This is a genomic window from Klebsiella sp. ME-303, from assembly GCF_007910085.1.
Lineage (GTDB): Bacteria > Pseudomonadota > Gammaproteobacteria > Enterobacterales > Enterobacteriaceae > Klebsiella > Klebsiella michiganensis.
Genome location: NZ_VOJB01000086.1, coordinates 59,077 through 145,722 on the forward strand (window position 1 = coordinate 59,077; position 86,646 = coordinate 145,722).

Annotated in this window: 78 protein-coding genes, 1 tRNA gene and 1 other RNA gene (1 of these 80 only partly in view); 35 read left to right on the forward strand and 45 right to left on the reverse strand. The window is 56.9% G+C overall.

From position 1 onward, the window contains the following. Positions 1-188: the 5' end (the start) of a putative lipopolysaccharide heptosyltransferase III gene (gene rfaQ, locus FQK12_RS18255; RefSeq protein WP_014227245.1), read on the reverse strand. Its footprint begins 889 nt before the window's first position; only the first 188 of its 1,077 coding nucleotides appear in the window; it begins with the start codon at positions 186-188; its stop codon lies off the left edge, out of view. A 111-nt stretch (positions 189-299) separates the two neighbouring features. On the opposite strand from rfaQ, the gene FQK12_RS18260 reads away from it, so the two are divergent. Further along, positions 300-1,262, forward strand: coding sequence for a polysaccharide deacetylase family protein (locus tag FQK12_RS18260; RefSeq protein ID WP_014227244.1), 963 nt, complete (start codon positions 300-302; stop codon positions 1,260-1,262). A gap of 21 nt (positions 1,263-1,283) precedes the next feature. Continuing rightward, a complete protein-coding gene (locus tag FQK12_RS18265; protein WP_014227243.1) occupies positions 1,284-2,366 on the forward strand; it encodes a glycosyltransferase family 9 protein in 1,083 nt (360 codons plus the stop codon). 26 nt (positions 2,367-2,392) lie between these two features. Here the strand turns inward: FQK12_RS18265 and FQK12_RS18270 are convergent, their stop codons facing one another. The 5 genes from FQK12_RS18270 to rfaD form a co-directional block, all read right to left on the reverse strand. Further along, positions 2,393-3,559: an O-antigen ligase family protein gene (locus FQK12_RS18270; protein ID WP_014227242.1), complete on the reverse strand. Its 1,167-nt coding sequence runs from the start codon at positions 3,557-3,559 to the stop codon at positions 2,393-2,395. Further along, complete coding sequence (locus FQK12_RS18275) at positions 3,537-4,445, reverse strand: sugar glycosyltransferase (protein WP_014227241.1); 909 nt, start codon at positions 4,443-4,445, stop codon at positions 3,537-3,539. Before FQK12_RS18275 ends, FQK12_RS18270 begins: the two co-directional genes overlap by 23 nt. Then, positions 4,445-5,416 carry a lipopolysaccharide heptosyltransferase RfaC gene (gene rfaC / locus FQK12_RS18280; RefSeq protein WP_009652757.1) on the reverse strand — a complete coding sequence of 324 codons (972 nt, stop codon included), beginning with the start codon at positions 5,414-5,416 and terminating at the stop codon, positions 4,445-4,447. Before rfaC ends, FQK12_RS18275 begins: the two co-directional genes overlap by 1 nt. A 3-nt stretch (positions 5,417-5,419) precedes the next feature. Continuing rightward, on the reverse strand, positions 5,420-6,478 hold the full coding sequence (gene rfaF, locus FQK12_RS18285; protein ID WP_014227240.1) for an ADP-heptose--LPS heptosyltransferase RfaF: 1,059 nt from the start codon (positions 6,476-6,478) through the stop codon (positions 5,420-5,422). 115 nt (positions 6,479-6,593) lie between these two features. After that, a complete protein-coding gene (rfaD, locus tag FQK12_RS18290) occupies positions 6,594-7,538 on the reverse strand; it encodes an ADP-glyceromanno-heptose 6-epimerase (protein WP_014227239.1) in 945 nt (314 codons plus the stop codon). Positions 7,539-7,752: 214 nt separating this feature from the next. On the opposite strand from rfaD, the gene kbl reads away from it, so the two are divergent. The 3 genes from kbl to FQK12_RS18305 all read left to right on the forward strand — a co-directional run bounded on the left by kbl (position 7,753) and on the right by FQK12_RS18305 (position 10,940). Beyond that, positions 7,753-8,946, forward strand: coding sequence for a glycine C-acetyltransferase (gene kbl / locus FQK12_RS18295; RefSeq protein ID WP_014227238.1), 1,194 nt, complete (start codon positions 7,753-7,755; stop codon positions 8,944-8,946). Between the two features lie 9 nt (positions 8,947-8,955). Further along, positions 8,956-9,981: an L-threonine 3-dehydrogenase gene (gene tdh, locus FQK12_RS18300; RefSeq protein WP_004855475.1), complete on the forward strand. Its 1,026-nt coding sequence runs from the start codon at positions 8,956-8,958 to the stop codon at positions 9,979-9,981. Positions 9,982-10,142: 161 nt separating this feature from the next. Then, positions 10,143-10,940: a glycosyltransferase family 2 protein gene (locus FQK12_RS18305; RefSeq protein ID WP_014227237.1), complete on the forward strand. Its 798-nt coding sequence runs from the start codon at positions 10,143-10,145 to the stop codon at positions 10,938-10,940. On the opposite strand, the gene FQK12_RS18310 is transcribed toward FQK12_RS18305, so the two are convergent. Genes FQK12_RS18310 through gpmM form a run of 3 tightly spaced genes read right to left on the reverse strand, consistent with a single transcriptional unit; the run spans position 10,937 to position 14,701 of the window. After that, positions 10,937-11,872 carry a divergent polysaccharide deacetylase family protein gene (locus tag FQK12_RS18310; RefSeq protein WP_038422931.1) on the reverse strand — a complete coding sequence of 312 codons (936 nt, stop codon included), beginning with the start codon at positions 11,870-11,872 and terminating at the stop codon, positions 10,937-10,939. The genes FQK12_RS18305 and FQK12_RS18310 overlap by 4 nt on opposite strands. Positions 11,873-11,875: 3 nt before the next feature. After that, positions 11,876-13,147 carry a murein hydrolase activator EnvC gene (gene envC, locus FQK12_RS18315; protein ID WP_025107808.1) on the reverse strand — a complete coding sequence of 424 codons (1,272 nt, stop codon included), beginning with the start codon at positions 13,145-13,147 and terminating at the stop codon, positions 11,876-11,878. A 9-nt stretch (positions 13,148-13,156) separates the two neighbouring features. Next, entirely contained in the window at positions 13,157-14,701 is a 1,545-nt protein-coding gene (gene gpmM, locus FQK12_RS18320) for a 2,3-bisphosphoglycerate-independent phosphoglycerate mutase (RefSeq protein ID WP_014227235.1), read from the reverse strand. Positions 14,702-14,946: 245 nt separating this feature from the next. Here gpmM and FQK12_RS18325 point away from each other — a divergent pair, with 245 nt between their 5' ends. The 5 genes from FQK12_RS18325 (at position 14,947) to cysE (ending at position 18,186) form a co-directional block, all read left to right on the forward strand. Further along, positions 14,947-15,378 carry a rhodanese-like domain-containing protein gene (locus FQK12_RS18325; RefSeq protein WP_014227234.1) on the forward strand — a complete coding sequence of 144 codons (432 nt, stop codon included), beginning with the start codon at positions 14,947-14,949 and terminating at the stop codon, positions 15,376-15,378. A gap of 111 nt (positions 15,379-15,489) precedes the next feature. Further along, positions 15,490-15,741 (forward strand): glutaredoxin 3, encoded by a 252-nt coding sequence (gene grxC, locus FQK12_RS18330; RefSeq protein WP_004106850.1) that lies wholly within the window; start codon positions 15,490-15,492, stop codon positions 15,739-15,741. 59 nt (positions 15,742-15,800) lie between these two features. Further along, positions 15,801-16,268 (forward strand): protein-export chaperone SecB, encoded by a 468-nt coding sequence (gene secB, locus FQK12_RS18335; protein WP_004106849.1) that lies wholly within the window; start codon positions 15,801-15,803, stop codon positions 16,266-16,268. Next, a complete protein-coding gene (gene gpsA / locus FQK12_RS18340; RefSeq protein WP_004855462.1) occupies positions 16,268-17,284 on the forward strand; it encodes an NAD(P)H-dependent glycerol-3-phosphate dehydrogenase in 1,017 nt (338 codons plus the stop codon). The genes secB and gpsA overlap by 1 nt, the downstream gene beginning before the upstream one ends. An 80-nt stretch (positions 17,285-17,364) precedes the next feature. After that, positions 17,365-18,186, forward strand: coding sequence for a serine O-acetyltransferase (cysE, locus tag FQK12_RS18345; RefSeq protein WP_004106845.1), 822 nt, complete (start codon positions 17,365-17,367; stop codon positions 18,184-18,186). Between the two features lie 104 nt (positions 18,187-18,290). Here the strand turns inward: cysE and trmL are convergent, their stop codons facing one another. The 5 genes from trmL to FQK12_RS18370 all read right to left on the reverse strand — a co-directional run bounded on the left by trmL (position 18,291) and on the right by FQK12_RS18370 (position 23,497). Further along, complete coding sequence (trmL, locus tag FQK12_RS18350; protein ID WP_014227233.1) at positions 18,291-18,764, reverse strand: tRNA (uridine(34)/cytosine(34)/5-carboxymethylaminomethyluridine(34)-2'-O)-methyltransferase TrmL; 474 nt, start codon at positions 18,762-18,764, stop codon at positions 18,291-18,293. 125 nt (positions 18,765-18,889) lie between these two features. Then, positions 18,890-20,125, reverse strand: a complete 1,236-nt coding sequence (lldD, locus tag FQK12_RS18355) for an FMN-dependent L-lactate dehydrogenase LldD (protein WP_014227232.1) — start codon at positions 20,123-20,125, stop codon at positions 18,890-18,892. Next, on the reverse strand, positions 20,125-20,898 hold the full coding sequence (gene lldR, locus FQK12_RS18360) for a transcriptional regulator LldR (protein WP_014227231.1): 774 nt from the start codon (positions 20,896-20,898) through the stop codon (positions 20,125-20,127). Before lldR ends, lldD begins: the two co-directional genes overlap by 1 nt. Continuing rightward, entirely contained in the window at positions 20,895-22,550 is a 1,656-nt protein-coding gene (gene lldP / locus FQK12_RS18365; protein WP_014227230.1) for an L-lactate permease, read from the reverse strand. The genes lldR and lldP overlap by 4 nt, the downstream gene beginning before the upstream one ends. A 584-nt stretch (positions 22,551-23,134) precedes the next feature. After that, positions 23,135-23,497, reverse strand: coding sequence for a YibL family ribosome-associated protein (locus tag FQK12_RS18370; protein WP_014227229.1), 363 nt, complete (start codon positions 23,495-23,497; stop codon positions 23,135-23,137). A 275-nt stretch (positions 23,498-23,772) separates the two neighbouring features. On the opposite strand from FQK12_RS18370, the gene FQK12_RS18375 reads away from it, so the two are divergent. After that, complete coding sequence (locus tag FQK12_RS18375; protein WP_004855451.1) at positions 23,773-23,997, forward strand: hypothetical protein; 225 nt, start codon at positions 23,773-23,775, stop codon at positions 23,995-23,997. Here the strand turns inward: FQK12_RS18375 and mtlR are convergent. From mtlR to mtlA, 3 genes are all read right to left on the reverse strand, one after another. Next, positions 23,986-24,582: a mannitol operon repressor MtlR gene (gene mtlR, locus FQK12_RS18380; RefSeq protein WP_014227228.1), complete on the reverse strand. Its 597-nt coding sequence runs from the start codon at positions 24,580-24,582 to the stop codon at positions 23,986-23,988. The genes FQK12_RS18375 and mtlR overlap by 12 nt on opposite strands. Next, positions 24,579-25,727, reverse strand: coding sequence for a mannitol-1-phosphate 5-dehydrogenase (gene mtlD / locus FQK12_RS18385; RefSeq protein ID WP_014227227.1), 1,149 nt, complete (start codon positions 25,725-25,727; stop codon positions 24,579-24,581). Before mtlD ends, mtlR begins: the two co-directional genes overlap by 4 nt. Before the next feature lie 126 nt (positions 25,728-25,853). After that, positions 25,854-27,764: a PTS mannitol transporter subunit IICBA gene (gene mtlA, locus FQK12_RS18390; protein WP_004855446.1), complete on the reverse strand. Its 1,911-nt coding sequence runs from the start codon at positions 27,762-27,764 to the stop codon at positions 25,854-25,856. 536 nt (positions 27,765-28,300) lie between these two features. Here mtlA and FQK12_RS18395 point away from each other — a divergent pair. The 5 genes from FQK12_RS18395 to selB all read left to right on the forward strand — a co-directional run bounded on the left by FQK12_RS18395 (position 28,301) and on the right by selB (position 33,834). After that, complete coding sequence (locus FQK12_RS18395) at positions 28,301-28,672, forward strand: DUF3302 domain-containing protein (protein ID WP_004855444.1); 372 nt, start codon at positions 28,301-28,303, stop codon at positions 28,670-28,672. A 3-nt stretch (positions 28,673-28,675) separates the two neighbouring features. Continuing rightward, the gene (locus FQK12_RS18400) at positions 28,676-29,812 is read left to right on the forward strand and encodes an HlyD family secretion protein (protein ID WP_004855442.1); all 1,137 of its coding nucleotides are present in this window, start codon (positions 28,676-28,678) and stop codon (positions 29,810-29,812) included. A 91-nt stretch (positions 29,813-29,903) separates the two neighbouring features. After that, a complete protein-coding gene (locus FQK12_RS18405; protein WP_014227226.1) occupies positions 29,904-30,512 on the forward strand; it encodes a glutathione S-transferase in 609 nt (202 codons plus the stop codon). A gap of 95 nt (positions 30,513-30,607) precedes the next feature. Then, the gene (selA, locus tag FQK12_RS18410) at positions 30,608-31,996 is read left to right on the forward strand and encodes an L-seryl-tRNA(Sec) selenium transferase (RefSeq protein WP_014227225.1); all 1,389 of its coding nucleotides are present in this window, start codon (positions 30,608-30,610) and stop codon (positions 31,994-31,996) included. After that, positions 31,993-33,834, forward strand: coding sequence for a selenocysteine-specific translation elongation factor (gene selB, locus FQK12_RS18415; protein WP_014227224.1), 1,842 nt, complete (start codon positions 31,993-31,995; stop codon positions 33,832-33,834). Before selA ends, selB begins: the two co-directional genes overlap by 4 nt. 113 nt (positions 33,835-33,947) lie before the next feature. Here selB and FQK12_RS18420 read toward each other — a convergent pair whose 3' ends face one another. Both FQK12_RS18420 and FQK12_RS18425 read right to left on the reverse strand, forming a co-directional pair. Beyond that, the gene (locus FQK12_RS18420; protein WP_014227223.1) at positions 33,948-35,909 is read right to left on the reverse strand and encodes a glycoside hydrolase family 127 protein; all 1,962 of its coding nucleotides are present in this window, start codon (positions 35,907-35,909) and stop codon (positions 33,948-33,950) included. 10 nt (positions 35,910-35,919) lie between these two features. Beyond that, positions 35,920-37,320 (reverse strand): MFS transporter, encoded by a 1,401-nt coding sequence (locus tag FQK12_RS18425; RefSeq protein WP_038422937.1) that lies wholly within the window; start codon positions 37,318-37,320, stop codon positions 35,920-35,922. Positions 37,321-37,572: 252 nt separating this feature from the next. Here FQK12_RS18425 and FQK12_RS18430 point away from each other — a divergent pair, with 252 nt between their 5' ends. Beyond that, entirely contained in the window at positions 37,573-38,388 is an 816-nt protein-coding gene (locus FQK12_RS18430; protein ID WP_014227222.1) for a helix-turn-helix domain-containing protein, read from the forward strand. A 306-nt stretch (positions 38,389-38,694) separates the two neighbouring features. On the opposite strand, the gene araD is transcribed toward FQK12_RS18430, so the two are convergent. The 8 genes from araD to yiaK form a co-directional block, all read right to left on the reverse strand. Beyond that, on the reverse strand, positions 38,695-39,393 hold the full coding sequence (araD, locus tag FQK12_RS18435) for an L-ribulose-5-phosphate 4-epimerase (protein WP_014227221.1): 699 nt from the start codon (positions 39,391-39,393) through the stop codon (positions 38,695-38,697). Continuing rightward, positions 39,387-40,247, reverse strand: a complete 861-nt coding sequence (locus FQK12_RS18440; RefSeq protein WP_014227220.1) for an L-ribulose-5-phosphate 3-epimerase — start codon at positions 40,245-40,247, stop codon at positions 39,387-39,389. Before FQK12_RS18440 ends, araD begins: the two co-directional genes overlap by 7 nt. Further along, positions 40,240-40,902 (reverse strand): 3-keto-L-gulonate-6-phosphate decarboxylase UlaD, encoded by a 663-nt coding sequence (gene ulaD / locus FQK12_RS18445; protein WP_014227219.1) that lies wholly within the window; start codon positions 40,900-40,902, stop codon positions 40,240-40,242. Before ulaD ends, FQK12_RS18440 begins: the two co-directional genes overlap by 8 nt. Further along, positions 40,899-42,404, reverse strand: coding sequence for an FGGY-family carbohydrate kinase (locus FQK12_RS18450; RefSeq protein WP_014227218.1), 1,506 nt, complete (start codon positions 42,402-42,404; stop codon positions 40,899-40,901). Before FQK12_RS18450 ends, ulaD begins: the two co-directional genes overlap by 4 nt. A gap of 77 nt (positions 42,405-42,481) precedes the next feature. Beyond that, on the reverse strand, positions 42,482-43,801 hold the full coding sequence (locus tag FQK12_RS18455; RefSeq protein ID WP_014227217.1) for an MFS transporter: 1,320 nt from the start codon (positions 43,799-43,801) through the stop codon (positions 42,482-42,484). A gap of 52 nt (positions 43,802-43,853) precedes the next feature. Next, positions 43,854-44,783 (reverse strand): DUF4862 family protein, encoded by a 930-nt coding sequence (locus tag FQK12_RS18460; RefSeq protein WP_014227216.1) that lies wholly within the window; start codon positions 44,781-44,783, stop codon positions 43,854-43,856. Positions 44,784-44,796: 13 nt separating this feature from the next. Further along, a complete protein-coding gene (locus FQK12_RS18465) occupies positions 44,797-45,261 on the reverse strand; it encodes a YhcH/YjgK/YiaL family protein (protein ID WP_014227215.1) in 465 nt (154 codons plus the stop codon). 11 nt (positions 45,262-45,272) lie between these two features. After that, on the reverse strand, positions 45,273-46,271 hold the full coding sequence (yiaK, locus tag FQK12_RS18470; RefSeq protein ID WP_014227214.1) for a 3-dehydro-L-gulonate 2-dehydrogenase: 999 nt from the start codon (positions 46,269-46,271) through the stop codon (positions 45,273-45,275). 218 nt (positions 46,272-46,489) lie between these two features. On the opposite strand from yiaK, the gene yiaJ reads away from it, so the two are divergent. After that, positions 46,490-47,308 (forward strand): IclR family transcriptional regulator YiaJ, encoded by an 819-nt coding sequence (gene yiaJ, locus FQK12_RS18480; RefSeq protein WP_014839765.1) that lies wholly within the window; start codon positions 46,490-46,492, stop codon positions 47,306-47,308. 118 nt (positions 47,309-47,426) lie between these two features. Then, complete coding sequence (locus tag FQK12_RS18485; RefSeq protein ID WP_014227212.1) at positions 47,427-47,915, forward strand: 4Fe-4S dicluster domain-containing protein; 489 nt, start codon at positions 47,427-47,429, stop codon at positions 47,913-47,915. A 150-nt stretch (positions 47,916-48,065) separates the two neighbouring features. On the opposite strand, the gene avtA is transcribed toward FQK12_RS18485, so the two are convergent. Together avtA and FQK12_RS18495 are read right to left on the reverse strand one after the other, a co-directional pair. Next, a complete protein-coding gene (gene avtA / locus FQK12_RS18490; protein ID WP_014227211.1) occupies positions 48,066-49,322 on the reverse strand; it encodes a valine--pyruvate transaminase in 1,257 nt (418 codons plus the stop codon). Positions 49,323-49,496: 174 nt separating this feature from the next. Further along, positions 49,497-51,527 carry an alpha-amylase gene (locus FQK12_RS18495; protein WP_014227210.1) on the reverse strand — a complete coding sequence of 677 codons (2,031 nt, stop codon included), beginning with the start codon at positions 51,525-51,527 and terminating at the stop codon, positions 49,497-49,499. A 315-nt stretch (positions 51,528-51,842) separates the two neighbouring features. Here FQK12_RS18495 and FQK12_RS18500 point away from each other — a divergent pair, with 315 nt between their 5' ends. After that, positions 51,843-52,670 carry a protein bax gene (locus FQK12_RS18500; protein WP_071881704.1) on the forward strand — a complete coding sequence of 276 codons (828 nt, stop codon included), beginning with the start codon at positions 51,843-51,845 and terminating at the stop codon, positions 52,668-52,670. A 60-nt stretch (positions 52,671-52,730) separates the two neighbouring features. Here FQK12_RS18500 and xylR read toward each other — a convergent pair whose 3' ends face one another. The 4 genes from xylR to xylF all read right to left on the reverse strand — a co-directional run bounded on the left by xylR (position 52,731) and on the right by xylF (position 57,789). Then, positions 52,731-53,909 (reverse strand): D-xylose utilization transcriptional activator XylR, encoded by a 1,179-nt coding sequence (gene xylR, locus FQK12_RS18505; RefSeq protein WP_014227208.1) that lies wholly within the window; start codon positions 53,907-53,909, stop codon positions 52,731-52,733. Positions 53,910-54,031: 122 nt separating this feature from the next. Beyond that, on the reverse strand, positions 54,032-55,213 hold the full coding sequence (gene xylH / locus FQK12_RS18510; protein WP_014227207.1) for a xylose ABC transporter permease XylH: 1,182 nt from the start codon (positions 55,211-55,213) through the stop codon (positions 54,032-54,034). Further along, positions 55,191-56,732: a xylose ABC transporter ATP-binding protein gene (locus tag FQK12_RS18515; protein ID WP_014227206.1), complete on the reverse strand. Its 1,542-nt coding sequence runs from the start codon at positions 56,730-56,732 to the stop codon at positions 55,191-55,193. Before FQK12_RS18515 ends, xylH begins: the two co-directional genes overlap by 23 nt. A 64-nt stretch (positions 56,733-56,796) precedes the next feature. Continuing rightward, entirely contained in the window at positions 56,797-57,789 is a 993-nt protein-coding gene (gene xylF / locus FQK12_RS18520; protein WP_014227205.1) for a D-xylose ABC transporter substrate-binding protein, read from the reverse strand. Positions 57,790-58,163: 374 nt separating this feature from the next. On the opposite strand from xylF, the gene xylA reads away from it, so the two are divergent. The 3 genes from xylA (at position 58,164) to yiaB (ending at position 61,580) form a co-directional block, all read left to right on the forward strand. Next, positions 58,164-59,486 carry a xylose isomerase gene (gene xylA / locus FQK12_RS18525; RefSeq protein ID WP_014227204.1) on the forward strand — a complete coding sequence of 441 codons (1,323 nt, stop codon included), beginning with the start codon at positions 58,164-58,166 and terminating at the stop codon, positions 59,484-59,486. A gap of 96 nt (positions 59,487-59,582) precedes the next feature. Continuing rightward, positions 59,583-61,037, forward strand: a complete 1,455-nt coding sequence (xylB, locus tag FQK12_RS18530; RefSeq protein WP_014227203.1) for a xylulokinase — start codon at positions 59,583-59,585, stop codon at positions 61,035-61,037. 168 nt (positions 61,038-61,205) lie between these two features. Then, positions 61,206-61,580, forward strand: coding sequence for an inner membrane protein YiaB (gene yiaB, locus FQK12_RS18535; protein ID WP_014227202.1), 375 nt, complete (start codon positions 61,206-61,208; stop codon positions 61,578-61,580). 93 nt (positions 61,581-61,673) lie between these two features. On the opposite strand, the gene FQK12_RS18540 is transcribed toward yiaB, so the two are convergent. After that, complete coding sequence (locus tag FQK12_RS18540) at positions 61,674-62,669, reverse strand: acyltransferase (protein ID WP_014227201.1); 996 nt, start codon at positions 62,667-62,669, stop codon at positions 61,674-61,676. A 180-nt stretch (positions 62,670-62,849) separates the two neighbouring features. Between FQK12_RS18540 and FQK12_RS18545 the strand changes: the two genes are divergently transcribed. The 5 genes from FQK12_RS18545 to FQK12_RS18565 all read left to right on the forward strand — a co-directional run bounded on the left by FQK12_RS18545 (position 62,850) and on the right by FQK12_RS18565 (position 68,676). Continuing rightward, complete coding sequence (locus tag FQK12_RS18545) at positions 62,850-63,155, forward strand: YsaB family lipoprotein (RefSeq protein WP_014227200.1); 306 nt, start codon at positions 62,850-62,852, stop codon at positions 63,153-63,155. Between the two features lie 127 nt (positions 63,156-63,282). Further along, a complete protein-coding gene (gene glyQ, locus FQK12_RS18550; protein WP_004126458.1) occupies positions 63,283-64,194 on the forward strand; it encodes a glycine--tRNA ligase subunit alpha in 912 nt (303 codons plus the stop codon). A 9-nt stretch (positions 64,195-64,203) separates the two neighbouring features. Beyond that, positions 64,204-66,273 carry a glycine--tRNA ligase subunit beta gene (gene glyS / locus FQK12_RS18555; RefSeq protein WP_014227199.1) on the forward strand — a complete coding sequence of 690 codons (2,070 nt, stop codon included), beginning with the start codon at positions 64,204-64,206 and terminating at the stop codon, positions 66,271-66,273. A gap of 327 nt (positions 66,274-66,600) precedes the next feature. Beyond that, positions 66,601-66,753 (forward strand): type I toxin-antitoxin system toxin HokA, encoded by a 153-nt coding sequence (gene hokA / locus FQK12_RS18560; RefSeq protein WP_004106778.1) that lies wholly within the window; start codon positions 66,601-66,603, stop codon positions 66,751-66,753. A gap of 303 nt (positions 66,754-67,056) precedes the next feature. Continuing rightward, entirely contained in the window at positions 67,057-68,676 is a 1,620-nt protein-coding gene (locus FQK12_RS18565; protein WP_014227198.1) for an ATP-binding cassette domain-containing protein, read from the forward strand. 98 nt (positions 68,677-68,774) lie between these two features. On the opposite strand, the gene cspA is transcribed toward FQK12_RS18565, so the two are convergent. The 3 genes from cspA to FQK12_RS18580 all read right to left on the reverse strand — a co-directional run bounded on the left by cspA (position 68,775) and on the right by FQK12_RS18580 (position 71,136). After that, positions 68,775-68,987, reverse strand: coding sequence for an RNA chaperone/antiterminator CspA (gene cspA / locus FQK12_RS18570; RefSeq protein WP_004126446.1), 213 nt, complete (start codon positions 68,985-68,987; stop codon positions 68,775-68,777). 260 nt (positions 68,988-69,247) lie between these two features. Continuing rightward, positions 69,248-69,541: an HTH-type transcriptional regulator gene (locus FQK12_RS18575; RefSeq protein ID WP_004106774.1), complete on the reverse strand. Its 294-nt coding sequence runs from the start codon at positions 69,539-69,541 to the stop codon at positions 69,248-69,250. A 236-nt stretch (positions 69,542-69,777) separates the two neighbouring features. Continuing rightward, complete coding sequence (locus tag FQK12_RS18580; protein WP_014227197.1) at positions 69,778-71,136, reverse strand: MFS transporter; 1,359 nt, start codon at positions 71,134-71,136, stop codon at positions 69,778-69,780. 441 nt (positions 71,137-71,577) lie between these two features. On the opposite strand from FQK12_RS18580, the gene FQK12_RS18585 reads away from it, so the two are divergent. After that, positions 71,578-72,288 (forward strand): DUF3053 domain-containing protein, encoded by a 711-nt coding sequence (locus tag FQK12_RS18585; protein ID WP_004126443.1) that lies wholly within the window; start codon positions 71,578-71,580, stop codon positions 72,286-72,288. 57 nt (positions 72,289-72,345) lie between these two features. Here FQK12_RS18585 and ghrB read toward each other — a convergent pair whose 3' ends face one another. The 6 genes from ghrB to FQK12_RS18615 all read right to left on the reverse strand — a co-directional run bounded on the left by ghrB (position 72,346) and on the right by FQK12_RS18615 (position 78,296). Beyond that, the gene (gene ghrB / locus FQK12_RS18590; RefSeq protein ID WP_009652700.1) at positions 72,346-73,317 is read right to left on the reverse strand and encodes a glyoxylate/hydroxypyruvate reductase GhrB; all 972 of its coding nucleotides are present in this window, start codon (positions 73,315-73,317) and stop codon (positions 72,346-72,348) included. A gap of 24 nt (positions 73,318-73,341) precedes the next feature. Continuing rightward, complete coding sequence (locus FQK12_RS18595) at positions 73,342-74,622, reverse strand: MFS transporter (RefSeq protein WP_004855346.1); 1,281 nt, start codon at positions 74,620-74,622, stop codon at positions 73,342-73,344. Positions 74,623-74,723: 101 nt separating this feature from the next. Then, entirely contained in the window at positions 74,724-75,662 is a 939-nt protein-coding gene (locus FQK12_RS18600) for a sugar kinase (RefSeq protein WP_014227196.1), read from the reverse strand. 3 nt (positions 75,663-75,665) lie between these two features. Further along, the gene (locus FQK12_RS18605; protein ID WP_014227195.1) at positions 75,666-76,415 is read right to left on the reverse strand and encodes a sugar phosphate isomerase/epimerase family protein; all 750 of its coding nucleotides are present in this window, start codon (positions 76,413-76,415) and stop codon (positions 75,666-75,668) included. A 108-nt stretch (positions 76,416-76,523) separates the two neighbouring features. Then, a complete protein-coding gene (locus FQK12_RS18610) occupies positions 76,524-77,540 on the reverse strand; it encodes a LacI family DNA-binding transcriptional regulator (protein ID WP_004855337.1) in 1,017 nt (338 codons plus the stop codon). 93 nt (positions 77,541-77,633) lie between these two features. Next, positions 77,634-78,296, reverse strand: coding sequence for an OmpA family lipoprotein (locus FQK12_RS18615; RefSeq protein WP_004855336.1), 663 nt, complete (start codon positions 78,294-78,296; stop codon positions 77,634-77,636). Positions 78,297-78,463: 167 nt separating this feature from the next. Here FQK12_RS18615 and FQK12_RS18620 point away from each other — a divergent pair, with 167 nt between their 5' ends. Continuing rightward, on the forward strand, positions 78,464-80,794 hold the full coding sequence (locus tag FQK12_RS18620) for a molybdopterin guanine dinucleotide-containing S/N-oxide reductase (RefSeq protein ID WP_014227194.1): 2,331 nt from the start codon (positions 78,464-78,466) through the stop codon (positions 80,792-80,794). Here the strand turns inward: FQK12_RS18620 and FQK12_RS18625 are convergent. After that, positions 80,757-81,203, reverse strand: coding sequence for an N-acetyltransferase (locus FQK12_RS18625; protein ID WP_004137819.1), 447 nt, complete (start codon positions 81,201-81,203; stop codon positions 80,757-80,759). The two genes, FQK12_RS18620 and FQK12_RS18625, sit on opposite strands and share 38 nt — an antisense overlap. After that, positions 81,193-81,762: a DNA-3-methyladenine glycosylase I gene (gene tag / locus FQK12_RS18630; protein WP_014227193.1), complete on the reverse strand. Its 570-nt coding sequence runs from the start codon at positions 81,760-81,762 to the stop codon at positions 81,193-81,195. The genes FQK12_RS18625 and tag overlap by 11 nt, the downstream gene beginning before the upstream one ends. A gap of 161 nt (positions 81,763-81,923) precedes the next feature. Between tag and FQK12_RS18635 the strand changes: the two genes are divergently transcribed. The 5 genes from FQK12_RS18635 to FQK12_RS18655 all read left to right on the forward strand — a co-directional run bounded on the left by FQK12_RS18635 (position 81,924) and on the right by FQK12_RS18655 (position 86,375). Further along, entirely contained in the window at positions 81,924-82,568 is a 645-nt protein-coding gene (locus FQK12_RS18635) for a lipase (RefSeq protein ID WP_014227192.1), read from the forward strand. 342 nt (positions 82,569-82,910) lie between these two features. Continuing rightward, positions 82,911-84,113, forward strand: coding sequence for an MFS transporter (locus FQK12_RS18640; protein ID WP_014227191.1), 1,203 nt, complete (start codon positions 82,911-82,913; stop codon positions 84,111-84,113). Positions 84,114-84,354: 241 nt separating this feature from the next. Further along, on the forward strand, positions 84,355-86,043 hold the full coding sequence (eptB, locus tag FQK12_RS18645; RefSeq protein ID WP_014227190.1) for a kdo(2)-lipid A phosphoethanolamine 7''-transferase: 1,689 nt from the start codon (positions 84,355-84,357) through the stop codon (positions 86,041-86,043). Between the two features lie 89 nt (positions 86,044-86,132). Further along, a tRNA-Pro gene (locus FQK12_RS18650) sits at positions 86,133-86,209 on the forward strand. 34 nt (positions 86,210-86,243) lie between these two features. Further along, a non-coding RNA gene (locus FQK12_RS18655) (RtT sRNA) lies at positions 86,244-86,375 on the forward strand. Positions 86,376-86,646 lie beyond the last annotated feature (271 nt).

Below are 86,646 nucleotides of genomic sequence, written 5' to 3' on the forward strand. Positions count from 1 at the left end.
TCCGTATTCGCTGCGAGCATATCCCGGGTTTCTTCATAAAGCAGCACATCCACGCTGGCGGCGGGATATTGCTGCTTAAGCGCGTGAATAAGCGGCGTTATCAATAACATATCGCCATGATGGCGAAGCTTAATAACCAGGATTCGCGCCGGGTTCACGCGGCCGGAAGTGCGGGTTTCAGGCGTCATTCTCTATTCTTCATTCAGGGGCAGGGCTCCGATTCTAGGGGATCAGATAGATTGAGAGAAGCCTTGTCTTGCTCTACCATGACCCGATACGTATGGCCTGAGGACGTTTTCGTGCACAAACCCGCATTTCTCATCACGATTGATACAGAGGGTGATAACCTCTGGCAAAAACATGACAGCATCACCACCGAGAATGCGCGCTATCTACCGCGTTTTCAGCAGCTTTGCGAAAAGTATGGTTTTAAACCGGTCTGGTTGACCAACTATGAAATGGCCATCGACCCGGTTTATATCGAATTTGCCAAAGATGCGATCGCCCGGGGAACCGCGGAAATCGGTATGCATCTCCACGCGTGGAACAGCCCGCCGACCGATCCGCTCACCGATGACGACTGGCGACATAAACCGTATTTGATCGAGTACAGCGATGCGGCGATGCGGGCAAAAGTCGACTATATGACCCGTCTGCTGGAGGATACCTTCCAGACCAAAATGGTCAGCCATCGCGCCGGGCGCTGGGCGTTTGACGAGCGCTACGCGCGTCTGCTGGTGGAGTATGGCTATCTGGTGGATTGCTCGGTTACCCCGAGGGTGAACTGGAAGACGGCGAAAGGCGCGCCGCAGGGCGACGGCGGTACCGATTACCGTGATTTCCCGCAGCACGCCTATTTTCTTGACGAGAATGATATCCGTCGTGAAGGGCAATCATCGCTGCTGGAAGTGCCGATGAGCATTCAGTACAAGCATTCCGCGTGGATGAATAGCCTGAAGCAGGGCTACGATCGCCTGCGCGGCAAAGTACGCTCGCCGTCGGTACACTGGCTGCGTCCGATGGGCGGCAACGTTGAGACGATGAAAAAAGTGGTCGAACAAACATTGACTCAGGGTAATGACTACGTCGAATATATGCTCCACTCTTCAGAGTACATGCCCGGCGGCAGCCCAACGTTTAAAAACGAGCAGGATATCGAGCGCTTATATGCCGATCTGGACGCTTTTTTCAGCTGGCTGGCGCCGCAGGTGAAGGGAATGACGTTGGCGGAGTACTACCAACAGAAACTCACACAGCGATAAAAGATCACAACCAGGTACCGTATGCGTATCGTGAAGCAGTTTACGCGGAAGAAAAATGCCTTCTTCCGCGAAATTAAGTTTAATTTAATTAACTATCGTTACAGAAATAAAAGCGCACGCCAGCCCTTTAATTCCGCGAAGATTCAGCATGTTTTATTATTGCGCCTGGATGACAAAGTTGGGGATATGGTCGTAACGACCGGCTGCGCAAAGCTTTTAGCTGACCGGGGCTATAAGGTTTCGGTTCTTACCGGGCCGGTTTGTAAGCAGATGCTTGCCGGTGCGGATTTTCTTGAGCAGGTTTATTTATATCAGCCGCGGATGCCGTTAAACGCACTGCGTGCGGCAGGATTTGACGCGGTCGTTGATTTTGATGACGTGAAAACCTACGAGCGTTTTAAACTGCTGGCTGATTTACGCCCTGGCTGCGTTATCGGTTTTAATAAACAAGAATATAAGCTTTACGATCACTCCATCCCTTTTCTGGATAGCAGCAGCCATATTTCCGCGCGCTATAAAGCCGTCGCCAGGCTATTTGGCATAGAACACCCTCATTACCACTATCATCTGCCCGGTGATGCTTTTGAGCGGGAAAGAGTCAAAACACTGCTGGCTCAGCACAAGGGGAGTCAGCTCTGTATTGCCATAAACCCGTTTACCGCCTCAACGGATAAAGACTTTTGCCGTCATCAGGTTTCTGCTCTGATTGAACGCTTATATACGCTCCCTTATAAAATCAGCGTCGTGATGGTCGGGCATAGCGAGAAAATTCGTCAGCTTAATCTGGAAACGGCGCTGCATCTGCCAGATAGCAATATTAATTCAGCGGTTGAGATTGTTCGCCACTGCGATCTGGTGATTACGGCGGATACCGCCATCGTGCATATTGCTCGCGCGTTCGACAAGCCCATGGTGGCGGTTTACAACAAACGTAAACTCAAAGATACCGGTTTGCCGGGCTATACCATTTGGGCACCGGGTTATGACAAGGCCAGACAAATTGTCTGCGAAGAGACTAACGTCGCCGACATGACCATTGACGCGGTCTGGCCGGCGATCAAAGCGCAGGCGGATGCCCTGATCGCCGCTCGCCAGCAGGCATAAAAAAGGGCCCGCTGCGGGCCCTTCTCTTAGCGTTTCGCCTTCAGGCTGCCGCTCAGCGCGATGCCCAGCGGCAGCCAAAACAGCGGCCAGCTTTCGCGAGGGTTGCTGATGATAAACATGCCCTGCGAGGCCATAAAAATCAGCGCATAGATAAAAATCGCCAGCCCGTAGCGGCCATCCTGCTGTTTGCGCCATGCCTGCCATAACCCTCCGGCAATCACCGCCAGCAGCAGCGCCAGGCCGATTATGCCGCCTTTCAACAGTGCGCCAAGATAGACGCTGTGGGTGGTAGTGATATGCTCGCCGCTGTAGTTGGTAAAGTTCAGCTCGTAGTCAAAGCCCCGACCCAGCCACGGCTGGCTGGCCACTTCCTGGACCGTATGGTGCCAGATACTCAAGCGCAATCCGCTTTGGGTGCCCAGCTCTTCAAAGCGCGCCAGCAGCAGGTCTCCCGTTGGCGTAAAGAAGAAAAGCGCGCCCAGAACCAACGCTAACGCGGCGACAATCAGAAGGTTGCGGCGGGTAAAGACGTGCAGGTGCAGGGTGCAAACAAACGCCACCAGCAGCGCGATAATCGGGCCGCGGCTTTGGGTCAGAAACAGCATCACCAGCATGATGGCCATCGGCACATACAGCAGGTGGCTGCCTTTCTCCTTCAGCAGCATCGCGCAAATAAGGATACCGATACCGCAATAGCCCGCCAGGTCGATCACGTTGGTCGGGCCGGGATTCTCCGGCGAAACCAGGCGTTCCTTGAGGACCAGCGTGAAGTCGATCGCCATCGTCCAGACGGAGAGCACTGTGATCCCGGCCACGACGCTCAGCAGCGCCAGATGTCGGGTCCGGGGATGGCCAAGTAGCGTTGTCAGCAGCAGAAGATAGAAAATTAAATAGGTGCCGTGGGTCAGAGGGGAATCGATATGCTGTGGCGTCTGCCCCCAAATATTGCTCAGCGCATAGTACACGCAGAATACGACCAGCAGGCTATAAACCGGCCACCGCTGGCGGATGCTTTCCGCTATTGCCTGACGATTGTCTTTGTTAAGCAGTGAAAGCAAAAAGAGCAAAATAGATAAATGAAGGAGGTTATTTGTCCGGGTTGATACGCAGAAAATAGCGCTAAAAAACAGAAACAAAGTGAAGAAAACGGTGTAGCCCTGTCTGGCGTAATTACTTATTTTTAAAGTACTCATCAAAAGAAACCTTTTCGAAAATCGTTTCCGGAACCGCGCTTTCTAACGAGAAGTTGACGACCCGAATATGGTTTTGTTGCAGCACGTTGGCAGCGTGCGAAAAGGACGGCATGACCAGGTCATCCACCTTATTTGCCAGCCAGGAGGGGAGTTTATCCTGTTCCGTTTCGTAGAATCGCGGCTGGTTGAAATTACTCATATCCAGCCCGCTTATCAGAATGGTTTTAAATCCCAGCCACATCAGAATTTGCAGTGCCCAGTAGACCACGGTTCCGGCATCGAAAATGCCGTGACGAATGTCGGTGCTAAAGCAAATATCCTGCCTTTGCGGATGAAAGCGTAGCGCGGGGACGCCGCGCCAGGCCTGCTGTATCGCGTTTTTGGCGACTTTAGGCTGATAAATTTTATAACAGGCGTCTTCAATTAATGCCAAACGACAGCGAAGCTCTGCGCCGTGGCGGTCGAGGATTTTGGCGATACCGTGCATGGTGGTGAAGAGCACAATGTCAGCCTGGCTAATCACCGAACGGATCACGTCCGGTTTTTTATCGTAAAACTCCATATCCACGATGGTATAGAGCGAAAAGTTAATTTTATCAGAGAGATGCCAGGCGCCGTTCACCCCCATCACCGGAATACTTTTCGGCAGCAGCGTAAAATCGATGCGGCGCGTAGAGGGGCCGGTGGCGGTCAGCAGCACCTCGCCCTGAGCGCTATCCTTCAGTTCGCTGAGATTGACCAGCGGAACCGCTTTCCCTTTGTATTTCAGGGTGCGGATTTCGCCGCTCGCCGCGCGCGTGATATGGGTAAACGGCCAGAGATTTTCGTTATGGCGAAAGGCGCGTCGATGCGTGTAGCGATAGATCTGCTTAAATAATGAACCCATTAAGCCAGTTCCTGAGATTTCAACAGTTGCCGAACCCGGGACGCGGGAATATCGCCCGTGCTGCTGCCGCTTTCCGGGCGCACCACGTGCTGATTTTTACCATAGCCGCCAATTAGCCCCGGATCGGTCGGGCCGTACAGCGTGAAGTTCGGTTTATCGAGCGCGGCGGTGAGGTGGCTCAGCCCCGTGTCGACGGAAACGACCCCGCGCGCGCCGGCCAGCACCTGGGCTACCTGCTCCAGGCTCATGCGCGGCAGGACGTCGACAAAATCGTGCCCTTCCGCCAGGCGTCCGGCCCGCGCCTCTTCATGGGGGGCGCCCCACGGCAGTTTGATGCGTATGCCGCTGTCGGCAAGCAGGGCGATAAGCGCCCGCCAGTTCTCTTCCGGCCAGTGTTTATCATCGCGCGTCGTGGCGTGAAGGAACACCAGATACGGCGCAGCGGACGGGTCAGCCTGACGCAAAAAATGGCGGGCGATCGCGTAGTCGCCCTGGGTTTCCGGCTTCGCGTAGCCGAGGCTTTTCGCAAACAGCTCGCGGGTGCGCTCAACGGCGTGCTGCTGTTTAGCGATATGGTGACGCCGGTTGTAAAACAGGCTCGCCAGCGGCTCGCGGGCGGTCTGCCAGTCCATACCGTGCTTCACGCCGCGGGCCAGTCGGGTGACCAGCGCGGCGCTCTTCACCAGCCCCTGGGCATCGATGATAGCGTCGTACTTTTCCGCGCGCACGGCCTCGCGGAACGCCTTGCGCTCGGCTTTGATCGGCGCGGAAAACCACGCCTTACGCCAGCGGCGAATCGCCACCGGGATGACCCGGTCGACGCTCTCATGCCAGGAAGGGATCTGCGCGAAGCCTTCTTCAACCACCCAGTCGAAACGAATGCCGGGAAAGGCCAGCGCGGCGTCGCTCAGCGCGGGCAGCGTGTGCAGCACGTCGCCCATGGACGAGGTTTTTACGATCAGTACCCGCATCCGTCAGGCTTCCTCTTGTTCCGTTTTTTCCAGCAGCAGGTCGTTTAATTCTTCCAGTACGCGCTGCGGCGTAATGTCGATCAAACTCTGATGATAGCCTTCGGCGGCGTCGCCTTTACGCACTTTGTGGTAGCCGCTGATCAGGCGGATCACGCGCGCTTTGTGCGACAGCGGTGGAGTGAAGTCCGGGCTGCTGGGCCCGTAGAGCGCCACCAGCGGACGGTCCAGCGCCGCGGCGACGTGCATCAGGCCGGAATCGTTGCTGACTACCGCTTTACAGGCGGCGATCAGAATAACGGCCTGCTCAAGCTGGGTTTCGCCGGCCAGATTGCGGCACCATGCCTGCTGTTCGGTCGTGAGCGCGGCGAGGATTTCATTGCCCGCTTCGTGGTCTTTCGCGGAGCCAAACAGTACGATCTGAAAGCCTTCGTCGATCAGCTGTTTCGCCAGCTCGGCGTAGTGATAGTGCGGCCAGCGTTTTGCCGGGCCGAACTCTGCGCCGGGGCAGAAGCCGATAATCGGGCGCTCGGCTGAGAGATTAAACGCGCTGCAGGCCTGCGATTTTTCGCCTTCATGCACCTGCAGCTGCGGCCAGAGCAGCGGCTGCGGCAGATCTTTCGCGCAGCGCATCACGCCTTTATCGTATGCGAGACCGACGTAGCGTTCGACCATCAGCGGCCAGGCGTCTTTATCCAGCTTACGGGCATCGTTCAGCAGGCCGTAGCGCATCTCGCCGAGCCAGCCTGTGCGATGCGGTATTCCCGCAAAGAACGGCACGAGGGCCGATTTAAACGAGTTGGGCAGCACGAAAGCGCGATCGTAGCGACGTTCGCGCAGGCTGTGCCCAAGCTTACGCCTTTCACCGATTTCCAGCGCGCCGTGGCCGAGCGGCATCGGGATCGCTTCGTTGACTTCCGGCATGCGCGATAGCAGCGGACGGCACCATGCGGGCGCCATCACGTCGATTATCGCCTGGGGATAGCGCGCCCTGAGCGTACGGTAAAGACTTTGCGACATCATCATGTCGCCCACCCATGACGGGCCAACCACCAATATTTTCATTCATTCCATCCTTCAAGCTGTCTCTGCGTTGGCTGCCTGCGTTCCCTCCGGTCACTGATTTTAGTCAGCTCCCGGAGAATCACTGAGTTGCCGCCTTGATACCGCTCGAATGATTTTATGAATTCGCATGATTGTCGCGATTGAGCCAGGCCATATATTCCGTTACGCCTTCGGCAACGGTCTTAAACGGTTTATCGTAGCCCGCTGCGCGCAGGTTAGTCAGATCCGCCTGGGTAAACGCCTGATAGCGGCCTTTGAGTTTATCCGGGAACGGAATGTACTCGATGCTGCCTTTCTGGTGATAAGCCAGCGTTGCGTCTGCAACGGCCTGGAAAGACTCCGCGCGCCCGGTGCCGAGGTTGAAGATGCCGGAAACGCCGTTTTCCCAGAACCACAGGTTCACCGCCGCGACGTCGCCGACGTAGACGAAGTCGCGCTTGAAGCCGTCGCTGCCTTCGAACAATTTCGGACTTTCGCCATTATTCAGCTGGGTGTTCAGATGGAAAGCGACGCTGGCCATGCTGCCTTTATGGCCTTCGCGCGGCCCGTAGACGTTGAAATAGCGGAAGCCGACAATCTGCGAGTTCGCTTCCGGCAGGATCTGACGGACGTATTCATCAAACAGAAACTTGGAGTAGCCGTAAACGTTGAGCGGCTGCTCGTATTCGCGGGATTCAATAAAGTCGCTGGTGCGGCCGCCGTAGGTCGCTGCGGAAGAGGCGTACAGGAACGGGATTTCACGCTCCAGACAGTAGTGCAGTACCTCTTTGGAATACTGATAGTTGTTATCCATCATGTACTTGCCGTCCCACTCCGTGGTGGAAGAGCAGGCGCCTTCATGGAAAATAGCGTCGATATCGCCGAACTCTTCGCCCGCCATAATCTGGATCAGAAAGTCTTCTTTATCCATGTAGTCGGCAATGTTCAAATCCACCAGATTGATGAATTTGGTCCCGTCTTTCAGATTATCTACGACCAGAATGTCGGTAATACCCTGGTCATTCAGCGCTTTAACGATATTGCTGCCGATAAAGCCTGCGCCGCCGGTAACGATGATCATAACTGTAACCTTTGAAGTTGGTAGTCCAGAGACAATCCGGACATGAATACTCCTATCATATCACTACATCGGAAAGGCTTCAGCCATTCGCCGATAAGGTAGAGAGGGACTCGTGATTTATGCTGCAAATAATTCATGCAGTAATGCATCATCTCGTATCAGCGTATAGCTTTAGGTAATATGTGCCAAATTTTGCCGAATCTGGAGAGTTGCAATGCGTGGGGATTTCTACAAACAGTTAACCAATGACCTGGATACCGCGCGCGCGGAAGGGTTGTTTAAAGAAGAACGGATTATCACTTCGGCGCAGCAGGCGGATATCACCGTCGGCGGCAGCCAGGTCATTAACTTCTGCGCCAATAACTATCTCGGCCTCGCGAACCACCCGGAACTGATTGCCGCCGCGAAAAGCGGGATGGACAGCCACGGCTTCGGCATGGCCTCCGTGCGCTTTATCTGCGGTACCCAGGACAGCCACAAAGCGCTTGAGAAGAAGCTGGCCGATTTTCTCGGTATGGAGGATGCGATTCTGTACTCCTCCTGCTTCGACGCCAACGGCGGCCTGTTTGAAACCCTGCTCGGCGCAGAGGACGCGATTATCTCCGATGCCCTGAACCACGCGTCGATCATCGACGGCGTGCGCCTGTGTAAAGCGAAGCGCTTCCGCTATGCCAACAACGATATGCAGGAGCTGGAAGCCCGTCTGAAAGAGGCGCGTGAAGCCGGCGCGCGCCATGTGCTGATCGCCACCGACGGCGTGTTCTCCATGGACGGGGTGATCGCCAACCTGAAGGGCGTCTGCGATCTGGCGGATAAATACGACGCGCTGGTGATGGTCGATGATTCGCACGCCGTGGGTTTTGTGGGTGAAAACGGCCGCGGCTCCCATGAGTACTGCGACGTGATGGGCCGCGTCGACATTATCACCGGTACGCTGGGTAAAGCGCTGGGCGGCGCGTCCGGCGGCTATACCGCCGCGCGCAAAGAAGTCGTCGAGTGGCTGCGCCAGCGCTCGCGTCCGTATCTGTTCTCCAACTCGCTGGCGCCGGCGATTGTCGCCGCCTCCATCAAAGTGCTGGAGATGGTGGAAGCGGGCAGCGAGCTGCGCGACCGCCTGTGGGCTAACGCGCGCCTGTTCCGTGAAAAAATGACCGCGGCAGGATTTACCCTTGCGGGCGCCGATCACGCCATTATCCCGGTGATGCTCGGTGAAGCCACCGTGGCGCAGCAGTTCGCGCGCGAGCTGCAAAAAGAAGGTATTTACGTCACCGGATTCTTCTACCCGGTGGTACCAAAAGGCCAGGCGCGTATCCGTACCCAGATGTCTGCGGCGCATACCCCTGAACAAATTGAACGTGCGGTGGAAGCCTTTACCCGCATCGGTAAACAACTGGGCGTCATTGCCTGAGGGTGTGAGATGAAAGCGTTATCCAAACTAAAGGCGGAAGAAGGCATCTGGATGACCGACGTACCGGAACCGGAAGTCGGCCACAACGATCTGCTGATTAAAATTCGCAAGACCGCGATTTGCGGTACCGACGTGCATATCTACAACTGGGACGAGTGGTCGCAAAAGACCATTCCGGTTCCGATGGTGGTGGGGCATGAATACGTCGGCGAAGTGGTGGGTATCGGTCAGGAGGTTCGCGGCTTTAAGCTGGGCGACCGCGTTTCCGGCGAAGGGCATATCACCTGCGGCCACTGCCGTAACTGCCGCGCCGGGCGTACGCATTTGTGCCGCAATACGACGGGCGTCGGCGTCAACCGTCCGGGCTGTTTTGCCGAATATCTGGTGATCCCGGCGTTTAACGCCTTTAAAATCCCCGACAATATCTCTGACGATCTGGCGTCGATTTTCGATCCGTTTGGCAACGCCGTGCATACCGCGCTTTCATTCGACCTCGTCGGTGAAGATGTGCTGGTTTCCGGCGCCGGCCCGATCGGCGTGATGGCCGCCGCGGTGGCGAAACACGTTGGCGCGCGCAACGTCGTGATTACCGACGTTAACGAATATCGCCTGGAGCTGGCGCGCAAAATGGGCGTCACCCGGGCGGTGAACGTGGCGAAAGAGAACCTTAACGATGTGATGGCCGAGCTGGGCATGACCGAGGGTTTCGACGTGGGTCTGGAGATGTCCGGCGCGCCGCCGGCGTTCCGCACCATGCTCGATACCATGAACCACGGCGGGCGTATTGCCATGCTGGGTATTCCGCCGTCGGATATGTCTATCGACTGGACCAAGGTGATCTTCAAGGGGCTGTTTATCAAAGGGATTTATGGTCGCGAAATGTTCGAAACCTGGTACAAGATGGCCGCGCTCATCCAGTCCGGGCTCGATCTGTCGCCGATCATCACCCACCGCTTTGGCATTGATGATTTCCAGCAGGGCTTTGACGCGATGCGCTCCGGCCAGTCTGGCAAAGTCATTCTCAGCTGGGATTAATTCCGCCCCGGTCAGGATGGTAAAAAAGCGCCCACGGGCGCTTTTTTGAGAGTTATCCTACAATTTTGTGATACTTAATCCACTCCGCACTTTTTCTAAATCGCTTTCTCGCCTATTCGTTTATACAGTCAGTTTAACCATGGTTTAACCCTATAAAGATTATGCTTAAACTTTCTGTATGCTTATTGACCTGTAATTCATCCCGCTTATTACGGGAGGTGTTACCGCCGCTGCTCAGGGTGGCTGATGAATTTATCGTCGTCGATTCAGGCAGTACGGATGCTACGCTGCAGATTTGCCAACAGTTCGGTCTCTCCGTTCACCATCATCCTTATACCGCTCACGGTACGCAGATGAATTATGCGACCTCTCTGGCCCGCCACGACTGGGTGCTGTGTGTGGACAGCGATGAGATCCTTGACGACGAGGTGGTGGCGGCAATTCTGGCGCTCAAGGCCGGCGATGAGCCGGACCCCGCCTGCGCATGGCGTCTGCCGCGCTACTGGTTCGTGCTGGGTGAAGAGGTGCGCACCATTTATCCGGTATCATCGCCGGATTTCCCGGTTCGCTTGTTTAATCGCTCCGTCGCCAGGTTCAACGATCGGCCGGTAGACGATCAGGTGGTTGGCTTTACGCACTCTGCCCGGCTACCGGGATTCGTGCGCCACGATACCTTCTACTCCCTGCATGAAGTGTTTAGTAAGCTCAATAGCTACACCACGCGGCTGGTTAAACACCAGAAAATCAGGCCGTCTCTTGCGCGCGGAGCGATCAGCGCGATTGGCGCTTTCTTTAAGTGGTATCTGTTCAGCGGAGCGTGGCGAAAGGGCAAGGTTGGCGTGGTCACCGGGCTTTACGCGACCTGTTACAGCTTTCTTAAATACTTTAAAGCCTGGTATGCCCATCAGGACAAGCCGGAATCCGCGGCGGATAAGCACACGGATTCCCGGATGATTTAGTTGGTAGGCTTATCCCAGCCCTGCCACTTCAGCTGGTAATACTGCACCAGCGTGCTCTGAGTGATGCTTTCGCTAAGAATGGTAAAGAAGCGGCTGGCGTTGACCGGCTCCGGCGGGCGCTTAGATTTGCACTGTTTCACGCCGCGGAACGGATTGCGCGGCGGCTGAACGGACGGCGGCGCTGTGTTCGGCGTTGAGGTATCCACCTGCGGCTCGTTGAGCAGGCTGCTCGGGCGAACCAGAGTGATATCCGGCGGCAGGTTATACACCATCTGCTGCAGCACGCGCACCGTCGTCGGGTGCGGGTGGCCGATAGCAATGGCGGAGCCGTTGCGCCGCGCCAAAGCGATAGCGCGGCTGAACTGATAGCGGATATCCGCTTCGTTTTGGGTATCGTCGAGGAAAACCTTACGCTTAATCACCTTTACGCCGGTGCCCTGCGCCGCGCGCATGGCCTGGGTATTGCCGATGGTGACGCTATCGAGGAAGTAGAGATTGTAGCGCTCGAGCGCCTGCATCACCTTCTGCATGCCGAAGAGATTCGACGTCATGGCGCTGCCCATATGGTTATTCAGCCCCACGGCGTACGGAACCTTACCGTAGGCTTCGCGGATAATGCGCTCTATCTCGCTGCTGTTCATATCCGGGCGGAGGGTGTCTTTTTCCAGCGGCTGTTTGCTGAGCGGCGCCATTGGCAGGTGGATGAGCACCTCGTGGCCGAGATTATGCGCTCTGGTCGCCATTTCTCGGGCGTGGGGCGCATTAGGAAGGACGGCAACGGAGATCGTCGCTGGCAGCGCCAGCACCTGGTTTTCCGTTTGTGGACGATAGCCAAAGTCGTCGATAACAATGGAGAGTTTGCCGGCAAAAACCGGCGACGCCATAACCAGCGTACCGGTTACCGCGAGTGCAATTCTGCGAAATTGAAGCAAAACTTATCTTCCCAACCACGGCTGTGGATTGACCGCCTGACCCTGGCGGCGAATTTCGAAATAGAGCGACGGACGGCCCTGACCGCCGCTGCTGCCTACGAGAGCGATCGGCTGGCCCGCCCGGACCTGAGTGCCGACGCTGACCAGCGCGCTTTGGTTATAGCCGTAAAGACTCATGTCGCCTTTGCCGTGTTCAACGACCACCACCAGGCCATAGCCCTGCAGCCAGTCGGCGAGAATAACCCGACCATCGGCAACGGCTTTGACCTCGGTGCCTTCAGACGCAGCGATAACCATCCCCTTCCAACGTAGTTCACCTTGCAGCTGTTCGCCATAGCGATGGAGAATTGAGCCGCGAACCGGCCAGAATGCCTGGCCGCGCGGTGAGCCAAGTCCGCCGGTGCGGGACATCAGCGAGCGTTCGCTTTCGGTAGGTTTGTAGGTGGTGCCTTTACGCGAGGCTTCCTGCTGGCGATCGCGCACATCCTGCGCTTCGCGGGCTTCGCGATCCGCCCGCGCTTTGGCCGCCGCCGCCGCCTGGGCGATACGGCCGCGCAGGCGTGATTCGTTAGCCCGCATCTCGCTGAGCTGCTGCTGGCCTTGCTGAATGGAGGATTCCAGGCTGGCGAGGGTCTTTTTACGTTCGTTGCGCGCCTGCTCCAGCTTGCTCTGCTGGGCGCGCTGTTCGTACACCAGGGTTTGTTGCTGGCTCTGTTTCTCTTCCAGCATCGATTTTTGCACCGCCACGTCTTCGCGGGTTTTCTTCAGCTGGGCGATGGTTTCCTGGCGCGCCTGGTTCAGATAGCCAAAGTAGGCCTGCAGGCGCTGATTACGCTGCCCCTCTTCGCCGCTGAGGATCATCTGGATGCCGGTATGCGGCCCCTGACGAAATGCGGCGTCGAGCTGCGCGGAAAGGTTACGCTCCTGCGAGGCGCGCTGACGCTCCAGCTTGGCCAGCGCGGCGTTCATTTCGTCGATCTGCTTATTCAGCTGGTTCAGCGTTTCCTGGGTTTCGCGCAGCTTGCGCGCGGCGGCGGAGATGGCCTCCTCCTGCGCTTTTAGCTGGGCGACCAGGGAAGCGCGCTGCTGCTGCTGCTGCTTAATCGCCCGCTGTTTAGCGGCGATATCGGCCTGAATGGATTTAAGCTGGTCGCGATCGTCGGCGTGAGCAGATGCGGCGCACAGCAATACGCCAGCGCTAAGCGCGCTGGCGTAAAAGACGGATCGAACTGCCGTTGCGATCCATGTAGTTGAATACGTCGCCTTTCCCCTCATGGGGAAGGATTATTCCACGATGAACAGCGGCTTGCCAGTCATCTCTTGCGGGATTTCCATTCCCATCAGCGTCAGCATGGTCGGCGCGATGTCGGAAAGTTTGCCGCCGTTGACCGCTTTGACGTTTTTATCGCCAACGTAAATCAGCGGAACCGGCAGGTTGGTGTGCGCGGTGTGCGCCTGGCCGGTGGCCGGATCGCGCATCTGCTCGGCGTTGCCGTGGTCTGCGGTGATCAGCAGCTGTCCGCCAACGGATTCAACGGCTTTGCTCACCTGGTCGATGCAGTCATCCAGCGCTTCGACCGCTTTAACGGCGGCTTCCATTACGCCGGTGTGGCCAACCATATCGCCATTCGGGTAGTTACAGATGATGGTGTCGAACTGACCGCCCTTGATGGCGGCAACCAGTTTTTCGGTCAGCTCAGCGGAGCTCATTTCCGGCTGCAGATCGTAGGTGGCGACCTTCGGTGAATTGATCAGAATGCGCTCTTCGCCTTTGAACGGCTCTTCAACGCCGCCGTTGAAGAAGAAGGTCACGTGAGCGTATTTTTCAGTTTCGGAGATGCGCAGCTGGGTTTTGTCGTTCTTCGCCATCCATTCGCCGAAGGTGTTCACCAGAGATGCCGGCGGATAAGCGCAGGCGACTTTAATGTCCGCGGCGTACTCGGTCAGCATGACGAAATCGAGGTTCACCACTTTCTTACGGGCGAAGCCGTCGAAATCGGCGTTAACGAAGGCGCGGGTAATTTCGCGCGCGCGGTCGGCGCGGAAGTTCATGAAAATCAGCGCATCGCCGTCTTCCATCGCCGCATCGGCCTGGCCTTCAGCGCGAATAACGGTCGCTTTCACGAACTCATCGTTTTCATCGCGCGCATAAGCGGCCTGCAGGCCCGCAACGGCGGTATCGGCCTGGAACTCGCCTTTTGCCAGGGTCATCAGATCGTAAGCCTGCTCAACGCGGTCCCAACGGTTGTCGCGGTCCATGGCGTAGTAGCGGCCAACGATCGAGGCGACGCGGCCTTTGCCCAGCGCGGCAAATTTGTCTTCGAATTTCGCCAGCGTCTTTTCAGCGCTGCGCGGCGGAGTATCGCGGCCGTCGAGGAAGGCGTGCAGATAGATTTTATCCGCGCCGCGTTCGGCTGCCAGCTCAACCATCGCCATGATGTGGTCTTCGTGGCTGTGGACGCCGCCCGGAGACATCAGGCCCATGATATGCACGGCTTTGCCTGCGGCAACGGCTTTATCGACCGCGCCGGTCAGTACCGGGTTGGCGAAGAAGGTACGTTCTTTGATTTCAACGTCCAGGCGGGTGAGATCCTGATACACGATACGGCCCGCGCCGAGGTTGACGTGGCCCACTTCGGAGTTGCCCATTTGACGATCCGGCAGACCGACTTCCAGGCCTGAAGCATCAATCAGGGTATGCGGACGTTTCGCCCACAGTGCGTCCATAACAGGGGTTTTGGCGCTGTAAATAGCGTTATCCTGCTGGTCTTCACGGTAGCCATAGCCATCCAGAATCACCAGTACCATAGGTTTTTTAGAAACCGACATTGCGACAACCTCATGCTCAAAGACAGAAAATTTGCGTAATTTTACTACAGCTGAATCGATCAAATCACCGTAAAAGATCAAAGAAAGAGGGCGGCCAGAGCGCATTGCCGCGGCGAGAGCGGTTTTTTTTCGTGACGGGCCGCAGAAAATACATTACATCGCGCTCACTGGCTGTATTTGCCGCAATGCACAGGTATACTCCTTCCCTGGTTTTTTTATCACTTAGTCGGGAGTTGTAACCCCCCATGCAAGAAATTATGCAATTCATCAGCCGTCACCCCGTCCTGAGCATCGCGTGGGTCGCGCTGCTGGTGGCGGTGCTGTTCACCACCTTTAAAGGGCTGATGTCGAAAGTTAAAGTCATCACCCGCGGTGAAGCGACGCGCCTGATCAACAAAGAAGATGCCGTGGTTGTCGACCTGCGTCAGCGTGACGATTACCGTAAAGGCCACATTGCGGGTTCTATTAACCTGCTGCCGAGCGATATCAAAGCAAATAACGTCGGCGAGTTGGAAAAGCACAAAGCACAACCCATTATAGTGGTAGACGGCTCAGGTATGCAGGCGCAAGAACCCGCCAGCGCGCTGAACAAAGCCGGTTTTGAAAAGGTCTTCGTACTGAAAGAAGGCATCGCTGGCTGGAGCGGCGAGAACCTTCCGCTGGTACGCGGTAAATAATTTACCCGCGTCTTTATGGCGTAGCGCGGTTTTCCCTGCGGCGGCTATTCGTCAGCGGGAAAACAACGCCTGCGGCGTAAAACTCTCGGGGGTAAAAACAGGAGTGAAGTCATGGCCAATATTGATATCTATACCAAAGCGACCTGCCCGTTCTGCGTACGTGCAAAAGCGCTGCTGAACAGCAAGGGCGTGACGTTCAACGAGTTGCCTATCGATGGCGATGCTGCGAAGCGTGAAGAGATGATTCAGCGCAGCGGTCGAACGACGGTTCCGCAGATTTTTATTGATGCGCAGCACATTGGCGGCTGTGACGACTTGTACGCGCTTGATTCACGTGGTGGACTCGATCCCCTCCTGCGCTAATTTTTGCGCTCATCCCCATTGGACGGGCGTACTTAAGGACAACACGAAAGGGTTTTACTATGTCAGAACAAAACAGCACCGAAATGACTTTCCAGATTCAGCGCATCTACACCAAAGATATTTCTTTTGAAGCGCCGAACGCGCCGCAAGTTTTCCAGAAAGATTGGCAGCCGGAAGTTAAACTTGATCTGGATACCGCTTCCAGCCAGCTGGCTGAAGGCGTGTATGAAGTGGTGCTGCGCGTGACCGTAACCGCCTCTCTGGGCGAAGAAACCGCATTCCTGTGCGAAGTACAGCAGGGCGGTATTTTCTCCATCGAAGGCATCGACGGCACCCAGATGGCGCACTGCCTCGGCGCATACTGCCCGAACATTCTGTTCCCGTACGCGCGTGAGTGCATCACCAGCCTGGTTTCCCGCGGCACCTTCCCGCAACTGAACCTTGCGCCAGTGAACTTCGATGCGCTGTTTATGAACTATCTGCAGCAGCAGGCTGGCGAAGGTGCTGAACAACATCAGGATGCCTGATGAACGCGCTTAACGCTGCAATGACTGTGATCGGTGCCGGCTCTTACGGCACCGCTCTTGCCATCACCCTGGCAAGAAATGGCCACCACGTTGTGCTGTGGGGCCATGACCCGAAACATATTGCGACGCTGCAGCACGACCGCTGCAACGCCGCATTTCTTCCTGACGTTCCTTTCCCCGACACGCTGCATCTGGAAAGCGATCTGGCGACCGCGCTGGCGGCCAGCCGCGATATCCTCGTCGTCGTGCCGAGCCACGTTTTCGGCCAGGTGCTGCGGCAGATTAAACCGCTGATGCGCCCCGACGCTCGCCTGGTATGGGCGACGAAAGGTCTGGAAGCGGAAACCGGGCGCCTGCTGCAGGACGTGGCCCGTGAAGCGCTGGGCGACGCTATCCCCCTGGCGGTGATTTCCGGCCCGACCTTCGCGAAAGAGCTGGCGGCAGGCCTGCCGACGGCGATCTCGCTGGCGTCGACGGATCCGCAGTTCGCTGACGATTTGCAAAGCCTGCTGCACTGCGGCAAGAGCTTCCGCGTCTATATCAACCCGGACTTTATCGGCGTGCAGCTCGGCGGGGCGGTGAAAAACGTCATCGCTATCGGCGCCGGCATGTCTGACGGCATCGGCTTTGGCGCCAACGCGCGTACCGCGCTGATTACCCGCGGGCTGGTTGAGATGTCGCGCCTCGGGGAGGCCCTGGGCGCCGATCCGGAGACCTTTATGGGGATGGCGGGCTTAGGCGATCTGGTGCTCACCTGCACCGATAACCAGTCGCGTAACCGCCGCTTCGGCATGATGCTCGGTCAGGGCATGGATGTGCAAAGCGCGCAGGAGAAGATTGGCCAGGTGGTTGAAGGCTATCGCAATACCAAAGAGGTTCGCGTTCTGGCGCAGCGTTTAGGCGTCGAAATGCCAATAACCGAGGAAATTTATCAGGTATTGTATTGCGGAAAAATTGCGCGCGAGGCAGCATTGACCTTATTAGGTCGTGCACGCAAGGACGAGCGTAGCAACTAACTGCGATGGAACCTGGATCACCTGAATGACCCGGCCAGCAAAGAACTGGCCGGTCATTATTATATCGTCTGGAGTCAGCAATGCCGTGTGAAGAACTGGATATCGTCTGGAATAATATTAAAGCCGAAGCTCGGGCTTTAGCTGACTGTGAGCCAATGCTCGCCAGTTTTTACCACGCCACGCTACTCAAGCACGAAAATCTCGGCAGCGCCCTGAGCTATATGCTGGCGAATAAACTGGCTTCTCCGATCATGCCCGCCATCGCGATTCGTGAAGTGGTGGAAGAGGCCTACGCCGCCGACCCGGAAATGATCGCCTCCGCCGCCTGCGATATTCAGGCGGTGCGAACGCGCGACCCGGCGGTGGATAAATACTCCACCCCGCTGCTCTATCTGAAAGGATTCCACGCGCTGCAGGCCTATCGTATCGGCCACTGGCTGTGGAATCAGGGGCGTCGGGCGCTGGCGATCTTCCTGCAAAATCAGGTTTCCGTATCGTTCCAGGTGGATATCCACCCGGCGGCGAAGATTGGTCGCGGGATCATGCTGGACCACGCCACCGGCATCGTCGTCGGCGAAACGGCGGTGATTGAAGACGACGTATCGATTCTGCAATCCGTGACCCTGGGCGGTACCGGTAAAACCAGCGGCGATCGTCATCCGAAAATTCGCGAAGGGGTGATGATTGGCGCCGGGGCGAAAATCCTCGGCAATATCGAAGTCGGACGCGGGGCAAAAATCGGCGCGGGTTCGGTGGTGCTACAGCCGGTGCCGCCGCATACTACCGCCGCAGGCGTTCCCGCCCGCATTGTGGGCAAGCCGGAGAGCGATAAACCCGCGATGGATATGGATCAGCACTTTAACGGCATACACCATACCTTCGAGTACGGCGACGGTATTTGATTGATTTCCCGGAGGCGATGCTGCGCATCTGTCCGGGCTACAAAACCGAGCGCTGTCTGGTAGCCCGGACAGGCGCTACGCGCCGCCTCCGGGAGAAAGCGAGCTCAGCTGCGCAGCACCGCGCCGGGATAGCCCAGCTGGCGCCAGGCTTCATAGACCACCACCGACACCGCATTTGACAGGTTCATGCTGCGGCTGTCCGGCATCATCGGAATACGGATTTTTTGTTCTGCCGGCAGAGCATCAAGAATGCTGCCCGGCAGTCCGCGGGTTTCCGGGCCAAACAGCAGAAAATCGCCGTCCTGATAGCTTACCGCGCTGTGCGCCGGCGTCCCTTTGGTCGTCAGGGCGAACAGGCGCTGCGGCTTTGCGCTTTCAATAAAGGCGGCGTAATCACCATGGCGCTGGACGGCGGCAAACTCGTGGTAATCCAGACCTGCGCGGCGAAGACGCTTATCGTCCCAGGCAAAACCCATGGGTTCGATAATATGCAGATTGAAGCCGGTGTTGGCGCACAGGCGGATGATATTCCCGGTATTTGGCGGGATTTCTGGTTCGAATAAGACGATGTTAAGCATGCTGCCCCCTTAATTGCGGGGGCAGAATAGCAGATATTTGGTTAACCCTCACCCTGCTCCTCTCCCGGAAAGAGAGCGGGAGAAAACCGGCGCCGCCCTGTGAGCCGGATGGCCTGATGAGGACGTTAACCCGCCTGCCGGACGGTTCCCTCTCCCTGTGGGTGAGGGTCAGGGATAACCGCCGCGTTTCCCGCTTTGATCGCATCAAAGGTCCGCAGCGCATCGGCGTTCTGGACTAAAGATTCACGGCTGATTTCGCCGATGGTTTTCGCGCCGGTCAGCGTCATCGCCACCTTCATCTCTTTCTCGATCAGGTTCAGCAGATTGGCGACGCCCTGTTTGCCGTGGGTGGCCAGCGCATACAGATAAGCCCGGCCCAGCAGCACGCTATCGGCGCCGAGGGCAATCATCCGCACCACATCAAGGCCGTTGCGAATACCGCTGTCGGCAAGAATTGTGATATCGCCTTTAACCGCGTCGGCAATCGCGGGCAGAGCGCGAGCGGAAGAGAGCACGCCGTCGAGCTGGCGGCCGCCGTGGTTGGAAACCACGATCCCGTCAGCGCCGAAGCGCACCGCATCGCGGGCGTCTTCCGGATCGAGGATCCCCTTGATCACCATCGGACCGTCCCAAAAGTCGCGGATCCACTCAAGGTCTTTCCAGGAAATCGAAGGATCGAAGTTATTCGCCAGCCAGCCGATATAATCCTCCAGACCGGTCGGCTTGCCGAGGTAGGCGGAGATGTTGCCCAAATCGTGCGGACGGCCGTTTAACCCGACGTCCCATGCCCACTGCGGATGGGTCACCGCCTGCCAGTAGCGGCGCATTGCCGCGTTCGGGCCGCTCATCCCGGAGTGAGCATCGCGATAGCGCGCGCCGGGGGTCGGCATATCGACGGTAAAGACCAGCGTTGAACAGCCCGCCGCCTTCGCCCGCTCCAGCGCATTGCGCATAAAACCGCGGTCGCGCAGAACGTACAGCTGGAACCACATCGGGCGCTTAATGGTCGGGGCGACCTCTTCAATCGGGCAGACGGAAACGGTAGAGAGGGTAAACGGAATACCTTTTTCATCCGCCGCGCCGGCGGCCTGCACTTCACCGCGGCGGGCGTACATCCCGCACAGCCCCACCGGCGCCAGCGCCGTTGGCATCGCCAGCTTTTCGTTGAATAAGGTGGTTTCCAGGCTCAGGTCCGACATATTGCGTAGAATGCGCTGGCGGAGCGCGACGTCGGACAGGTCCTCAACGTTGCGGCGCAGGGTGTGCTCGGCGTAAGCGCCGCCGTCGATATAGTGGAACAGGAACGGTGGCAGGATACGCTGTGCGGCGGCGCGGTAGTCGCTGGCGGCGGAAATAATCATCACAAGTTCTCCCTGGAATTTTCGTTATGGTCACCGGGCAGGCGGGTAATTCGCGCCTGGCGGGCCTGGTCTTCATCAAAGCGTTTGATGGTGGCGTGAACAAAGCCCAAATGGGCCATCATCGCCTGTCTGGCACCTTCCGGGTCACCGGCGATAATCGCCTCCATGACCGCCTGGTGCTGTTCGGTCAGGCGAGCGAAGACCGGCGGGACGAGATACATCCGCTGGCGGCTCTCCTTGACTGAGGACTGTAAAAGGTCAAAAAAACCGCGCATGGTTTGCAGCAGCACCACGTTGTGCGACGCTTCGGCGATCGCCAGATGGAAGCGGACATCGGCCTGCGAGGCCAGGTCAGGGTCTTCGCTTTGGGTGGCTTCAAAGCAGAGGCGGATTTTCTCTTTTTCGGCATCGGTTGCCCGCATCGCCGCATGCCAGGCGGTACTGGCTTCGATGGCGTGACGGGCTTCGAGAATATCAAAGCTGTAATCGGGATCGTCGGAGAGCAGCGTCTTCAGCGGTTGAACGATGTTTTGCTCCGACCACGCTTCGTGCTGCCAGCGCACGAAGGTGCCGCCGCCGCGACGGCTGAGCAGCACCCCTTCGTTGACCAGCATCGCCAGCGCTTCGCGCAGCGAATTGCGCGATACGCCCAGCTGCGCCGCCAGCTGACGTTCGGCGGGCAATCGCATGCCCGCCTCCAGCTTTTGTTCTTCAATCAGCGCCCGCACACGACGGGCGACGTCGTCGGCAAGGCGTTTTGGCATCACTATCACGGGATCATCCAGGTTAAGACATACGCCTGCAGCGTGGTGATAACACCGACCATACAGGTGAAAATCAGGCTGTGTTTGACGGTAAAACGGAACAGATCGGACTCCTTACCTACCAGACCGACCGCCGCACAGGCGATGGCGATAGACTGCGGAGAGATCATTTTCCCGGTCACGCCGCCGGTGGTGTTCGCTGCGACCAGCAGGATATCGGAGACGCCAATCTGCTGGGCCGCCGTAGCCTGCAGCGCGGCAAAGAGCGCGTTAGACGAGGTATCCGAACCGGTCAGAAATACCCCCAGCCAGCCGAGGAACGGCGAGAAGAAGGTAAATGCATGACCGGTGTGCGCCAGCGCAAGCGCCAGCGTTGAGGATAGACCGGAATAGTTGGAAATAAAGGCGAACGCCAGCACCATGCCGATGGAGTAAATCGGCAGCGCCAGCTCTTTCAGCGTGCTGCCAAAGGTCGAGATCGCGTCTTTTGGCTTCATGCGCAGCCAGACGATGGAAAGCAGCGCGGCGAACAGGATGGCGGTGCCGGTGGCGGAGAGCCAGTCAAACTTATAGACCGCGGCGTACGGCGTGGCTTCGCTAACCACCGGCGGCATGCGGGCCACCATTTTGTCGAGGAACGGCACGGAAATATTAATCACAAAATCGTACATCGCGCCGCCGGGGGCGAAGAGCGCTTTGAACGGCGGCACGCTCCACAGGGTCACCGTCGCGGTCAGAAACAGGAACGGCGACCAGGCGCGAATCACCTGTCCCGGCGTGTAATGCGTGCGGGCCAGGTTCATATCGACCTGCGATGCGCCCATATCGCCGAAGCGGAAGATGCGTACCGGCTGCCAGCGTTTGAGGAACAGCGTCAGACAGACCAGCGATACCAGCGAAGAGATAATGTCCGGCAGCTCCGGGCCGAGGAAGTTAGAGCTGAGGTACTGAGCGATAGCAAAGGAGCCGCCGGCGACCATGACCGCAGGCCAGGTCTCTTTAATGCCGCGCCAGCCGTCCATAATCGCCATGATCCAGAACAGGACGATGATGGTCAGGAACGGCAGCTGACGGCCAACCATCTGGCCGATTTCGAAGCTGTCGAGGCCCGTCACCTGTCCGGCGACCAGAATCGGAATGCCCATCGCGCCAAACGCGACCGGCGCGGTGTTAACGATCAGACACAGGCCCGCCGCATACAGCGGGTTAAAGCCGAGCCCCACCAGCAGCGCTGCGGTGATGGCGACCGGTGCGCCAAAACCGGCGGCCCCTTCGAGGAACGCGCCGAAGGAGAAACCGACAATCAGCATTTGCAGACGCTGGTCCGGGGTGATCGACAAAATCGATGAGCGGATAATGTCGAACTGCCCGGTTTTCACCGAGATTTTATAGACGAAGACCGCAGCGATAATAATCCACGCGATTGGCCACAGGCCGTAGAAGAAGCCGTAGATGACGGAGGCCAGCGCGTGGTCAACCGGCATTTTGTAGAACAGCAGAGCGACGGAGAGCGCAATGAGCACGGTCCAGGTCGCGGCAACGTACCCTTTCAGCTTGAGCTTTATCAGGGCAAAAAAGAAAAACAGAATCGGTAGCGATGCGATAAGACTCGATAGCCAGATGTTGCCGGCCGGATCGTAATTTTGTTGCCAGAGGTTCATGCAGGTCTCCATCGGGCCGTTATGATGCCGTGCTGAGTCTTGCGCTCTTAGCAGGTCACATCATTTGTAAAACTGGCCCAGCCAAATTGCGATTGTAGGATTAACGACAACGAATGGTTAATCAAATGTTATTGATGAGCAATATGTCTGTGACGAAAAATGATGGATATGTGAACCATTGGACGATTTAAGAAAACATTGGTAGGGCCAATTAGTGGGGAATGACGTTTGAAACAGAGCCTGTCCCGGAGGCGATGCTGCGCATCTGTCCGGGCTACCGGCCCGCAGACGGCGGTGAACCCGTAGCCCCGGTAAGGCGTTAGCCGCGACCGGGGAGCAGAGTGCAGAGTAGCTGAATTTCCCGGAGGCGATGCTGCGCATCTGTCCGGGCTACCGGTCCGCAGACGGCGGTGAACCCGTAGCCCCGGTAAGGCGTTAGCCGCGACCGGGGAGCAGAGCGCAGAGTAGCTGAATTTCCCGGAGGCGATGCTGCGCGTCTGTCCGGGCTACCCTCTCGCAGAGGGCTGTGAACCCGTAGCCCGGCTAAGCGTAGCGCGAGCCGGGAGATTCACGGGATGAAGATATCAGAACGCGGTTTTTGAGAAGCCGGTCATCTCTTTGAGGCCCATTTCGCGGCCCAGCGCGGTCATCGGGTGGACAACAACCAGACCGCGTACGCTTTTCTTGAGCTTACCCATATCGGCCTGCTCTTTTTTGGTGATGGCGCGGCGATGCGGCATGCTCATCAGCTTTTGCGCTTCTTTGCTCAGCTTCTGGCCCTGAACCTCACGCAGGCGAACGAGTTCCGTCTCAATGGTGGCTTTCTCTTTTTCCAGCTCGGCGTATTTTTCTGCGGCGTCGACCAGGGACAGGTCGGCCTGCTGGTGATGGATAGCGTCAAGACGATCGCTCAGACGTTTAATTTCGTTTTTTTCGACTTCTTTCATGGTGGCTTAATCTATTAAGAAAGGGGCGTTATCAGACTATAGTATGTGCTGTCGCTTGGGTTGTGGGTAGTTATTTATCAAAACGTCGCCGTTTTTTGCTCATAACAACCGCAGCGGCATATTATAACTTATTGAATATAAAAATCATTTTAACCCAGAGTTGGCGAATATTCATTTCTGTGAAGCCTGACGGCCATTCAGCACGTTTTCCTCATCTGAAACCCTGTTTTTGGCTAATCCTTAATAGGATCATTCCCCCAAAAGAGGAGAGCGTGATGGCGAAAATAGGCGACAGCGTACCGCGCATTATTGATAAAGCCGTAGATTTTATGGCTTCAAGTCAGGCTTTTATGGAATATCTAAAAAAATCTCCGCGTTTGCAGCATATACCGCCGGATATCCCGGCAGATAAAGAAGCGCTATTTCTGCGGCGTCTTGAGTATTATCGTCAGCTTTATCGGCCGACGTGCGACCAGCAAGAGCCAGAATCAGAGCGTTGATTTTTGAAAGGCTTTTTTTAAGCTGATTTTAGAAATCAGCTCGGTCAGAGATAGCATCATTGTGGAACGTACGACCTGCTGGTAGCGCAGCTTTTGCATTGCCAGCAGTTCAGCATCGCTCTCATCAAATTGCGGCGTGGGCGGCAGGGCGGCGACGCAGTGCAGCTCGCCAAACGGTCCGAGGATCTCATCGTCGGTAAAGCTATACTCATTACCGTCGTGATTCAGCTCTTCGCGCAGGGCCATCAGCAGTTCAGCGTCTTCATATTCGGCGCGGCTAATCACCCCAAGGCCGTAAATCAGCTTCAGGCGTACAGAAAGGTCGCCAAGCGGCCCGTCGCCGTCCAGCAACGGCTCCACTGCGTATTTCACCGCGTAGTCGTCTTTACGGAATACCTGAAGCACCAGAATATTGACCGCTTCCGTCAGCAGTTCAACGGTGGCGATCAGGAAGCTTCTTACGGTTTTGCCAGCATTCAGACGTTCAAGCACACGGTTTTCAAATGCCTGTGTTTCTTCCATTATTGCCTGCATATCTGACATGAGTAATGGGCGCGGTTCGGACCGCGCCAGGTCTTGCCTCATTTGGTGGCGTTATAGTCGTTAACGGCTTCCGCCACCACCTCGCTTGCTGCGTCCAGACCCGAAATCTGCGCCAGCGCGGCCTGTGGGCCTTTCTCGGCAATCAGCGCCGCCAGTTCCTGCGCCTGCGGGTCTTCTTCGCTGCGGAAGTGCATGGCAGCGGCGATCCCTTTCACCAGATTGCGGTGCGGCAGGCCGTATTCCAGCGTACCGAGCAGCGGCTTAATTAAGCGGTCGCCCGCGCTCAGTTTGCGCAGCGGCTGGCGGCCAACGCGCTCAACGTCATCCTTCAGATACGGGTTCTCAAAACGACCGATAATTTTCTGGATGTAAGCGGCGTGCTTTTGCGCATCAAAGACATAGCGTTTGATCAGCACCGCGCCGCTCTCTTCCATGGCGCCTTTGACCACGGCGCGAATGTGCTCATCAAGAATCGCGTCGCGAATCGTCTGATGACCCGCCAGTTTTCCGAGGTAGGCGGTTATAGCATGTCCGGTGTTTAAGGTGAATAGCTTACGTTCGACAAATGCCATCAGGTTATCGGTTAATTCCATACCTGGGATGTTCGGCAGTTCGCCTTTGAACTGGGTCTTATCGACAATCCACTCGCTGAAGGTTTCCACGGTGACTTCCAGCGGATCGTGAGTGGCGGAAGCCGACGGCGGAACGATGCGGTCAACGGCGGAATCAACGAAGCCGACGTTGGCTTCAACCCAGGCTTTGTCTTCTTCGGCGAGGGCGTTAAAAACGTGACCCTTCAGCTGGGTGGTGCCGCGGACCATGTTCTCGCAGGCGATGATATTCAGCGGGGCGGTAATCCCCTGCGCCTTACGTTTGGCCAGGCCTTTGGCAATCGCCGGGGCGATGCGTTCCAGCACGACCGGGCCGACGGCGGTGGTCACCAGATCCACGCTGGCAATCAGCTCTACAACTTCGTCGCCGATGCTGCTGACGGCGTCAACGCCGGAAACGGTATCGACCTGCTCATTCTCGCCGACCACGTGAACCTGGTAGCTATGACGGGCATTCAGGGCATCGAGCACGACCTGATTTACATCCGCAAACGTCAGCTGTATCCCCGCGTCCGCCAGCAGTTTGCCGATAAAGCCACGACCGATATTACCTGCGCCAAAATGTAATGCTTTCATAGTATTAACCTTCAATTAATGTTTTTACCTGAGAGGGCTGGGGTCAGGCGTTTCCCTCACCCCAACCCTCTCTCCCCACGCGTAAGGAGAGAGGGGGCGTTGCCCGGCGTACCGCCGGGTGACGGATTACGCTTTCAGCAGCGTCAGAACTTCTTCAACGCTGGTGGTTTTTGCCAGACGCTCAATGACCGATTCATCGTCCAGCGCGTTGGTCAGGCTGGTAATCACCTGGATATGCTCGTTATTACGCGCGGCAATACCGATAACCAGGCGAGCCACCTCGTCCTCTTCTTCGCCGAAGCGTACGCCTTCCGGGTACTGGCAGAAGACGATGCCGGTTTTCAGAACGCGATCTTTGGCTTCGATAGTGCCGTGCGGGACCGCGATGGACTCACCCAGATAGGTGGAGGTCAGCTTTTCACGGTCCAGCATCGCCTGGACGTATTCCGGCTCAACGTAGCCGCCTTTCACCAGCTGCTCGCCGGCAAACAGAATCGCTTCTTCTTTGGTCGCCGCTTTACGACCGAGGAAGATGTTTTCCGCGCCGAGTTTGAACAGATTGGTGTCAGACGCATCGAAGCTGTCTTTCAGGCTGTCGCGGACTTTCTCTTCGTTATCCGTGTGGCGCTGCGCCGAAACCAGACGTTCGGTCAGGCTGGTGTACAGGCCGCTGTCGAGGAAGTTGGTCAGCGAAATATGCTGTGCCTGCGGCACCTGACGCATCGCACGCTCGGTCAGGTCGCGGTGGGTGATGACCAGGTCAACATCCGGCGGCAGGTTGTTGATCGCACTGTTAGTCACGGAGATGTTGCTCAGCCCGGCATCCTGCACTTTTTTACGCAGCACGCCTGCGCCCATCGCGCTGGAGCCCATACCGGCGTCGCAGGCGACGATGATTTTACGCACGTGGCTCAGGTCGTTCGCGACATCGCCAGCGGCCAGCGGCGTGGCGCCGCCTTTGGACTGCGCTTTCATATCCTGCATGCGACGGGTCGCGGCTTCGATATCATCTTCTTCTTTAACTTTGCTGGTTTTCAGCAGCACGGCTGCGACCACAAAGGAGACGGCCATCGCCGCAATAATCGCCGCGATGTTAGCAAAGTAAGCGCCTTTCGGCGTCATCGCCAGCACGGCGAGGATAGAACCCGGAGAAGCCGGAGAGACCAGCCCGCCGTTGAGGATAGTCAGGGTGAATACGCCGGTCATCCCGCCGAGGATAACGGCCAGAATCAGACGCGGGTTCATCAGCACGTACGGGAAGTAAATCTCGTGAATACCGCCGAGGAAGTGGATGATTGCCGCACCGCCTGCAGACTGTTTCGCGCTGCCGCGGCCGAAGAACATATACGCCAGCAGGACGCCCATCCCCGGACCCGGGTTAGCTTCAATCAGGAAGAAGATGGATTTGCCCAGCTCGTGGGATTGCTGAATACCCAGCGGCGAGAAAATACCGTGGTTAATGGCGTTGTTGAGGAACAGGATTTTCGCCGGTTCAACAAAGATAGAGGCCAGCGGCAGCATCTCGTGCGCCACCATGAAGTTAACGCCTGCGGCCAGAATTTTCGACAGGACTTCAACCGCCGGGCCAATGCCGAGGAACGCCAGAATGGCGAGGATCATACCGATGATGCCCGCGGAGAAGTTATTCACCAGCATCTCAAAACCGGATTTGATCTTACCGTCTACCCAGACGTCGAATTTTTTAATTGCCCAGCCGCCCAGCGGACCGGCGATCATGGAGCCGAGGAACATCGGCATATCCGCGCCGACGATAACGCCCATGGTGGTAATCGCGCCGACCACGCCGCCGCGCTCGCCGCCAACCAGCTTACCGCCGGTATAACCGATCAGCAGCGGCAGCAGATAGGTGATCATCGGACCGACCAGCTTCGCCAGCGTTTCGTTCGGTAACCATCCTGTCGGAATGAATAGTGCGGTGATAATACCCCACGCGATAAACGCGCCGATATTTGGCATCACCATATTGCTGAGGAAACGACCAAAGCTTTGCACTTTGATCTTGATATCGGATGACATAAAACACCCCTTCTTCTGTTTTTGCTATCGGCAGGCTGAAAGCCCGAGGCTTGTTGTTAATAAGGCGGCAGAGGTAGCCGGGCCCTGAGTGATAGTGCGAAATCTGGCACTGAATCGTTAAGCTGTCCAGTCGGTGGATTTTTATGTGATTTGGATCACATGAATATAGGGCGATGATGGTCTTTTGTAGTGATCTGCATCACAAAATTGATGTGTAAAAAAACAACAGACCGGGTTTTAAGGGGGGATAATGCATTTTTATGTGATTAAAATCACAAATTTACTTTGACGTTTTGTTATTTGTTTGTGATGTTCATCACAAAATATTTTCACCTGGATTTAGCTCGGTGTGATCTCGCGCAGGTTATGCCGCGTTCCGCTTGCTGATACGTCACTCAGCAACGCAATCGCTTAAAGAACATTTTAGTCGTCAATGGCGAAAATGATACGGGTGAATTATGCTCATTTTGTCGGCCCTTTTTTTCATCCGGCCCGGCACACATCCTGAAAATAATTAGCGTAAATCCGAGGAAATTATGTTTCTCAATTATTTTGCGCTCGGCGTTCTGATCTTTGTATTTCTGGTGATTTTTTATGGAATCATCATTCTCCATGATATTCCTTACCTGATCGCGAAGAAACGTAATCACCCGCATGCCGATGCGATTCACGTCGCGGGCTGGGTGAGCCTTTTTACGCTGCACGTCATTTGGCCGTTTTTATGGATCTGGGCCACGCTTTACCGGCCAGAACGCGGCTGGGGCATGCAGCATCGGCGGGACGAGACGCCGTCTGAGGCGGCGGAAGAGGGGGACGACATCAGCGAACTGCGCCAGCGGGTTATCGCGCTCGAGCAGCAAATAACCGGTCTCAGACCGTCAGCTCAACCTCCTTCGGTGGAGAAATAACTCATGGATCTGCTGATTATTTTGACCTATGTGGCGATTGCCTGGTCGATATTTAAAATATTTAAGATCCCGGTAAATAAATGGACGGTTCCCACCGCGGCGCTGGGCGGCGTATTTATTGTTAGCGCGCTTATCTTATTAATGAACTACAACCATCCGTATACCTTTACCGCGCAAAAAGCGGTTATTTCTATTCCTATTACGCCGCAGGTTACCGGGGTGGTCAGCAGCGTCACTGATAAAGCAAATCAACGAGTTAAAAAGGGCGAGGTGCTGTTTACCATCGATCCGGTGCGTTATCAGGCGCGGGTGGACCGGCTACAGGCCGACCTTGTTACCGCGCTGCACAGTATCAATACCCTTAAAGCCCAGCTTTCTGAGGCTCAGGCCAACACCACGCGCGTTTCGGCGGAGCGCGACCGTCTGTATAAGGATTATCAGCGCTACCTGAAAGGAAGCCAGGCGCGGGTCAATCCGTTTTCGGAAAGCGATATCGATAATGCCCGGCAAAACTACCTCGCCCAGGATGCGATGGTGAAAGGATCGGTGGCGGAGCAGGCGCAAATTCAGAGCCAGCTCGACAGCATGATAAACGGCGAACAGTCGCAGGTGGTAAGCCTGCGCGCGCAGCTGGCGGAGGCGAAATATAACCTCGATCAGACGACCGTGCGCGCGCCCAGCGATGGTTATATCACCCAGGTGTTAATTCGTCCTGGGACCTATGCCGCCTCGCTGCCGCTGCGTCCGGTGATGGTCTTTATCCCCCAGCAAAAACGGCTGATTGTGGCGCAGTTCCGGCAAAATTCGCTGCTCAGGCTGGAGAAGGGCGACGATGCTGAAGCGGTGTTCAATGCGCTGCCGGGACAGGTCTTTCGCGGCAAGCTGGTGAGCATCCTGCCAGTCGTACCGGGGGGAACATACCAGGCGCAGGGCACGCTGCAGGCGCTGACGGTGACGCCGGGCACCGACGGCGTGCTGGCGACCATTGAGCTGGAGCCCGATGCCGCCGTAGACGCCCTGCCTGACGGCATTTACGCCCAGGTGGCGGTCTACTCCGATCATTTCACCCACGTTTCGGTGATGCGCAAGGTGCTGCTGCGGATGACCAGCTGGATGCACTATCTTTATCTGGACCATTAGCGGGGTCGGTCCGGCATGAGGTGATTTCTCTCTCTGCTATTTGCCTGCGCCTGCGCCATACTTACTACTTTGTTGGCGAAAGGAGCAGGCAATGAAACTGATCGGCAGCTACACCAGTCCCTTTGTGCGCAAAATTTCCGTCATACTGCTGGAAAAAGCGATTCCCTTCGAGTTCGTCAACGAATTCCCGTACCACGAGACCAACGGCGTGGCGCAGTACAATCCGCTGGGAAAAGTCCCCGCGCTGGTCACCGACGACGGTGAATGCTGGTACGACTCGCCCATTATTGCGCAATATCTGGAGCTGCTCGGCATCGCGCCGGATATGCTGCCTGCGGCGCCGAAGGCTGCGCTGAAATTGCGTCAAATTGAAGCGCTGGCTGATGGCGTGATGGAGGCTGCGCAAACGCTGGTACGGGAGAAAACGCGCCCGGCGGCCCAGCAGTCGGAAAGCGAACTGCTGCGCCAGCGTGAAAAAATTGCGCGCGGGCTTGATGCGCTGGAAGGGTATGCCAGTGACGGGACATTACGTCCTGATGAGGTTAATCTGGCAACCATTTCCGCAGCCTGCGCCATTGCTTATCTCAATTTCCGCCGCGTCGCGCCGGGCTGGTGCGCCACCCGACCGAAGCTGGTGCGCCTGGTGGATTCCCTCTTTCAGCGCGCCAGCTTTGCGCGCACTGAACCGCCGGTGAGTTGACCCAGACAGGTAACAGTTTTTGCGCGGAGGCATTACAATTGCTGCTCATTTGTTGACTCCCTCTCCCGTCGGGAGGGGGGAAAATAGGTTCATTCATGACTAGCGAAATTCGTGCGCTTTATACCCGGCTTCCGGCCATCGACCGTTTACTCCGCGACCCCGCATTTTCACCGCTGTTGATGCAATACGGTCACGCCCAGACGGTGGCGCAGCTGCGTCAGATGCTGGACGAGGCGCGGGAATACATCCGCCTGAACCAGACGCTGCCGGACTGGTGCGAAGCGTGGCTAATGGAGACCTCGCGTCGTTTGACGCAGCGACAGCAGAGCGCGCTGCGCCCGGTGTTCAACCTGACCGGTACCGTGCTGCACACCAACCTTGGGCGGGCGATTCAGGCGGAAGCGGCGGTAGAGGCGGTGACCCAGGCGATGCGCGCGCCGGTGACGCTGGAATACGATCTTGACGATGCCGGACGCGGCCACCGCGATCGCGCGCTGGCCGACCTGCTTTGCCAGATCACCGGCGCGGAAGACGCCTGTATCGTCAACAATAACGCGGCGGCGGTGCTGCTGATGCTGGCGGCAACCGCCGGCGGCAGTGAGGTGGTGGTGTCGCGCGGCGAGCTGGTGGAGATCGGCGGCGCGTTTCGTATTCCCGACGTGATGCGCCAGGCGGGCTGCGTTCTGCATGAAGTCGGGACCACTAACCGCACCCACGCGAAAGATTATCGTCAGGCGGTGAATGACAATACCGGCCTGCTGATGAAGGTGCACACCAGCAACTACAGTATTGAGGGCTTTACTAAAGCGGTCGATGAAGCGGCGCTGGCGGAGATTGGCCGCGAACTCAATATCCCGGTGGTGGCCGATCTCGGCAGCGGCTCGCTGGTGGATTTAAGCCAGTACGGCCTGCCGAAAGAGCCGATGCCGCAGGAGATGATTGCCGCCGGCGTCAGCCTGGTAAGCTTCTCCGGCGATAAACTGCTGGGCGGCCCGCAGGCGGGAATTATCGTCGGTAAAAAAGCGCTGATCGCGCGTTTGCAGAGCCATCCGCTTAAGCGCGCCCTGCGGGCGGATAAAATGACCCTCGCGGCGCTGGAGGCCACGTTGCGCCTCTATCTGCATCCGGAAAAGCTGGCCGCTGAACTGCCGACCCTGCGTCTGCTGACTCGCCAGGCGGACAAGATCCGCCTGCAGGGCGAGCGCATGCGGGCCGCGCTGGCTGCACATTATGCTGATTTTGACCTGCGGGTCGAGCCATGCCTGTCGCAGATCGGCAGCGGCTCGCTGCCGGTGGACCGCTTGCCCAGCGCGGCGTTGACGTTGACTCCGCGCGATGGGCGCGGCAGTCGGCTGGAAGCTCTGGCGGCACGGTGGCGTCAGTTGCCCGTGCCGGTTATTGGCAGGATCTACGATGGCCGCCTGTGGCTGGACCTGCGCTGTCTTGAGGATGAATCCCGGTTTATGGAGATGTTATTGAGATGATTATTGCCACCGCCGGACACGTTGACCACGGCAAAACCACGCTGCTGCAGGCGATTACCGGTATCAACGCCGATCGCCTGCCGGAAGAGAAAGCGCGCGGGATGACTATCGACCTCGGCTACGCCTACTGGCCGCAGCCCGACGGGCGGGTGCTGGGTTTTATCGACGTTCCCGGCCACGAAAAGTTTTTGTCCAATATGCTGGCCGGCGTCGGCGGTATCGATCACGCGCTGCTGGTGGTGGCCTGCGATGATGGCGTGATGGCGCAAACCCGCGAACATCTGGCGATCCTCCAGCTTACCGGGCAGCCAACGCTAACCGTGGCGCTGACCAAAGCGGACCGCGTAGAAGCGGCGCGGATTGAGGAGGTGGAGGCGGAAATCGACGCGGTGCTGGCGGAGTTCGGCTTTACCGGCGCGACCCTGTTTGCCGTCGCGGCGACGGAAGGACGGGGCATCGCCGAGCTGCGCGAGCATCTCCTGCAGCTCTCCGCGCGCGCGCACCCGCAGCATCAGCGCTTTCGCCTGGCCATCGACCGGGCATTTACCGTCAAAGGCGCGGGGCTGGTGGTTACCGGGACCGCGTTATCCGGCGAGGTCAACGTTGGCGATACGCTGTGGCTGACCGGCGTGGATAAACCGATGCGCGTGCGCGGTTTGCACGCGCAGAATCAGCCGGTTGAGCAGGCCTGGGCCGGCCAGCGCATTGCCCTGAATATTGCCGGCGATGCGCAAAAAGAGGAGCTCAACCGCGGCGACTGGCTGCTGGCGGTACCGCCGCCGGAAGCCTCTGAGCGGGTCATCGTTGAACTGCAGTGCCATACGCCGCTTAGCCAGTGGCAGCCGCTGCATATCCACCACGCCGCCAGCCATATTACCGGCCGCGTGTCGCTGCTCGAAGGCGCGCTGGCGGAGCTGGTTCTCGATACGCCGCTGCGGCTGGCGGATAACGACCGTCTGGTGCTGCGCGATATTTCCGCGCGCCTGACGCTGGCCGGTGCGCGAGTGGTGACCCTCAATCCGCCGCGCCGGGGCAAGCGTAAGCCGGAGTATTTACAGTGGCTGCACGCGCTGGCCGCCGCGCAGGGCGATGACGTCCAGGCGCTGGATATTCACCTTCAGCGCGATGCGGTGCGCCTCGATGATTTCGCCTGGGCGCGTCAGCTCAGCCGCGATGGCCTCAACGCGCTGATTCACCGCCCTGACTATCTGCAGGCGGGAAATAGCCTGCTGAGCGCCCCGCTCGCCGCGCGCTGGCAGCGGAAGCTGCTCGATGCCCTGGCGCGCTATCACGATCAGCATCGCGATGAGCCAGGACCGGGCCGCGAACGCCTGCGGCGTATTGCGCTGCCGATGGAAGATGAAGCGCTGGTGCTGCTGTTGATTGAGCAGATGCGCGAAAGCGGCATTGTTCACAGCCACCACGGCTGGCTGCATCTGCCGGAGCATAAAGCGGGCTTTACCGACGAGCAGCAGGCCATCTGGCAGCGGGTTGCCGGGCTGTTTGCCGATGAGCCATGGTGGGTACGCGATCTGGCGCGTGAAGCCAACGTAGAAGAGTCGTTAATGCGGGCGGTATTACGCCAGGCGGCGCAGCAGGGGATGATTACCGCGATCGTGAAAGATCGCTACTATCGCAACGATCGGATTGTGGCGTTTGCCAAAATGATCCGCGATTTGGATCTGGAAAGGGGCTCAACCTGCGCGGCGGATTTCCGCGATACGCTGAACGTCGGGCGCAAGCTGGCGATTCAGATCCTCGAATATTTCGACCGCATCGGTTTTACCCGCCGTCGCGGCAACGATCATATTCTGCGCGATAAGGCATTGTTCCTTTAGCATAAGCAGGTAGTCCCGGGTCGCGGCGTGAACGCCTTACCCGGGCTACGATAACGCACAAACCTTGTCGCCCCGGTAAGCGCAGCGCCACCGGGGAATGCTCACACTCACATTTACGCTTCCGCTTCGTTCACCCAGATGCGCATCTCGCCTTCGCCGCGGTTGGCCCAGCTAAACCACGGAATAAAGGTTAATACTTGCGGCTGACGGGAGGACGGCGCGCGGTCATAGTGCCATAGGGCCTGGTTTTCGGCATCTTCCGCCGTTTGCTTATAGCCCGGCGCCTGGAGAAGTATCTTGCGGGCAAAAATCCCTTTGCCTTCGACAGCGCTAAACCGGGCGTCGCGCGGCAGCTGCAGGTTATGCAATTGCTCGCCGTTATCCGCCTGCTCCAGGCAGTAAACCAGCGGACCGCGCTGGACGGCGACCTGGCCTGCCTGGTGGCGCACCAGCGGGTTACCGTAAATGCGGCGCACCGGCATCGGCAGGGTTAACTGTAGCGTGTCGCCCTCCTGCCAGAGATGGCTGATGTGCAGATACCCTTTGCGCACGTCCTGCGTAACCGGCGCGCCGTTGAGCGTGACCTGCGGCTTATCGCACCAGTCCGGCAGACGCAGCGCCAGGGTATGATTAACCGGTGAAGATGAATCGATGACTATCTTCACCTGTTCCTGCCACGGATAGTTGCCGCTGATGCGCAGGCGTAGCGCCTCATTGCCCACCGGGATCTCCACGCTGTTGCCGACATACAGGTTGATGTACAGGACGTCGTCGTGCGGCGTGTAGATATAGTGCCCCAGCGAGGTGAGTACCCGTGCGATATTCGGCGGGCAGCAGGCGCAGCCGAACCAGCGCTGACGGACGGGCTTAACGTGATCGTAAATATGGTTGAATTTTAAGGATTTTGGATGCACTTCCAGCGGATTGACGTAGAAGAAGTGCTTGCCGTCGAGCGCCATTCCACCCAGCACGGTGTTATACAGCGCGCGCTCCATCACGTCGGCATATTGGCTGTCGGCTTCCATCTCCAGCATCCGGCGGGCAAACATCATCAGGCCAATGGAAGCACAGCTTTCGGCATAGACCGTGTCGTTTGGCAGGTCATAGTCGCTGCTGAAGGCCTCCCCGCTGCTCTGCGAACCGATTCCGCCGGTGATATACAGCTGACGCCGGGCCATATTTTTCCACAGGCGCAGGCAATCCCGGCGCTTGCCCTCGTCCTGACTTAAACGGGCGAGGTGGGCAACGCCGGTCATCAGATAGACGAAACGCACCGCGTGGCCGATGGCGACCGGCTGTTCGGAAATCGGCTGATGCGCCTGGCTGTAGGGTTTATCCATCACCATCCACGCCGGACCGTAGGTGTTCCAGTAGGAGGTTTTGCCGCGCTTCTCGTATTCGATATCGTAAAAATGCGGCTGCGTTCCGCGCGCCTCAACGAAGTACTTCACCAGCGCGATATAGCGCGGCTCCTGAGTGACGTCATACAGGCGCATTAACGCCAGCTCGATTTCCGGATGGCCAGGGTAGCCGTGCAGCCGGTTATCTCCGGGGCCAAACACGCTATCGATGTGGTCAGCGAGGCGGCAGACGACATCCAGCAGACGACGTTTGCCGGTGGCCTGGAAGAAGGCGACACCCGCTTCAATCATGTGCCCGGCGCAGTACAGTTCGTGGCATTCGGCGAGGTTGGTCCAGCGCTCCTCTGGCGCTTTGACCGTGAAATATGTATTCAGATAGCCATCTTCACACTGGGCGGCCGCGACCAGTTCAATCACCTCATCGGCGGTTTTTTCCAGCCCGGGGTCCGGCTTCTGACACAGCGACCAGGCCACCGCCTCCAGCCATTTCGCCACGTCGCTGTCCTGAAAGACCATGCCGTAGAATTCGCCCTCCTGTCGCCCGGCGGCGATGCGGAAGTTCTCTATCGCATGGCTCGGGTCCGCCTCCTCGATACGGTCGTTAAGCGCATCCCACTGATAAGGGATCACCACATCGCGCACCAGCTGCTGGTACTGGCCGAGGAACGGGTCGTTGATTTTCAGTTTGTGCAGATCGACTTCCATAACAGACATGGCGGACTCCTTAAGGCTGAACGTGACGCGTGCGCAGGTCGCTGGCAATGCGCGCCATCATAGAATTGTTGAGCTTGCAGGCGCGAATAGTGAAGGCCAGCAGCAGATGGAACAGGGCGGGCAGCAGGGTCTCCATGGAGGCGATACCCGCCAGTGATGATGCCGTTTGGTTTTCCACGCCCGGCTGATAGGCCACGTAGATAAACACGAGGCTGATAATGCCGGCGCTGGAGGCCCACGCCAGCTTGATAAAGAACAGGTTAAAGGCGAAGTTCATCCCGGAAGAACGCACGCCGGTTTTCCATTCGCCGTAGTCGTCGGAGAAGGCCATCAGCGAAAAGTGCAGCGGCAGGGTAAAGCCGAGAATAATGCCGTTGCCGAGGATGACGACCAGCCACAGGGTCTGGTACGCCTGCCCGGTTGGCAAAAACCACATCGCCACGGCCAGAGCGGCCAGCACCAGGTTGGTGTAGTAGTAGAGTTTGACGGTATCAAAGCGGCGCGAGAGCAGGTTGATGATGACGGAGCCCGCAATCGAGGCGAAGGTTACCATGGTGAAGAATAGCGAGGTGTAGCCGGTGGAGCCGCCCAGCACGTAGGTGATGAAGTACATGTAGCCGCCGCCGCGGATATTGAAGACGTTGATAAGCAGAAATGACATCACCAGCATCAGCAGCAGCTGGTCGTTTTTACGCAGCCCGGCGATGTGCTCGCGCAGGGTAAATTTCCCCATGACATCCAGCGAGACGCGTTCGCGAACCCAGAAGAAGCAGCACAGGAACATCGCCACCGCGATGGCGCAGAGTACGCCGACGCCGTACTGATACCCCTGTGCGGTATCGCCCTGGCCGAGCGCTTTTACCATCCACGGCAGCCCAACGGAGACTAAGAATCCCGCCACGCCGCACAGGACAAAGCGCCATGCCTGGCACGAGATAACCTCGCTATGACGCGTGGTCATCGTGTTGATCAGCGCGCAGTAGGGGACGTTTATCGCGGTGTAGCTCACCGACAGCAGCAGATAGGTGCCGAACGCCCAGGCGATTTTTACCCCCATGCTGGCGTCGGGCACGGTAAACGTCAGGACGCCGATAACGCCGATCGGCACGGCAATCCACAGCTGCCAGGGACGAAAGCGTCCCCAGCGGCTCTGGGTACGGTCGGCCAGCACGCCCATAATCGGGTCGGAAACGGCGTCGAAAACGCGCAGGGCCAGAAACAGGGTCCCGACCAGCGCGGGCGTCAGGCCAAAGACATCGGTATAGAAAAAAGTTAAAAAGTTCATGATCAGGCAGGTAATCACCGTCCCGCCCGCGTCGCCCAATCCGTAGCCTATTTTTTCCCGAAGGGATAATTTGTCGTCCTGGGCACGCTGTGCCAAATCAGTTGTGGTAATCGGAGCCGAAGTCATAAATAACTCCCGGAGATGATGTGCGAATAATATCCCGCTGAAGTGCGGGCTTTAATTGTGTTATTTGCAAATTACGTTATTTATTCTGCACTAAATGTTGGGGGCAACAAGGGAAGGAAAAAGTATAAAAAGAGGACGATTCCGACCTGATGGTAAAAATGTGATTTCGATCCAGCAGACGGCTATTTTATCGTGAATAATCAAAGGCAATAGGGGTTATTAATGCTATTAAAAGCGGAATATTGAATGTCTATGCTTGAATTGTCCATGTCACTTCCGATTAAGGTGCAAAATGGTGGGTTGTTTATTTCCCGAGGCATCGGCAGCCATCCGGCTCGTCAGCTTCACTCTTGGGAAATAATCTTTGTGGAAAAAGGGACATTAACGATCCGCGAAAACAACGAGATTTTTAGCGTCAACGCCGGGGAAAGTTTATTGCTCTGGCCGCGGCGTTTACACGTCGGAATCGGGCAATTTCCGGCAGATTTAAAATTCTACTGGCTGCATTTTGAAGTGACCTCAGGTGAAAACGTTTCGCTGCCTGAGGCGCTGCTGTCGATTCCGCAGCACACGCGCGTCAGCGAGCCGCAGTATATTATTTCGTTGTTCCGCCAATTCTTACGCGAGCAGGAAAATATTCATCGTAGCGTGGCGCTGGAGCTGATCCTGCTGCTGATTCTGCAGCAAGTTTCGGCGGCAGCGGGTGAACAGCCCGCCGACAGCCCCGGCAACGCGCTGGCGTGGAGAGCGCAGCAAATCATTCGTACCCGGTTTCATTTGCCCCTTTCCGCATCCACGCTGGCGCAGGAGCTGCACTGCAACGCCGATTATCTGGGGCGGATTTATCGCCATGTTTTCCGGCTGACCTTAACCGAAGCGCTGCACCGTCAGCGGGTGAGGGCGGCGGAAAAGCTGCTTATCAGCGATTCCCTGTCGCTCACCGAGGTGGCGATGAAATGCGGATTTAACGATGTCGGCTATTTTCGCAAGATTTTCCGTAAGCATACCAGCCTGACGCCCGCGGCGTGGAAGCGTCGTTACTGCAAGGAACATATTAATTCGGCGTAGGGTTGATGGGTTTTCCCGCCGGGGACGAGCAGCCCGGACAGATGCGCAGCATCGCCTCCGGGAAAATTCTGCAACATTCTGCACGCTTCCCCCGGGGGCGGCGCAAAGCGCCTGCCCGGGCTACGGGACCGCAGACCGCCGGGGACGCGTAGCCCGGACAGATGCGCAGCATCGCCTCCGGGAAAATTCTGCAACATCCTGCACGCTTCCCCCGGGGCGGCGCAAAGCGCCTTGCCCGGGCTACGGGACCGCAGACCGCCGGTAGCCCGGATAAGGCGTTAGCCGCCATCCGGGAATCCCACGGTGTTAGTTTTGCCCGTAATAGGCATTCGCGCCGTGTTTACGCAGGTAGTGTTTATCGAGCAGTTCAGACTGCATATCCGGCAGCTGTGGCGCCAGCTGGCGCGAGAACAGGCCCATATAGGCGCACTCTTCAAGTACCACGGCGTTATGTACGGCGTCGGCCGCATCTTTACCCCAGGCAAACGGGCCGTGCGAATGGACTAATACCGCCGGGATTTGCGCCGGATCCAGACCGCGCTGTTCAAAGGTTTTGATAATCACTTCGCCGGTCTGATACTCATACTCCCCGTTAATCTCCTCAACGGTCATCGGCCGGGTGCAGGGAATGGCGCCATAAAAATAGTCGGCGTGGGTGGTGCCCCAGGCGGGGAGATCGAGACCGGCCTGCGACCAGATCGTCGCATGGCGGGAGTGGGTATGCACGATCCCGCCGATCTGCGGATAGCGACGATAAAGCGCCAGATGCGTTGGCGTATCCGAAGAGGGTTTTTTAGCGCCTTCAACGATCTTACCGCTGGCGATCTCTACGACCACCATATCGTCGGCGGTCATCACCTCATATTCGACGCCGGAGGGCTTAATGATCATCAGACGGCGCGTTTCATCCACCGCGCTGACGTTGCCCCAGGTAAAGGTGACCAGCCGGTGCGCCGGGAGCGCCAGGTTTGCCGCCAGCACCTCGGCTTTCAGTTGTTCTAACATGTGAAACCTCCTTCCTGCATCCGTGATTCAATCCAGCGCCGGGCCTGGATAATCTCCAGCACCGGTTCGCTGGCCTTCTCCGTCCACATCTCAATCAGAAACGAACCGCGGTAGTTCAGTTCATGCAGCGTCTTAAAGATGCCGACAAAATCAACACATCCTTCGCCGAACGGCACGTCGCGGAACTGGCCCGGGCTATTGTCGGTCACGGGCAGCGTGTCCTTCAGGTGGATGGCGGCGATACGATCGATACCCAGTTTCAGCTCGGCGGTGACGTCGTTCCCCCAGGCGCTGAGGTTGCCGACGTCCGGATAGACGGTAAACCACGGTGACGAAAGCCTCTCGTCCCACTTTTTCCATTTGCTGATGGAGTTCATAAAGTCGGTGTCCATGATCTCCACCGCCAGCATCACCTGCGCGGCGGCGGCCTGTTCTACCGCCCAGGCCAGCCCTTCGGCAAAACGCTGCCGGGTGCCTTCATCGTGCTCTTCGTAATAGACGTCGTAACCCGCCAGCTGAATAGTACGAATCCCCAGATCGCGCGCCAGGCGGATGGCTTTGGTCATAATCTCCCGCGCCCGCTCGCGTACCGCCTCGTCGCGGCTGCCAAAGGGGAAACGGCGATGGGCGGACAGGCACATTGAGGGAATAGCGACGCCGGTTTCCAGCATCGCGCTCACCAGCGATGCCCGCTGGGCCGATGTCCACTCCAGGCGCGAAAGGCGTTCGTCGGTCTCGTCCACCGACATTTCGACAAAATCAAAACCGCAGCTTTTGGCCAGCACCAGCCGCTCAGGCCAGCTGAGATCCTTCGCCAGCGCTTTTTCATAAATACCTAACGGGTGGTTACGCATGCTGTTCTCCCCAGATAGCGTCGATTTGCGCGTGGAATTCGGCGGCAACCCGTGCCGGATGGGCAGCGCCTGCCAGCGCGCGCCCGGCAATAAACGCTTTGACGTTGATATCCTTGAACAGCGGCAGATCGGCCGGAGTAATCCCGCCGGTGATCGATAGCTCAAGGCCAATGTCGGAGAGCGCTTTCATGCGCGCCAGATCCGCCTCCCCCCACTGCTGCCCGCTGGCCTGGGCATCGCGCCCGCGATGGTAAATTGCCTGATGGACGCCGGTACGGTACCAGGCGCGGGCGTCATCCAGCGTCCAGTTGCCGAACAGCTCCATCTGAATTTCACCGCCGCAGGCCTGGGCCACGGCGTGGCTTTTCTCGACCGTGGCGAGCGGCGCGGCGCAGATGATGGTCATCCAGTTGGCGCCAGCGCCAAAGGCCTGCTGCGCCAGGGTTTCACCGGCGTCGGCGACTTTCCAGTCGGCGACGATGATCTTCTGCGGACACTGGGCGCGCAGGGCTGTAACTGCGTTAAGCCCCTCGGTCAAACAGAGGATGGTCCCCGCCTCCACGATATCAACGTGATCCTGTAGCAGGGCGACATCGCGCTGCGCAGCCTGAAGGCTGGTGTGGTCGAGCGCCAGCTGCAGTAATGGTCGGCTCATAATGCGTGCTCCTTAATACGGGCGTGATAGCCCTGTAGTGCTTCAATCAAATCCTGGTAGTGGCGGTATTTGCGCTGATAGCGCGCGTGGGCGGTCATATCGGGCAGCAGCGTGCGTACCGGGTGCTGCCGGGCGCGCCGGGCTTCGCTAAAGCTGCGGTATACGCCGGTGCCGACGCGCGCCGCGAGGGCGGCGCCAAAGCAGCCGGTCTCTTCCACCTGCGGCAGTTCAACGCGTAAGCCGCTGACGTCCGCCAGCATTTGCATCCAGACGTCGGAGTGCGCCGGGCCGCCGGTGACGCGCAGGGCCTGAACGCTTGTAAAGCGTTCGCGCATACGGTTGAGATGGGTCATATGGCTGAATACCACGCCTTCATAAACCGCCTGCAGCAGGTGCGCGCGGGTATGCAGCGCCTGCATGCCGTAAAAGCCGCAGGTCATCTCCAGCCCGGCGTTGCTGCCGTAGAGAAACGGCAGAAAAAACAGCTCGCTCCCGGCTTTCGGCAAACTGGCTACGGCCTGATTGATCTCATCAAACGAGAGATCGCCCCACTGGGCGGTAAACCATTCGAGGTTGCCGGATGAGGTCGGGCTGGCTTCGTGAACGATATACTGGCCGTCATTGACGTAGCGGCCATAGACGTAAGGGTGAGCCTCATGTTCGCGCAGACCGTGAGCGATACCGCTGGTGACGGCCCAGGTCCCCATCACCGCATTGAGGGTCGACTCATCCTCAATCCCGGCGCAAAGGGCGGTGGAGACCACGTCAAACAGGCCGCCAACGACGGGAGTACCCGCCGCCAGACCGGTTAAAGCGGCTGCCTGAGCGGTGATCTCCCCGCATATTTCGGCTGACCCTACAACGGGGGGCAGCGCGCTATCCACTTCGCCGATCCCCAGCCATTGGGTCAGACACGGGTCGTACTGGCCCGTGGACATGTTGTAGAGGTTGGACTCGGAGATGTTGCTCTCCTCGCAGCCTTTCACGCCGGTTAGGCACCAGCGCAGATAGTCATGCCCCATCATCACGCAGCCAATTTGCGCGTAGCGCTGGGGGTCATTCTCTTTGACCCAGCGCAGCAGAGAAGCCGGATGCCCGGTCCATAGCGTCTGGCGGGTAACGGGATAGAGCCGTTCGGGAATACGGTCCCGCTGCCAGCGCTGAACGATATTCAGCGCCCGACGATCGGACGAGAGGATGGCGTTACCCAGCGGCCGATCCTGCTTATCGAGGAGAAAGAGACCCTTACCCTGAGCGGAGATGCCCACGCCTTTAATCTGTTCACCGGATACCCCTGCCCGTTGTAATAGTTCGGCAATGGTTGCCGCGCAGTGTTGCCAGAGCTGATGCATGTCGCGTTCGGCGTAACCCGGCAGGGGCGACATCGTCTGTAGCGCTTGCCGCACAATGCCATGTTCATGACCTTCGGCATCATATAAACCGGCTTTCAGATACGTGCCGCCACAATCAATACCCAGCCAGAAGGCCTGTTTCTTGCTCATCTTTCGCATCTCATTCTTGCCGGGAGGACCCGGCATATTTCGCAGGCCCGGCAGGCGCAGCGCCGCCGGGCTCGATTTTACGCAGTGCGTTTATGTGGGTTTATCGTCTTTACCGGCGCAGCACCGGCATCGCATTTCGCCGGCAGCAGCAGCGCCATCAGCGCGGCCAGCGCCAGGGAGATCGCCAGGCAATAAACGCCGGCGTCTTTGCTGTACAGCGTGATCAGAACCCCGACCGCATAAGGACCACAAAATCCGCCGAGGTTGCCAAGCGCGTTGATAACCCCGCGCGCGCCGCCCGCCATTTCAGCGCTGAACAGACGTGCCGGGATGGTCCAGAACACGCCAGCCGCCGATTGCAGGAAGAATCCGCAGCCGACCAGCGCGGCATAGGAGAGCCATATTTGATTTTTCAGCGCCACCGACAGGAACATGCACAGAGCGAAGCCAATCAGCGGCAGGCAGACGAACAGCTTGCGTTTACCGGTTCGGTCTGAAAGAGAAGAGAACAGGAACATCCCGGCAATGGCGCCGACGTACGGCAGAATGGCGAGCATCCCGACCTGCCCCATGCTGCTGTGGGTTAATTCTTTCAGAATGGTGGGCAGCCACAGGGTGTAGCCGTAAATGCCGGTCTGGTAGAAGAAGTTCAGGGCGATAAGCTGCCACATGGTTTTGTCGGAGAGAACGGCGCTCAGAGAGGCGTTTTTCACTTCGGTGCCGGCAATGGCCCGTTGCTCTGCGGCCAGCGTCTCGACCAGATAGTTCTGCTCTGCTTTAGAGATCCAGCGCGCTTCCTGCGGACGGTCATAGATGGTGTAGGCCCACAGAACCAAAACAACCAGCGAGAGCAAACCTTCGATAATAAACAGCCAGCGCCAGTCGAGAACCGTGATAATCCAGCCTGAGAGCGGGGCGGTGATAATCCCGGCAATCGGCACGAACATAATGACAATCGCGTTGGCGCGACCGCGTTCCGCATCAGGGAACCAGTTACTGATCATGGTGAGAACGACCGGCAGCATGCCGCCTTCCGCCACGCCTAGTAAGAAGCGCAGGGCCAGCAGCTGGTACTGATTGGTAATTAACCCCGTCAGCACGGAGATAACCGCCCAGGCGACCAGCGACCAGCCGATAAATTTCTTACCGCTGCCGTGAACGGCAATTTTCCCGCCGGGAACCTGTAAAAATAGATAACCGATAAAGAAAATACCGCCCGCCAGCCCCGCCATGGTGGCGGAAATACCTAAGTCGGCGTCCATGCCGCCGGGCATGGCAAAGGCAATATTGACCCGGTCCATATAAGAAATAATACAGGTGATCAGTATTGGGGGAATAATTCTTAACCAGCGCTGGCGCGGTATATTTTTGGGTGTAGAGTTAGAGGTTATATTCATCTTTATAGTCTCGTAATATTAAAAAATATTCTGGCGATGAAGGTGGTTATTATTATTGTGCTTGTTTTAGCGCTGAGATGCCGTCGCGTAATATCGCGATGCGATGGTCAACGTTTGCGCTGGCAGTGATTTCCAGTAATTTGATACCTGAGAATTGCAGGGGATCGGCTCCTGCGCAGGCAAATAATTCACGGGCGTGGTCGGTGGTCATCAGGCTCTGCGGGCAGAAAGGCGCGAACGGCGCGTGTAAATCCTGCCATTCGCCGTACTCGCCGGTTTGCGTCGTGCCGGAAAACATCAGCGCGCCGAGCTTCCCTGCCCGTTTTGCCTGCTGCGTATGGGTGAGCGGTAGAACGGTATTCCGCCCTTCAATGGCAGAGCGCGCCCAGTTGATACAGATGCTGATGTCGTAGTCGGCAATGGCTTCCAGCACGTTTTCTAACGGCAAAAATCCTTTGCGCGGCGCGGTGCCGGTCATCGCGTCGCAGTGCTCCAGCACCAGCTCGCAGGACCAGTCCCAGCGGGTAATCTCTTTTAATGAACGAGCAAAGGCGTCGGTAGCCTGAGCCACGTTGGCATTGCCCGCCAGCGGGGCGGCGTGAAGCTCAAGGGCAATGACCTTTCCGGCGGTCTTACCATTGATTTTAGCGATCTTCTGCTGCAGGTGACGATAGTACTCCACGCAGGCTTTGCGCTGCTCTTCGTCGCTGGATGCCAGCCCAAAGCCGCCGTTTTCACCGCGGCGGCGCATGGTTTCCATGATGGCGGTAACGACAATCTGCCAGTGTCCCGGGGTATGGCGCAATAACCACTCGTCGCCGAGCGGATGAAGATGTTCAAGGCAGGGTTGCTCCAGCCCGCGAATATCCGGGGTGTCGGAGAGCTGCCGCCAGAATTCCGTCTCTTCCTCTTCACTCTTTTGGTGAAATGAGGGTGCACAGGGGTACGCACCGATAATGTAACCGGTATTATTCGAATTCATTTTGTGCTCCTTTTTATAAAACTGAAATAGCGACCTTAACGACTATTTTGCGGATCGGGGTGGCTACAGTTTTATTACATCCAGGACGATGCACATCTTGCGGGAAAAATATCGCATAGTTGCCTGGCGTCATTTCAAAGAACGATTCATGTTCGCTGTCGTGATAGAAAATAATATCGAGCTGTTCTAACAACGATTCGCTGATTTGATTATTGCCGGTATCAATGGCGATACCGATTTTTTCTTCACCCCACGCCAGAAACTGGATATCCAGATAGCGACGGTGAACCTCCGGACGATTGTCAGCGGCATCGCGGGTGGTTAAGTCAATAATCTGCGCGAAGATGTTCTTGCCGTCGATTTCCACGACGCCGGGTTCCAGCGCGTGAAAATCCGTCGTGCGCAGGAAATCAAGCGCCTGTTCAATGGCCGCGGGCAGACGACACGGATTCGGTTGAGCAATATGGCCAAAAATCATGGGTGAGCTCCTTACAGCGCCTGAATTTTGGCCCATACGCTGTCATCGACGGTAATACCGTTGCGGCGGTTTTCATCCAGCAGTCGGGTAAATTCATGGCCGGGCAGGCGGACCGCCACATTTTCATCGGCGCGTTCGGCGGTGGTGATGAAATCCATAATCCGCTGCAGTTTGGCGTCGCGGGTTGCGCCATCGATCAGCTTATCCACTTCTATGGCGATGAAGATCTGCGAAACGCCATATTCATCGCTGTTTTCCTGAGTCACTTCGGCAACGGAAGAGCCGTTGGAAAGCAGGGTGGCAATCATATCCAGCACAATCGACAGGCCGGAACCTTTCCAGTAGCCCATCGGCAAAATACGGCGGTTTTTCTCGATAACCCCCGGTTCTTTGGTCAAATGACCTTCATCGTCGAATCCGCCGTCCACGGGCAGCTCGCGGCCGGCAAGGCGGTTAACTTCCAGCATGCCGTAGGAGAACATCGACATCGACATATCCACCATGGTGATCGGCGTTGACGGAATGGCGACGATCAGCGGATTGGTGCCGATACGGCACTCCTTAGCGCCCCATGGCGGCATAACGGCGATGGAGTTGGTCCAGCAGATGCCGATGTAGCCTTTTTCCGCCGCCTGCCAGCCATAGCTGCCGCCGCGCATCCAGTGGTTGGCGTTACGTAACGCCACCAGGCCGATACCGTGATCGGAAGCCAGTTCGATGGCCCGGTCCATCATCTTTTTCGCCGTCAGGTTGCCGATGGAGCGCTGGGCATCCCACTGCTCGATGGCGCCGAGGCTGGTTACCCGCTGCGGTTTAGCCTCGGGGATGATGTCGCCGTTGTCCAGCTGCTGGATGAAGCGAGGAAAGCGGTTCACGCCGTGAGAATAGACGCCGGATTCGGTGGTGCGGGCAAACATTTCTGCGCAGGCATCGGCGGTTTCTGCGGTGATACCCCGTGCCAGTAGTACTCGATTGAATGCCTCTTTTAACTGCTCAAACGTTACTTTCATTCCTGTTTTCCTGGTCAGATTTGATCGCTTTTTTATCTCTAAATTTCACTATGCGAAATCTGATTTCAAATATAGCGATCAATTTTTATCAGATCAACGGGCAGCGTTATTTTTAAAAATCATAAAAATCATAAAGTTGTGTTTTTTCGGTTCAGATCGTGAACTGAAACACACTTTGCGCTACCATCTGAACGCGACAAAAACGGGGAGCGGAAACGATGGGCACAAAAGAGAGCGATGTAACGCAAGACAAGGAGAGGCCTGCCGGAAGCCAGAGCCTTTTTCGTGGGTTGATGCTGATTGAGATCCTGAGTAATTACCCAAACGGATGCCCGCTGGCGCATCTGTCGGAACTGGCGGGCCTGAACAAAAGCACCGTTCATCGCTTATTGCAGGGGCTGCAATCCTGCGGCTACGTGACGCCAGCCCCGGCGGCGGGGAGCTATCGTCTGACGACAAAGTTTATCGCCGTTGGCCAAAAGGCTTTGTCGTCGCTCAACATCATCCACGTCGCGGCGCCGCATCTTGAGGCGCTCAACCTGGCCACCGGCGAGACGGTGAACTTCTCCAGCCGTGAAGATGACCACGCTATCCTGATTTATAAGCTGGAGCCGACCACCGGCATGCTGCGTACGCGCGCCTATATTGGCCAGCATATGCCGCTGTACTGCTCGGCAATGGGCAAGATTTATATGGCGTTTGGCCATCCTGACTACGTTGAGAGCTACTGGAATTCACACCAGGATATTATTCAGCCGCTGACCCGGAATACCATTACCGGCTTACCTGCGATGCATGATGAGCTGGCGCAGATCCGCGAGCGTAATATGGCGATGGACAGGGAAGAGAACGAGTTGGGCGTGTCCTGCCTGGCGGTCCCGGTTTTCGATATTCATGGACGCGTGCCTTATGCCATTTCTATCTCCTTATCAACATCGCGCCTCAAGCAGGTAGGAGAGAAGAATTTACTCAAGCCGCTGCGCGATACGGCAGAGGCGATTTCCCGCGAACTGGGCTTTTCCGTGCGGGAAGGGTAAGGCAGATGACCAAATTGTCCCGGGCATCTGAGAGAAAACGCCGCTGACTCCATTCAGGATCAAGGCGCGGAAGCGGTTTTTTCTGGCACTCTGCGTTTTTATCCCCAGTGGAGCAAGGATGAACCGGTTTATTATCGCGGATGCGCAAAAGTGCATCGGCTGTCGTACCTGTGAAGTCGCCTGCGTGGTATCCCATCAGCGGGACCAGGACTGTTCTGGCGTTTCCGCCATGCGCTTTGCGCCGCGGATCCGCGTGGTGAAAAATGACGAACTCTCGACGGCGACGCTTTGCCGCCAGTGTGAAGATGCGCCCTGCGCCAACGTCTGCCCCGAGGGCGCTATCCGCCGGGAAAATTCGGTCTGGCGCGTGGATCAGCGCCGCTGCATCGGCTGCAAAAGCTGCATGGTGGCGTGCCCCTATGGCGCGATGACGGTGATGCGGGTGGAGGAGGGCGTACAGGCGCTGAAGTGCGATTTGTGCAGCCATCGGGAAGAAGGCCCGGCCTGCGTGGCGGCATGCCCGACGCAGGCGCTGCGCTGCATGGAACCGATGGAGCTGGAGAGAATAGCCGCTGAACGTCGCCAGCGGATGGCGCTGGCGATGTAGCGATGATGCCTTCTTACGGCGTGTTCCCGGAGGCGGCGCTGGCGCGCCTTGTCCGGGCTGCCTGTCCGCAGAACGCTGGAAGCCTGTAGCCCGGCTGAGCGCAGCGCGAGCCGGGAATATATCTGGATTATTCAGGATTCTGGCGCTCGTTTACGCGTCCTGTTCACCCCATGCGCGTTCAACTTCTTCGGCGAGAATCTTCACGCCTGCTTCAATCTTCTCCGGGTCCGGCACATAGTTCATGCGCATGCACTGATGCGTGTGCGGCCACGGTTTATCCAGGCCCGGGAAGAAATAGTCGCCCGGCACCATCAGAACGCCGCGCTTTTTCAGGCGCTGGTACAGCAGCTCGGTAGAAATCGGCAGATCCTTAAACCATAGCCAGAGAAAAATCGCGCCTTCCGGTTTATGAATCAGGCAGCGATCTTCCGGCAAATAGCGGCGAATAATGGCGATAGTCTCCTGAACGCGCTGGTAGTAGAACGGCTTTATCACCGTTTCCGACAGGCGCAGAAGATCGTTGCGTTTAATCATCTCGCACATCATGGCCGGCCCCATTCCGCCGGGGGCGAGGCTGATAATGCCGTTCATATTGCTGATGGCGGTGATGATTTTTTCGTTAGCGATGATAATCCCGCAGCGGCTACCCGGCAGACCCAGCTTGGAGAGGCTCATGCACAGCACGATATTCGGATTCCACAGCGGCCTGGCGTCGCTGAAAATAATTCCCGGGAACGGAACGCCGTAGGCGTTATCAATCACCAACGGGATGCCGTGCTGGTTGGCCAGCGCATCCAGCTTGATCAGCTCATCGTCGGTGATCACGTTGCCCGTTGGGTTGGTGGGGCGGGAAACGCAGATCATTCCCGTCTCGTCCGTGACCTGCAAATGTTCGAAATCCACGTGGTATTTAAACTGGCCTTCCGGCAGCAGTTCAATGTTCGGGCGGGTGGCGACAAACAGATCTTCTTCGAGGCCGGCATCGGCGTAGCCGATGTACTCGGGCGTCAACGGAAACAGCACTTTACGGGTGGTTCCATCCGCTCGACGGCCTGCGAAGAGGTTAAACAAGTAGAAAAACGCGCTCTGACTGCCGTTTGTCAGTGCAATATTCTGTGGTTCGATCTCCCAACCCAGTTCATCACGCAGCATCTGCGCCAGCAGGGCCAGCAGCTCGCTTTTACCCTGCGGACCGTCATAATTACAAAGCGCATCAAGGGCTTTGCCGCTGTTCAGCATGTCGGCCAGCAGGCTATGGAAGTAATCATTCATTTCCGGAATCTGCGCGGGATTGCCGCCGCCCAGCATGATGGCGCCCGGGGTACGCAGGCCGTCATTGAGGTCTTCCATCAAGCGGGTGATGCCCGAATGACGGGTAAATTTGTCGCCAAAAAGTGAAAATGTCATCGCGATTAGTCTGTCGGTATTCCAGGAAAGTGGGTAACCATAACGCCAGCGCAGACAGGGTGCAAATCGAGGTATCAGTGAGATATTTTGTTTTTATGCTGCTAAATTAAGATATTTTGGATTTTTATTCTGAAGCGGCTCCCCCGAGTGTCAGGGGAGCCTTGGGTCAGAAGGCTACTGCTGGCCTGCCCATACCACCATCACTTTGTCATCGCCGGTCTCGCGAATAAAGCCGTAGCCTTTCGCCATCGATAGGGTGGTTTGTTTACCCATGCCAATCGCCGGATGACGGGCGCGGAACTGGCCCAGTTTCTCCCAGTGGGTCACGCTGCGCGCGGCTTTGCCGCTGACGTCCTGCCAGTTCATATCTGAGCGCGTCCCCTGAAGCGGATCGGAGCCGGTCGGGCCGAACGGTCGCGAAGATTCATCGCCGTAGAAGATCTGCACTGCGCCAGGCGCGAGCAGCAGCAATTCCGCCGCCGTGCTGCCGCCTTCGCGGAACAGGCTGGTATCGTGCGAGGAGAGATAGCTTAACACATTGAAATCCTGAAGCTTCTCTGCCATATGTTGCCAGGTCAGGTCGATATTCGCCAGGCAGCTTGTCGCTTTCGCCGCCTGATCCTGATAATCAAAATTCAGCATTGCGTCAAAACCGTGGCGATAGTAGTCGCTCTGCATCACGCCGTGGCCCCAGGCCTCGCCGGTCATCCAGAACGGCGCGTTATCCAGCGCTTTATCCGGATTGGCTTTTTTCCATTCCGCCAGCGCTTCAGTGGCCTGGGTTTTTAACTGCAGCCAGGCGGCCTGCTCGACGTGCTTGGCGGTATCGACGCGGAAGCCGTCGATGCCGTAGTCGCGCACCCATTGGCTCAGCCAGTGGGTCAGATAATCGCGCGGCGTATAGCCGGGGATCGCTTTGGCCGCGGTATCCGGCTTATGGCGATAGAAGTTTGGCAGGCCGGATGGCGCCGTGGATTCGGTTTTCAGATCCGGCAGGAAGGCCAGCGACATCGTCAGGTCATCAAATCCGGGGTTGTCGTAATCGCCAATATCGGTGCGGATCCACTTTTTACCCCACCATTTTTCCCAACCGGCTTTGTCGCTGAAGTTAATGTAGTCGTTAAAGCTGTGCCAGCTTTGTCCCGCGCGGGGCTTCCAGTCGGTCCAGCGCTCTCCGAGGGTCTTTTTCAGCTCATCGCCCTGGATGTACAGCGAGCCAAACTGAAACTCCTGCATATCGGCCAGGGTCGCGTAGCCGGTATGGTTCATCACCACGTCGAACAGAATGCGGATCCCGCGCTTGTGGGCCTCATCGACGAGGCGGCGCAGATCGTCTTCCGTTCCCATATTGGCATCCAGCTTCGTCCAGTCCTGGGTGTAATAGCCGTGATAGGCGTAGTGCGGGAAATCGCCTTTCGTACCGCCGCCGACCCAGCCGTGGATTTGTTCCAGCGGCGAACTGATCCAGAGCGCGTTAACGCCGAGCTGCTGGATGTAATCCAGTTTGCTGGTCAGGCCCTGCAGGTCGCCGCCGTGGAAGGTGCCAATTTCCTGCATGCCGTCTTTGTGGCGGCCATAGCTATTGTCGTTGGCCGGGTTGCCGTTGACAAAGCGATCGGTCAGCACGAAATAGACGGTGGCGTTATGCCAGTTGAACGGCGCGGCGGCTTCCGTTTCCGCGCGTTCAAGCAGCAGCAGACCATTGCTGTTAAACGCCGGCTGGAGGGTAACTTTACCGCTGCTGACGGTCGCGATATTACCGCTATAGAAATCGCGAACTTTACTGCCTTCGGCGAAGGATTTGCTGACGTCAATGGTAAGCGGCTTGCCATCCCATTTCGGACACTGCTTCATCTGCGGCGCGGCGGCGGCGGTCTGTTTCTCCTCCAGAGAGACCATCATGGTTGGCGTACCTGAACGGGTATCGACTTCCAGGGTATAGCGGCCATCGCGGAATACGCGCCACTGCGGCGCCGGATCGCGGCAAGGTTCCATAGACAGCATCTGGTTGAGCTTGATCGCGCCGGCAGGCTGCCAGCACTGTTGGTCAAAATTAATCCGCAGAGGGCGCGTACCCTTTGCTACCTCGTTTTGACTGATAAATCTGCCGGTGCCTTCTTCGGTAAAGGCGGGGAAATCTGCGGTAGTCCAGGCGGCGAAGGCCATCCCAGGCAACAGCAGCGACGCAAGCGCAGCGAGTTTCATTCCGGAGTCCTGTGTGCGGTTTTTTGTTCAGTTTGCGCGTCTGGCTGTCTAATGAACTCATCCCACCGGCGCTTTTCCAGGGAGGATGAAAAAGGGTGAGTGATCGCGTTCAAAAAACAAGCAAAAAATGCGAGGGCTGTCGCATTTTTGTACTGTTGTCATGGGGCGGAAACCGATTTCAGATGACAGCTTTTCGGAATTGGACTATTTCTGTGGGTGCGTCATCTGGGTATTTTTGATACTATTCGCGATTCAACTATCGATTTTTTGTGAAAAACAAGGCGTTGGAATGATTGCATCCGACCAGGAGACCTAATGATATCGACTCCCATTCGACGATATGGGGCCGCGATACTCATGTTACTTACCTGCATATTTTCAGGTAGTGTGCTGGCAACAACACACACAGCAACAACGAGTCATAAAGCCCCAATAGTTAAGAAGAAAAGCACCGTTAAAGTAAGCAAGGTAAGCAGTAAACAAGAGTATTCTCGCAATAGTGTAAAGAGCAGTTCACTTCCTGATTTGCGAAAATACCCTTCCGGGACACCAAGGAAAAAAGCGTTTCTCCGGACGGTAATGCCTTACATTACGAAACAGAATCAGGTGATTACCGCCGATCGTAACTGGCTTGTTTCCAAGCAGTACGATGCGCGCTGGTCGCCGAGCGAGCGTACGCGGCTGAAAGAGATCGCCTCTCGCTATAAAGTGAAGTGGTCCGGCAATACTCGCCATATTCCATGGAACTCGCTGCTTGAGCGCGTCGACATTATCCCGAATAGCATGGTCGCTACTATGGCTGCGGCGGAAAGCGGCTGGGGAACGTCAAAGCTGGCGCGGGTGAACAACAATTTATTTGGTATGAAGTGTGGCGGTGGAAACTGCCGCGGTGCGATGAAGGGCTACTCCCAGTTTGATTCGGTGGAAGAGTCCGTTCAGGCCTATGTCAGAAATCTGAATACGCATCCGGCCTACTCGTCGTTCCGTAAATCGCGTGCGCAGCTGCGTAAAGCCGATCAGGAAGTGACCGCCAGCACGATGATTCATAAGCTGAAGGGCTATTCGACCAAAGGGTCGAGCTATAACAACTATCTCTTCGCGATGTATCAGGATAACCAGCGGTTGATAGCCGCGCACATGTAATTGCTCTTACATGTCATCATTGATGCCCGGTGCGTAAGCCCGGGCATTTTTCTTTGCGCGCTACATCATGACTTCGCTGTGCCGGTCGCGGTACTCCTTCGGCGTCACGTCGTACTCTTTCTTAAACACCGAATAGAAATACTGCAGCGACGGATAGCCGCACATCTGGGAGATTTCGTTAATCGATAGGGTGGTTGATACCAGCAGACTGCGCGCTTTTTCCAGCTTCTCGCTGTGGATCACCGTATGAATGGTTTCGCCGACTTCCTCTTTGAAGCGCTTTTCCAGATTCGAGCGGGAAATCCCCACGGCGTCCAGCACCTGCTCAACTTTAATCCCTTTACAGGCGTGGTTACGGATATAGTGCATCGCCTGAATGACCGAAGGATCGGTGAGCGAACGGTAGTCGGTGGAGCGGCGTTCTATCACGCGCATCGGCGGGATAAGCTGACGCTGAAGCGGCAGCTCTTCATTCTCCAGCAGGCGATGCAGCAGCTTTGCCGCCTGGTAGCCCATCTGACGGGTGCCCTGCGCAACGGAGGAGAGCGCCACGCGCGACAGGTAGCGGGTAAGCTCTTCGTTATCTATGCCGATAACGCACAGCTTTTCCGGGACGGGGATATGCAGCCGCTCGCAGGCCTGTAATACGTGGCGCGCGCGGGCATCGGTAACGGCGATGATGCCGGTTTGCGGCGGCAGGGTTTGCAGCCAGTCGGCGAGGCGGTTTTGCGCATGCTGCCAGTTTTCCGGCGCCGTCTCGAGACCCTGATAGACCACGCCGCGATATTTCTCTCTGGCGACCAGCTGGCAAAACGCGTGTTCGCGCTCGGCGGCCCAGCCTTTACAGCTGGAAGCGGGCAGGCCGTAAAAGGCGAAGCGGTTAATGCCTTTTTCCTTCAGATGCAGGAAGGCGCTCTCAACCAGCGCGGCGTTGTCGGTGGCGATATAGTGAACCGGCGGATAGCACTCCGGGCGGTGGAAGGAGCCGCCGACGCCGACAATCGGAACATTCACGTCGATCAGCAGGTTTTCAATTTCCGGGTCGTCGTAATCGGCAATAACGCCGTCGCCTAACCACTCTTTGATGTTTTCAATTCGTGCCCGAAAATCTTCCTCAATGAAGATATCCCATTCCAGTTGCGATGCTTGTAAATATTCGCCGACGCCCTCAACGACCTGGCGATCGTAGGCTTTGTTGGCATTGAATAACAGCGTAATACGGTGACGCTTTTCAAACATAGTGTTGTTCCTGGTCTCTCTTGCAGGCCATACAATACCGGCCAATGCCCGGATTTTTTCAAGCTACTTGTGCCTAAGTTTGGCGGTAGCGCAAATAATTCGGGCATTTTTTTTCACAGCCCTCAGCTTCGGCGTTTCGTGGCGGAATCCATCCATACCGCGAGCAATAAAATGACCCCTTTAACGATGTACTGCCAGAAGGTGGCGACGTCCATCATGCTCATGCCGTTGTCCAGCGCGGACATGATAAAAGCGCCCATGACCGCGCCCGCGACGCTGCCGACGCCGCCGGCGAGGCTGGTACCGCCGATCACGCAGGCGGCGATGGCGTCCAGTTCGGCGATGTTGCCGGCGGAAGGGGAACCGGCGCCAAGACGCGAGCTGAGAATCAACCCGGCAATCGCCACCATCAGGCCATTAATGGCGAACACCGCCAGCTTGGTGCGTTCCACGCTGATGCCGGATAGACGCGCGGCCTCCAGGTTGCCGCCGATGGCGTAGATGCGGCGCCCAAACGCGGTACGGGTGGCCATAAACATGCCCGCCAGCAGCAGCGCGGCGAGAATCAGTACCGGCGTCGGGACGCCGCGATAGTCGTTTAACAGCCAGATGGCGCCCAGTACAATAACGGCGGTAATCGTCTGGCGGCCAACGGCTGAAGCGGAGGCGGGCGTGGAGAGGCCGAGAGCCTGACGTCGCATACGGCCGCGCCACTGCCAGATGATAAAGGCCGCCATGCCCGCCACGCCGATACCAAAGCCAACGCCATCAGGCAGATAGCTCTGGCCGATTTGCGACATTGCCGGGCTGGTGGGAGAGACGGTGGTCCCGTTGGTAATGCCTATCAAAATACCGCGAAATGCCAGCATGCCGGCGAGCGTCACGATAAACGAGGGGACTTTACGATAGGCAACCCACCAACCGTTCCAGGCCCCCAGCAGCAGGCCAAGCGCCAGGGTGACCACAATGGTCAGCGGTAGCGGCCAGCCCAGCCAGACGTCAAATATTGCCGCTGCGCCGCCGAGCAGCCCCATCATTGAGCCGACGGAGAGATCGATCTCGGCGGAAATAATCACAAACACCATGCCGACCGCGAGAATGCCGGTAATGGCGGTCTGGCGCAGCAGGTTGGAGATATTACGCGCGCTCAGATAAGCGCCTTCGGTGGTCCAGGTGAAAAACAACATAATGGCCACGATAGCGGCGATCATCACGAATACCTGGAGGTTCATCCCCTTCAGCCCCGATAGCGCGCCAGCGGCAGGTGGGGTGAGTTTCATTTCAGACGATGTGTTCTTCGACATGGCGTTCGCTCCTCAGTGCGGCTTCCATCACCTGTTCCTGGGTCAGACCCCGGTTGATCAGATTAGCCTTCAATTTACCTTCATGCATCACCAGCACCCGGTCGCTTAGCCCCAGCACTTCGGGTAGTTCGGATGAAATGACAATGACGGCGATCCCCTGCTGCACCAGCTGATTAATCAGCTTGTAGATTTCGTACTTGGCGCCGATGTCGATGCCGCGGGTGGGCTCATCGAGTATCAGAATGCGCGGGTTCAGCAGCAGGCAGCGGGCGAGGATCGCCTTTTGCTGATTGCCGCCGCTCAGGCGACCGATCGCCAGCTCCGGCGATGAGGTTTTGATCTTCAAACGCTGGATGGATTGCTGAATACAGTGCTGCTCTCCGGCATCGTCAAGGCTGCTCAGCGGACCGGTAAACTGGTTTAACGCGGCGAGGGTGATGTTTTTACCCACCGCCATGACCGGCACAATACCGTCTTTCTTTCTGTCTTCCGGTACCATGGCGATGCCCTGCGCAATAGCCTGCTGGCAGCTGTGAATCGTCACCTGCTGGCCATCAATAAAGATTTTTCCCTGCCAGCGGCCCGGCCAGACGCCGAACAGGCACTGGACCGCTTCGGTACGGCCCGCGCCGACCAGCCCGGCGATCCCTAGTATTTCACCGCGCCGCAGCGAAAAGGAGACGTCATTGACCCGCTTAATATGGCGATTCACCGGGTGCCAGGCCGTCAGGTTTTCCACCCGCAGGATTTCCTCGCCGCAGCTGTGGGCTTCGCTCGGATAGAGGGCGGTAAGCTCGCGGCCGACCATCATGGTGATAATGTCATCTTCGTTCATGCCGTCAGCGTTACGGGTACCGATATGCTGCCCATCGCGGATCACGCAGATGGTGTCGGAGATGGCTTTGACTTCATTGAGCTTGTGGGAAATGTAAATACAGGCAATACCGTGATTTTGCAGATCGCGAATAATATTCAGCAGAATTGCCGTCTCCTGCTCCGTTAACGAGGCGGTGGGTTCGTCGAGAATTAACAACCGTACCTGTTTATTCAGCGCTTTTGCTATTTCGACCAGCTGCTGCTGGCCAAGGCCCAAATCGCCGACGCGGGTATCGGGTGATATGGCTAAATTGACCTGGGCCAGCAGCTTTTCGCAGCGTAAGGTCATGGTTTCGTAATCCAGCAGACCGTGGCGGGAGATCTCCGCGCCGAGAAAAATATTCTCCAGAACGGTCAGATGTTTTACCAGCGCCAGCTCCTGATGAATGATGGCAATCCCTTTGCGCTCGGTATCGCGTATATGGCCCGGCCGCAACGTTTCCCCGGAAAAAATAATCTCTCCCTCATAGCTACCGTGCGGATATATTCCGCAAAGGACCTTCATGAGCGTGGATTTACCGGAGCCGTTTTCGCCGCACAGCGAGACCACTTCTCCGGCGTTAAGCCGCAGACTGACATTATCAATCGCCTTCACCGTACCGAAGGTTTTAGTAATGTTTTTCATTTCGAGTAACCAGGACATAGAGACTCCACATAAGCGATATCCGGCTGGATGGGGCAACGCCCCCGGGAGAGGGCGTCAGAGATTACAGCTCGCTTTTTTTGTGGAAACCGTCTTTGATTACCGTCTGGTCAATGTTGTCTTTATTGACCTCAATGGGCGTCAGCAGCCGGGAAGGCACATCTTTGAGGCCGTTGTTGAGCGTGGCGTCGGCCTTCGGCTGCTTATCGTTGCCCAGTTCGACGGCGATCTCTGCTGCGGTGGTGGCAAGGTCAGCGATCGGTTTGTAAACGGTCATCGTCTGAGTGCCAGCGATAATGCGCTTCACGCCGGCGAGGTCGGCATCCTGCCCGGAAATCGCCACTTTGCCTGCGAGCCCCTGGGCGCTTAACGCCTGAATGGCGCCGCCGGCGGTGGCATCGTTAGAGGCGACGACCGCATCAATTTTGTTATTGTTGGCGGTCAGGGCGTTTTCCATAATCTTCAACGCATTTTCTGGTAGCCATCCGTCGACCCACTGATCGCCGACGACTTTAATTTTTCCTTCATCAATATAGGGCTTAAGAACTTTCATTTGGCCGGCGCGGAAAAGCTTGGCGTTATTGTCTACCGGCGAGCCGCCCATTAAGAAATAGTTGCCCTGAGGCACTTTATTGACCAGGCTTTGCGCCTGCATTTCGCCAACTTTCTCATTATTAAAAGAAATATAGAAATCAATATCGGCGTTATTGATGAGACGATCGTAGGCGAGAACTTTAATTCCCTCCTGTTTAGCCTCTTTTATCACATTACTCAGCACCTGACCGTTATAGGGAATAATAACCAGAACGTCGACGCCGCGATTAATCATATTTTCGATTTGCGACATTTGCGTTTCTTCGTTGCCATTGGCTGACTGGACGAATACTTTTGCACCTAATGATTCAGCTTTATTGACAAAAATATCGCGATCTTTTTGCCAGCGCTCAAGGCGCAGGTCGTCAATCGCCATGCCAATTTTGACTTCTTTCGCAATGCCCGACAGGCTGGTGAGGAGGAGTGAAGCACAGAGCGTTAGGCAAAGGTTCTTTATCTTCATAATAATAACACCTTTTTTGTAAAGTGCAGGATAAGACGAACGATAAAAATAAATGGCCTGATACGTAGCAGATTTTTAACGCGGAAAGGAGCGCTGGCAATTATCTATGCTTATTTTGCCGTTATGAAATTTTGTTTATTTGTTAATTTATGACCGCGATCGTACTTTAATAATTAGTTCTCATCGTATTTCATTGATCTCTCGTGGCGTAAGCAGCGAAGTGAGGGCGTTGTTCTATTGTTTTTGCGACCTGGCGCACGTTTGTGGATTCTCTCAATCACAGTGTGAAATAACGTAATTGAGGAAACTAAAAAGAGAATTCTATATTGGCTTATGACTTATTACTCGCCGCATCCCTGAATATGGAGTTCATTATGCAGACCTATTTTGATCAGCTCGATCGCGTTCGTTATGAAGGCCCGAAATCCGCTAACCCACTGGCTTTCCGTCATTACAATCCGGATGAGCTGGTCCTGGGCAAACGGATGGAAGAGCACCTGCGCTTTGCGGCCTGCTACTGGCACACCTTCTGCTGGAACGGCGCTGATATGTTCGGCGTGGGCTCCTTTAACCGCCCGTGGCAGCAGCCGGGCGAAGCGCTGGAAATGGCGAAACGCAAAGCCGATGTCGCGTTTGAGTTTTTCCAAAAACTAAACGTACCGTATTACTGCTTCCACGACGTTGACGTTTCTCCGGAAGGGGCGTCGTTGAAAGAGTATGCCAACAACTTCGCGCAGATGGTGGATGTGCTGGCGGAAAAACAGCAGCAGAGCGGCGTCAAGCTGCTGTGGGGTACGGCAAACTGCTTTACGAACCCGCGTTACGGTGCCGGTGCGGCAACCAACCCGGATCCGGAAGTGTTCAGCTGGGCGGCCACTCAGGTGGTGACCGCGATGGATGCGACCCACAAACTGGGCGGGGAAAACTACGTCCTGTGGGGCGGCCGCGAAGGCTATGAAACTCTGCTCAATACCGACCTGCGCCAGGAGCGCGAGCAGATTGGCCGCTTTATGCAGCTGGTCGTGGAGCATAAACATAAAATCGGTTTCCAGGGCACGCTGCTGATTGAACCTAAACCGCAGGAGCCAACCAAGCATCAGTACGATTACGACGCGTCTACCGTCTATGGCTTCCTGAAACAGTTCGGCCTGGAAAAAGAGATCAAACTGAACATCGAAGCGAACCACGCGACGCTGGCCGGCCACACTTTCCACCACGAAATTGCGACCGCCATTGCTCTGGGTCTGTTTGGTTCCGTTGATGCTAACCGCGGCGACCCGCAGCTGGGCTGGGATACCGACCAGTTCCCGAACAGCGTTGAAGAGAATGCGCTGGTGATGTACGAAATCCTGAAAGCGGGCGGCTTCACCACCGGCGGCCTGAACTTTGATGCTAAAGTGCGTCGTCAGAGCACCGACAAATACGACCTGTTCTACGGCCACATTGGCGCGATGGACACCATGGCGCTGGCGTTAAAAGTCGCTGCTCGTATGATTGAAGACGGCGAGCTGGATAAACGCGTCGCCAGGCGCTATGCCGGCTGGAACGGCGAGCTGGGTCAGCAGATCCTGAAAGGCCAGATGAACCTGGCGGACATTGCCCAGTATGCCACTCAGCATAACCTGGCGCCGGAGCACCAGAGCGGCCATCAGGAACTGCTGGAAAACGTGGTTAACCGTTACCTCTTTGATCGCTAATGAGGGCGATGATGCCCGGCGAGCCCGGGCATTGGCGATAACCGATGCTTTATTCGCGCCACGCTTAGCCGTGGCGCGTCAGTAAGGAGAGGCTGTATGTATATCGGGATTGATCTGGGCACCTCGGGCGTCAAGGCTATTCTGCTCAACGAGCAAGGCGAGGTCGTGGCTTCGCATACCGAAAAGCTCAACGTGTCGCGTCCGCACCCTTTATGGTCTGAACAAGATCCTGAGCACTGGTGGCTGGCGACGGACCGCGCGATGAAAGCGCTGGGCGCGCAGCACTCGCTGCGCGAAGTCAAAGCGTTAGGTATTGCGGGCCAGATGCACGGCGCGACGCTGCTGGATAAGCAACAGCGCGTCCTGCGCCCGGCGATTTTATGGAATGATGGCCGCTGCGGTGAAGAGTGCGCGCTGCTGGAAGAGAACGTCAGCCGTTCGCGGCAGATAACCGGCAACCTGATGATGCCGGGATTTACCGCGCCGAAGCTGCTGTGGGTACAACGTCACGAGCCTGAGATCTTCAAACAGGTCGATAAAGTCCTGCTGCCAAAAGATTATTTACGTTTGCGCATGACCGGTGAGTTTGCCAGCGATATGTCCGATGCCGCCGGAACGATGTGGATGGACGTGGCGCGCCGCGACTGGAGCGATGAGATGCTCGCCGCCTGCGGTCTGAGCCGCGATAACATGCCGGCGCTGTTCGAAGGATGTGAAGTGACGGGTTCGCTGCGCCCGGCCGTCGCGCAGTCGTGGAATATGCCGGAAGCGCTGGTGGTGGCCGGCGGCGGCGACAACGCGGCGGGGGCGGTGGGTGTTGGCATGGCGGATGCGGGCCAGGCGATGCTGTCGCTGGGGACCTCCGGCGTCTACTTTGCCGTCAGCGACGGCTTTCTTAGCAAGCCGGAAAGCGCCGTACACAGTTTCTGCCACGCGCTACCCGGGCGCTGGCATCTGATGTCGGTCATGCTGAGCGCGGCTTCCTGCCTCGATTGGGCGGCGACATTAACCGGCCTCGGCACGGTTCCGGCGCTGATTGCGGCGGCGGAAGCGGCGAACGACGATGCCGATCCGGTCTGGTTCCTGCCCTATCTCTCCGGTGAACGTACGCCGCACAATAATCCGCAGGCCAAAGGCGTCTTTTTCGGCCTGACTCATCAACATGGTCCGGCGGAACTGGCGCGGGCGGTGCTGGAGGGCGTCGGTTATGCGCTGGCGGACGGTATGGATGTGGTTCACGCCTGCGGCGTGAAGCCCGAGAGCGTCACGCTTATCGGCGGCGGCGCGCGCAGCGCCTACTGGCGGCAAATGCTGGCGGATATTAGCGGCCAGCAGCTGGATTTCCGCACCGGCGGTGACGTCGGCCCGGCGCTTGGCGCGGCGCGGCTGGCCCAGCTGGCGTTGCATCAAAATATCGCGTTTTCCGATCTACTTCCTCAGCTCCCGCTGGAACAGGCTCATCGTCCTGATGCCGAGCGCTTTGCTCGTTACGCCCCTCGCCGGGAAACCTTCCGCCAGATTTATCAGCAGCTTTTACCGCTGATGTCCTGATTCTTTCGCCCCTGTCGATGGGGCGAATTCATCTCATGAATAATTTTAAATTCATGTAGTTATCGAGTGTATTTATATATTCTGAATTTATCGTTTCAGGGACGAAAAGTACGGATAAACGCGTTCTGCCAGTCCACAATGGGGCCTGTCTTATGCCAGGGAGGCACCATGAAAAACAATCTTATTGCAAGGCTGTTGATGTCTATTGGCGCACTGGTTTATCTGGTGGGAATCTGGCGAACCTGCCCATTATTTAGCGGTAAAGGCTATTTTCTGGGCGTTCTGGTCATGGGGATGTTTGCTGTGCTCACGCATCAGCGAACGGCGCAAGAAGCACAGCGAGACGGCGATTTTATCTCTCTGTGCCGGCTGGTGGTGCTGCTGTCGGTGGGATTGCTGCTGGTCGGCGCCTGGTTTGTCCCGGCTCCGTGGCGTGAAAAAAGTATTTACGTGATGGCGTGGTTTGTCTGTATGTACGGCGCGTCGGCAACGCCTTATCCCGCTAAAGTCACGGATAAAGCTCGCAATAACTCAGTGGAATAAGCTGTCAGCGGACAGCGAAGAGAGGTCGGCGCAGTCACGGAAGAGCCCGCTGAGTAAACGACGGCGCCGGCGTTGAACCGCAGGCGCCGTTTTTCAGCTCACCAGTCGGCGGCTGTCAATTCGCTGTACCAACATTGATAGCGCCAGGCTACCCAGCAGCGCAGCGCTGAATATCCAGGCAATATCCAACATTGGCCAGCGGGTCAGCTCCAGTCCGCTGGCGCGCAGCGCGTGAATAATCAGCGCATGAAATCCGTAAATGCCTAACGAATGGCGCGCAATAAGCGCAATAAACGGCAGCTGACGCGTATTGAGCGTATTTTTTACCAGCGTCAGCAGGGCGAGCGCGCAGACAAAAACCGCGGGGCCGCAATATAAATACCAGGTATCACCAAAATCGCCGCGCCAGCGCAGTTCGTGCAGCGTGCCGCGTGATATTACCCATACTCCCGTGATGAATAGCCCAGCGCAGAGCGCAGTCAGCCATTTTTTATCGGTATCCAGCGTGCCGATTGCCCGCCCTAATACGCCGTACATCACGTAGTAGAACGTATCGCCGTTGATATAGAGATTGAGCGGCAGCCATTCAACGCCTGCGGCTTTCACCGGGACCATATTGGGGTTTGCCAGAATACCCAGCACCAGCATCAGCGCCAGCAGCATCCTGCCGCTCACCTGTTTAACCTGCACCAGCGGAGAAAGCAGGTAAATGACTACGATAGCGAAGAAGAACCACAGATGGTAGAACACCGGTTTCTGCAGCAAATTTTTCAGCGACAGTTCAACGTTGATGTGGGTAAACAAGGTGATATAGAGCAGCGACAGCGCGCTATAAAAGAGAATGCACAGCGCGATACGCAGAAAATGGCGGGGCTGGGCGCTGCGCTCGCCGAAAAACAGATAGCCTGAAATCATGAAAAACAGGGGGACGCTGACGCGAGATGCAGAGTTGAGGATATTGGCGAGATCCCACTCCAGCAGGCTGATGGTGTGCGGATGCGTGATATACCAGGTGGTACTATGAATCATGACCACCATCATGCAGGCAATGCCGCGCAAATGAGTAATCCAGTGAATTTTTTCCTGCATCAGTGCCTCTGTTTCTCCTTCTCAGAAAGGGTCTGACCGCCCTTATCCGCTGGTATCGCAGTGGAATAATCCGAGTTTTTCGGCATAGACTTGTCGAGGTGTGGCCCAATTCGCACAATGTGCCGATTATTTAACGTAACCTGCACGATAACAATTTACTAACAAGGCGGTCGAGAAAAAATGGTGATGAAATATGTGTTTTCTGGACTACTGCTGTGCCTGCTGGCGGGCTGTAGCGCGACGCCGTCTCCGCCAGTGCAGAAGGCGCAGAAAGCACGGATAACGCCGCAGGCTACCCTCAATATGGCGCAGCTTTGCAAGGATAATGCCGCCGTTCGTTATAGTACAGGCGTGCGCCAGGTTGACATCAGCCATTTCGAGCAGTTTCAGGGGAGCTACGAGCTTTCGGGCAAGACTGCGCGGAATGAACGTTTTATCTGTTCTTTTGACCCGGACGGACAGTTTTTGCATCTTTCCATGCGCTAAACGCGCCCACGGTGGCGCTTATTTCCGCAATTTTCCCTAAACAATCCCGTTTCATACTGTATATCTCGCAGCCAGCGGGTATACTGGCTCCTTCCTTTAAATCCACACGTATCCAGCACGAAATCATATGCAAAAGTTTGATACCAGGACCTTCCAGGGCCTGATCCTGACCTTACAGGATTACTGGGCTCGCCAGGGCTGCACCATTGTTCAACCACTGGACATGGAAGTCGGCGCAGGCACCTCTCACCCGATGACCTGCTTACGCGCATTGGGTCCCGAGCCGATGGCGACCGCCTACGTGCAGCCTTCCCGCCGTCCGACCGATGGTCGCTACGGTGAAAACCCGAACCGTTTACAGCACTACTATCAGTTCCAGGTGGTGATAAAACCCTCTCCGGATAATATCCAGGAGCTGTACCTTGGGTCTCTGAAAGAGCTGGGTATGGATCCGACCATCCACGACATTCGCTTCGTCGAAGACAACTGGGAAAACCCGACGCTGGGCGCCTGGGGTCTGGGTTGGGAAGTGTGGCTGAACGGTATGGAAGTCACGCAGTTCACCTACTTCCAGCAGGTTGGCGGTCTGGAGTGTAAGCCGGTCACCGGCGAGATCACCTACGGTCTGGAACGTCTGGCGATGTATATCCAGGGTGTCGACAGCGTTTACGATCTGGTCTGGAGCGATGGCCCGCTGGGTAAAACGACCTACGGCGACGTGTTCCATCAGAACGAAGTGGAGCAATCCACCTATAACTTCGAATATGCCGATGTGGACTTCCTGTTCTCCTGCTTCGAGCAGTATGAGAAAGAAGCCCAGCAGCTGCTGGCGCTGGAAAACCCGCTGCCGCTGCCTGCCTACGAGCGCATTCTGAAAGCCGCCCATAGCTTTAACCTGCTGGACGCGCGTAAAGCCATCTCCGTCACCGAGCGTCAGCGCTATATCCTGCGCATTCGCACCCTGACCAAAGCAGTGGCTGAAGCTTACTATGCTTCCCGTGAAGCCCTGGGCTTCCCGATGTGCAACAAGAATAAATAAGAGGCGGCCATGTCTGAGAAAACTTTCCTGGTGGAAATCGGCACTGAAGAGCTGCCACCAAAAGCACTGCGCAGCCTGGCTGAATCCTTTGCTGCGAACGTGACCGCAGAGCTGGATAACGCTGGCCTCGCGCACGGTAAAGTTGAATGGTTTGCCGCACCGCGCCGTCTGGCGCTGAAGGTGGCGAATCTGGCGGCTGCGCAGGCAGACCGTGAAGTTGAAAAACGCGGCCCGGCGATTGCCCAGGCGTTTGACGCCAGCGGCCACCCGAGCAAAGCGGCCGAAGGCTGGGCGCGCGGCTGCGGTATCACCGTCGATCAGGCTGAACGTCTGACGACCGATAAAGGCGAATGGCTGCTGTATCGTGCCCACGTGAAAGGCGAGAGCACCGAAGCGCTGCTGCCGAACATGATCGCGACCTCGCTGGCGAAGCTGCCGATCCCGAAACTGATGCGCTGGGGCGCGTCCGACGTCCACTTCGTGCGTCCGGTTCATACCGTGACCCTGCTGCTGGGCGACAAAGTAATCCCGGCCACCATTCTGGGCGTGCAGTCCGATCGCGTTATTCGCGGCCACCGCTTTATGGGTGAGGCGGAGTTCACTATCGATAATGCCGATCAGTATCCGCAGATCCTGCTGGAGCGCGGTAAAGTCATCGCCGATTACGAACAGCGTAAAGCCACAATCAAAGCGGATGCGGAAGAAGCGGCGCGTAAAATTGGCGGCAACGCCGATCTGAGCGAAAGCCTGCTGGAAGAGGTGACTTCACTGGTTGAATGGCCGGTGGTCCTCACCGCGAAGTTCGAAGAAAAATTCCTTGCGGTGCCTGCCGAAGCGCTGGTTTACACCATGAAAGGGGACCAGAAGTACTTCCCGGTTTACGACAACGCGGGCAAGCTGCTGCCGAATTTTATCTTCGTCGCTAACATCGAATCGAAAGATCCGACCCAGATTATTTCCGGTAACGAAAAAGTGGTGCGTCCGCGTCTGGCGGACGCTGAGTTCTTCTTCAATACCGACCGTAAAAAACGTCTGGAAGATAACCTTCCGCGTCTGCAAACCGTGCTGTTCCAGCAGCAGCTGGGTACGCTGCGCGATAAGACCGATCGTATTCAGGCGCTGGCCGGCTGGATCGCTGAGCAGATTGGCGCGGACGTCAATCATGCTACCCGCGCGGGCCTGCTCTCCAAGTGCGATCTGATGACCAACATGGTCTTCGAGTTCACCGACACGCAGGGCGTGATGGGGATGCACTACGCGCGCCATGATGGCGAAGCGGAAGACGTTGCCGTTGCCCTGAACGAGCAGTATCAGCCGCGTTTTGCCGGCGATGACCTGCCGTCTAACCCGGTGGCCTGCGCCGTGGCGATTGCCGATAAGATGGACACCCTGGCGGGTATCTTCGGTATCGGTCAGCATCCGAAAGGCGATAAAGACCCGTTTGCGCTGCGTCGTGCCGCGCTGGGCGTGCTGCGTATCATCGTTGAGAAGAACCTGAATCTGGATCTGCAAACGCTGACTGAAGAAGCGGTGCGTCTGTACGGCGACAAGCTGACGAATGGCAACGTGGTCGACGATGTTATCGACTTCATGCTGGGACGCTTCCGCGCCTGGTATCAGGATGAAGGCTATACCGTCGACACGATTCAGGCGGTACTGGCGCGTCGTCCAACCCGTCCGGCAGACTTCGATGCGCGTATGAAGGCGGTTTCCCACTTCCGTACCCTCGAAGAGTCCTCCGCCCTGGCGGCGGCGAACAAGCGTGTATCCAACATTCTGGCGAAATCAGACGTGACGCTGAACGATATCGTTCACGCCTCCGTACTGAAAGAAGCGGCTGAAATCAAGCTGGCAGGCAATTTAGTCGTGCTGCGCGATAAGCTGCAGCCGTACTTCGCCGAAGGGCGTTACCAGGATGCGCTGATTGAGCTGGCGTCCCTGCGCGAGCCGGTGGATGAGTTCTTCGAGAACGTGATGGTGAACGCAGAAGACCAGGATGTGCGCGTAAACCGACTGACGCTGCTGTCCAAGCTGCGCGATCTGTTCCTGCAGGTAGCGGATATTTCCCTGCTGCAGTAAGTGAATGGGTAATAATAAAAAACCTGCCTGCGGGCAGGTTTTTTTATACTAAAAATATAAGTAAGTGAACCATTAATAATTCGCTGATTGATATTTTCGTTATTTTCATTGATTGCCGGGAATTATTTTAGGAATATGCCAACGTAGTCTGGTCAGATATTTACGGTAGAATGCTGACGGGTGCTTGAGACTGTTTGTCTCAGGCGTTCAGCGGGAGACAAACAGAGAAAAGCCCCACCTGATGATAAATCAAAGTGAGGCTCCCCTATGCATGAACACCATAAGAGTAGCCTCTTACCTGTTGAAAATCAACACGGGAGGCGAGGAATGCCGCAAAAGTATCTGTTGTTTAGCTTAATAGTGATTTGCTTCACTATTTTATTATTTACCTGGATGGTGCGTGATTCGCTGTGTGAATTACAGCTCAGGCAGGGGAATATTGAGCTGGTGGCGTTCTTAGCCTGTGGGATTAAAACGTAAGAGACGGTGGCGGAGAGCGATCTCCGCCATTCTTACGGCGTTAAGCATTCTTATAGCACCCTGTTTTTTTCATGAAATCATTTATTTCGCCTCCTGAAACCAGGAGGCTTTTTTTCCGGATTCACGGCCTGTCGAAAAAACAGGCTTGAAATGTATACCGGGGTATGGCTATCCTATGGCCCGACGAATCCCTCGTCTCACCGGAGAGCACGCGCCAAATGAACAAACACGACTGATGAATTTCACGCCTTGCTTCGCGCTATTTGCGAGCAGGGGAGGTATTGATTTCATTCAGGAGTGCTTATGGCTCATTGTGCCCGGTCCCCCTCTTTTCTTTTGCATCAGGTCACCTGTCAGTTAGCGACGGGAGATACGCTTTTTGGTCCGCTGAATTTATCGCTGGAAGGCACCCTCTGCGGGCTTGTCGGGCGCAATGGCGTCGGTAAAACCCGATTATTGCGTTTGCTGGCGGGCCTGGACTCGCCGTCGAGCGGCCATATCGAACGTGTGGCTTCGGTGAGCTACGTTGCTCAGCAGCATGTCATGTTTCCTGATACGACGCTGGCGGAATGGCTTGGTGTCGAATTCGTTTTTTCTGCTCTGGCTCGTCTTGAACGGGGCGAAGGGCGAGCCGACGATCTTGAACGACTTGATGGCTTTTGGGATCTCCCGGAGCGCCTGAATGCAGGATTCCAGGCCGCTGGCTTAGGAGAATTTTCCCCCGGACGGCTCGCCTCTTCGCTGAGCGGCGGGGAAAGAGTGAAGGCGCAGCTGTGCGGAGCGTTCCTGTCCGACGCGGATTTCCTCCTGCTTGACGAACCCACCAACCATCTCGACCGACAAGGCCGCGCGTGGCTATATCAGCAGCTTGAGCAATGGCGCGGAGGGGCGTTGATCGCCAGCCACGATCGGGAGCTACTGACCCAAATGCCGCGCATCCTCGAGCTGGCATCTGCGGCTTTGCGCAGCTACGGCGGAAATTATGCGGATTATCAGCAGCAGCGTGAGCTGGAGCAGCAGGCGGCTCGCGCCGCGCTGGAGCATGCGGTTACTGAACGGCGACGAACCCGGGCGCGGATGCAAAAAGAGCACGATGCCTGCCGGCGCCGCTCGGCGCAGACGTTGCGCACTATCGACACGCTCAATATCGCTTCATTTGAGCGTGTTGCCTGGAAAGGGGCGGCAAAAGAGCGTCCCGGCACCCTTAAGCGCCAGCATCGTGAACAAAGCAGCATCCTCAACGATGCGATAGAGCAGGCGCGTGAGCGGGTAGAGGAAGACAACCCGGTGATGTTTACTCTGCCCGGTAGCCAGGTCGCTGCGGGAAAGCAGGTGCTGGAGCTGGACGCGCTGCGGCTGACCCATTCACCGATGGCAGCGCTGGACTGGCGTATAGATGGGCCGATGCGCGTGGCGCTGCGTGGCCCCAACGGCTGCGGTAAAACAACGTTGCTTAAAACGCTGCTGGGCCTGCAGCCGCCGCTCTCAGGAAGCTGCCGCTTATCGGTCAACGCGGCGTATCTGGATCAGCATCTGAGCCAGCTGGACCTGTCATTGTCCATCATGGCGCACCTGAATCTCGGTGATACGCCCTTAGAAGAAGGTGTGCTGCGCAGCCAGCTGGCGCAGCTACAGCTGGGGGCGGACAAAGTCCATCTACCGCTATCGGTTCTGAGCGGAGGCGAAAGATTAAAAGCGGCGCTGGCCTGCGTGCTCTGGCGACGGGAGGCTACGCAGCTGCTGCTGTTGGATGAGCCCACTAACCATCTTGACCTGGCGTCCACTCTGGCGATTGAAAAAGCGCTGGCACAGTTTCCCGGCGCGATGCTGGTGGTGTCGCATGATGAAGCCTTTTTACGGGCGCTGAAGCTGACCCATTGCCTGGCATGGCGGGAAGAGGGCTGGAGCGTTGAGAGGCTATAAATGCAAAAAACCGCCATCGATGGATGGCGGTGACTTAAGGCGCAAATAAAAAATCCCCGCCGTTTGGCAGGGACTTAATAATTTTGAGCTTTTTAAGCTTACAGGCTGGTTACGTTGCCAGCTGCCGGGCCTTTAGCGCCGCTTTCGATGGTGAAGGAAACTTTCTGACCTTCGTCCAGAGATTTGTAGCCTTCGTTCTGGATAGCAGAGAAGTGTACGAACACGTCTTTAGAACCATCGTCAGGAGTGATGAAGCCAAAGCCTTTGTCAGCGTTGAACCATTTTACGATACCAGTCATTTTACCGGACATAGTGAATTACCTTTAAAAAAATAAATGAGCCTTGCGGCGTTACGGTCTGGACTACAGATTTAAAGCGATAAAGGGAAAGTTCACTACCGGGGTATCAACGGATAACCTTTGAAGGACTGCTCTATTCGAATGCTCTGTGGTCTTTACTTCAAACCTGCGAGCATTAACGCATGTTCACGTTGTGATAGCAAACTTTTTTTTCGTTGGCATGAAAACGGTCCTTTGGCAGGACCGCTAGCCGAAACCCATAAACGCTAAAATTATGAATCAATAAGCTGTCTTGAAAGCTGCGGATTCGCCTGGATCAGGCGCATCAGCTTAAGCTCTGTGGGAGAAGGCCTTACGCGTCTCGATTCCCACTCTTGTACCATTGCTACGCTGACGCCCATGGCGTTGGCAAAATCATCTATTTTCAGCCCGGTACCTTTGCGTAGCTGGTCAAATTCAATGCATGCGGCGGGCTTACGCGTCAGCGAGGCCGCCTGAGCCTGATCTTTAAAAATAATTTGTTCAAGGTTGCTCAGCAGTTCAAATGCAGGATCTTTATATTCCATTGAGAACTCCTCTCTTTCATACGGCGGAGGGTGAATTATGTAGAGCCTCTTAAGAATAGTCGGAAAAAAAGGCCAGGAATGCTTACCCTGATAATTATTTATCACCCGAGGTTCTTTCGCGCCGCGTCGGACGATATAACATGCTGAAAAGTAATAGAGAGAGCCGATAAGCAAATTATTGTAAACAGATAAGAAGAAAAGCGGAAAAGGCCAGCGCGCGCCCGCTGGCCGGTATATTACGCCTTTTGGAGCTTCTCCACTTCACCCTGGGCCGCCGGAGGTTGCCGTTGGCCAAGCTTATATTTGACCAGCAGCGCGGTGGCCGACAGGAAGGCCGGGATTGCCAGCAAGGAGAAAATCGTTTCGAAAGAGAGCTGGGCCTGCATCAGGAACGCGCCGCTAAAGGCGCCGAGAATGCCGCCAAAGCGACCAATCCCTAACATCCAGGCCACGCCGGTCGCGCGTCCCTGGGTGGGATAGAAACCGGCGGCCAGCGCAGGCATTGATGATTGCGCGCCGTTCATAATGCTGCCGGCGATAAATACCATTATCCCCATCAGCAGCAGGTTATGGGTCGAGAAACCAACCAGACAAACGAACATGCCGGTCAGCAGCCAGCCCACGGCCACCACTTTGTTTGGGTTGAACTTATCCATCAGCGCGCCGAGGATAAGCACGCCAATCCCGCCACCCAGCGGGAACAGCGCGGTGATAATAGAGGCCTGGCTCATCGTCGCGCCGGTTTCGCGGATGAGCAGCGGCAGCCAGCTGGTCAGCAAATAGAAGATCAGCAGGCCCATAAAGTAGGTCAGGCACAGCATGACGGTGCCGACGGCGTAGCGCGGTGAGAAAATCACGCCGATGGACGATTTCTCCTTTACCTGGCCCGCTTCGCGTAGTTCAAATTCCGCCTGCTCGGGAACAGGCGCGATGCGGCGCAGGATCGCGGCGATACGCTGGGCAGGCTGGCGTTTAACCACCATATAGCGCGCGGATTCCGGCAGAAGAAAGATCAGCACTACCGCCAGCAGCAGCGGCATCACGCCGCCAAGCACCAGCACGCTTTGCCAGCCGTAATGGGGGATCATCCAGGCGGAGAGGAAGCCGCCCAGCGAGGAGCCCATCGGAAAGCCGACGAACATCAGGTTAACCATCAGCGCCCTACGCCGCTCGGGGGCGTATTCGCTCATCAGCGTCGCGGCGTTCGGCATGGCGGCGCCCAGCCCAAGGCCGGTAAGAAAACGCAGCAGCGTCAGCTGGTTAAGGCTGGTAGCAAAGGCGGTCAGCAGGCTGAAGCCACCGAAAACCACGATGGACATAATCAGAACTTTTTTCCGCCCAACGCGGTCGGCGAGCGGTCCGGCGGTCAGCGCGCCGACCGCGAGCCCGACTAAGGCGGCGCTCATAACCGGGCCTAACGCCGATTTTTCGACGCCCCATTCCTGCACCAGGTCAGAGGCGATAAAGCCGATTATCGCGGTATCGAATCCGTCCATCGCGACGGTGATAAAACATAAGGCCAGAATCATCCACTGGTATTTCGTGAAGGGATGTTCATTGATAAAAGCCTGAATATCGATGGTTGTTTTCTTCATGCGGCATTCCTGGCAGGCAGAGCGGGGGACAGAGATAGATTATTGTTATCTCCCTCGCGGTCGTTGATGTTGTTTGTGCGATTATCGAACAAAAAGCCGTTAATCGCTCATTTAATAAAATCATCGAACGGCGGTTCAGGCAATGCAGGCGAAAAGGGAAGCGTGCGATTATCGTCCACTTTGCGACCCGTGCAGAAGAGAGAATAGATTAATAATAACAAAATCAATTTGTTAAGCGTTTCAGCCGAATACCGGATGATAGCGGTAATTGTGATGAACTTAACAGCCGACGCGACTGGCCGCTAAAACGCTAAAAAACCGGCTTTCAGGGAGGAAGATTGTCAGGAAAAGGTATCCTGCAAGGCCGACCTGGACTATCCTTGTCAGCGTCTGGCACGTGTGTGTCTGTTTGCGCTTTTTTTGGCTGAAAGGAGTAAAAAAATGGCGACAGGAAAGTCCTGCTCTCGCTGGTTTGCGGCTATTGCGGCCCTGTTAATGGTGGTTAGCCTGAGTGGGTGTTTTGATAAAGAAGGCGATCAGCGCAAAGCGTTTATCGACTTCCTGCAAAATACGGCAATGCGTAGCGGCGAACGTCTGCCGACGCTGACCGCCGATCAGAAAAAACAGTTCGGACCTTTCGTTTCCGATTACGCGGTGATTTACGGCTATTCACAGCAGGTAAGCCAGGCGATGGATGCGGGTTTGCGTCCGGTGGTTGATAGCGTGAACGCGATCCGCGTACCGCAGGATTATGTTACCCAGCGCGAGCCGCTGCGTCAGGCAAACGGCGCTTTGGGCGTACTGAGCCAGCAGCTGGAGAACGCAAAAATACAGGCGGATGCCGCCCACGGCGCGCTGAAACAGGGCGACGATCTCAAGCCGGTTTTCGACCAGGTCTATAACAAAGTCGTGACGGCGCCGGCGAATGCGCTACAGCCGTTAATTCCGGCAGCGCAGGTATTTACCCAACAGCTGGTGCAGGTGGGTGATTTTATCGCTCAGCAAGAAACCCAGGTCAGCTTCGTGGCGAACGGTATTCAGTTCCCGACTTCGCAGCAGGCCAGTCAGTACAATACGCTGATTGGGCCGCTGGCCGCCCAGCACCAGGCCTTTAATCAGGCGTGGACCGCGGCAGTTAACGCGACGCGTTAACGGCTCTGACAGCCCGGGCAAGGCTTCACCTTAGCCCGGGTTTTCTTTTTTCACTTCTCACTTCACCTGCGGATTCACGCAGTTCTTCTCAACGTTGCCGTTCAGGGCATCAATCAGATTATCCACCGCGCAGGCCGCCATGTTATAGCGGGTTTCATGCGTGGCCGAGCCAATATGCGGCACGGCGACCACGTTTGGCATATTCAGCAGCGGGGAGTCTTTCGCCAGCGGCTCTTGTTCGAAAACGTCGAGGCCGGCGGCATGAATTTCACCTTCCTGCAGTGCGGCAATCAGCGCCTTCTCATCCACCACCGGGCCGCGCCCGGCGTTAATAAAGATGGCCGAGGGCTTCATTTTGGCAAACTGCGCTTTGCCGAACAGATGATGAGTCTCATCGGTCAGCGGCAGGATCAGACAGACAAAATCCGCTTCCTCCAGCAGGGTATCGAGATCGCAGTAGCGGGCGTTAAAGCGCTCCTCTGCCTGAGGGTGCTGGCGGCGGGCGTTGTAGAGGATCGGCATACCAAAGCCCGCGTGGGCGCGCTGGGCAAGCGCCATCCCGATACGCCCCATCCCGACGATACCGAGGGTTTTATGGTGCACATCGTTGCCAAACCAGTCCGGACCGATGCTTTTGGTCCACTCGCCGGCCTTCACGCGGTTAGCCACCTCAACCACCCGACGCGCGGTGCTCAATACCAGCGCCATCACGGTATCGGCGACGGTCTCGGTCAGTACCGTCGGGGTGTGCATCAGCAGCACTTTACGCGCATTCAGCGCATCGACGTCGAAGTTGTCATAGCCGACGGAGATGGTCGAGGTCGCACGAAGCTTGGGCATTTTCTCCAGTAACGCGGTATCGACTTTTTCGCTGGAACCCAGCAGACCTACCGCTTCAGCGAACGCGTCGGCGTGCTGTGAAACGGTCTCCGGACGCAGGTTTTTCACCTGGGTGACGGTAAAGTGTTGTTCCAGACGCTGTTGCAGGTCGTCGGGAAGCGTTTTGTAGAGAATGACTGACGGCTTCATGCGGTTCTCCGTTGCGTTAAGGTTTCAGGCGTGACGTGCGCCGAGCGGAAGTTTTTGATTATTAGCAGGCTTAACAATCAAAGTAAGCCATACCGAGACGAAAAGCGCCACTCCCATGAAAATGTACGAGGCTGCGGGGCTGCCGGTGGTGCCGTTCAGGTAACCGACAAACCATGAGCCGAAGAACGAACCCAGCGCGCCCATGCTGTTAATCAGGGCCATGGCGCCTCCGGCGACGTTGCGCGGCAGCATCTCAGGAATGATGGCGAAGAACGGTCCGTAGGGGGCGTACATCGCCGCGCCGGCAATCACCAGCAGGGTATAAGAGACCCAGAAATGGTTGGCGCCAACGGCCCAGGAACCAATAAAGGCGAAGGCGGCAATCAGCAGCAGCGGCCAGACAAACAGCTTGCGGTTCTGCATTTTATCGGAGGCCCAGGAGACCACGATCATCGCGATGGTCGCCGCCAGATAGGGAACGGATGAGAGCCAGCCGACCTCGACCATGCCCATATTCTCGCCGCCGCTGCGGATAATTGACGGCAGCCACAGAACGAAACCGTAAACCCCGATGCTCCAGGCGAAATACTGCATGCACAGCAGGACAACGTTGCGCGAGCGGAAGGCTTCGCCGTAGTTGCGCACCGGTTTGATTCCCTGCTGTTCACGCTCCAGCTGCTCCTGCAACGCGGCTTTTTCGCTTTCCGCCAGCCAGTTGACCTGCGAAGGTTTGTCTTTTACCAGCACCCACCAGCAGAAGGCCCAAATCACCGCCGGAACGCCTTCGATAATAAACATTTCCCGCCAGCCGAAGGCCTGAATCAGGTAACCGGACACCACCGACATCCACAGCACCGTCACCGGGTTGCCGAGGATCAGGAAGGTATTGGCGCGAGAGCGTTCAGATTTAGTAAACCAGTTGCTGATGTAAATCAGCATCGCCGGCATGACCGCGGCCTCGACGACGCCGAGAATAAAGCGAATCGCCGCCAGCGCGGGAATATTGTGCACCATCCCGGTCAGCGAGGCGCAGGCGCCCCACAGGATCAGGCAGATAAAAATGAGTTTGCGTACGCTGCGGCGTTCGGCGTAAATCGCGCCGGGGATCTGAAAGAAGAAGTAGCCGAGGAAGAACAGCGCCCCCAGCAGGGAGGAGATACCTTTGGTGATCCCCAGATCTTCAGTAATACCGGCCGCCGAAGCGAAGCTGAAGTTAGCGCGGTCGAGATATGCCAGGCTATACGTGATAAACACGATAGGCATGATGTACCACCAGCGTTTTGTTGCATTCGTCGAACTATTCATAGGTTTGCCTCTGTGAGTGAGGTGACGCTCATCATAGAAAAGATCCGTTACGCCGCGCTGCATGTAGGGTACAGAACGGCCTGACGTTGTGCTGAATCTGCTTACTCGCCCAGCGCCTCACGCGTGGGTAAGCCTTCGCTATCGCCCTGGACCTGAATGGCCAGTGAGCCGATTTTGTTTCCGCGTTTCACCGCCTGCGGCAGCGGTTTTCCTTCCAGCAGGGCGCTAATCACCCCGACGGCAAAGCCATCGCCGGCGCCAACGGTATCGACGACGTTATCCACTTTTATCGCCGCAACGGCCCCCTGTTCGCCGTCGGCGGTTTTATACCAGGCGCCGTCGGAGCCGGTTTTTATGATGACCGCGCGAACGCCGTGGCTGAGATAAAAGTCCGCAATGGCTTCCGGCGTTTGCTGGCCGGTCAGAATCATGCCTTCTTTCAACCCTGGCAGAACCCAGTCGGCCTGAAACGCAAGGCGGTTAAGCTTCTCGACCATCTCGGCTTCGCTTTTCCACAGCGTGGGCCGCAGGTTGGGGTCGAACGAAATCGTTTTTCCCTGCGCTTTCATGGTACGCGCCGCGCGGTCCAGCAGGGCGTATGAGCTTTCCGACAGCGCGGCGGCTACGCCGCTTAAGTGCAGGTGACGGGCGCTGGCGAAGTATGATTCGTTAAAATCATCCGGCGACAGATGGCTGGCGGCAGAGCCTTTGCGAAAATATTCCACGATGGGATCGGTTCCATTTTCGACTTTAGATTTCAGCTGAAAGCCGGTAGCGTAGCGGCCATCGGTGCTCACGCCGCGGGCGTCGATCCCCTCTTTCGTCAGCGCGGTGAGGACGAAGCGGCCAAAGCTGTCCGCGCCGACGCGGCTTACCCAGCCGACGCTTAAGCCGAGGCGGGCCAGCCCGGTCGCGACGTTCAGTTCCGCGCCCGCCACGCGCTTCATAAAATGTTCTACTTCAGCCAGTTCGCCGGTTTCGGTGGCGACAAACATCGCCATGGCTTCGCCTATCGTGATGACATCTAACGCTTTTTGCATAACTTAATCCTCGCGTAACAGGTTGACGTAGCGGCGGGTCACGGCCGTCAGGTCATGGCCAGTCAGCGGAAATTCGATCCCGCGCGGGGCGTCTGCGGGCAGATTGTCGAGCAGCGCCAGCCAGCGCCCGGACGCTTCATCCGGCGGTACGGCGCGAAACTGCGAATGGTGCGGCTCAGCCGCCTTTACATGAATATAGCTGACGGCAGGCGCCAGGTGGCGCGCGGCATCTTCCGGCGAGTCGCCAACCCACAGCCAGTTGCCCATATCAAAGGTGAGGGTGATCGGCAGCTGGTTAACCCGACAGGCGGCCTTGAAGCGCTGCATCGGCGCCAGCTGGCCGCAGTCGGTTTGATCGTTTTCCACCACCAGCGCCATGCCGCTCTCGCGCAGGATATCGCGCAGGGTGTCCAGATCGTTTTGGTGGGTAAAGCGGCCCAGCGAGAGCTTCAGCCACAATGCGTTAAGGGTTTGCGCTTCCTGCAAAAAGTCGGCGAGGCGCGGGTTGAGCGAGCCGTCTGCGGTAAACAGGGCTTCCGGCGCGGAATAGCAAACCAGCAGGCCGCGGCGCTCAATATCGGCGGCCAGTTCCGGCAGGCGGTTCAGCTCATCCGCGCTGAACAGTTCCCGGCGGATCTCTACGCCGTCGGCGCCGGAGCCGGCGATAAACGGCAGGACGGCGGACTGCCCGCCCAGCGCTTTAACATGGTCATTCCCGTACGCGGCGGTAACGACAATAATCTTTCTGGCCATCCCAATACTCCCGACGATAATCTGATGCGTTGTTTATTACGCTAGATGGTATCGGTTCCAAAGCAAAGGCCAGGATGTCTAATTTATGATCGCCATCACGAAGGATCGTTAGCGGGAGGTGGAGCCTCTGACGATCAGTTCGCCGGAAAACACCCGTTCGCAGACCGGGTCGTTGCTGCCTTCAATCCGACGCACCACCTGCTCGACGGCGGCGAAGCCAATCTGCCAGGTCGGCTGTTTGAGCGTGGTGATCCCCACGCCCGCCAGCTCGGCCCACTCCAGTTCATCGAAGCCCAGCAGGCCGATATCGCTGCCCCAAATCAGGCCAACGCGTTTAAGGGAGCGCGCCACTTGCAGGGTCAGCGCGCCGTTGGCGGAAATCACCGCCTTGCGCATGCCGCGATGGTGGGAGTGGAAGTGGCGCAGGACGTTATCCAGCATCGCGCCATCGTTCAACGGTACTTCGGCGTTTTCCGCGACAATACCGGTATGGCGCAGGAGGGTCTGGCGAAACGCGCTCAGGCGCTCGCGGCGGGTATTGACCGAGCCGAGGGGTTCGCTAAGGAACAGCAGGGCTTCGAAGCCCTTTTCCACCAGGTGTTCGGTGGCGGTGGTGGCGGCCTGGGTATTATCGAGGCCGACGACATCGCAGGCGAATTCCGGAATTTTGCGGTCGATAAGCACCATCGGCAGCGCCGACTGCTGCAGGCGGTTGAGGCCGTCCTCGCGCATCCCGACCGCGTTGACCACGATCCCCTCCACCTGATAGCTGCGCAGCAGGTCGAGATAGTGCAGCTCCTGGTCCAGCTCATTGTTGGTATTACATACCAGCAGGGTAAATCCTTTTTCGCGACAGGCGGCTTCAATGCCGCTGAGCACGTTGACGGAGTAGGGGTTGGTGATATCGGCGATGATCAGGCCGATCAGCCGGGTGCGGCCATGCTTCAGGCCGCGGGCCATCAGGCTGGGACGATAGTCGAGCTCGGCAATGGCTTTTTCAATGCGCCCCAGCAGATCGTCGGAAAGCAGATGCTTCTCGCCGTTCAGATAGCGTGAAATGCTGGTTTTGCCGGTCTTTGCGGCTTTCGCCACATCGCTAATGGTTGCTCGCGCCGCTTTCGCCATGGTGGCTTCCTTTGCTGAAATCTGCACACACCTTAGCGCGAAAATTCGCTATATCAAGCATTTTGCCCGGCGAGTCGCCGGGCAAAGAGGGCATTACTGCAGCGGGCTGAGGGTAATTTCAACGCGGCGGTTCTGCGCTTTGCCTTCCGCCGTGCTGTTGCTGGCGATCGGGTTTGCCGGGCCCATACCGGTTGTGCGGATGCGATTAGCCGCCACGCCCTGGGTAATAAGCGCGCTGGCGACGCTCTCCGCGCGCTGCTGAGAGAGGCGCATGTTCAGATCCTGGCTGCCGGTGCTGTCGGTATAACCCACTACGTTAACGGCGGTTTTCTCATACTCTTTCAGCACCATCGCCACGCCGGTGAGGGTATTGGCGCCCGCGGGTTTCAGGTTGGCGCTGCTGCTGTCGAAAGTCACATTGTTCGGCATGTTCAGCACGATATTGTCGCCGTTTCGCGTCACGCTTACGCCGGTTCCCTGCATTTTCTCGCGCAGCTTCGCTTCCTGCACGTCCATATAGTAACCGATACCGCCGCCCAGCGCCGCGCCGGCCGCTGCGCCGATCAGCGCGCCTTTGCCGCGGTCATGTTTGGAAGAGGAGAGCGCCCCAACGCCTGCGCCGACTAACGAACCAATGCCCGCGCCGATCCCGGATTTACCCGCTTCGCGCTCCCCGGTATAGGGATTGGTGGTACAGCCAGAAATGGCCAGTGCGCCGCTAACGACAGCCGCAATCATGAGTACGCGTTTTTTCATCTTATTTCCTTAATCCTTTTTATTCTTTGCCACAGCGACCGTGACGGTTGATTATGACGCCCGAAACCGGAGAAAATTCCGCAGAGAGCATCTCAATTTGTAAATAACATTGAACGGCTGAATAACGTGCCGTCACCACACCTGCTATCGCTGACCAGGAGCCCGCATTGCCAACCTCATCTGCTACCAAAACTATCCTGACCGCAGCCCATTGGGGGCCAATGCTGGTCGAAACCGATGGCGAGAACGTCATCTCTTCGCGCGGGGCGCTTGATACCCCTTTCCCCAACTCGCTGCAAACCGCAGTGCGCGATCAGGTGCATAGCAAAACCCGCGTACGTTATCCGATGGTGCGTAAGGGATTTCTCGCCTCGCCAGAAAGCCCACAAGGCGTGCGCGGGCAGGATGAGTTTGTGCGGGTGAGCTGGGAGCAGGCGCTGGATCTGATTCACGCCCAGCACCGGCGCATTCGCGAAAGCTACGGCCCGGCGTCGATTTTTGCGGGCTCCTACGGCTGGCGCTCAAATGGCGTGCTGCACAAAGCGGCGACGCTGCTCCAGCGCTATATGAGCCTGGCGGGCGGCTATACCGGGCATCTGGGCGATTATTCCACCGGCGCGGCCCAGGCGATCATGCCGTACGTGGTTGGCGGTAATGAGGTTTATCAGCAGCAGACCAGCTGGCCAATGGTGTTGGAACATAGCGATGTCGTGGTGCTGTGGAGCGCTAACCCATTAAATACGCTAAAAATTGCCTGGAACGCTTCCGATGAGCAGGGCATCCCGTGGTTCGATCGTCTGCGTCAGAGCGGGAAGCGGGTGATCTGCATCGATCCCATGCGATCGGAAACGGCGGAATTCTTTGGCGACGCGGCGGAGTGGATCGCCCCGCATATGGGCACCGACGTGGCGCTGATGCTCGGTATCGCCCATACGCTGGTGGAAAACGGCTGGCAGGATGACGCGTTTTTGGCCCACTGCACCAGCGGCTATGACGTTTTCGCCCGCTATCTGACCGGGGAGAGCGACGGAACGGCAAAAACGGCGGAATGGGCGGCGGCGATCTGCGGCATTAGCGCGGAGAAAATTCGCGAACTGGCACAACTTTTCCACGAAAACACCACCATGTTGATGTCCGGCTGGGGAATGCAGCGCCAGCAGTTTGGCGAACAAAAACACTGGATGCTGGTGACCCTTGCCGCCATGCTCGGCCAGATAGGCACCCAGGGCGGGGGCTTTGGCCTTTCCTATCACTTTGCCAACGGCGGCAACCCTACGCGCCGCGCGGCGGTGCTGGCCTCAATGCAGGGCAGCGTGGCGGGCGGGACCGATGCAGTGGAAAAAATCCCGGTCGCGCGTATCGTTGAAGCGCTGGAAAACCCCGGAGCGTCTTATCAACATAACGGTATGGAACGCCGTTTCCCGGATATCCGCTTTATCTGGTGGGCGGGCGGCGCCAACTTTACCCACCATCAGGATACCAACCGACTGATCCGCGCCTGGCAAAAACCGGAGCTTATCGTCATTTCCGAATGCTTCTGGACCGCCGCGGCGCGCCATGCCGATATCGTGCTGCCCGCGACGACCTCATTTGAACGCAACGATATGACCATGACCGGCGACTACAGCAACCAGCATCTGGTGCCGATGAAGCGGGTGGTCGCGCCGCGCGATGAAGCGCGCGATGATTTCGAGGTCTTCGCCGACCTCAGCGAGCGCTGGGAAGCGGGCGGGCGGGAGCGCTTCACCGAGGGTAAAAACGATCTGCAGTGGCTGGAGACGTTTTACCAGATTGCCGCCCAGCGCGGGGCGGCGCAGCAGGTTACGCTGCCGCCGTTCGCCCGGTTCTGGCAGGATAATCAGCTGATTGAAATGCCGGAGAACCCTGAAAACGCGCGCTTCGCCCGCTTTGCCGCCTTCAGGGCCGATCCGCAGGCGAATCCGCTGAAAACCGCCAGCGGTAAAATTGAGATACACTCGCCGACCATCGCCGGGTTTGCTTATCCGGATTGCCCGCCGCACCCGATGTGGCTGGAGCCGGACGAATGGCACGGCAATGCGCAGGAAGGCCAGCTCCAGGTGCTGTCAGCGCATCCGGCGCACCGCCTCCACAGCCAGCTCAACCATACGCCGCTGCGCGAACAGTACGCGGTGGCGGGCCGTGAACCGTTAACCCTTCATCCGCGCGATGCGCAGGCGCGCAATATCGCCGATGGCGATCTGGTGCGGGTATGGAATTCACGCGGCCAGGTACTGGCCGGCGCGGTAGTGACCGACGGCATTCGTCCCGGGGTTATCTGCTTGCACGAAGGAGCATGGCCCGATCTCGACCCTCAGGTGGGGATCTGCAAAAACGGTGCGGTGAACGTGCTGACCAAAGATATTCCGACATCGCGGCTGGGTAACGGCTGCGCCGGAAATACGGCGCTGGCCTGGCTGGAAAAGTATACCGGGCCCGAGCTTACGCTGACGGCATTTGATCCGCCGACCAATGCATAATCCAGGTCGGATGCTGGGTTTCATCCTGCCATGCGCAGTCTTCAATGCGGAAGCCCTGCGCATGGTAGAAATTCACCGCCTGAACGTTTTTCTGGTATACCTCAAGGGTTAGCCAACCGTAGTGTTTTTTGACTTCGCCGATCAGCGCGCTGCCGATACCCTGCCTGGCGGCATCCGGCGCGACGAACAGCGCGCCGATGAAGCGTGACTCCATCACGCTGATAAAACCCTTCAGCACGCCGTCCTGCTCCCATACCCAGGTTTGCGCGGAGGGCAGGTAAACGTCGCGCACTATCGCCAGGCTGTCATGCCAGTAGCTTTCGGCGATAAACGGATGCGCGTGGATCGTACTCTCAAGCCACAGCTCGAGCAGCGGGCCGGTTTCGTTAGCGTCCCAGTTACGAATCATCCTGGCCTCCTGAGCGACAGAAACAGTCGATGACGTGGTCGTTGACCAGACCGCAGGCCTGCATAAAGGAGTAGCAGATAGTGGAGCCGACAAACTTAAAGCCCCGTTTTTTCAGCGCTTTCGACAATGCGTCAGAAGCCGGGGTGGTTGTCGGGATCTCCGCCAGCGTGGCGGCGGCCGTCACCTGGGGGTGATTATCGACGAATGACCAGACGAAATCTGCGAAAGGTTCGCCATTTTTTTCCATCGCCAGGAAGGCGCGGGCGTTGCCGATGATGGCCTGAATTTTACCGCGATGGCGAATAATACCGGCGTCGAGAACCAGACGTTCAATGTCTTCTTCGTCCATTGCCGCGACGCGAACCGGATCAAACTGGTGAAAAGCGCGGCGGTAGTTTTCACGCTTTTTCAGCACGGTGATCCACGACAGTCCGGCCTGCTGGCCTTCGAGACAAATCATCTCAAACAGCTTGCGGGGATTCTTTTGAGCAACGCCCCACTCCTTATCGTGGTACTCAATGTATAAAGGATCCTGACTGACCCATCCGCAACGTTGCATCTGTCTCTCCCTTTTGTGATAAAAACTCAGTCGTTCAACTTGACGGCTGAAAGATAAAGATAATAGTTAATACAGGGTTATTATTCCCCAAGCAGGGATAGGACACCCATAAAAAAAAACACAGCAACCTTGCCGTTTCGGCTCTTTTTGGAGTCGCATTAATGATAATAAAGAAATGCAATGGCCTCCGGGTATTCCTGGTCCCGGCGTGCGTATCCGTCTGGGCGTCGTGTGTTGCCGGGGCGAATGCCTGGCAACAGGAATATATCGCTATCGATACAAAAAGTAATACTGCGGAACGCTATACATGGGACAGCGATCACCAACCGCGCTATGAAGATATTCTCGCGGAGCGGATAAATGCGTCCGACGATCCTTCCGGACTGGCGTTTAATCAGGCGGTCTCTCCGGTGGATAGCGCACGCGGTATGAGCGTCGGCTGGAATTTCTCTCTGACCGAGGGGATGACGTCCGGCCCGGTCGCCAGTTTACATTCCGATCTGACGTCGCCGCCGCTTACCCGCAATGCGGCCGGAACCGGCTACGTGAATACGCTGGGCTGGCGGGTCGATTATCAGAAGCTATGGGGCGTACATCCGTGGGCTCAGGTGAGCTATAACCAGGAGTTGACGACGGATTTCGGCGGGGCGAACCGCGCGCAGGACGGTGCCTGGCGTGACGTGACGCTGGGCGCAGATATGTCGCTCAACTCTCATCTTGCCGCCTGGGCGGCGCTATCCCAGGCGGACAATTTACCCACCGGGGCAAACTATCTTTATTTAATGGGCGTGAGCGCCAATTTTTAATTTATTGCGGATACGCTGGCGGCGCTTGTGATTCGGCTCATCCCTGAGCCTCACCCGGATGGGGCTGCGGCATGCCGCCATTTGCCACTCGAGTTATTCAGGCTAAATATGTAGCATAGTTGATACGTTTAATTTACTTTATCATTACAGTAATGACGCATATTCCAGCGGTAGCGGTCACTAACTTTTCGATAAATCGTTAAGGCGTGAATGTTTTGCAATGCCATTCATTCCGCCTTTAATGCATTTCATTCCGCGGTAGCGGCAGCTCATGCCTTTTTTCCCCAGACTTACAGGGGACTTCGTTATGGTGGCGGCAGTTAATTATTCAGGACAACTGCTATGAACGCTGCAAACCGTCAATACACCCGCTGGCTTACGCTGCTCGGCACTATCATTACGCAATTTGCGCTGGGATCGGTTTATACATGGAGTTTGTTCAATAGTTCGCTTTCCGCCAAGCTGGACGAACCGGTAAGCCAGGTGGCGTTTTCATTCGGCCTGTTAAGCCTCGGCCTGGCGCTCTCTTCATCCGTGGCCGGTAAATTACAGGAACGTTTCGGCGTTAAACGCGTCACCATGGCTTCCGGCGTCCTGCTGGGCCTCGGGTTCTTCCTTACCGCGCATTCAAACAGCCTGATGATGCTGTGGCTGAGCGCGGGTCTGCTGGTTGGGCTGGCCGACGGTGCTGGCTATTTGCTGACGCTGTCGAACTGCGTCAAATGGTTCCCGGAACGTAAGGGACTGATTTCGGCTTTTTCCATCGGTGCTTACGGGCTTGGCAGCCTGGGTTTTAAATTTATTGACTCCCATCTGCTGGCGACGGTCGGCCTGGAAAAAACCTTTATTATCTGGGGCGCTATCGTGCTGGTGATGATCGTTTTTGGCGCGACGCTGATGACAGACGCGCCGAACCACACCGCTACCGCCAACAACGGCGTCGTCGAAAATGACTTCACCCTCGCCGAATCGATGCGTAAACCTCAGTACTGGATGCTGGCGGTGATGTTCCTGACCGCCTGCATGAGCGGCCTGTACGTGATTGGCGTGGCGAAAGATATCGCCCAGGGGATGGTGCATCTCGATGTTGCGACGGCCGCCAACGCGGTGACGGTGATCTCTATCGCTAACCTGAGCGGGCGCCTGGTTCTGGGCATTCTGTCCGATAAAATGTCCCGCATCCGGGTGATTACCATCGGACAGGTTGTCTCGCTTATCGGTATGGCGGCGCTGCTGTTCGCTCCGCTGAACGCCATGACGTTCTTCGCCGCTATCGCCTGCGTGGCCTTTAACTTCGGCGGTACGATTACCGTCTTCCCGTCGCTGGTCAGCGAGTTCTTTGGCCTCAATAACCTGGCGAAAAACTACGGCGTGATTTATCTCGGCTTTGGTATCGGCAGCATCTGCGGTTCGCTGATTGCTTCCCTGTTCGGCGGTTTCTACGTGACCTTCTGCGTCATCTTTGCGCTGCTGATTCTCTCTCTGGCGCTTTCGACAACGATTCGTCAGCCGAAAAGTGAAATTTACCACCAGGCTCATGCCTGAAACCGGGTGTTATCCCGGCCCCGATGATTAATTACCTAAGCTAATAGTGCCAATCCAACCAAATGTTTTGTAAATGTTTGGTTGGATCACATTCCCTCCTGATACTTTTTCCTTCCGCTGTGGTCTACTTATCGCGCTTTGTAGAGGTTTCTTATAACCAAGCTAAACGCACTTTATTAACCTGCTTACTTATATCGCTTAAGTCGGGCGGTTTTATCTCTTCGTTTTCCAGGTTTTTTGCATGAAATACATTAAAACGATGACGCAGCTGAAGCTCAGTATCTGGCTGGCGCTGTACATCGGCTGGTTTATGAACGCTGCCGTATTCTTCCGCCGCTTCGAGGGGTACGCTCAGGAGTTTACCATCTGGAAAGGACTCTCAGGTGCAGTTGAGCTGATAGGGACCTTTCTGGTCACCTTCTTTCTGCTGCGTATTTTGTCGCTGTTTGGCCGCCGGGTCTGGCGTATTCTCGCGACCATCGTCGTACTCTTCTCCGCCGCCGCCAGCTATTACATGACCTTCCTGAACGTGGTGATCGGCTACGGGATTATTGCCTCGGTGATGACCACTGACATCGACTTGTCCAGAGAGGTTATCGGCTGGCACCTGATTCTCTGGCTGGTGCTGATGAGCGCGCTGCCGCTGGTGCTTATCTGGAGCAACCGCTGTCGCTTCACCCTGCTGCGTCAAATTCGTACGCCCGGCCAGCGGATGAAGAATATTACTATCGTGCTGCTGGCTGGCCTGATGGTCTGGGGGCCTATTCGCTTGCTGGAGGTTCGTCAGAAGAACTTTGAGCGCAGTTCCGAAGTCGATCTGCCAAGCTATGGCGGGGTGGTGGCTAACTCCTATCTGCCGTCTAACTGGCTATCAGCGCTGGGGCTTTACGCGTGGGCGCAGGTGGACGAGTCTTCCGATAATAAATCCCTGATCAATCCGGCGAAAAAATTCACCTACGTTGAGCCGCAAGGGCTGGATGATACTTACGTGGTGTTTATCATCGGCGAAACCACCCGCTGGGACCATATGGGCATCCTGGGCTATAGCCGCAATACCACGCCTAAGCTGGCGCAGGAGAAAAACCTGGTCGCTTTCCGCGGATACTCCTGCGATACCGCTACTAAGCTGTCGCTGCGCTGTATGTTCGTTCGTCAGGGCGGGGCGGATGATAACCCGCAGCGGACGCTGAAAGAACAGAACGTCTTTGCCGTCCTGCACCAGCTCGGCTTTAGCGGCAACCTGTACGCCATGCAGAGCGAGATGTGGTTCTATAGCAACACGATGGCGAACAATATCGCCTATCGCGAGCAGATTGGCGCTGAGCCGAGTAACCGCGGCAAGAGCGTAGACGATATGCTGCTGGTGGATGAAATGAAGCGCGGTCTGGCGAAGAATCCCAATGGTAAGCACCTGATCATTCTGCATACCAAAGGATCGCACTTTAACTATACCCAGCGCTATCCGCGCAGCTTTGCGCAGTGGAAGCCGGAGTGCGTCGGCGTCGATAATAAATGCTCGAAGGCTGAGCTGATTAACTCGTACGATAACAGCGTGACCTACGTCGATCACTTTATCGTCAGCGTGCTGGATCAGCTGCGGGACAAGAAGGCGATTGTTTTCTATGCGGCCGACCACGGCGAGTCTATCAACGAGCGCGAACACCTGCACGGTACGCCGCGCAAGATGGCGCCGCCGGAGCAGTTCCGCGTGCCGATGCTGGTGTGGATGTCGGATAAGTATCTGGCGTCGCCCGACCACGCAGCTTCTTTTGCGCACCTGAAGCAGCAGGCGGCCATGAAGGTGCCGCGTCGTCACGTAGAGCTGTATGACACTATTATGGGCTGCCTTGGCTATACTTCGCCGGACGGCGGGATTAACCAATATAACAACTGGTGCCACGTTCCTGACGCTGCGGCGAAGAAGGAGTAGCAGAGTGGCGAGTTTCTCGCCGCTTGAGCGACTTTTTCATAATAAGGCATTGACGGGTGTGTATCGCAGCAGTAAGATGCGCCCGCATTCGGTGATTGGCGCAGCCTGGTAGCGCACTTCGTTCGGGACGAAGGGGTCGGAGGTTCGAATCCTCTATCACCGACCAAATTCGAAAAGCCTGCTCAACGAGCAGGCTTTTTTGCACCTGAAGTTTGTGAGGATGAGAACCTCCGGGGGTAGAGGTTCGACTCGAGCGGAGCGAGAGAACGTTGCGTCAGCAACGGCCCGCAGGGCGAGCCACGTAGTGGCGAGTTATCCTCTATCACCGACCAAATTCGAAAAGCCTGCTCAACGAGCAGGCTTTTTTGTTTTTGTCGTCCTTACTGATATGCAGCATCGTTTCCGGGAAATCCAGCCGTACTGCACACCGCTCCCGGGGGCGGCGCAAAGCGCCTTGCCCGGGCTACGGGTTCAGCGTTGTCTGCGGGCCGGTAGCCCGGACAGATGCGCAGCATCGCCTCCGGGAAATCCAGCCGTACCGCACACCGCTCCCGGGGGCGGCGCAAAGCGCCTTGCCCGGGCTACGGGTTCAGCGTTGTCTAC

Excerpts from the sequence above, each read along its gene's own strand:
- FQK12_RS18265 (WP_014227243.1), top strand. The coding sequence starts at position 1,284 with ATGCGTATCGTGAAGCAGTTTACGCGGAAGAAAAATGCCTTCTTCCGC.
- FQK12_RS18270 (WP_014227242.1), bottom strand. The coding sequence starts at position 3,559 with ATGAGTACTTTAAAAATAAGTAATTACGCCAGACAGGGCTACACCGTT.
- FQK12_RS18275 (WP_014227241.1), bottom strand. The coding sequence starts at position 4,445 with ATGGGTTCATTATTTAAGCAGATCTATCGCTACACGCATCGACGCGCC.
- rfaC (WP_009652757.1), bottom strand. The coding sequence starts at position 5,416 with ATGCGGGTACTGATCGTAAAAACCTCGTCCATGGGCGACGTGCTGCAC.
- rfaF (WP_014227240.1), bottom strand. The coding sequence starts at position 6,478 with ATGAAAATATTGGTGGTTGGCCCGTCATGGGTGGGCGACATGATGATG.
- rfaD (WP_014227239.1), bottom strand. The coding sequence starts at position 7,538 with ATGATCATCGTTACCGGCGGCGCAGGCTTTATCGGCAGCAATATCGTT.
- kbl (WP_014227238.1), top strand. The coding sequence starts at position 7,753 with ATGCGTGGGGATTTCTACAAACAGTTAACCAATGACCTGGATACCGCG.
- tdh (WP_004855475.1), top strand. The coding sequence starts at position 8,956 with ATGAAAGCGTTATCCAAACTAAAGGCGGAAGAAGGCATCTGGATGACC.
- FQK12_RS18305 (WP_014227237.1), top strand. The coding sequence starts at position 10,143 with ATGCTTAAACTTTCTGTATGCTTATTGACCTGTAATTCATCCCGCTTA.
- envC (WP_025107808.1), bottom strand. The coding sequence starts at position 13,147 with ATGAGGGGAAAGGCGACGTATTCAACTACATGGATCGCAACGGCAGTT.
- gpmM (WP_014227235.1), bottom strand. The coding sequence starts at position 14,701 with ATGTCGGTTTCTAAAAAACCTATGGTACTGGTGATTCTGGATGGCTAT.
- FQK12_RS18325 (WP_014227234.1), top strand. The coding sequence starts at position 14,947 with ATGCAAGAAATTATGCAATTCATCAGCCGTCACCCCGTCCTGAGCATC.
- grxC (WP_004106850.1), top strand. The coding sequence starts at position 15,490 with ATGGCCAATATTGATATCTATACCAAAGCGACCTGCCCGTTCTGCGTA.
- secB (WP_004106849.1), top strand. The coding sequence starts at position 15,801 with ATGTCAGAACAAAACAGCACCGAAATGACTTTCCAGATTCAGCGCATC.
- gpsA (WP_004855462.1), top strand. The coding sequence starts at position 16,268 with ATGAACGCGCTTAACGCTGCAATGACTGTGATCGGTGCCGGCTCTTAC.
- cysE (WP_004106845.1), top strand. The coding sequence starts at position 17,365 with ATGCCGTGTGAAGAACTGGATATCGTCTGGAATAATATTAAAGCCGAA.
- trmL (WP_014227233.1), bottom strand. The coding sequence starts at position 18,764 with ATGCTTAACATCGTCTTATTCGAACCAGAAATCCCGCCAAATACCGGG.
- lldD (WP_014227232.1), bottom strand. The coding sequence starts at position 20,125 with ATGATTATTTCCGCCGCCAGCGACTACCGCGCCGCCGCACAGCGTATC.
- lldP (WP_014227230.1), bottom strand. The coding sequence starts at position 22,550 with ATGAACCTCTGGCAACAAAATTACGATCCGGCCGGCAACATCTGGCTA.
- FQK12_RS18370 (WP_014227229.1), bottom strand. The coding sequence starts at position 23,497 with ATGAAAGAAGTCGAAAAAAACGAAATTAAACGTCTGAGCGATCGTCTT.
- FQK12_RS18375 (WP_004855451.1), top strand. The coding sequence starts at position 23,773 with ATGGCGAAAATAGGCGACAGCGTACCGCGCATTATTGATAAAGCCGTA.
- mtlR (WP_014227228.1), bottom strand. The coding sequence starts at position 24,582 with ATGAGGCAAGACCTGGCGCGGTCCGAACCGCGCCCATTACTCATGTCA.
- mtlD (WP_014227227.1), bottom strand. The coding sequence starts at position 25,727 with ATGAAAGCATTACATTTTGGCGCAGGTAATATCGGTCGTGGCTTTATC.
- mtlA (WP_004855446.1), bottom strand. The coding sequence starts at position 27,764 with ATGTCATCCGATATCAAGATCAAAGTGCAAAGCTTTGGTCGTTTCCTC.
- FQK12_RS18395 (WP_004855444.1), top strand. The coding sequence starts at position 28,301 with ATGTTTCTCAATTATTTTGCGCTCGGCGTTCTGATCTTTGTATTTCTG.
- FQK12_RS18400 (WP_004855442.1), top strand. The coding sequence starts at position 28,676 with ATGGATCTGCTGATTATTTTGACCTATGTGGCGATTGCCTGGTCGATA.
- FQK12_RS18405 (WP_014227226.1), top strand. The coding sequence starts at position 29,904 with ATGAAACTGATCGGCAGCTACACCAGTCCCTTTGTGCGCAAAATTTCC.
- selA (WP_014227225.1), top strand. The coding sequence starts at position 30,608 with ATGACTAGCGAAATTCGTGCGCTTTATACCCGGCTTCCGGCCATCGAC.
- selB (WP_014227224.1), top strand. The coding sequence starts at position 31,993 with ATGATTATTGCCACCGCCGGACACGTTGACCACGGCAAAACCACGCTG.
- FQK12_RS18420 (WP_014227223.1), bottom strand. The coding sequence starts at position 35,909 with ATGTCTGTTATGGAAGTCGATCTGCACAAACTGAAAATCAACGACCCG.
- FQK12_RS18425 (WP_038422937.1), bottom strand. The coding sequence starts at position 37,320 with ATGACTTCGGCTCCGATTACCACAACTGATTTGGCACAGCGTGCCCAG.
- FQK12_RS18430 (WP_014227222.1), top strand. The coding sequence starts at position 37,573 with ATGCTTGAATTGTCCATGTCACTTCCGATTAAGGTGCAAAATGGTGGG.
- araD (WP_014227221.1), bottom strand. The coding sequence starts at position 39,393 with ATGTTAGAACAACTGAAAGCCGAGGTGCTGGCGGCAAACCTGGCGCTC.
- FQK12_RS18440 (WP_014227220.1), bottom strand. The coding sequence starts at position 40,247 with ATGCGTAACCACCCGTTAGGTATTTATGAAAAAGCGCTGGCGAAGGAT.
- ulaD (WP_014227219.1), bottom strand. The coding sequence starts at position 40,902 with ATGAGCCGACCATTACTGCAGCTGGCGCTCGACCACACCAGCCTTCAG.
- FQK12_RS18450 (WP_014227218.1), bottom strand. The coding sequence starts at position 42,404 with ATGAGCAAGAAACAGGCCTTCTGGCTGGGTATTGATTGTGGCGGCACG.
- FQK12_RS18455 (WP_014227217.1), bottom strand. The coding sequence starts at position 43,801 with ATGAATATAACCTCTAACTCTACACCCAAAAATATACCGCGCCAGCGC.
- FQK12_RS18460 (WP_014227216.1), bottom strand. The coding sequence starts at position 44,783 with ATGAATTCGAATAATACCGGTTACATTATCGGTGCGTACCCCTGTGCA.
- FQK12_RS18465 (WP_014227215.1), bottom strand. The coding sequence starts at position 45,261 with ATGATTTTTGGCCATATTGCTCAACCGAATCCGTGTCGTCTGCCCGCG.
- yiaK (WP_014227214.1), bottom strand. The coding sequence starts at position 46,271 with ATGAAAGTAACGTTTGAGCAGTTAAAAGAGGCATTCAATCGAGTACTA.
- yiaJ (WP_014839765.1), top strand. The coding sequence starts at position 46,490 with ATGGGCACAAAAGAGAGCGATGTAACGCAAGACAAGGAGAGGCCTGCC.
- FQK12_RS18485 (WP_014227212.1), top strand. The coding sequence starts at position 47,427 with ATGAACCGGTTTATTATCGCGGATGCGCAAAAGTGCATCGGCTGTCGT.
- avtA (WP_014227211.1), bottom strand. The coding sequence starts at position 49,322 with ATGACATTTTCACTTTTTGGCGACAAATTTACCCGTCATTCGGGCATC.
- FQK12_RS18495 (WP_014227210.1), bottom strand. The coding sequence starts at position 51,527 with ATGAAACTCGCTGCGCTTGCGTCGCTGCTGTTGCCTGGGATGGCCTTC.
- FQK12_RS18500 (WP_071881704.1), top strand. The coding sequence starts at position 51,843 with ATGATATCGACTCCCATTCGACGATATGGGGCCGCGATACTCATGTTA.
- xylR (WP_014227208.1), bottom strand. The coding sequence starts at position 53,909 with ATGTTTGAAAAGCGTCACCGTATTACGCTGTTATTCAATGCCAACAAA.
- xylH (WP_014227207.1), bottom strand. The coding sequence starts at position 55,213 with ATGTCGAAGAACACATCGTCTGAAATGAAACTCACCCCACCTGCCGCT.
- FQK12_RS18515 (WP_014227206.1), bottom strand. The coding sequence starts at position 56,732 with ATGTCCTGGTTACTCGAAATGAAAAACATTACTAAAACCTTCGGTACG.
- xylF (WP_014227205.1), bottom strand. The coding sequence starts at position 57,789 with ATGAAGATAAAGAACCTTTGCCTAACGCTCTGTGCTTCACTCCTCCTC.
- xylA (WP_014227204.1), top strand. The coding sequence starts at position 58,164 with ATGCAGACCTATTTTGATCAGCTCGATCGCGTTCGTTATGAAGGCCCG.
- xylB (WP_014227203.1), top strand. The coding sequence starts at position 59,583 with ATGTATATCGGGATTGATCTGGGCACCTCGGGCGTCAAGGCTATTCTG.
- yiaB (WP_014227202.1), top strand. The coding sequence starts at position 61,206 with ATGAAAAACAATCTTATTGCAAGGCTGTTGATGTCTATTGGCGCACTG.
- FQK12_RS18540 (WP_014227201.1), bottom strand. The coding sequence starts at position 62,669 with ATGCAGGAAAAAATTCACTGGATTACTCATTTGCGCGGCATTGCCTGC.
- FQK12_RS18545 (WP_014227200.1), top strand. The coding sequence starts at position 62,850 with ATGGTGATGAAATATGTGTTTTCTGGACTACTGCTGTGCCTGCTGGCG.
- glyQ (WP_004126458.1), top strand. The coding sequence starts at position 63,283 with ATGCAAAAGTTTGATACCAGGACCTTCCAGGGCCTGATCCTGACCTTA.
- glyS (WP_014227199.1), top strand. The coding sequence starts at position 64,204 with ATGTCTGAGAAAACTTTCCTGGTGGAAATCGGCACTGAAGAGCTGCCA.
- hokA (WP_004106778.1), top strand. The coding sequence starts at position 66,601 with ATGCCGCAAAAGTATCTGTTGTTTAGCTTAATAGTGATTTGCTTCACT.
- FQK12_RS18565 (WP_014227198.1), top strand. The coding sequence starts at position 67,057 with ATGGCTCATTGTGCCCGGTCCCCCTCTTTTCTTTTGCATCAGGTCACC.
- cspA (WP_004126446.1), bottom strand. The coding sequence starts at position 68,987 with ATGTCCGGTAAAATGACTGGTATCGTAAAATGGTTCAACGCTGACAAA.
- FQK12_RS18575 (WP_004106774.1), bottom strand. The coding sequence starts at position 69,541 with ATGGAATATAAAGATCCTGCATTTGAACTGCTGAGCAACCTTGAACAA.
- FQK12_RS18580 (WP_014227197.1), bottom strand. The coding sequence starts at position 71,136 with ATGAAGAAAACAACCATCGATATTCAGGCTTTTATCAATGAACATCCC.
- FQK12_RS18585 (WP_004126443.1), top strand. The coding sequence starts at position 71,578 with ATGGCGACAGGAAAGTCCTGCTCTCGCTGGTTTGCGGCTATTGCGGCC.
- ghrB (WP_009652700.1), bottom strand. The coding sequence starts at position 73,317 with ATGAAGCCGTCAGTCATTCTCTACAAAACGCTTCCCGACGACCTGCAA.
- FQK12_RS18595 (WP_004855346.1), bottom strand. The coding sequence starts at position 74,622 with ATGAATAGTTCGACGAATGCAACAAAACGCTGGTGGTACATCATGCCT.
- FQK12_RS18600 (WP_014227196.1), bottom strand. The coding sequence starts at position 75,662 with ATGCAAAAAGCGTTAGATGTCATCACGATAGGCGAAGCCATGGCGATG.
- FQK12_RS18605 (WP_014227195.1), bottom strand. The coding sequence starts at position 76,415 with ATGGCCAGAAAGATTATTGTCGTTACCGCCGCGTACGGGAATGACCAT.
- FQK12_RS18610 (WP_004855337.1), bottom strand. The coding sequence starts at position 77,540 with ATGGCGAAAGCGGCGCGAGCAACCATTAGCGATGTGGCGAAAGCCGCA.
- FQK12_RS18615 (WP_004855336.1), bottom strand. The coding sequence starts at position 78,296 with ATGAAAAAACGCGTACTCATGATTGCGGCTGTCGTTAGCGGCGCACTG.
- FQK12_RS18625 (WP_004137819.1), bottom strand. The coding sequence starts at position 81,203 with ATGATTCGTAACTGGGACGCTAACGAAACCGGCCCGCTGCTCGAGCTG.
- tag (WP_014227193.1), bottom strand. The coding sequence starts at position 81,762 with ATGCAACGTTGCGGATGGGTCAGTCAGGATCCTTTATACATTGAGTAC.
- FQK12_RS18635 (WP_014227192.1), top strand. The coding sequence starts at position 81,924 with ATGATAATAAAGAAATGCAATGGCCTCCGGGTATTCCTGGTCCCGGCG.
- FQK12_RS18640 (WP_014227191.1), top strand. The coding sequence starts at position 82,911 with ATGAACGCTGCAAACCGTCAATACACCCGCTGGCTTACGCTGCTCGGC.
- eptB (WP_014227190.1), top strand. The coding sequence starts at position 84,355 with ATGAAATACATTAAAACGATGACGCAGCTGAAGCTCAGTATCTGGCTG.